The 115343-nt window shown below is 71.8% G+C and carries 86 protein-coding genes, 2 pseudogenes and 1 riboswitch (2 of these 89 cut by a window edge); of the genes and pseudogenes, 47 read left to right on the forward strand and 41 right to left on the reverse strand.

Going from position 1 to position 115343, the window contains the following annotated elements; genetic code table 11:
- Both ABZ714_RS05810 and ABZ714_RS05815 read left to right on the forward strand, forming a co-directional pair.
- A protein-coding gene (locus ABZ714_RS05810; protein WP_358823886.1) for a serine/threonine-protein kinase crosses the window boundary here: on the forward strand, positions 1-920 show its end. The gene continues 1255 nt to the left of window position 1, outside the view; 920 of the gene's 2175 nt are visible here — the last part of the coding sequence; its start codon lies off the left edge, out of view; the stop codon is at positions 918-920.
- A gap of 124 nt (positions 921-1044) precedes the next feature.
- Positions 1045-2871 (forward strand): serine/threonine-protein kinase, encoded by a 1827-nt coding sequence (locus ABZ714_RS05815; protein ID WP_358823887.1) that lies wholly within the window; start codon positions 1045-1047, stop codon positions 2869-2871.
- Positions 2872-2881: 10 nt separating this feature from the next.
- Here the strand turns inward: ABZ714_RS05815 and ABZ714_RS05820 are convergent.
- Positions 2882-3351, reverse strand: a pseudogene (locus tag ABZ714_RS05820) (NUDIX hydrolase).
- A 240-nt stretch (positions 3352-3591) separates the two neighbouring features.
- On the opposite strand from ABZ714_RS05820, the gene ABZ714_RS05825 reads away from it, so the two are divergent.
- Both ABZ714_RS05825 and ABZ714_RS05830 read left to right on the forward strand, forming a co-directional pair.
- Complete coding sequence (locus ABZ714_RS05825) at positions 3592-4842, forward strand: helix-turn-helix transcriptional regulator (protein ID WP_358823888.1); 1251 nt, start codon at positions 3592-3594, stop codon at positions 4840-4842.
- 654 nt (positions 4843-5496) lie between these two features.
- Entirely contained in the window at positions 5497-5799 is a 303-nt protein-coding gene (locus ABZ714_RS05830) for a hypothetical protein (RefSeq protein ID WP_358823889.1), read from the forward strand.
- Between the two features lie 140 nt (positions 5800-5939).
- Here ABZ714_RS05830 and ABZ714_RS05835 read toward each other — a convergent pair whose 3' ends face one another.
- Positions 5940-6410 carry an NUDIX domain-containing protein gene (locus tag ABZ714_RS05835; protein WP_358823890.1) on the reverse strand — a complete coding sequence of 157 codons (471 nt, stop codon included), beginning with the start codon at positions 6408-6410 and terminating at the stop codon, positions 5940-5942.
- 61 nt (positions 6411-6471) lie between these two features.
- Entirely contained in the window at positions 6472-7305 is an 834-nt protein-coding gene (locus ABZ714_RS05840) for a serine protease (protein WP_358823891.1), read from the reverse strand.
- Positions 7306-7742: 437 nt separating this feature from the next.
- Here ABZ714_RS05840 and ABZ714_RS05845 point away from each other — a divergent pair, with 437 nt between their 5' ends.
- Positions 7743-9359 carry a succinic semialdehyde dehydrogenase gene (locus ABZ714_RS05845; RefSeq protein WP_358823892.1) on the forward strand — a complete coding sequence of 539 codons (1617 nt, stop codon included), beginning with the start codon at positions 7743-7745 and terminating at the stop codon, positions 9357-9359.
- 179 nt (positions 9360-9538) lie between these two features.
- Positions 9539-11467 (forward strand): GMC family oxidoreductase, encoded by a 1929-nt coding sequence (locus ABZ714_RS05850; RefSeq protein WP_358823893.1) that lies wholly within the window; start codon positions 9539-9541, stop codon positions 11465-11467.
- Between the two features lie 197 nt (positions 11468-11664).
- Here the strand turns inward: ABZ714_RS05850 and ABZ714_RS05855 are convergent, their stop codons facing one another.
- Together ABZ714_RS05855 and ABZ714_RS05860 are read right to left on the reverse strand one after the other, a co-directional pair.
- The gene (locus ABZ714_RS05855) at positions 11665-12813 is read right to left on the reverse strand and encodes an LPXTG cell wall anchor domain-containing protein (protein WP_358823894.1); all 1149 of its coding nucleotides are present in this window, start codon (positions 12811-12813) and stop codon (positions 11665-11667) included.
- A gap of 964 nt (positions 12814-13777) precedes the next feature.
- Positions 13778-14128 carry a chorismate mutase gene (locus ABZ714_RS05860; RefSeq protein WP_358823895.1) on the reverse strand — a complete coding sequence of 117 codons (351 nt, stop codon included), beginning with the start codon at positions 14126-14128 and terminating at the stop codon, positions 13778-13780.
- A 514-nt stretch (positions 14129-14642) separates the two neighbouring features.
- Between ABZ714_RS05860 and guaA the strand changes: the two genes are divergently transcribed.
- Together guaA and ABZ714_RS05870 are read left to right on the forward strand one after the other, a co-directional pair.
- A complete protein-coding gene (guaA, locus tag ABZ714_RS05865) occupies positions 14643-16229 on the forward strand; it encodes a glutamine-hydrolyzing GMP synthase (RefSeq protein WP_358823896.1) in 1587 nt (528 codons plus the stop codon).
- 351 nt (positions 16230-16580) lie between these two features.
- Complete coding sequence (locus ABZ714_RS05870; RefSeq protein WP_358823897.1) at positions 16581-17177, forward strand: DoxX family protein; 597 nt, start codon at positions 16581-16583, stop codon at positions 17175-17177.
- On the opposite strand, the gene ABZ714_RS05875 is transcribed toward ABZ714_RS05870, so the two are convergent.
- Together ABZ714_RS05875 and ABZ714_RS05880 are read right to left on the reverse strand one after the other, a co-directional pair.
- Positions 17084-17494: a hypothetical protein gene (locus ABZ714_RS05875; protein ID WP_358823898.1), complete on the reverse strand. Its 411-nt coding sequence runs from the start codon at positions 17492-17494 to the stop codon at positions 17084-17086. The genes ABZ714_RS05870 and ABZ714_RS05875 overlap by 94 nt on opposite strands.
- Positions 17481-19139 (reverse strand): PspC domain-containing protein, encoded by a 1659-nt coding sequence (locus tag ABZ714_RS05880; RefSeq protein ID WP_358823899.1) that lies wholly within the window; start codon positions 19137-19139, stop codon positions 17481-17483. Before ABZ714_RS05880 ends, ABZ714_RS05875 begins: the two co-directional genes overlap by 14 nt.
- A gap of 196 nt (positions 19140-19335) precedes the next feature.
- Here ABZ714_RS05880 and ABZ714_RS05885 point away from each other — a divergent pair, with 196 nt between their 5' ends.
- Together ABZ714_RS05885 and ABZ714_RS05890 are read left to right on the forward strand one after the other, a co-directional pair.
- Positions 19336-20649 (forward strand): PspC domain-containing protein, encoded by a 1314-nt coding sequence (locus ABZ714_RS05885; RefSeq protein ID WP_358823900.1) that lies wholly within the window; start codon positions 19336-19338, stop codon positions 20647-20649.
- Positions 20646-21362: a response regulator transcription factor gene (locus tag ABZ714_RS05890; RefSeq protein WP_358823901.1), complete on the forward strand. Its 717-nt coding sequence runs from the start codon at positions 20646-20648 to the stop codon at positions 21360-21362. The genes ABZ714_RS05885 and ABZ714_RS05890 overlap by 4 nt, the downstream gene beginning before the upstream one ends.
- A gap of 46 nt (positions 21363-21408) precedes the next feature.
- On the opposite strand, the gene ABZ714_RS05895 is transcribed toward ABZ714_RS05890, so the two are convergent.
- The gene (locus ABZ714_RS05895) at positions 21409-22482 is read right to left on the reverse strand and encodes an NlpC/P60 family protein (protein WP_358823982.1); all 1074 of its coding nucleotides are present in this window, start codon (positions 22480-22482) and stop codon (positions 21409-21411) included.
- A gap of 267 nt (positions 22483-22749) precedes the next feature.
- On the opposite strand from ABZ714_RS05895, the gene ABZ714_RS05900 reads away from it, so the two are divergent.
- Both ABZ714_RS05900 and pcrA read left to right on the forward strand, forming a co-directional pair.
- Complete coding sequence (locus tag ABZ714_RS05900; RefSeq protein ID WP_358823902.1) at positions 22750-23103, forward strand: hypothetical protein; 354 nt, start codon at positions 22750-22752, stop codon at positions 23101-23103.
- Between the two features lie 219 nt (positions 23104-23322).
- Positions 23323-25800: a DNA helicase PcrA gene (gene pcrA, locus ABZ714_RS05905; protein ID WP_358823903.1), complete on the forward strand. Its 2478-nt coding sequence runs from the start codon at positions 23323-23325 to the stop codon at positions 25798-25800.
- 65 nt (positions 25801-25865) lie between these two features.
- Here the strand turns inward: pcrA and ABZ714_RS05910 are convergent, their stop codons facing one another.
- Both ABZ714_RS05910 and ABZ714_RS05915 read right to left on the reverse strand, forming a co-directional pair.
- Positions 25866-27419, reverse strand: a complete 1554-nt coding sequence (locus tag ABZ714_RS05910) for a M23 family metallopeptidase (protein WP_358823904.1) — start codon at positions 27417-27419, stop codon at positions 25866-25868.
- A gap of 280 nt (positions 27420-27699) precedes the next feature.
- Positions 27700-28539 carry an alpha/beta fold hydrolase gene (locus ABZ714_RS05915; protein ID WP_358823983.1) on the reverse strand — a complete coding sequence of 280 codons (840 nt, stop codon included), beginning with the start codon at positions 28537-28539 and terminating at the stop codon, positions 27700-27702.
- Positions 28540-28943: 404 nt separating this feature from the next.
- On the opposite strand from ABZ714_RS05915, the gene ABZ714_RS05920 reads away from it, so the two are divergent.
- Positions 28944-29354 carry a cobalamin B12-binding domain-containing protein gene (locus tag ABZ714_RS05920; protein ID WP_358823984.1) on the forward strand — a complete coding sequence of 137 codons (411 nt, stop codon included), beginning with the start codon at positions 28944-28946 and terminating at the stop codon, positions 29352-29354.
- A 645-nt stretch (positions 29355-29999) separates the two neighbouring features.
- Here the strand turns inward: ABZ714_RS05920 and ABZ714_RS05925 are convergent.
- On the reverse strand, positions 30000-31613 hold the full coding sequence (locus ABZ714_RS05925) for a DUF5691 domain-containing protein (RefSeq protein ID WP_358823905.1): 1614 nt from the start codon (positions 31611-31613) through the stop codon (positions 30000-30002).
- A 461-nt stretch (positions 31614-32074) separates the two neighbouring features.
- Positions 32075-33478: an SWIM zinc finger family protein gene (locus ABZ714_RS05930; protein ID WP_358823906.1), complete on the reverse strand. Its 1404-nt coding sequence runs from the start codon at positions 33476-33478 to the stop codon at positions 32075-32077.
- 145 nt (positions 33479-33623) lie between these two features.
- Here ABZ714_RS05930 and ABZ714_RS05935 point away from each other — a divergent pair, with 145 nt between their 5' ends.
- From ABZ714_RS05935 to sucD, 5 genes are all read left to right on the forward strand, one after another.
- On the forward strand, positions 33624-34778 hold the full coding sequence (locus ABZ714_RS05935; RefSeq protein WP_358823907.1) for an AAA family ATPase: 1155 nt from the start codon (positions 33624-33626) through the stop codon (positions 34776-34778).
- 359 nt (positions 34779-35137) lie between these two features.
- A complete protein-coding gene (locus ABZ714_RS05940) occupies positions 35138-37816 on the forward strand; it encodes a DUF5682 family protein (protein ID WP_358823908.1) in 2679 nt (892 codons plus the stop codon).
- The gene (locus tag ABZ714_RS05945; RefSeq protein ID WP_358823909.1) at positions 37813-39036 is read left to right on the forward strand and encodes a VWA domain-containing protein; all 1224 of its coding nucleotides are present in this window, start codon (positions 37813-37815) and stop codon (positions 39034-39036) included. The genes ABZ714_RS05940 and ABZ714_RS05945 overlap by 4 nt, the downstream gene beginning before the upstream one ends.
- 243 nt (positions 39037-39279) lie before the next feature.
- The gene (sucC, locus tag ABZ714_RS05950) at positions 39280-40455 is read left to right on the forward strand and encodes an ADP-forming succinate--CoA ligase subunit beta (RefSeq protein WP_358823910.1); all 1176 of its coding nucleotides are present in this window, start codon (positions 39280-39282) and stop codon (positions 40453-40455) included.
- Positions 40456-40476: 21 nt separating this feature from the next.
- Complete coding sequence (gene sucD, locus ABZ714_RS05955) at positions 40477-41361, forward strand: succinate--CoA ligase subunit alpha (RefSeq protein ID WP_358823911.1); 885 nt, start codon at positions 40477-40479, stop codon at positions 41359-41361.
- Between the two features lie 655 nt (positions 41362-42016).
- Here sucD and ABZ714_RS05960 read toward each other — a convergent pair.
- Positions 42017-43312, reverse strand: a complete 1296-nt coding sequence (locus ABZ714_RS05960) for a sigma factor-like helix-turn-helix DNA-binding protein (RefSeq protein WP_358823912.1) — start codon at positions 43310-43312, stop codon at positions 42017-42019.
- A gap of 116 nt (positions 43313-43428) precedes the next feature.
- Here ABZ714_RS05960 and ABZ714_RS05965 point away from each other — a divergent pair, with 116 nt between their 5' ends.
- A complete protein-coding gene (locus ABZ714_RS05965; RefSeq protein WP_358823913.1) occupies positions 43429-45315 on the forward strand; it encodes a DUF6350 family protein in 1887 nt (628 codons plus the stop codon).
- A gap of 102 nt (positions 45316-45417) precedes the next feature.
- Here the strand turns inward: ABZ714_RS05965 and ABZ714_RS05970 are convergent, their stop codons facing one another.
- Positions 45418-46239: a hypothetical protein gene (locus tag ABZ714_RS05970; protein ID WP_358823914.1), complete on the reverse strand. Its 822-nt coding sequence runs from the start codon at positions 46237-46239 to the stop codon at positions 45418-45420.
- A 255-nt stretch (positions 46240-46494) separates the two neighbouring features.
- Here ABZ714_RS05970 and purN point away from each other — a divergent pair, with 255 nt between their 5' ends.
- Complete coding sequence (gene purN / locus ABZ714_RS05975; protein WP_358823915.1) at positions 46495-47169, forward strand: phosphoribosylglycinamide formyltransferase; 675 nt, start codon at positions 46495-46497, stop codon at positions 47167-47169.
- A complete protein-coding gene (gene purH / locus ABZ714_RS05980) occupies positions 47166-48788 on the forward strand; it encodes a bifunctional phosphoribosylaminoimidazolecarboxamide formyltransferase/IMP cyclohydrolase (RefSeq protein ID WP_358823916.1) in 1623 nt (540 codons plus the stop codon). Before purN ends, purH begins: the two co-directional genes overlap by 4 nt.
- Before the next feature lie 110 nt (positions 48789-48898).
- Here purH and ABZ714_RS05985 read toward each other — a convergent pair whose 3' ends face one another.
- Positions 48899-49534, reverse strand: coding sequence for an RDD family protein (locus ABZ714_RS05985; RefSeq protein ID WP_358823917.1), 636 nt, complete (start codon positions 49532-49534; stop codon positions 48899-48901).
- Positions 49535-49822: 288 nt separating this feature from the next.
- Between ABZ714_RS05985 and ABZ714_RS05990 the strand changes: the two genes are divergently transcribed.
- The 4 genes from ABZ714_RS05990 to ABZ714_RS06005 all read left to right on the forward strand — a co-directional run bounded on the left by ABZ714_RS05990 (position 49823) and on the right by ABZ714_RS06005 (position 54559).
- The gene (locus ABZ714_RS05990; protein WP_358823918.1) at positions 49823-50686 is read left to right on the forward strand and encodes a bifunctional methylenetetrahydrofolate dehydrogenase/methenyltetrahydrofolate cyclohydrolase; all 864 of its coding nucleotides are present in this window, start codon (positions 49823-49825) and stop codon (positions 50684-50686) included.
- Positions 50687-51191: 505 nt separating this feature from the next.
- Positions 51192-51572: a DUF3017 domain-containing protein gene (locus tag ABZ714_RS05995; protein ID WP_358823919.1), complete on the forward strand. Its 381-nt coding sequence runs from the start codon at positions 51192-51194 to the stop codon at positions 51570-51572.
- Between the two features lie 316 nt (positions 51573-51888).
- Positions 51889-53235, forward strand: a complete 1347-nt coding sequence (locus ABZ714_RS06000; protein WP_358823920.1) for a DUF2690 domain-containing protein — start codon at positions 51889-51891, stop codon at positions 53233-53235.
- A 334-nt stretch (positions 53236-53569) separates the two neighbouring features.
- Complete coding sequence (locus tag ABZ714_RS06005; protein WP_358823921.1) at positions 53570-54559, forward strand: malate dehydrogenase; 990 nt, start codon at positions 53570-53572, stop codon at positions 54557-54559.
- A gap of 108 nt (positions 54560-54667) precedes the next feature.
- Here ABZ714_RS06005 and ABZ714_RS06010 read toward each other — a convergent pair whose 3' ends face one another.
- Positions 54668-55531 (reverse strand): SDR family oxidoreductase, encoded by an 864-nt coding sequence (locus ABZ714_RS06010; RefSeq protein ID WP_358823922.1) that lies wholly within the window; start codon positions 55529-55531, stop codon positions 54668-54670.
- Positions 55532-56000: 469 nt separating this feature from the next.
- Between ABZ714_RS06010 and ABZ714_RS06015 the strand changes: the two genes are divergently transcribed.
- The gene (locus ABZ714_RS06015; RefSeq protein ID WP_358823923.1) at positions 56001-58373 is read left to right on the forward strand and encodes a glycosyl hydrolase family 18 protein; all 2373 of its coding nucleotides are present in this window, start codon (positions 56001-56003) and stop codon (positions 58371-58373) included.
- Positions 58374-58909: 536 nt separating this feature from the next.
- Here ABZ714_RS06015 and ABZ714_RS06020 read toward each other — a convergent pair.
- Complete coding sequence (locus ABZ714_RS06020; protein WP_358823924.1) at positions 58910-59467, reverse strand: carboxymuconolactone decarboxylase family protein; 558 nt, start codon at positions 59465-59467, stop codon at positions 58910-58912.
- 156 nt (positions 59468-59623) lie between these two features.
- A complete protein-coding gene (rocD, locus tag ABZ714_RS06025) occupies positions 59624-60829 on the reverse strand; it encodes an ornithine--oxo-acid transaminase (protein ID WP_358823925.1) in 1206 nt (401 codons plus the stop codon).
- Between the two features lie 214 nt (positions 60830-61043).
- Positions 61044-61134: riboswitch (ZMP/ZTP riboswitch) on the forward strand.
- A gap of 33 nt (positions 61135-61167) precedes the next feature.
- On the opposite strand from rocD, the gene glyA reads away from it, so the two are divergent.
- From glyA to ABZ714_RS06040, 3 genes are all read left to right on the forward strand, one after another.
- Complete coding sequence (glyA, locus tag ABZ714_RS06030; protein WP_358823926.1) at positions 61168-62436, forward strand: serine hydroxymethyltransferase; 1269 nt, start codon at positions 61168-61170, stop codon at positions 62434-62436.
- 158 nt (positions 62437-62594) lie between these two features.
- On the forward strand, positions 62595-63608 hold the full coding sequence (gene trpS, locus ABZ714_RS06035) for a tryptophan--tRNA ligase (RefSeq protein ID WP_358823927.1): 1014 nt from the start codon (positions 62595-62597) through the stop codon (positions 63606-63608).
- A gap of 331 nt (positions 63609-63939) precedes the next feature.
- A complete protein-coding gene (locus ABZ714_RS06040; protein ID WP_358823928.1) occupies positions 63940-64548 on the forward strand; it encodes a 2'-5' RNA ligase family protein in 609 nt (202 codons plus the stop codon).
- 35 nt (positions 64549-64583) lie between these two features.
- On the opposite strand, the gene ABZ714_RS06045 is transcribed toward ABZ714_RS06040, so the two are convergent.
- Positions 64584-65339, reverse strand: a complete 756-nt coding sequence (locus tag ABZ714_RS06045; protein WP_358823929.1) for a decaprenylphospho-beta-D-erythro-pentofuranosid-2-ulose 2-reductase — start codon at positions 65337-65339, stop codon at positions 64584-64586.
- 82 nt (positions 65340-65421) lie between these two features.
- The gene (locus ABZ714_RS06050) at positions 65422-66807 is read right to left on the reverse strand and encodes an FAD-binding oxidoreductase (RefSeq protein WP_358823930.1); all 1386 of its coding nucleotides are present in this window, start codon (positions 66805-66807) and stop codon (positions 65422-65424) included.
- A 361-nt stretch (positions 66808-67168) separates the two neighbouring features.
- Here ABZ714_RS06050 and ABZ714_RS06055 point away from each other — a divergent pair, with 361 nt between their 5' ends.
- The 3 genes from ABZ714_RS06055 to ABZ714_RS06065 all read left to right on the forward strand — a co-directional run bounded on the left by ABZ714_RS06055 (position 67169) and on the right by ABZ714_RS06065 (position 69820).
- Entirely contained in the window at positions 67169-67705 is a 537-nt protein-coding gene (locus ABZ714_RS06055; RefSeq protein WP_358823931.1) for a phosphatase PAP2 family protein, read from the forward strand.
- A 143-nt stretch (positions 67706-67848) separates the two neighbouring features.
- Entirely contained in the window at positions 67849-68754 is a 906-nt protein-coding gene (locus tag ABZ714_RS06060) for a decaprenyl-phosphate phosphoribosyltransferase (RefSeq protein ID WP_358823985.1), read from the forward strand.
- A 109-nt stretch (positions 68755-68863) separates the two neighbouring features.
- Positions 68864-69820 (forward strand): YihY/virulence factor BrkB family protein, encoded by a 957-nt coding sequence (locus ABZ714_RS06065; protein WP_358823932.1) that lies wholly within the window; start codon positions 68864-68866, stop codon positions 69818-69820.
- Positions 69821-69916: 96 nt separating this feature from the next.
- Here the strand turns inward: ABZ714_RS06065 and ABZ714_RS06070 are convergent, their stop codons facing one another.
- The gene (locus ABZ714_RS06070) at positions 69917-71254 is read right to left on the reverse strand and encodes a D-alanyl-D-alanine carboxypeptidase (RefSeq protein WP_358823933.1); all 1338 of its coding nucleotides are present in this window, start codon (positions 71252-71254) and stop codon (positions 69917-69919) included.
- Between the two features lie 127 nt (positions 71255-71381).
- Between ABZ714_RS06070 and ABZ714_RS06075 the strand changes: the two genes are divergently transcribed.
- Both ABZ714_RS06075 and ABZ714_RS06080 read left to right on the forward strand, forming a co-directional pair.
- Positions 71382-71678 carry a hypothetical protein gene (locus ABZ714_RS06075; RefSeq protein ID WP_358823934.1) on the forward strand — a complete coding sequence of 99 codons (297 nt, stop codon included), beginning with the start codon at positions 71382-71384 and terminating at the stop codon, positions 71676-71678.
- Positions 71679-71783: 105 nt separating this feature from the next.
- Complete coding sequence (locus tag ABZ714_RS06080; protein WP_358823935.1) at positions 71784-73130, forward strand: metallophosphoesterase; 1347 nt, start codon at positions 71784-71786, stop codon at positions 73128-73130.
- Positions 73131-73163: 33 nt separating this feature from the next.
- Here ABZ714_RS06080 and ABZ714_RS06085 read toward each other — a convergent pair whose 3' ends face one another.
- From ABZ714_RS06085 to ABZ714_RS06095, 3 genes are read right to left on the reverse strand one after another with little or no spacing between them, the layout of a single operon-like run.
- A complete protein-coding gene (locus tag ABZ714_RS06085) occupies positions 73164-74024 on the reverse strand; it encodes a TetR family transcriptional regulator (protein WP_358823936.1) in 861 nt (286 codons plus the stop codon).
- An 11-nt stretch (positions 74025-74035) separates the two neighbouring features.
- Entirely contained in the window at positions 74036-74509 is a 474-nt protein-coding gene (locus ABZ714_RS06090) for a DCC1-like thiol-disulfide oxidoreductase family protein (RefSeq protein ID WP_358823937.1), read from the reverse strand.
- Complete coding sequence (locus tag ABZ714_RS06095) at positions 74506-74943, reverse strand: hypothetical protein (protein ID WP_358823938.1); 438 nt, start codon at positions 74941-74943, stop codon at positions 74506-74508. Before ABZ714_RS06095 ends, ABZ714_RS06090 begins: the two co-directional genes overlap by 4 nt.
- A gap of 221 nt (positions 74944-75164) precedes the next feature.
- Here ABZ714_RS06095 and ABZ714_RS06100 point away from each other — a divergent pair, with 221 nt between their 5' ends.
- The gene (locus tag ABZ714_RS06100) at positions 75165-75920 is read left to right on the forward strand and encodes an alpha/beta hydrolase (protein WP_358823939.1); all 756 of its coding nucleotides are present in this window, start codon (positions 75165-75167) and stop codon (positions 75918-75920) included.
- A 132-nt stretch (positions 75921-76052) separates the two neighbouring features.
- Here the strand turns inward: ABZ714_RS06100 and ABZ714_RS06105 are convergent, their stop codons facing one another.
- The 6 genes from ABZ714_RS06105 to ABZ714_RS06130 all read right to left on the reverse strand — a co-directional run bounded on the left by ABZ714_RS06105 (position 76053) and on the right by ABZ714_RS06130 (position 81093).
- Positions 76053-76625 (reverse strand): hypothetical protein, encoded by a 573-nt coding sequence (locus ABZ714_RS06105; protein WP_358823940.1) that lies wholly within the window; start codon positions 76623-76625, stop codon positions 76053-76055.
- A gap of 244 nt (positions 76626-76869) precedes the next feature.
- On the reverse strand, positions 76870-77631 hold the full coding sequence (locus ABZ714_RS06110; protein WP_358823941.1) for a succinate dehydrogenase iron-sulfur subunit: 762 nt from the start codon (positions 77629-77631) through the stop codon (positions 76870-76872).
- A complete protein-coding gene (sdhA, locus tag ABZ714_RS06115; protein WP_358823942.1) occupies positions 77631-79385 on the reverse strand; it encodes a succinate dehydrogenase flavoprotein subunit in 1755 nt (584 codons plus the stop codon). The genes ABZ714_RS06110 and sdhA overlap by 1 nt, the downstream gene beginning before the upstream one ends.
- A gap of 21 nt (positions 79386-79406) precedes the next feature.
- Positions 79407-79883, reverse strand: coding sequence for a succinate dehydrogenase hydrophobic membrane anchor subunit (locus ABZ714_RS06120; RefSeq protein WP_358823943.1), 477 nt, complete (start codon positions 79881-79883; stop codon positions 79407-79409).
- A gap of 7 nt (positions 79884-79890) precedes the next feature.
- A complete protein-coding gene (gene sdhC, locus ABZ714_RS06125) occupies positions 79891-80271 on the reverse strand; it encodes a succinate dehydrogenase, cytochrome b556 subunit (protein WP_078902167.1) in 381 nt (126 codons plus the stop codon).
- Between the two features lie 264 nt (positions 80272-80535).
- Positions 80536-81093 (reverse strand): 2-oxo-4-hydroxy-4-carboxy-5-ureidoimidazoline decarboxylase, encoded by a 558-nt coding sequence (locus ABZ714_RS06130; RefSeq protein ID WP_358823986.1) that lies wholly within the window; start codon positions 81091-81093, stop codon positions 80536-80538.
- A 522-nt stretch (positions 81094-81615) separates the two neighbouring features.
- On the opposite strand from ABZ714_RS06130, the gene ABZ714_RS06135 reads away from it, so the two are divergent.
- From ABZ714_RS06135 to ABZ714_RS06155, 5 genes are all read left to right on the forward strand, one after another.
- Positions 81616-83277 carry a glycoside hydrolase family 20 protein gene (locus ABZ714_RS06135; RefSeq protein WP_358823944.1) on the forward strand — a complete coding sequence of 554 codons (1662 nt, stop codon included), beginning with the start codon at positions 81616-81618 and terminating at the stop codon, positions 83275-83277.
- A gap of 342 nt (positions 83278-83619) precedes the next feature.
- On the forward strand, positions 83620-84579 hold the full coding sequence (locus tag ABZ714_RS06140) for a DUF4328 domain-containing protein (protein ID WP_358823945.1): 960 nt from the start codon (positions 83620-83622) through the stop codon (positions 84577-84579).
- Positions 84580-84883: 304 nt separating this feature from the next.
- Positions 84884-85537 carry a hypothetical protein gene (locus ABZ714_RS06145; RefSeq protein ID WP_358823946.1) on the forward strand — a complete coding sequence of 218 codons (654 nt, stop codon included), beginning with the start codon at positions 84884-84886 and terminating at the stop codon, positions 85535-85537.
- 413 nt (positions 85538-85950) lie between these two features.
- On the forward strand, positions 85951-86697 hold the full coding sequence (locus tag ABZ714_RS06150; protein WP_358823947.1) for an RNA polymerase sigma factor: 747 nt from the start codon (positions 85951-85953) through the stop codon (positions 86695-86697).
- Positions 86697-88004, forward strand: a complete 1308-nt coding sequence (locus ABZ714_RS06155) for a hypothetical protein (protein WP_358823948.1) — start codon at positions 86697-86699, stop codon at positions 88002-88004. Before ABZ714_RS06150 ends, ABZ714_RS06155 begins: the two co-directional genes overlap by 1 nt.
- Positions 88005-88209: 205 nt before the next feature.
- Here ABZ714_RS06155 and ABZ714_RS06160 read toward each other — a convergent pair whose 3' ends face one another.
- The gene (locus tag ABZ714_RS06160; protein WP_358823949.1) at positions 88210-89109 is read right to left on the reverse strand and encodes a L,D-transpeptidase family protein; all 900 of its coding nucleotides are present in this window, start codon (positions 89107-89109) and stop codon (positions 88210-88212) included.
- A 244-nt stretch (positions 89110-89353) separates the two neighbouring features.
- On the opposite strand from ABZ714_RS06160, the gene ABZ714_RS06165 reads away from it, so the two are divergent.
- Complete coding sequence (locus ABZ714_RS06165) at positions 89354-90994, forward strand: methylmalonyl-CoA mutase family protein (protein WP_358823950.1); 1641 nt, start codon at positions 89354-89356, stop codon at positions 90992-90994.
- A gap of 62 nt (positions 90995-91056) precedes the next feature.
- The gene (gene leuE / locus ABZ714_RS06170) at positions 91057-91713 is read left to right on the forward strand and encodes a leucine efflux protein LeuE (RefSeq protein WP_358823951.1); all 657 of its coding nucleotides are present in this window, start codon (positions 91057-91059) and stop codon (positions 91711-91713) included.
- Positions 91714-92257: 544 nt separating this feature from the next.
- On the opposite strand, the gene ABZ714_RS06175 is transcribed toward leuE, so the two are convergent.
- The 3 genes from ABZ714_RS06175 to ABZ714_RS06185 all read right to left on the reverse strand — a co-directional run bounded on the left by ABZ714_RS06175 (position 92258) and on the right by ABZ714_RS06185 (position 95038).
- Entirely contained in the window at positions 92258-94168 is a 1911-nt protein-coding gene (locus ABZ714_RS06175) for an Imm49 family immunity protein (protein WP_358823952.1), read from the reverse strand.
- Positions 94169-94322: 154 nt separating this feature from the next.
- Positions 94323-94790, reverse strand: coding sequence for a hypothetical protein (locus tag ABZ714_RS06180; protein ID WP_358823953.1), 468 nt, complete (start codon positions 94788-94790; stop codon positions 94323-94325).
- Positions 94787-95038, reverse strand: coding sequence for a hypothetical protein (locus tag ABZ714_RS06185; protein ID WP_358823954.1), 252 nt, complete (start codon positions 95036-95038; stop codon positions 94787-94789). The genes ABZ714_RS06180 and ABZ714_RS06185 overlap by 4 nt, the downstream gene beginning before the upstream one ends.
- A gap of 324 nt (positions 95039-95362) precedes the next feature.
- Here ABZ714_RS06185 and ABZ714_RS06190 point away from each other — a divergent pair, with 324 nt between their 5' ends.
- The 3 genes from ABZ714_RS06190 (at position 95363) to ABZ714_RS06200 (ending at position 97327) form a co-directional block, all read left to right on the forward strand.
- A complete protein-coding gene (locus ABZ714_RS06190; protein WP_358823955.1) occupies positions 95363-96163 on the forward strand; it encodes a helix-turn-helix transcriptional regulator in 801 nt (266 codons plus the stop codon).
- A complete protein-coding gene (locus tag ABZ714_RS06195; RefSeq protein ID WP_358823956.1) occupies positions 96153-96374 on the forward strand; it encodes a DUF397 domain-containing protein in 222 nt (73 codons plus the stop codon). Before ABZ714_RS06190 ends, ABZ714_RS06195 begins: the two co-directional genes overlap by 11 nt.
- Positions 96375-96580: 206 nt before the next feature.
- The gene (locus ABZ714_RS06200; protein WP_358823957.1) at positions 96581-97327 is read left to right on the forward strand and encodes a methyltransferase domain-containing protein; all 747 of its coding nucleotides are present in this window, start codon (positions 96581-96583) and stop codon (positions 97325-97327) included.
- A 184-nt stretch (positions 97328-97511) separates the two neighbouring features.
- Here ABZ714_RS06200 and ABZ714_RS06205 read toward each other — a convergent pair whose 3' ends face one another.
- Positions 97512-98483: a pyridoxal-phosphate dependent enzyme gene (locus tag ABZ714_RS06205; protein ID WP_358823987.1), complete on the reverse strand. Its 972-nt coding sequence runs from the start codon at positions 98481-98483 to the stop codon at positions 97512-97514.
- 214 nt (positions 98484-98697) lie between these two features.
- On the opposite strand from ABZ714_RS06205, the gene ABZ714_RS06210 reads away from it, so the two are divergent.
- Positions 98698-99918 (forward strand): amidohydrolase, encoded by a 1221-nt coding sequence (locus ABZ714_RS06210; protein WP_358823988.1) that lies wholly within the window; start codon positions 98698-98700, stop codon positions 99916-99918.
- A 40-nt stretch (positions 99919-99958) separates the two neighbouring features.
- On the opposite strand, the gene ABZ714_RS06215 is transcribed toward ABZ714_RS06210, so the two are convergent.
- From ABZ714_RS06215 to ABZ714_RS06235, 5 genes are all read right to left on the reverse strand, one after another.
- On the reverse strand, positions 99959-100339 hold the full coding sequence (locus ABZ714_RS06215) for a hypothetical protein (protein ID WP_358823958.1): 381 nt from the start codon (positions 100337-100339) through the stop codon (positions 99959-99961).
- A complete protein-coding gene (locus ABZ714_RS06220) occupies positions 100318-106866 on the reverse strand; it encodes an RHS repeat-associated core domain-containing protein (RefSeq protein ID WP_358823959.1) in 6549 nt (2182 codons plus the stop codon). The genes ABZ714_RS06215 and ABZ714_RS06220 overlap by 22 nt, the downstream gene beginning before the upstream one ends.
- Before the next feature lie 91 nt (positions 106867-106957).
- Positions 106958-110368 (reverse strand): LamG domain-containing protein, encoded by a 3411-nt coding sequence (locus tag ABZ714_RS06225; protein WP_358823960.1) that lies wholly within the window; start codon positions 110366-110368, stop codon positions 106958-106960.
- Between the two features lie 516 nt (positions 110369-110884).
- Complete coding sequence (locus tag ABZ714_RS06230; protein ID WP_358823961.1) at positions 110885-111127, reverse strand: hypothetical protein; 243 nt, start codon at positions 111125-111127, stop codon at positions 110885-110887.
- A 373-nt stretch (positions 111128-111500) separates the two neighbouring features.
- Positions 111501-113060: an alpha/beta hydrolase gene (locus ABZ714_RS06235; protein ID WP_358823962.1), complete on the reverse strand. Its 1560-nt coding sequence runs from the start codon at positions 113058-113060 to the stop codon at positions 111501-111503.
- Between the two features lie 583 nt (positions 113061-113643).
- Here ABZ714_RS06235 and ABZ714_RS06240 point away from each other — a divergent pair.
- Positions 113644-113835, forward strand: a pseudogene (locus tag ABZ714_RS06240) (deaminase); the annotation flags it as partial.
- A gap of 233 nt (positions 113836-114068) precedes the next feature.
- Here the strand turns inward: ABZ714_RS06240 and ABZ714_RS06245 are convergent.
- A protein-coding gene (locus ABZ714_RS06245) for a HAMP domain-containing sensor histidine kinase (protein WP_358823963.1) crosses the window boundary here: on the reverse strand, positions 114069-115343 show its 3' portion. It continues 21 nt past the right edge of the window; only the last 1275 of its 1296 coding nucleotides appear in the window; the start codon falls outside the window, past its right edge — the gene reads right to left on this strand; it ends in the stop codon at positions 114069-114071.

Here is a 115343-nt window from a genome sequence, read left to right on the forward strand (position 1 = left end):
CCGGAACCGCACTCTCCGGAACGTCCGCGACCTCGTCGACACCCCTGGTGCCCGCGTCCGTTGGGGCCGCAGGGCCGCCCGGGACTTCCGCGACGACTCCGAACGCGGTCCCGCAGGGCAGCCCGGACGCCGGATCCCCGGCGGGCGGCGGCCGGGGCCGGAAGCGGAACGCGAAGGGCACCGGCGGGGGCCGGAAGGGCGGGCGGACCCGCCTGGTCGCGGCCGTGGTCGCGCTCTCCGCGATCGTCGGCGCCACCGCCGGAATCGTCGCGATGCGGTACGCGGACGGCGACGACGAGAAGAACGGGACGGGCACCCGTACCCCCACGACCGCGACCGCCGGTGTCGACGGCTCCACCCAGGGCGGCGGAAAGCCGCTCGCGTCCACCGAGCCCGGCACGAAGCCCGGTTCCGACTCCGGCTCCGATCAGGGCACCGACGGCTCCGATTCGACCGGAGAGGTCCCGCCCGGCTGGAAGCGGGTCAAGGATCCCCTCGGGTTCTCCCTCGTGATGCCGAAGGACTGGCAGCGGATCACGGCGAAGGAGGGCCAGGTGGACTACTCGCCCGACGGCGGCCGCCATCTGCTCCGGATCAACATCAACAAGGCCCCGAAATTCATGGACCAGTACGAACACGCGCTCGTACTGGAGAAGAGCCTGCGGCAGCTGCCGGACTACGAACGGGTCACCCTGGAACGGGACACGTTCCGGGGACACGAGAACGCCGCCGTACTGAAGTTCTCCTGGACCGAGAAGACCGGCTCCCCCGGCCCCCGCTACGGAGCCGACCAACTGTATGTGGACGCCGCAGGAACGGAGTACGCGATTTTCCTCGCCGGGCCCGTCGAGAGCCGCGAGAAGACCCGGACGGACTTCGAGACGATACGGAAGAGCTGGCAGGGCCCCGCCGACCGGTGACCCCGCCTCCTGGGGCCAGGACCAGGGCTCGGGGAGGCGCCCCCGGGTCCCGGTCTTGTCACGGCTCCGCATCCAGCCGGGGCAGGGGTGGCATCCGGCCACAATCGCCACGGAGGATGTGGGCATGACGAACGACGGACGCCGGGCGGCCGAGCCCACCAGTTACGACCTCAGGCCACCGCAGGCACCCGGGGCACCGGCCCCGGACCGGATTCCGGCCATCTCGCCGGACCCCTCGGCCGCCGTACGACCCGTCGCGCCCGCGCCCCGCCCCGTACCGTCGGACGCCGTGCCCGTACCCCCGCCCGGCGCTCCGTCCGGGGCCGCGCCCGCCTCCCCGCCCGCCGGGGACGGCACCGACCCGGTCACCGGGCGGCTGATCGGCGGCCGCTACCGGCTGGTCTCCCGGCTCGGCCACGGCGGCATGGGCACCGTCTGGCGGGCCCACGACGAAACCGTCGACCGTCAGGTCGCGGTCAAGGAACCCCGGGTCCCCGAATCCCTCCCCGCCGCCGAACGCGAGACGGTCCATCTGCGGATGCGGCGCGAGGCCCGCGCCGCCGCCAGGATCGACCACCCGGCCGTCGTCACCGTCCACGACGTCGTCATGGAGGACGGCAGGCCGTGGCTGGTCATGGAGTGGGTACGCGGCCAGTCGCTGGCCGCCCGGCTGGCCGACGGCACCCTCGACGTCCGCGAGGCGGCCCGGATCGGACTCGCCGTCCTCGGCGCGCTGGAGGCCGCCCACACCGCCGGAGTGCTCCACCGCGACGTCAAACCGGACAACGTCCTCCTCGGTGGGGGCGAGGGCCCGGCCGGTGACGAGCGGGTGGTCCTCACCGACTTCGGCATCGCCCGGGTCGAGGGCGAGCAGGGGCTCACGGAGACCGGCGCGTTCGTCGGTTCGCCCGAGTACGTCGCCCCGGAACGGGTGCTGGGCCAGCGACCCGGCCCCGCGTCGGACCTCTGGTCCCTCGGAGTCGTGCTCTACACCGTGGTCGAGGGCGTCTCGCCGTTCCGCCGCGCCAACGCCCCGGCCACCCTCCAGGCCGTGCTCTCGACCGAACCCTCCGCACCGACCCGGGGCACGGGCCCCTTCGCCGACCTGATCGGCCGGATACTCCGCAAGGACCCGGCGCTGCGCCCCGGCGCGGCGGAGATCCGTCAGGTCCTGGAGTCCGTGGCCCGCCCGCCCCAGCCGGTTCAGCCGACGCCGGTCGCGTACGACCCGACGGTACGGTTCGGCGCCCACCCCGCCCCTGCCCCCGTACCCGCCCCGGCCCCCGAGGCCCCGGCGGCGAAGGGCGGCCGGTGGGTACCGCCCGCCCTCCAAGGCAACCGGAAGGCCGGATTCGGCCTGGCGGGCGGCGCGCTGGCACTCGCCGCCGCACTGGTCCTGGTCGTCCTGAAGCCCTTCGGCGGCACCGACGAAGGCACACTCCCCGCCGGCTGGGAGGTCCGCAACGACCGCGAGGTGCTGGCCGCCTCGGTCGCCGTCCCCTCCGACTACCGCCGCGTCCAGGACTCCACCGACGCCGAGGTGACCTACTACGATCCCAGCGGTGTCTTCCGGGTCTACCTGGAGAAGGTCGATCCCTCCGAGCCCGGCGACAAACGCAAGGCGACCCCCACGGCCTGGCGGGAGTTCTACGAACGGGGCGGCAAGGATGGCCGCGATATGAAGGACCAGTCGGTCACGGTCCAGGAGACCACCCACCAGGGTGTGGGCGCCTTCGAATCGAACGTCACCTTCTCCCCGTACTACGCCTCGGGCCCGGACGAGGAGCAGGTCCGCAAGCGCTGGCGCGAACTCGTCGTCACCACCGACGCGGAGGTCCCCGAGGTCTACTGGTGGCTCCGCGTCGCGGGCCCCTCCGACGGCTGGGCGGCGAAGGAGGGCGACCGCCTGTTCGAGGGCATCGTGGCGAACCTGAAGATCGAGGGTCTGTAGCTCCTACCGGTCAGCCGGTTCGTCGGTGGTGGAGTAGGAGGAGTGCGGCGATGGTGTTGGCGGAGCGGATGTGGCCTTCGGTGACGAGTCGGCGGATGTGGGTGAGGGGGATCCATTCGCGGCGGGTGGATTCGAAGGCGTCGCGGGGTTCGCCGACCTGGTGGGCCCGGTCGGACCAGTAGATCCGGTGGTGGGAGGTGGCGATCCCGGGCATCGGGTCGACGGCCAGCAGGGGTCGCAGGGGTCCGGGCCGCCAGCCGGTCTCCTCCTCGAACTCCCGGGCGGCGGCGTGCGCGGGGTCCTCGCCCTCGGCGATGCCGCCGGAGGGGAGTTCCCAGCCCCAGGCGCCGTGATGAACCGATGCCGCCACAGGAGCAGGACCTCGTCGCGCTCGTTGAGTACGGCGGCGACCGCGACGGGCCGTACGCGGATCACCGTATGGTCCAGGCGCCGCCCGTCGGGGAGTTCGACATCGGCCATACCCACCCGGATCCACGGGTTCTCGTACACGGTGCGCTCACCGAGCGACTTCCATTCGGACACGGAGACTCCTTGCCGCCGGATGTCCCTCGTCCCAGCACACCGGGAGTGTCAGAACGGAATGCCGCGGAGTTCGGTCCTCAGGGGGGACGGGTGGGCCGACTGGGTCCGTGGGAGGGGTGTCCGTGCCTACTCTGGCGGTGTCGTGCTGTCGCTGCTGCTCGGACGAGAGGCAAGGCCATGTCACCCCGTGCTGTCCCGGACCCGTACGCCGATCCGCTGGCGTTCGGCCAGCGTCTCCAGATCCTCCGGACCCGTAAGGGGCTGACCCGGGACCAACTCGGCGGGCTGATGGGCCGGACGGGTTCGTGGGTGAAGGCTCTGGAGACGGGGCGGCTGAAGACCCCGAAGCTTGATGTCGTGTTGCGGCTGGCGGAGATACTGCGGCTGCGGGACCTGTCGGAACTGACCGGGGACCAGTCGGTGCGCGTCGAGCTGTTCACGGGGCCGGGGCATCCGAGGCTGGCGGCCGTACGGACGGCGGTGGACGCGTTGGCCCTGGGGGACGACCGGGAGGCACCCCCGGCGGAGCATCTGGCCGCCCGGCTCGCACGGGCGTGGCGGGCCCGGCACTCCTCGCCGCACCACCGCGATGTCGTGGGCGCGTTGCTGCCCGATTTGATCAGTGACACGCAGTCGGCGGTAAGGCAGGCGGGCTCTGCCTCCGAACGGCGGGCCGCGCAAGCCGTGTTGTCCGAGGTGTACTCGCTCTCCCAGTTCTTCATCGCCTACCAGCCGGACGCGGCACTGCTGTGGCGGGTCGCCGACCGTGGTCTGGTCGCCGCCCAGGACTCCGGGGACCCGCACATGGTCGGTGTGGCCGCCTGGCTGAGCGCCCAGGCCCACCGCGACGAGGGCCCGGCCCACTTCGACGCGGCCGACGCCGTCACCTCCGCCGCGCTCGGCCATCTCGAACCGATGCTCCCCGACGCCGGTGACGACGTCCTCGCCATCACCGGAGCGCTGACCTTCGAGGCCGGATACACGGCGGCCCGACGCGGTGACACCGGCACGGCCTGGCGCTACTGGGACCGGGCCGACGCCATGGCCCGCCGACTGCCGGAGACCTACTTCCACCCGGTCACCAGCTTCTCCCGCGCGATCATGGGTGCCCACGCGGTCACCGTCGCCGTCGAACTCCGCCAGGCCGGGGAGGCGGTCCGCCAGGCGGCGGCCTGCGACGCCGTACCCATTCCCTCGCGCCCGCGCCGCGCCCGCCACCGGATCGAGGAGGCGCGCGGCTATCAACTCGCGGGCCGCCCGGACGCCGCGCTCGCGACCCTGTCGAGCGCCCACGAGTCCGCGCCCGAGACCATCGCGTACAACGGCTACGCCAAAGCGATCGTCATGGAGGAGGCCGAGAGCAAGAGCCCGCCCCGCCGCCGTCGAGCGGCCGAGCTGGCGGTGAAGCTGGGTTTGCTGGCCGCGTAGCCGACAAGGGGGCACAAACAGTGCCCCTGCCTTCCGTGTTCCGCCCCCACGCTGAATCCGTACCGGATTCAGCGTGCGGCTGGGGAGAACATGTCGAAACAGCACATCCGTCAACGACAGTGCGACCTGTGCGGGGAACCGGGCGCGGACGCCTGCGTCCGGATGGCCTCCGGTGCTCCCGGTGAGCGGCAGCGGCCCGTGTTCGGGCACGCGGAGTGTGCGCGGGGCCGGGGGATCGTCCCGCTGTACCGGCTCGTGACCGCCGGGGGTGTGCGATGACCGGCGTCCCTGGTCCGGTGTTGGGCGGGTTTCCGGAGTACTGCGTGTACTGCGAGCGGCCGGTTGAACGGACCGAGGAGACCTTGCTGATGCTCGGGTTCTCCGCCTCCGACACCCGGCCGTCCCTCTACGCGCACCCGGAGTGCCCCAAGCCGCGCAAGCGGGCCCCGGTCCGGCCCCGGCGCGCCTGAAGTCTCCCGGGCTCGGTGGCCCCACGCCTCGGACCCGGGAATGGGTCCCGGCTCCGTACAACCGTCCCCCGCGGCACGGAGCCGGGACCACCCACCCCCAGAAACCAAAGACGCCCCGACCGGCCGTTCACAGCGGTCACTCGGGGCTCAACCGACCAGCCCTCCCAAGGAGCTGACCTGTCGTATGCGTGACCCTATCTCCAGCCTCATCGCCCTCGTACGGGCTTTACTGAAGCCGCGTCGAAGCCGTCCCGCCGTCATCATCGTGGTCCGGCCTCCGGCCGATCCATGGGCCCGGCCCTGGAGCAGCCCCACCCGGGCCGAAGCCCAGGTCATCCTCCGGGCCCGCGCCACCGCGACCACCACCGGAACCAACGCCCCACCCGGCGCCCGAAGGCTGATCGTCGCCCGCGACGGGCTCCACTTCGAACGACCCGTCGCCGTACGAGCCGCCTGGCCCGGACCCGCCTGGACGTGGATCCGGTGACCCGCGACGGACTCCTCACCGAGCCGCAACCCGCGCCCGACGCCGCCCGGTGCGGTGTCTGCGGACGGACGACCACCGTTCCTGTCGAGGTCGGGCCCGGGCGCTTCACCTGCCCCGAGCACATCGTCAATATCGGCGGTTCAGTGCTGGATCAGGCCGCCGACCGGGACCGGCGCGGCATGGCCCGTCGCCGGGAGGGTTCGGGCGAGGGTGAGGCCGATGTCGACCAGTGACGACCGGCGCAGGCCGGGGACGTCGGCGAACGGGGTCCAGACCGACTCCGCCGTCTCGCCGTTCGGCTCGGGGCGGAGCCGGCCGCCCGTGATCCGGACCTGGTAGAAGATCCCGACGTTCTGGTGCTCCGGCGAACCCGGCACTCGGCGTTCGGCGGCGGGAATGATCCGGGAGTCCACGCCCAGCAGGCGTTCGACCACGGCGGTGCAGCCGGTCTCCTCGGCGACCTCCCGGATCACCGTGTCGAAAGGATCCTCGCCGTGTTCGACCCGGCCGCCCGGCAGGGTCCAGGTGTCGCCCGTCGGCGCGACGTGCCGGGCGAGCAGCACCCGTCCGTCGGTGACACATACGGCATACGCCGCCAGTCGGAAACTCATGGTCCGCACCTCCTACCGGACCCTAACCCCCGATCAACCCTCGGCCGGACCGCCGATCACATCAGTTCCGGGCGCCCTTCGGCAGGACGTGCGACAGGCCGTGGGAGGCCAGCGGTCCCTGGAAGGGCTGCCATATCGCCGGGTCGGCCAGATTGGTGAAGAGCCCCGTGCAGGTGTTGGTATCTCCGGTGACCAGGCCGTGGATCACGGCCTTTCCGGACTTCGCCGGGGCGAACAACGGTCCTCCGCTGTCGCCGGGGCCGACCCGCTTCTGCTCAGTGCCCGCGCACAGGAACTCCTTGTCCCAGCTGCCTCCCTCGGTGTCGAACTCGGTCACCGGGAGGGCCGCTTCACGCATGCGGGACGGCTTGCTGTCGGCGTCTTCGAGGACGGTACGGCCCCAGCCCGCCGCTTGGAGGACGCGGCCCGGCTCGGGGCGGCTGCCCGCCGGGGGAAGGGACGCGGCCCGCTGCCGGACGGGGCGGTCGAGCACGATGAGGCCGAGATCGGTATTGGTCGAGGTCGAGAAACCGGGGTGGCTGTAGACGGTGAACGCGTCGTCGTTCACCACTGTGCCCCGGGGGCTGTTCATATCGGCCCGGCCCAGGACGACTCGCATCTTCACATGGCCCGACTCGACCCACTTGGAACAGTGCGCAGCCGTGGCGACGACCCGCGCGTCGATGAGCGCCGCGCCGCAGAAGTGGCCCCATGTCCCGTCCGCGTTCCGCTGTTCGAGCTGGACGACATAGGAGTACTTACCGTTCGGCACCGGCGTTCCGCCGACGATCGCGGACGCCGAAGGCGCGGTGGTCAAGACGATTCCCGACGCGGCGACCGCCGCGAGGCAGGCGGTGATCCGTCGACTCGTGAGCTGGCGCATGGTCTGGTGCAAGGAGACTCCTCGGCTCGGAGGGGAGGCCGTCGATCGACCGGGCGTACCGGTCGCACCGGGCACCCGGGGGCTCCTCGGAGTCCGCCCGTGTGCTCAGCCGGCCGTGTTCCATCGCTTTGAGTCAACGGCACAGCGCATTCCGTCAGCGTCTCGATTTTTCGATACGCCGCCGATAGGTCCCCGGTGATCCCATGGAGTCGGATGCCGGGCCCAGCCCCCCAGCTCCCGGGCCCGGCCTCTCCGACGTGCGAGGCCCCTGCGAACCCGTGGATCCCAGGGGCCCCGGGCGTCCCGGCGTGATCACCTTCGTCCAGATTTTCGAACAACTCGCTGATCAGGGCCGATACGGCACCGGTCGGCCGGACCCGGGTACGGGTCCGGCCAAAGGTGTTACCGGCCGGTACCCAAAGAGTCGGAGGAGGAATACCGTGGGTCCCATGACGGACGTGAAGGCCCCCGCCGCCCCTCTCGGAACCAACCCCCGAGCCGCCGCACCGACCGGTGTCCGCACCGCCGCGGACGTGGTCACCCCCGAGGTGGTGGCCCAGCTCACCCGGGGTGTCGTCGGCTCCGGGCGGACGGCCAACCACACCCCCTTCACCGGGGAGAAGCTGGCAGATCTGCCCGAGTCAACCCCGGACGACGTGGCGGAGGCGTTCCGGCGGGCGCGGGCCGCCCAGCCGGTGTGGGCCGCCGTGCCGGTCCGGACCCGGGCCGCCGTACTGCTCCGCTTCCACGATCTGGTGCTGGAGCGGCAGGCCGAGGTCCTCGATCTGATCCAGTTGGAGACCGGCAAGGCCCGGCTGCACGCCCATGAGGAGATCCAGGCCGTCACGGTCGCCGCCCGGCACTACGGTCGGCGGGCCAACGCCTATCTGAAGCCCCGGCGGCATACCGGGGTCGTCCCCGTACTGACCAGGACCACCGAACTGCGCCAGCCGCGCGGCGTCGTCGGCCAGATCGCGCCGTGGAACTATCCGCTGGAGCTCTCCGTCGGCGACGCGCTGCCCGCGTTCGTCGCCGGCAACGCGGTGGTGATGAAGCCGGACACGGAGACCGCTCTCACCGCCCTGTGGGCCCGCGATCTGCTGATCGAGGCCGGGCTGCCCGCCGAGGTCTTCCAGGTCGTCCTGGGTGAGGGCCCGGTGGTCGGCCCCGAGGTCGTCCGGCACGCGGACTACGTCTCGTTCACCGGCTCCACCCGGACCGGCCGCGAGGTCGCCCGGGGCGCCGCGGAGCGGCTGGTCGGCTGCTCCCTCGAACTCGGTGGCAAGAACGCCATGCTCGTCCTCGCCGACGCCGATGTCGAACGGGCCGCCGCGGGCGCGATCCGGGCCTGCTTCTCCTCCGCCGGGCAGCTCTGCATCTCCATCGAGCGGCTCTACGTCCACGAGTCGGTCGCCGACGAATTCATCGAGCGGTTCGTCGCCCGGACGAAGGCGATGCGCCTCGGCAACTCCCTCGCGTACGGCGCCGAAATGGGCTCCCTCGTCGGTGAGCGGCAGCTGGAGACCGTGGTCCGCCATGTCGACGAGGCCGTGGCCAAGGGCGCGACCGTACTCGCGGGCGGCGTCGCCAGGCCCGATATCGGCCCGCTGTTCTACGAGCCGACCGTCCTGGAGGGCGTCGAGGAGCCGATGGCCGTCTGCGCCGAGGAGACCTTCGGTCCGGTGGTCTCGGTCTACCGGTTCTCCGACGAGGACGAGGTGATCGAGCGCGCCAACGCCACCCCGTACGGCCTCAACGCCAGCGTCTGGACCCGGGACGGCAGGCGGGGCCATGCCGTCGCGACCCGGCTGCGGACCGGCACGGTCAACATCAACGAGGGGTACGCCCCGACCTACGGCAGCGTGCAGTCCCCGATGGGCGGGATGAAGGACTCCGGCCTGGGGCGGCGGCACGGCTCGGAAGGCATCCTGAAGTACACGGAGGCCCAGACCGTTTCGCAGCAGCGGGTGATGCCGATGGGCCCGGCGTTCGGGATGGACGACGAGAAGTACGCCGACCTGATGAACCGGTCCCTGCGGCTGATGAAGGTGTTCCGGCTCCGCTGACGGGGCGGGCCGGGAGAGGCCCGAAGCCCGAGGGCCGGATCCCGGGCCCCAGCCCCTGGCACCGGCCTCGTGCCCCGGCCCCCGACACCGATCCCGTAGCCCCGGTCCCGGCCCCCGGCCCCTGAACCGTGTCCCGGCCCCGCCCGTGAGGCCCGTCGCGTTCCGTACGGAGGAGAGCCATGTCCGCGGTACCCCCTGCCCACCCGGCCGACGAGCCCGCGAGCGGCGACGAGCCGTACGCATACGACGGGTCGGCGTACGACTACGACTACGACGTGATCGTCATCGGCTCCGGCTTCGGGGGCGCGGTCTCCGCCCTCCGGCTCACCGAGAAGGGCTACCGGGTCGGCGTCCTCGAAGCCGGGCGCCGCTTCACCCGCGCGACCCTGCCCCGTAACTCCTGGGATCTGCGGAACTTCCTGTGGGCCCCGGCGCTCGGCCTCTACGGCATCCAGCGCGTCCATCTCCTCGGCAAGGTGATGGTCCTCGCGGGCGCCGGGGTCGGCGGCGGCTCCCTCAACTACGCCAACACCCTCTACATCCCGCCCCCGGCGTTCTTCCGCGACCCGCAGTGGAAGGACATCACCGACTGGGAGCACGAACTCGGCCCCTACTACGACCAGGCCCGACGAATGCTCGGCGTCCGGCTGAACACCACGACCACCGCCGCCGACATCCATCTCAAGGCCACCGCCGAGGCGATGGGCATCGGCGACACCTTCCACCCGGCGCCGGTCGGCGTCTTCTTCGGCGACGGCGAGGACGGCTGCGACCGGGGCGCCGGAGTACGGGCCCACCCCGGCGAGGAGGCCCCCGACCCGTACTTCGGCGGCGCCGGGCCGGCCCGCCGGGCCTGTGTCCAGTGCGGCGAGTGCATGACCGGCTGCCGGCACGGCGCCAAGAACACCCTCGGCGAGAACTATCTCCATCTCGCCGAGCGCGCCGGAGCCGTGATCCACCCCATGACCACCGTCCGCACCCTCACCGAGGACGGCCGGGGCGGCTACGCCGTCGGCACCCTCCCCACCGACCGGCCGCGCAAGGCCCGGGGCCGGGTGTTCCGGGCCCGCCGGGTCGTGGTCGCCGCCGGGACGTACGGCACCCAGACCCTGCTCCACCGGATGCGGGACACGGGCGCCCTGCCCCGGCTCTCCGCCCGGCTGGGCGAACTGACCCGGACCAACTCCGAGGCCCTGGTGGGGGCGCGCACCGACGACCGGCGCTACCGCGCGCGCCACGGTACGCCCCGGGTGGACTTCACCCGGGGCGTCGCCATCACCTCGTCCGTCCACCCCGACGAGCACACCCATATCCAGCCGGTGCGGTACGGACGCGGCTCCAACGCCATGGGGCTGCTGACGACCCTTCAGGTGCCGTACCGCCCCGTCGGTGCGCACGGCCGGCGGTTCGGGCGCGGCCGGGTCGCGGGCTGGCTGGCCGGGATGGTCCGCCGTCCGACGGTCGCCGCGCGGTCCCTCTCGTACCGCCGCTGGTCCGAGAAGACCCTGATCTGGCTGGTGATGCAGTCCGTGGACAACTCCCTCATCGCCTACCGGCGGCGATCGGGCCCGGGAAAGGGGCTGCTGACCGCCCGCCAAGGGCACGGCGCGCCCAATCCGACCCAGATCGCCGAGGCCACCCGGGCCGCCGACGCCCTGGCGGAGGAGATCAACGGCTTCGCGGGCTCGAACATCGGCGAACTGCTGGGCACCCCGCTGACCGCGCACTTCCTGGGCGGCTGCCCGATCGGCGCGGACGCCGCGTCGGGGGTGATCGATCCTTACCACCGGGTGTACGGCTACCCGGGCCTCTCCGTCGTGGACGGGGCCGCCGTCACCGCCAATCCGGGGGTGAACCCGTCGCTGACGATCACGGCCCAGGCCGAGCGGGCGATGTCCCTCTGGCCGAACCGGGGCGAGGAGGACCCCCGCCCGGCGCAGGGCGAGCCGTACGTCCGGCTCGCGCCGGTGGCTCCGAAGTCACCGGTGGTGCCGGAGGCCGCGTTCGGCGCGCTGCGGCTGCCGTTCCTGGGGATACCCGCCGTCCCGCCGCCGAAGCCCGGGCCGGATCCAGTGTCGGATCCGGGGCCCGGCGACCGGAAGCCGTAAGCCCGGAGACCGGGCGCGGGGTCGTAGGAAGACGTACAGCCGGGGAGACGTACCGGCCGGGAGGCATACGGCCCGGCCCGGGGACATACGGCCCGGGGGACGTACGGGCCCGGAACGGCGTACGGGTCCGGAAAGGCGGTGGGGCCGCTGCGCCCCCCTCCGAGCGCAGCGGCCCCACCGGTTCATGGGCCCGGACGTCAGGCCGTGGCACCGTCCCGGCGGCGCTTGAGCGCGAAGACGACACCGGCGCCCGCGACGATCGCGATACCGCCCGCGATCCCGATCACCGGGAGGACGTCGGAGGAACCGGTCTGCGCGAGGTTGCCGGTCACCGGCACCTCCTTGCGCTCGCCCTGCGGCGCGGTGTTCTTACCGGAGGTGTTCTTGCCGGAGCCGTCCGACGAACCGGGCTTGTTCTTGCCCGGCTTGCCCTCGGCCTCCTTGTCGTCCGGCTTGCCGCCCACCGGAAGGACCTCGAACTCGTAGTCGACCGGCTCACCGAAATCGCAGCTGCCGTTCTGGTTGACGACCAGACCGATCGTCAGCAGGAATCCGGTCGCCGCCGGGGCCTTGGCGTCGGCCTTCATCCGCAGTTCGACCTCGGCGAATTCACCGTCGCCCAGATCCTCGACCTCGCCGAGATATCCCTGGCCGATCTCGAACTTCTCCCAGGCGCCGTCGTACTTCGCCTCGATGGTGATGTGACGTCCGGCGTCCTCGCCGTTCTCGTCGGAGGCGTCCGCGTCGAGGACGGCTGTGACGGAGGCGATGTCCTTACCGGTCTCGTTGGAGATCCGGTAGGTGAAGTTCCGCCAGCCGCCACCGGCGACGATCTGCGAGGGCGCGCCGCGCAGGGACGTCTTCAGACCGTCGACGTAGTCGCCCTCGGTGCACTCGTCCGGGTTCGGCGCCTCTTCCTGGGTGCCGCCCTCGGAGCCCTTGGGCGGCTGGCCGCCGGTGCCGGGGGCGGTACCGGTCTCGCCCTGCTCGCCCTTGCCGGGGGTCTCGGTACCGGGCTGCTTCTCGCCGCCCGGCTGCTCCCCGCCCTGCCCCGCGGTCCCGCCGGGCTCCTTGCCGGTCTCGCCCTGCTCGCCCTTGTCGCCCTCGCCCTGCTCGGCGCCGGTGCCGGGGGTGGTGGTGCCACCGGTGGAGCCGGTGCCCTGCTGCTCCGACGGATCCGTCGTACCCGGCTCCGACGAGCCCGAGCCCGAGCCGGTGGTGCCCGTGCTGGTGGAGGACGCGGGATCGGTCACTCCTGTGGCGTGGGCGGCCGGGGTGGAGAGCAGGGCCAGGGGGGCCAGGACGGCGGACGCGGCGGCGACGGCCGCGGCACGGCGGAGCTTCATGGGACCTCGGTGATCGAAGGGGCGGCACTCCGCGGGATTGCGGTAGGCGCGGTTACTCGTGTGATCCATGGGATCCCTGTAATGGGTGTGTCCACAGATACGCCCGGTTCGACCCGGCACCCGATCAGAAGGTTGTAAGAAAACTGACAAGAACTTTATGTGGCATAAATCACCGCTATCACCAGTGACAGCCATGACCTTCGCGATCCGCCGCCTCGCGGATACGGGAGGCGGGAGATGGAATACGGGCCGTACGGGATCGGAGTCGTACGGGAAAAGGCAAGGGCCCCGCGGGGCGCGCGCCGCGGGGCCCTTGGGCGGCACCGACGTCAGGGCTGCGTCGGGCCGGAGCGCGGCGCCGGGGGGTGCGCCGCGGAGGAGGGTCCGGTGGATCGGGTGGGCCGGTGCCGCCGACCGGCGGCCCGGGGTCCGGGTGACACGGCCCGGACGCGCGTCCGGGGCGGATCGGTGGTGATCGGCCGTGCTCGGGGCCGGGCGGCACCGCGCGTGGGCGGGGGCGTCAGGCGGTCCGGTGGTGACGGGGCCCCGGTGCACCGGCGCCCGTGGGGCATCGTGGGGGAGCGGCCGCGGCGTACGCAACCGTTCCGCCGGGATCGCGGCCGGTTCCGGGCGTCCCCGGAACCGGCCGCCGGGGTGACCGGACTGCTGTCCCCTGCCGACCGGTCACGCGTGCTGGCGCGAGGTCCCACGACGTACCTGCGTACGTCACACGCTCCAGCTGAGCCACGCGTGGTTTTCCTGCGGGGCCGGGCCTGGCTGGCACGGACATCGGGACCAACGAAGCCCCGTCGCCAGCGGTCACGCGCCGTACGGGTGAGACGGCACCCGAACTCAAATGCGGTTCGCGCCCCGGTCCCGTCGCGGCCCGGCGGACGCCGCGCCCGGGTCCGGGGGAGCGGGCGGCGCGGCGGCGGTCCCGGCGCCGCGTCCGCCGCCTCCGGGGTCAGATCCGGCCCCGGCACAGCTCCAGGACGGTCATGGCGAGCGCCGTACCGGGCTTGCCGAGAGCGTCCCGGAAGTGGCTGAGGACCTCCATCTCGCGGGAGAGGCTGACCCGGCGCCCGCCGGAGGCGATCCGGGCGTCCTGGATGACGGCCGAGATCGCCATCCGTTCCTGGACGAGACCGATGATCCGGTCGTCGAGCGCGTCGATCCGGTCCCGGGCGCCGGTGATCAGTTCGACCGCCTCGGGGGTACGGGCGCCGGTCGCCTCGGCCGACGCGGCGGCGGTGGTGCCCGTGGCGGCTGAGGCCGTGGTGACGGCGGTCGCGGTGGTGGTGGATGTGGTGGACACGGGGGCTCCTCGGAGGATCGGGGCGCCCGGTCCGGTACGGCTCCGGAACGGCACAGCGCCCCGGGCCTTTTCCCGGCCCGGGGCGCTGTGGCGAAGTCGCTTGTCAGTAGCTCAAGCAGCACGACCATGGCAGCCGGACGGGCCGGTGCCATAGGTAAAGACGAAGGTCGAGTGCTGACGCATGGGGACAGTATGGCCCCGGCTCCGCCCGGGGCCAAAGCGGGCCCGGATCGTGGGACGGCCCGCCTCCGGGACACTTCCGCCGCACCCCCGCCCCCGCGCCCCCACCCCACCGGTGCCCGGGCCGGGCCCCGGGCACCCGCGCCCCGCCCCGTACCGGTGCCGTACGCCCCCGGCCCCGTACAGGCCGCGCCGCGCGTCCTGCGGCTCCGGGCCGCCGCCCCCGACCCCTCGTGGGCGTCCCCCCACCCTCCGTGTCCGGCCGAAGGGCCCGTCCGCCCCCAGTAGAATCGAGTACACGACCCCCCGCCCAGCCCCCGCCGGAAGGCCGCCAGTGTCCTCAGCGTCGCCCGCCGCCGCGCCCGATGTCGTACTCGTCGTCGACTTCGGCGCCCAGTACGCCCAGCTCATCGCCCGCCGCGTCCGTGAGGCCCGGGTCTACTCCGAGATCGTCCCGTCCACCATGCCGGTGGCCGAGATGCTGGCCAAGAACCCCAAGGCGATCATCCTCTCCGGTGGTCCCTCATCGGTCTACGCCGAGGGCGCGCCCCGGCTCGACCGGGCGATCTTCGAGGCCGGAGTCCCCGTCTTCGGGATGTGCTACGGCTTCCAGCTGATGGCCACCACCCTCGGCGGCACCGTCGACAACACGGGCGCCCGGGAGTACGGCCGGACGCCCCTCGCGGTCTCCAAGACCGGCTCGACGCTCTTCGAGGGCACCCCCGCCGAGCAGTCGGTGTGGATGTCGCACGGCGACGCCTGCTCGGCCGCGCCCGAGGGCTTCACCGTCACCGCTTCCACGGAGGTCGTGCCCGTCGCCGCCTTCGAGAACGACGAGAAGAAGCTGTACGGCGTGCAGTACCACCCCGAGGTCATGCACTCGACCTACGGCCAGCAGGTCCTGGAGCACTTCCTCTACCGGGGCGCGGGCATCGAGCCGTCGTGGACCACCGGCAATGTGATCGAGGAGCAGATCGCCGCCGTCCGCGAGCAGGTCGGTGCCAAGCGCGCCATCTGCGGCCTCTCCGGCGGGGTGGACTCCGCGGTGGCGGCCGCCCTGGTGCAGAAGGCCATCGGCAACCAGCTGACCTGCGTCTACGTCGACCACGGCCTGATGCGCAAGGGCGAGACCGAGCAGGTCGAGAAGGACTTCGTGGCCGCCACCGGCGTCCAGCTGAAGGTGGTCGACGCCCAGGAGCGGTTCCTGAGCGCGCTCGCCGGGGTCTCCGACCCCGAGGAGAAGCGGAAGATCATCGGCCGGGAGTTCATCCGGGTCTTCGAGCAGGCCCAGGCCGAGATCGTGGCCGAGGGCGCCGCCGACGGCGAGGACGTCGCCTTCCTGGTGCAGGGCACCCTCTACCCGGATGTGGTCGAGTCCGGCGGCGGTACCGGCACGGCCAACATCAAGTCCCACCACAACGTCGGCGGACTTCCGGAGGACCTGGAGTTCCAGCTGATCGAGCCGCTGCGGCAGCTCTTCAAGGACGAGGTCCGGATGGTCGGCCAGGAGCTGGGCCTGCCGGAGGAGATCGTCCAGCGGCAGCCGTTCCCCGGCCCCGGCCTGGGCATCCGGATCGTCGGCGAGGTCACCCGCGACCGGCTCGACCTGCTGCGCGAGGCCGACGCCATCGCCCGTGAGGAGCTGACCGCCGCCGGGCTCGATCGCGAGATCTGGCAGTGCCCGGTGGTACTGCTCGCCGATGTCCGCAGCGTCGGCGTCCAGGGCGACGGCCGCACCTACGGCCATCCGATCGTGCTCCGCCCGGTCTCCTCCGAGGACGCGATGACCGCCGACTGGACCCGGATGCCGTACGACGTCCTGGCCCGGATCTCGACCCGGATCACCAACGAGGTCGCCGACGTCAACCGGGTGGTGCTGGACGTCACCAGCAAGCCCCCGGGGACCATCGAGTGGGAGTGATCCCGGGACCGGCCCTTCCGGGACCGGCCTCGGGACCGCCCCCTTCGGGGTGACCTCCTGAACGCCCGGCACGCCCCTCGCGGAACCTTCCGCGAGGGGCGTCCGTGTTTCTGGTGGTTGCCGGTTCCCGTACGGGTCCCTCCGGGTGTTCCCCGTGCCGTAACAGATGGCGATGACACGCCAATCGCGGCACGGACGGCGTTCCCGGGGAGAAAACGGGTGACACTCCGAGTGAGCCGTCCGGTCGTCCCGTACGTATGGGTAGCGACTGTTCGGCGACGGCACCCCGGGCACGACACGCGACAGCACGCCAGCAGGGCAGCCGGTCCGGCGGGAGAGAGGGTACGGGTGATGGCGTACACACGGCACGACACGGCGGGGTACGGCACCGGCGGCAGCGGTACCGATGGCGGCGCCGGGGAAGCGGGAAAGAGCGGCGGCGGTTTCCGTGCCCTGCTCGTCCGGCTGCGGCACCGGGCCGACCGGCTGCGGGAGCTGGGCGCCCGGCACGCCCTGCTGCCCCTGCGGATCTTCCTCGGCCTGACCTTCGTCTACGCCGGACTCGACAAACTGGACGACAGCGCGTTCCTGGCCGCCGAGGGCACCGGCTCGATCGGCTCGATGATGCACGCCGTCCGGGACGGCTCGGCCGTGCCCTGGCTGGTCGACATCGGCCTGGAGGACCCCGTGGCCTTCGGCAAGGCGATCGCCTGGGGCGAGCTGGCCGTCGGCGTCGGTACGCTGCTCGGCCTGCTGACCCGGGTCGCCGCGCTCGGCGGGGCGCTGATCTCGGCCAGCCTCTGGCTGACCGTCAGCTGGCAGACCGAGCCGTACTACTACGGCAACGACCTCGTCTATCTCATGGCCTGGCTGCCGCTGGTGCTCGGCGGGGCGGCGCTGTTCTCGGTGGACGCGCTGCTCGCGAGACGGCGGCGGCGCAGCCCGTAATGGGCCAGGCCCAGCGCGCCCGCGACCGCGAGACCGCCGAAGACCACCGGGAAGACCACGAACCACGGGGTGCTCCAGCTGCCGGCCGCGTCCCCGGCGAAGAGCAGCGTCGTGGCCAGCGCCGCCGTACCGGCGGTGGCCCGGCCGGGGCGGAAGCCGTGCAGCATCGGCCACCGCCGGGAGGCGGACGTACGGCACGCCTCCCCGCCGGGCGCGGGGAACCCGGGGGACGTCTTTCCGCCGGACGCGCCGGACGCGCCGGACGCGCCGGATCCGGCGGGCGCGGAGGACCGTACGGCCGGGTCAGGACGCGGCACGGGTCACCTCCACCTGTCCGACGCTCACCTGGACGAACAACTCGACCGTACCCGCCTTCGCCGTCGCGCCGGGACCCGGCGGGCCCGGCGGCCGGGGCGCGGGCAGTACCTCGTTCCGCTCCTGGCCGGGGGAGATGTCGATATCGTTCTCCGGATCCCCGGGGAGCCTGATGTCGCCGACGCCCGCCTCCGCCCGCAGCCGGACCTCCACCCCGGCCGGGACGATGACCTCGGCCTTGCCGAGGCTCACCGCGGCCGATGTCGTCAGGGTCTGGCCGGGCGCCAGGGCCACCCGGGACAGGTCCAGCACGCCGACCCCCGTCCCCAGTTCGTACCGCTCCTCGACCGCGGCGGCCGTCGCGGGCCGCCAGGTCGCCCGCCGCCAGTCGGTGCCGATGTTCTCGGGCAGGGACGCCGCCCCGGCCAGCAGCAGGGCGGTCACCACCGTCAGGAAGATCGTCCCGAAGCCGGTACGGCCCAGGAACGAGCTGATCACCAGACCGAGGCCGAACACTCCGAGCGCCGCCGCGAGGCCGATCTGGAGGCTGACGCCCAGCGGCTGCTGCGTCCAGCTCAGCTGGACCCCGAGATAGCAGGCGAGGGCGGCCAGACCGAAGACCGTACCGCCGATGGAACGGGGGCCCTCCCGGTCCCGGGGCCGCCGCGGGGCGCTGTTCCTGTCCCGGCCGACGCCGCTGACGTCCGCGTCCTCCGGGCCCCACAGATAGCCGGGGGCCGCCGGTCCGTCGGCGCCGGGGCGGGCCGGGGGGTCCCGCCACCAGGACGGGCTGTCGGGCGCGGGCGGCGCCTTCGTCTCCGGCGGCGCGTCCGGGACGGCGTGCGCGGACGGCCCGGCGCCCGGCGCCCGGACCGCCCCCTCCGGTGGTGCCGTACGCCGCCGGGACCAGACGGCGACCCCGGTGGCGGCGATCGCGAGCTGGGCGGCGAAGGCGAGGGTGCCGCGGTTGTTGAGCAGGGTCAGGAAGAGCCCGCAGCCGATCAGGGCCAGGAACACAGCGGACAGTGCCGCGCCGTCGACCCGGCCGCCGAGCAGCTTCCGCCCCTCGGACTCCTCCTCGCCCTCGGCGGGGACCAGCAGCCAGGCGAAGCCGTAGAAGATCAGCCCGAGGCCGCCGGTGACGGCGAGTACGCCCAGCACGACCCGGAAGATCACCGGGTCGAGGTCGCAGTACCGGCCGAGACCGCCGCAGACCCCGCCGATCACCCGCTGCCGTCCGTCCCGGCGGAGCTGCCGGGGACGGAGCACGGCGGCACCGTCGCCGGGCGGGCCGGGCGGGCCGTCGTACGCTCCGGACCCGCTTCCCGCTCCGGAACCATGGGTTCCGTCGCCCGGCCCGGCGCCCGGAGGAGGCCCGCCGGATCCGCCGGATCCGTTGCCCGGGGCTGTGGCGGGACCGTCGGCCGGACCACCGGCGTCGGCTGTCCCACCGCCGGTGTCGGCCGTACCCCGGCCGGTCGTCGGATCGGCCCGGTCCGCCCGTTCGCCGCCCTGGTCCGCCCGTACGTCGGCCCGGTCGGCCGGTACGTCGGCCCGGTCGATCCGGTCCGCCCGGTCGACGGGCACGGCTTCGTCCGGTCCTCCGGGCGGTCCGCCGGCGGCGGCGGTCGGGCGCGGCTGCTTCATACGTCCATGGTGACGGCCCGGCCGCCCGGAAGGGACCGGGGACGACCCTGGCCCGTCCCTGATATCGCCCCGGGTACCGACCCCGGACACCGCCCCGGCGTCATCCCCCGGTATGCCCCGGCCCGGCCGCGCTCAGGGTCGTTCTCGGGGTCGCCCCCGATACCGGAAGGCCGCCGTTCCGTGTGACGATCGAGCCATGCCCGCCGCCCCGCCCCGCCCGGCCGCCGACTCCCCGCGGTCCGCGCGCGCCACCGCGCCCGCCGAGGAGGACGTACCGCTGCGCAGGCTCTACCGCAGCGCCGACGGACGGCTCCTCGGCGGAGTGGCCCGCGGCCTCGCCGGGCATCTGGGCGTCCCGGTCGCCTGGGTGAGGCTGGTCTTCCTCGCCCTGCTGCTCGCCGACGGCCTCGGGATACTGCTCTACGCGGCCTTCTGGGTCTTCGTCCCCCTCGGAATCGGGGGCCGGGCCGCCGAACACCGCTCGCTCTTCGAAGCCGCCGCCGACGGCCGCCGCAAGCTCCGCAAACCGGACAAGGGGCAGATCTTCGCCCTGGTCGCCCTGGGCATCGGCTGTCTGATCTTCATCAGCGACCTCAACACCACCGGCCCGGCCGACCGCTACATCTGGCCGACGCTGCTGATCGGCGCCGGGGTGGTGCTGGTCTGGCGGCAGGCGGACAACGCCCGCCGGGCCCGCTGGACCGCCGCCGACTCCCGGCACCGCCGCCTCTTCCAGTTCGCCCGCGCCCTGGTCGGCGTCGCCCTCGTCGGCACCGGGCTCACCGCCTTCATGGTCGTCCGGGGCTCGGCCGCCCAGCTCGGCAACGTCCTCACCGCGGCCGTCGCCGTCATCGCCGGGATCGCCCTGCTCGCCGGGCCGTGGCTGGTCCGGATGACCCAGGACCTGTCCGAGGAGCGGACGATGCGGATCCGGGCCCAGGAACGGGCCGAGGTCGCCGCCCACGTCCACGACTCCGTACTGCACACCCTCACCCTGATCCAGCGCCGCGCCGACGACCCCGGCGAGGTCCGCAGACTCGCCCGCGCCCAGGAACGGGAGCTGCGCAACTGGCTCTACCGACCCGAGGGCACCGGCAAGGAGGAGGAAGAGGAGCCCGACACCCTCGCCGAGGCCGTGAAGCGGGCCGCCGCCGAGGTCGAGGACAAACACGGCGTACCGCTGGAGGTCGTGGTGGTCGGCGACTGCCCGCTGGACGAACGGCTCACCGCCTGTATGCAGGCCGCGCGCGAAGCGATGGTCAATGCCGCCAAGTACGGTGGCGAGGGCGGCCCCGTACAGGTGTTCGCCGAGGTCGACGGCCGTACCGTCTTCGTCTCCGTCCGCGACCGCGGACCCGGATTCGACCCCGAGGCCGTCCCGGACGACAGAATGGGCGTCCGGGAGTCGATCGTCGGCCGGATGCGGCGCAACGGCGGGACGGCCCGGCTGACCTCGGCGCCCGGGGAGGGCACGGAAGTGGAGCTGACCATGGAGAGGGCGGACGGATGACGGCGGAGCGGGCAGGACGGCCGGGGGACGGGCGGACGGACGGCGAGCAGCCGCGCCGGGTGAGAGTGGTCCTCGTCGACGACCACCGGATGTTCCGGACCGGGGTCCAGGCCGAGATCGGCCGGACCGAGACCACCGGCGTCGAGGTCGTCGGCGAAGCGGCCGACGTCGACCAGGCGGTCACCGTGATCACCGCGACCCGGCCGGAGGTCGTCCTCCTCGACGTCCACCTCCCCGGCGGCGGCGGGGTCGAGGTACTGCGCCGCTGCGCCCCGCTGATGGGCGCGGCCGAACATCCCGTACGGTTCCTGGCGCTCTCGGTCTCCGACGCGGCCGAGGACGTCATCGGCGTCATCCGGGGCGGCGCGCGCGGCTATGTCACCAAGACCATCACCGGCACCGACCTGATCGACTCGGTCTTCCGGGTCCAGGAGGGCGACGCGGTCTTCTCGCCCCGGCTGGCCGGGTTCGTCCTCGACGCCTTCGCCTCCACGGACGCCCCGCCGGTCGACGAGGACCTGGACCGCCTCACCCAGCGGGAACGCGAGGTGCTGCGGCTGATCGCCCGGGGCTACGCCTACAAGGAGATCGCCAAGCAGCTCTTCATCTCGGTCAAGACGGTCGAGTCCCATGTCTCGGCGGTCCTCCGCAAGCTCCAGCTCTCCAACCGCCACGAACTCACCCGCTGGGCCACGGCCCGCCGGCTGATCTGACGCGACGCTCCCCGCAACGCCCCGGCGGCCGTGCCGACAGCCTCGGCTACGCCGGTCGTACCGCCCCCGCGAACGGCATCTCGTCCACCCGCGCGAACCGCACCACCCCGCCCGGCCGGGGCGCGTGGATCATCCGGCCGCCGCCCACGTACATCCCGACATGCGTCACCCCGGGATAGAAGAAGACCAGGTCACCGGGGGCGAGTTCGGACCGGGCGACCCGCCGCCCCGCGCCGATCTGGGTGTACGTGGTCCTCGGCAGGGACACCCCCGCCGCCCGCCACGCCGCCTGGGTCAGCCCGGAGCAGTCGTACGACGCGGGACCCGTCGCGCCCCAGACGTACGGCTTGCCGAGCGCCCCGTACGCGTAGGCCACCGCCCGCGCGGCCCGGGGTGTGGGCGCGGCCGTCCCGGCGGCGTCCGCGACCGCCCCGGCCCGGCCGTCGCCCCGACCCGGCGCCCCCGGAACCGAACCAGCCCCCGCGCCCGCCGTAGGCTCCGCGGCCTCCAGCCGCTTCAGCATTCCCTCCGCCGTCGCCAGCTTCCGCCGGACCTCGGTCTTGTGGCGGGCCAGTTCGTCCTGCCGCTCCCGGAGGTCGTCGAGCTGCCGCCCGGCCCGGTCCCGCAGCCCGTCGACGGCCGCGAGCTGACCCCGTACGTCCATGACGACCGCCGCGGTCCGCCGCCCGACGAGCCGGTCGATCGCGGCCCGTTCCAGATAGCCGTCGGGGTCGGAGTCGAGGGCGAGCCGGATCGCCGGGTCGACGGCCCCGGCCCGGTACTGCGCCCCGGCGATGGAACCGAGGGCGGACCGGCTGGCGTTCAGCCGCTCGGTCCGCCGGGCGGTCTCGTCCCGCAGCCGGTCCAGCTCCTCCCGCGCCCGGTCGGTCCGGTCCTTCGCGCCGTTGTACGCCTCGGTGGCGGCCTCCGCCTCCTGGTAGAGCTGGTCGACCCGGGCCTTGATCTGCGCCGGGGTGAGTACGGGGTCGGCGGCACCGGTCCCGTTGAACGCGGTGGCGGTCGCCGCGCCCGCGAGCGCCAGGGTGGTGGCGGTCCTGGCGGCGGGCCGTACGGCGAACGGGTTCCGCCGGGCCTGCTTCGGTTTGCGGTGCGCTGCCACGAGGGCGTCCACGTCCTTCCCCGGTTGTGCTCGGTTGTGCTCGGCCGCGGTCGGCGGCCGTCTGGGTCATCCGGGGCAGGACGCTAAGCCTGAGGTCACGGCGTGGAGGCGGAACGACCGATTCTGCCCCAAGATGGACCACGAATGAAGCCATCCGTAAGGGTTTCGTCACGCCGGGTATCGATTGGAGTCGGGGTCCGACCGAAGCGATGAACGAGGCATACCCGGCCGAAGAGGGGTGCTACGGCGGTGGCTAGGCTCCGCCGTATGGACGTACTCATCAATGTGTTCGTGGCGCTCCACATCATCGGTATCGCGTCCCTGCTCGGTGGATTCCTCACCCAGATGAAGGCCATGGGCGAGGGCGCCGCCCGCTTCGGCCCGGCGATGCTGCACGGCGCGCTGACGATGCTGATCACGGGCGTGGCCCTGGTCGGTCTCAACCAGGCGGACGACCAGACGGTCAACAACCTGAAGATCGGCATCAAGATGGCCGTCCTGGTGGTGATCCTGGCGCTGGTGTACGTGAAGCGGGACGAGGAGCGGGTGGAGAAGCCGGTCTTCGCGGCGGTGGGCGGACTGACGGTCGTGAACATCTTCATCGCGACGCTCTGGACCTGACCGGTCGCGCCGGGCCCGCCCCGGGCCCGACGTCCCGACCGGCACCTCCGCCCCGGATCCCGGTCCGGCCGGGCGCGGCGCGGCCGTCGTGACACGGCCTGGGACCGGCGGGCGTCCCGGCCGCGTCCCGGTTCGCCCGGGCGCGGCCCGGCCGTCGTGGCGCGGATTCCGCCGGAGCGGACCCGGGCTGTCAGTGGCCCGGCATAGACTCGGAGAGCGATGAGCAGCCTCTTTGACGAAGACTTCCTGGCCCGCCTCCAGCAGCAGCCGGAGGAGCCGCCTCCGCCGCCCGAGGACCGGGAGGGCCCGGAGGACCACGCCCCCGAGGAGATCCCCGACGGCCTCTTCCAGGGCGACTACGACCTGCCCCCGGACCGTGACGCGTACCACCGCGACGGCGCTCCGCGTACGGTCGTCGACCCGGACGCGCTGCTCGACGGGCTGAACGAGCAGCAGCGCGCCGCCGTGGTGCACACCGGCTCGCCCCTGCTCATCGTCGCCGGGGCGGGCTCCGGCAAGACCCGGGTACTGACCCACCGGATCGCCCATCTGCTGGCCACCCGCCGGGCCCACCCCGGCGAGATACTGTCGATCACCTTCACCAACAAGGCCGCCGGTGAGATGAAGGAGCGGGTCGAGCAGCTGGTCGGCCCCCGGGCCAACGCGATGTGGGTCTCCACCTTCCACAGCGCCTGTGTCCGGATCCTCCGCCGGGAGTCGAAGAAGCTCGGCTTCACCTCCTCCTTCTCGATCTACGACGCCGCCGACTCCAAGCGCCTGATGGCGCTGGTCTGCCGCGATCTCGATCTGGACCCGAAGAAGTTCCCGCCGAAGTCCTTCAGCGCCAAGATCTCCAATCTGAAGAACGAGCTGATCGACGACGAGTCCTTCGCCGACCAGGCGGCCGATGGTTTCGAGAAGACGCTGGCCGAGGCGTACCGGATGTACCAGTCGCGGCTGCGCGAGGCCAACGCGCTGGACTTCGACGACATCATCATGACCACGGTCCATCTGCTCCAGGCGTTCCCGGACGTCGCCGAGCACTACCAGCGGCGCTTCCGCCATGTCCTGGTCGACGAGTACCAGGACACCAACCACGCGCAGTACACCCTGGTCCGGGAGCTGGTGGGGACGGGGCGGGAGGATCTGCCGCCCGCCGAGCTGTGCGTGGTCGGCGACGCCGACCAGTCGATCTACGCCTTCCGCGGCGCGACCATCCGCAACATCCTCCAGTTCGAGGAGGACTACCCGGAGGCGACCACGATCCTGCTGGAGCAGAACTACCGCTCCACGCAGACGATCCTCTCCGCCGCCAACGCCGTGATCGAGCGCAACGAGAGCCGCCGCCCCAAGAACCTGTGGACCAACGCGGGCGAGGGCGCCCGGATCACCGGCTATGTCGCCGACACCGAGCACGACGAGGCCCAGTTCGTCGCCGACGAGATCGACCGGCTCACCGACGCGGGCGACGCCAAGGCGGGCGATGTGGCCGTCTTCTACCGCACCAACGCCCAGTCCCGGGTCTTCGAGGAGATCTTCATCCGGGTCGGGCTGCCGTACAAGGTCGTCGGCGGGGTCCGCTTCTACGAGCGCAAGGAGGTCAGGGACGTCCTGGCCTATCTGCGGGTGCTCGCCAACCCCGAGGACAATGTTCCGCTCCGCCGGATCCTCAACGTCCCCAAGCGGGGCATCGGCGAACGGGCCGAGGCGATGATCGACGCCCTGGCCCTCCGGGAGAAGATCACCTTCCCGCAGGCGCTGCGCCGGGTGGACGAGGCGTACGGGATGGCCGCCCGCTCGGCCAACGCCGTCAAGCGGTTCAATGTGCTGATGGAGGAGCTGCGGACGATCGTGGACTCCGGCGCCGGACCCGCCGTCGTCCTGGAGGCCGTCCTGGAGCGGACCGGCTATCTCGCCGAACTCCAGGCGTCCACCGATCCGCAGGACGAGACCCGGATCGAGAACCTTCAGGAACTGGCGGCGGTGGCGCTGGAGTTCGAGCAGGCCAGGACCGAGGAGGAGGGCGCGGGCACGCTCGCCGAGTTCCTGGAGCAGGTCGCCCTGGTCGCCGACTCCGACCAGATCCCCGACGAGGACGAGGAGGGCAGCGGGGTCATCACCCTGATGACCCTGCACACCGCGAAGGGCCTGGAGTTCCCGGTGGTCTTCCTCACCGGGATGGAGGACGGCGTCTTCCCGCATATGCGGGCCCTCGGCCAGACCAAGGAGCTGGAGGAGGAGCGCCGGCTCGCCTATGTCGGGATCACCCGCGCCCGGGAACGGCTCTATCTGACCCGGGCCTCGATGCGGAGCGCCTGGGGCCAGCCCTCGTACAATCCGCCGTCCCGCTTCCTGGAGGAGATCCCCGGACAGCATCTGGAGTGGAAGCGGACCGGTCCGATGGGCGCGCCCGCCGGGGCGGTCTCCGCTTCCGGGTCGCGGCTGCCGTCGATGCCGTCCGCCCGCTCGGGTTCCCGTACCACCGCCGCCACGGGCTTCGCCACCCGGCGCGGCGGGGCGTCCGAACGGCCGGTGATCGCCCTGGCGATCGGCGACCGGGTCACCCACGACCAGTTCGGTCTCGGGACCGTGGTCGAGGTCAGGGGCGCCGGTTCGGACGCCCAGGCCACGATCGACTTCGGGGACGCCAAGCCCAAGCGGCTGCTGCTGCGGTACGCGCCGGTCGAGAAGTTGTAGCCGCCCCCGGGCCATGAACGACGGAACCGGCCCCGCGGGCGGGGCCGGTTCCGGAACCGTATGTGTCAGAGGGGGTTGAGGCCCTTGCTCTGGAGCCAGGTCAGCGGATTGATGTGGGAGCCGCCGCCGGGCCGGACCTCGAAGTGCAGATGGGGACCGGTGGAGTTGCCGGAGCTTCCGGCGTAACCGATCACATCACCGGCCTTCACCTTCCCGGAGCGGACCTTCGCGGACGCCAGATGGCAGTACCAGGTCTCGGTACCGTCGGGCGCGGTCACGATGACCATGTTTCCGTACGCCCCGTTGTACTGGGTCCTGACCACACCGTCGGTCGCGGCCATCACCTCGGCGCCGTAGTCGACCGGGAAGTCGATTCCGGTGTGCAGGGCCATCCAGTTGACCCCGGACTCCCCGTAGTAGGTGCTCAGACCCTTCTGCGCGACCGGCAGGGCGAACTTCGGCCGGAGCGCTTCCTTCCGTTTGGCTTCGGCCTCGCGCTTCTGCCGCTCCGCCTCCTGGCGGGCCTTGAGGTCGATCCGCTCCTGCGTCCGGGACGCCCGGTCGCCGAAGTCACGGGCCTCCGCGCTGAGCGCGGCGAGCTGGGTGTCCATCCGGTTGTTCGCCGCGACCTGCTCGACGGCGGCCGTATCGGCGGCGGCCAGGGTCGTGGTGTCCGTCTTCTTCTTCGGCTCGGACCCGAGGTCGCCCACGGAAGCGGCGGCGATCCCCGCCACCCCCATCACACAGGCGGAGGGCACGGCGACGGTCAGCAGGGCCGAACGCTTGGCGGGCGTACGGCGCCGGCCGCGGCCACCGCCGCCGCCCGCGCGCCGCACGGGGCGCGGGGTGACGGGCGCGGCGCCGGTGATCGTGCCGTACGAGGGCTCGTCGTCCGGGGCCTCGCCGTCGTCGGCGGTGATCTCGCCCAGGTCCCCCAGGTCTCCCAGGTCTCCCAGGTCGTGCCCGTGGTTCTCGTAGTCGACGGCGGGTACGACGGCGGTCTCGTCGACGCCGCTCGCATCGGCCATCATCGCCGGGTCGAATTCCTGCGTCCCGAAGTCGGTGGCGCCGGGGGTGCCGAACTCCTGCTCCGGCGCGTACTGCTGGGGAACCAGCGGCAGCGGCTCGGCGACGCCGTCGAGTACGGCGCCGGAACCCGTGTCGAAGCCGGTGTCCGGCGCGGCCGTGTTCCAGGCGGTGGCGTCATAGCTGCCCGACTCGAAGACGGGCGCGGCCCACTGGCCGCTCCCGGAGTCGTAGCCGAAGGTGGCCGCCGCGCCCTCGTACGGCGCCGACTGCGCTTCGGGGGCGGCCTGGTTCCAGGCCGAGGCGTCCCACTGGCCGGTGGTGTCGTACGTCGCGTCGTATCCGGCGACGCCCGTGACATCCGTGACGCCCGGGGATCCGTAGCCGTCCGTGCCGTACGACTGGTACTCCCCGGCGTAACCGGCGGCAGTCGTCGTCTCATGGGAACCGGTGACCCACTGGGTGGCGTCGTACTGGACGCCGGACTCCGAGCCGGCATCCGGAAGAGCGCCGAAGAGGGGGTCGGTCTCAAAGCCGCCGGTGGGGTATCCGTCGTGGCCGACGTACCCGGTGTGGGCGTGCTGGTCGTTCACCAACTTCTCTCTCGCCTCGGCAGCAGGACCACTGGAATCCAGGTCATGAAGCACACGGGACCCAGAGGGGAACCAGTGGCGCGACTGTACCCGGCGGTATGCGACGGCGACAATCTTCCACAGGTTTTACGCCGTCAGGAAACGGGCATTCGAGCGCCTTTCGGCGAGGCGTGCACACACCCTTGGCCGTACGTTCGAAATCCGTTCGACAGGGCGTCACTCGGGGTGAGGTTCTGCGGTACACCCCGCCACCGGAGCCGTACCGGGACGGCGCCCCCGGTCACCCCACCCGGACCGGCTCACCGGTAACGGTCCCGGGCGCCCCCGGACCCGCCGCCCGGCCGCCGTCCGGACCGGCCAGCACCTCCCGGATCCGCGCCGCGACGGCCGGATGGACGGGCAGGGCGAGATGGCCGATCCCGGTCACCCGGACGTTCTCCGTCCGCAGATCGGGATGGTCCAGCCGGGCCGTCTCCACCGGAGCCATCAGCCGGTCCAGCTCGCTCCAGAAACTGGTGAAACGCGTCCGGCAGCCGGGCGCCGGACGGCGCAGCTCCGTGATCAGCGGCGAGTCCGGCCGCATCTGCCGCACGATGGGATGCGCGCTGGCCAGCGGTGCCACCGAGGTGCCCTCATGCGGGGTGCCGAGCGTGACCACATTCCGTACCCGCAGGTCACCGCCGAGACACTGGGCGTAATAGCGCGCGATCAGCCCGCCCAGACTGTGCCCCACCAGATCCACCCCGTCCCGGCCCGTCCGGGCGCAGACCTCCTCGACATGGCGGCCCAGCAACTCGGCCGCGACCCGGATATCGCAGGTCAGCGGCGAATAGTTCAGACATTGCAGCTCCCGCCAGCCGTGCCGGGCCAGCGAGCGGCGCAACAGGACGAACACCGAGCGGTTGTCCACGAAGCCGTGCAGCATCAGCACGGGCCGGGGCTCCGCCGGCCCGTCCTCCCGGGACCGCCGGGGCGCGCCCGGCCGGGGCGCCTCCGGAACCGGCCCGCCCGCCGGGCCGGAACCCGGGCGCTCATCCGTGAGACCCGAGGGATACAGCATCAGATGCCCGGCCAGGATCGCCAGCTCCAGCGCCGTCGACCGCAGCGCGGCGGCGGGCATCCTCGGCTCGCAGAGCTCCCACAACTGCCCGAACGTACGACGGCCCGTCGTCACCAGGCCGACGGCATCCGGAACCCCGGAAATGAAGGACAGGACCTGCATGGACCCACCTCCGTACGGCACACGGGAGGCGACACCGGCTCCCGTCCGCCCTCACGGCGCCGCGCCACACGGTCCACGCGGCCCCGGACGGCTCGGGGAGGCTCGCCGCGCGGGCCCCGGAAGCGGCACCTTCGCGAACGCGCCCGCACGGAAGGCCGAAGGGCCCCCGAAGCGGGTACGCCGCGAGTCGAACTGGTCCCACATGTGATTTCCCCCTCCAGATCCACCGCGAAACGGCCCCGTGCGGGATGCTGGGGATAACGATCGTTCACTCGGTGGCGCAGCAGGGTGTGGAGGCAGAAATGGGTGTGACCGGTCCGATCCGGGTAGTAGTGGCCAAACCGGGCCTCGACGGCCACGACCGGGGCGCGAAGGTGATCGCACGGGCCCTCCGGGACGCCGGAATGGAGGTCATCTACACCGGCCTCCACCAGACCCCCGAACAGATCGTCGACACGGCGATCCAGGAAGACGCCGACGCGATCGGCCTCTCCATCCTCTCCGGCGCCCACAACACCCTCTTCGCGAGGGTGCTCGAACTCCTGAAGGAACGGGACGCGGAAGACATCCGGGTCTTCGGCGGCGGCATCATCCCCGAAGCGGATATCGCTCCGCTGAAGGAGCAGGGGGTGGCGGAGATCTTCACCCCCGGCGCGACGACGACGTCCATCGTCGACTGGGTCACCACGACATTCCGCGCCACGACGCCCTGAGGCCCCGTCCCGCGCCGACGGGGAGCGCTCGGCCCGCCTGTCGCCCTCCGGGGCGCCGCCCCGAACCCGGGCCTCGCCCTGCGGGGCGGGTGTTCTCGGGCGACCGCGGGCCGTCGTGGGCCGTTCGCGCAGTTCCCCGCGCCCCTCAATGCTCTCCCCATCGCCGGTCCTGAAAAGGGGGCCCGACCCCGGTAAGAGAGGCGGGGCCCTTTTCGGAGGCCGAGAGGAGGAGCAACCAGGGGCGCGGGGAACTGCGCGACCAGCCAGCCACCGGCGCGCGGGTGGACCACCGACCTCAAGTGGCACCGTTCCCCTCCCCGGGACGGGCTCCAGCCCCGAGCGGCATGCGCGGTCGGCGTGGTCGGGGGGTGCAGGGTCGCCCCCTGGGGGTCCCCCCAAAGGCAGCTTTGGGGGAGGACGGCGGAGAAGAAACGGGTCTCCCTCCCAGGCGACCCCACTTCCGCCGTCCGTGAGGAGGTGAGCCCGGAGGCCACCGACCCTCCCGCCACAGAACAAGACCGCCCGCATACCGCCGGAGCAACGGTCACATCCTCCACAGCCCCGCCGGCGCCTGAGGCGCGAACGACCCCGCCTGGACGCAGGCACCCCCCACCCGGCGGGTCGGGGCTCCGGCGCCAGGAATCCTCAGGGCGCTAGTTCCCGGTGCATCGCCTCGCGGAGACGCAGCGTCGACACCAGGCGGTGGAACGCTTCCGACCAGTACGTGCCCGCTCCCGGTGACGACGTCTCCGATTCCTCGGGGGCCGCTGTGAGGAGGTCCAGGCGGGACGCCTCCGCCGGGTCGAGGCAGCGTTCGGCGAGGCCCATCACGCCGCTGAAGCTCCAGGGGTAGCTACCGGCTTCGCGGGCGATCTCCAGCGCGTCGACGACGGCGTGTCCGAGGGGTTCGGCCCAGGGGACGGCGCAGACGCCGAGGAGTTGGAACGCGTCGGAGAGGCCGTGCGCGGAGACGAACTCTGCCGCCCATCGGGCTCGTTCCCCCGGGGGGAGGATGTTCAGGAGCTTGGCGCGTTCGGAGAGGGAGGCGGTGCCGGGTCCGGTCTCGGGTGACGCGGCGGGGGCGCCGAGGAGCGCCCGGGCCCATTCCGCGTCGCGCTGGCGGACGGCGGCGCGGCACCAGGCGGTGTGGAGTTCGTCGGCCCAGCCGTCGGCGACCGTGAGGGTGACGATCTCGCCGGGCGCGCGCCCGGCGAGGATCCGGCTCCAGACGGTCAGCGGGGCGGATTCGACGATCTGGCTCAGCCACCAGGCCCGTTTGCCGCGTCCGGTCGGCGGGTTGGGGACGACGCCGTCGCGCTGCATGCCGGTGTCGCATTCCCGGGGGGCTTCGACGGCGATGGTGCCGGGCGCGGTGCCGGGCCGGACGCAGGCGGTGGCGCGGGCGGCCATCCGTTCCGCGAACGCGGACCGGGGCAGGGCGGAGAGCAGTTCGGCCGCCGCGGCGCGGACATTGCGGCTGCGGTCGCCGAGGGTGTGTTCGAGGAAGTTCTCGTCGTTGTCGGAGAGCCCGGTGCGCAGGGTGTCGAGGAACATCAGCCGGTCCTCGGCGCGTTCGGTGCGCCAGGTGCCGGTGAGGAGGGCGAGGGCGCGGGCGGGGGCCGCGGCGCGGATGGACTCCAGCAGGGCGACTCGCTCGGCGAAGAGGCCCTCTTCCCAGAGTTGCAGGACGGCGTTGGTGTCGTCGGCGGCGGGGAGGAGCACGCTGCCGCCGACCGCGCCCCGCAGGGCGTATTTCCATTCGGGGTTGAACCGGGCGAGCCACAGTCCGCGGGCTCCGGCGAAGGACAGGGTCTGCGGGCGGAGGTCGGCACGGGCCCGGGCGGCGTCGAGGAGGGCGGGCAGTAGGGGCGCCGGGGCCCGGTAGCCGTGTTCGTTGGCGGCGGCGAGCCATTGGGGCAGTAGTTCGGTGAGGTCGGGCGCGGCGCCCCGGCGGCCGCCCGCGGCGGGGGCGGCCCGGTCGGTGAGGAATTGGAGGAGTCGGCGGTGGGCGGCCGGGGGCAGCTCGTTCCGGTCGTCGGCGGGCGCGGGGTCGGGCCGGGGCGCCGCTGTGGCGGGCCGGAGTCCGGCCCGGCGGCGGACGGTGTGGACCGCCGCTGCGTCGAGGAGCGCGGCGGGCGCGTCCTTGCCCGGGGTCAGGGTGGCCGGGGGCGGCTCCCGCCGGTCCGTGCCGAGCAGGGCCGCGGTGACCAGGTCTTCCCACGAGGCGGGGCCCGTGGTGTCGGTGATGCGCTGCGACATGGTGGTGAGGGCCTTCTCTCCCGAGGACGGGTGGTGTGGTGTGCCGGGCCGCCGCCCGGCCCGGAGGGGGCGGGCGACGGCTCGACGGGGGTGCTGGCTGTGTCCGCGGCGTACGGGTTAAGGGGTGTGCCGTTCCTGGTCGCTCGCCGGGAGTGGCGCGGATGGCGCGAACATGCGGCGGGCGGTTGAGGGATGTCGTTTCCGGTGGTTGATTCCGTGGTCCGAGCGGGCTTTCGACGTGGGCGTCGTCGGGTGCTGGACGCTGACTCCTCGGTTGATGGCCGGCGGTTCATCGTTGAGCAGAGCTGATCGCGACGGTTCGTACGACGGATGGACGTCCCGGGCCCCGGGCCGGTCCCGTGGTGACCGTGACACCACCACGGACCCGGCCCGGTCCCTCCGGGGCTTCCCTGGCCGCCCCGGGACCCGGTATCAGGGAGACCCGGTACCAGGGACCCGGGTCAGACCAGGGGTATCGGCTCGGCGCCCGCCGCGGGCGACCACGCGGCGAGGGGCAGTGCTCCCGCGTGCCCGAACTCGGCGAAGACCGTGACCGGTTCGCCGCCGGAGAGGGCTATGAGCTTCCAGAGGCCGGGTCTGGAGAGCGCGGCCGGTGCCAGCGGGATCGCCGCGTCGCCGGTCGCGTCGGCCAGTTGCCAGCCGTCGGCGGTGCCGTCGCCGGAGGGGACGGGGGCCGGGACGACCTCGGTGAGCGTCACCGGCCAGGTCTCCAGCCACGGGTCTTCGGCCAGGGCCCGCCCGTAGTCGGCGAGGGCGGCCGTCACCGGTCCGCCGGGCGGCGGGGCGGCGGGCTCGCCGGTGATCCGGTGTTCGTCGCGCAGCTCGGCCCGTAGCTGTCCCGCGCCGGCGTAGAACGCCAGTTCACCCGCCAGTTCGCCCCCGACGGGCAGGGCGAGCCCGGGGGAGCGGCCGGCCGCGCCGAAGGAGAGCAGCAGGGCCGTACGGCCGGATTCGGCGCCGTGGACCCAGACCCGGCGGGTGGTGACCTTGCCGTCGGACGAGTCGTACTGCGCGAGGACGCGCCAGCGGTCCCGTACGGCCGGACCGACGGCCGGGGAGCTGATCCCCACCCGGGTGCGGACCGTCGCGGCCAGCGGCTCCGGCAGGGCGTCCCGGCCCAGCCAGGCCGCGTCCAGCAGATGGATCAGGGCGCATTCCTCCAGCAGCCGGACGTGCCAGCCGGGGCCAGAGCCGGGGATCGCCCCCAGCTCCCGTACCCGGGCCGCGAGGCCGGGCGCCTGGGCGTCGACCATCCGGGCCGCGGTCTCCTCCCAGAGGCCGTATCCGCTGTGGTCCGCCGAGGCGAGCCCGCCGCGCAGCAGATCCGCCAGGCGCTGCTCCAGTTCGGTCGCGCCCGCCGTGATCCGCTCGGCCCGGCGCTCCGCCCGGCGGCGGGCGGCGTCGGTGTCGGCGGCGCGGCCGGACCCGGCCGCCTCCGCCTCCGTATTCTCTGTACTTCCCGCATTCCCCGCGTTTCGCTCGCGCTGCTGTTCCGCGCGCTTCCGCCGCCCGTCGAGCCACTGCCCGGCCCAGTCGGGCACCGTGCCGCCGCTCACCGCGTGCTCGTCGCCCGCCCAGAGCAGCAACAGCCCCAGCGCGTGCTTGCACGGGAACTTGCGGCTGGGACAACTGCAGCTGTACGCGGGCCCGGTCGTGTCGACGACCGTCTGATACGGCTTCTTGCCGCTGCCCTTGCACAACCCCCAGACGGCGCCCTCGCCGTCGTTTCCGGCGCCGGACCACGGTCCGGCCGTGGCGAGCTTGTTCCCCGCCTTCTGTGATGCCGCGTCAGGAGCCAGTGACAGCACCTGTTCCGGCGTCCAGCGAACCCCCGGTGCATTCATGTCTCCGACCGTACGGGGCACCACTGACAACGCCCCTCGAACCCGCCTCCACCTGCGGAAACGGTCAATTGTCAGTGGGGTGGTGCAGTGTGGGGAACAGCTCGGACCGACCTTGCGGAACGACGTTTGAGGGGGAGTCACACCCGTGTCCGGAACCATCGAAGAGACCACCGCGGCCACCACCGGCGAAAGCACCGGCGACAGCGCCGGACAGCCGTCCGCGGACGCCCTGCGGCCGCACGCGGAAGACGCCTTCGCGTCCGAACTCGCCGCGCTGGCCGCCGCCGACGACCGGCCCCGCCCGGTCGGCTGGCGGATGTCGCCGTGGGCCGTATCGCTCTATCTGCTCGGCGGCACCCTGCCCGACGGCACGGTGATCACCCCGAAGTACGTGGGGCCCCGCCGGATCGTCGAGGTCGCGGTCACCACCCTCGCCACCGACCGCGCGCTGCTGCTGCTCGGCGTCCCGGGCACCGCGAAGACCTGGGTGTCGGAGCATCTCGCCGCCGCCGTCAGCGGCGACTCCACCCTGCTCGTCCAGGGCACGGCGGGTACGCCGGAGGAGGCCATCCGCTACGGCTGGAACTACGCCCGGCTGCTCGCCCACGGGCCCAGCCGGGACGCGCTCGTCCCCAGCCCGGTGATGCGCGCCATGCGGGACGGCATGACGGCCCGGGTGGAGGAGCTGACCCGGATCCCCGCCGACGTCCAGGACACCCTGATCACCATCCTCTCCGAGAAGACCCTGCCCGTGCCGGAGCTGGGCGAGGAGGTGCAGGCGGTCCGGGGCTTCAATCTGATCGCCACGGCCAACGACCGCGACCGGGGGGTCAACGAGCTGTCCAGCGCCCTGCGCCGCCGTTTCAACACGGTCGTGCTGCCGCTGCCCGCGACGGCCGACGACGAGGTCGACATCGTCTCCCGGCGGGTGGACCAGATCGGCAGGTCGCTCGAACTGCCCGCCGTGCCCGAGGGCGTCGAGGAGATCCGGCGCGTCGTGACCGTCTTCCGCGAGCTGCGCGACGGGGTCTCGTCCGACGGCCGTACCAAGCTCAAGTCCCCGTCGGGGACGCTCTCGACGGCGGAGGCGATCTCCGTGGTCACGGGCGGTCTCGCCCTCTCCGCGCACTTCGGCGACGGGATACTGCGCCCCGCCGACATCGCGGCCGGGATCCTCGGCGCCGTGGTCCGCGACCCGGCGGCCGACCGGGTGATCTGGCAGGAGTATCTGGAGACCGTGGTCCGCGAGCGCGACGGCTGGAAGGACTTCTACCGCGCCTGCCGTGAGGTCAGCGCATGACCGCCGCGAAGACGGTGCCGACCGTCGCGCAGGCCGTCCAGGCCGGGCCGCCGATCCCGGGAGGGACCGGAAGCGCCGTACGGCCCGGAGAACAGACCCCCGCTGAGCCGGGAGGCGCCGCCTCGTCCGGGGAGCCCGTTCGGGCGGTGACGGCGACCGCCGAGACGGCGGCGAAGCCTGTTCGGGCGGGGACGGAGTCCGTCGCGGCGCCGGGTGGGCGCGTCGTGTCCGGTGCGGCGTCCGCAACGGCCGGGGGGGCCGTCCGGCCGGGGTCCGCAGTCGTCGCGACGGCGGGAGCCGAGACCACTACGTGGGCGCGGAGGCCCGTACCGGCGGAGGGGCGCGTCGGGTCCGGCGGGATGTCCGTCCGGGCGGCGGCCGTAACGGCCGGCGAGCCCGACCCGGCGGTGACCGCCGCCGCCGCGCCGGTCCGGGAGTCCGCCGCCGAGGCGGCCGGAAGCCCCGTACCGGCCGCGCGGACGGGTACGGCGACGGCCGGGCGTACGGCCGGAGCGTTCCCGTCCGGTGACGGCGGGCCGCTGCTGCTGGGCGTACGGCATCACGGCCCCGGGTCCGCCCGGGCCGTCGCCGCCGCCCTGGCCGCCGCCGCGCCCGAGGCCGTACTGATCGAGGGACCGCCCGAGGGCGACGCCCTGCTGGCGCTCGCCGCCGACGAGGGGCTCCGGCCGCCGGTCGCCCTGCTCGCGCACGCGGTGGACGACCCGGGGCGGGCCGCGTTCTGGCCCTTCGCCGAGTTCTCCCCCGAATGGGTGGCGATCCGCTGGGCCCTCGCCAACGACGTCCCGGTGCGCTTCATCGACCTGCCCGCCGCGCACTCCCTCGCCCTGAGCGGCGAACCGAAGCCGGGCTCCGACGGCAACGCCGTCACCCCCGGCAGCGCCGACGCTCCCGACAGTCCCGATTCCACCGACGACACCACCGGCAGGGGGGCCGAGGCTGCGCCGGACGCGGTTCCGGGGGGATCCGCGTCCGGCCCCGCCGAGGACGGCGTACCCGGCGGGGCCGGACCCGGCGGCGACCCCGAGGCCGCCGACCCCGCCGCCGGGCCCGGGACCCCGGCACCCGGGGCCGCCGACCCCGACCGGATGCGGATCGACCCGCTCGCGGCACTCGCCGAGGCCGCCGGATACGACGACCCCGAACGCTGGTGGGAGGACGCCGTCGAACACCGCGGCTCCGACGACCCGTTCGCCGCCTTCACCGCACTCGCCGAGGCCATGACCGCCCTCCGGGAGACCTACGGCCACGGCGGGCACGAGCGCGACCTGGTCCGCGAGGCCCATATGCGGCTCCGGCTGCGGGCCGCCCGCAAGGAGTTCGGCGACCGGATCGCCGTCGTCTGCGGCGCCTGGCACGTCCCGGCGCTCGCCGAGAAGACCACCGTCACCGCGGACAAGGCCCTGCTGAAGGGGCTGCCCAAGGTCAGGACCGAAACCACCTGGGTGCCGTGGACGCACCGGCGGCTGGCGCGCGGCAGCGGCTACGGCGCCGGAATCGACTCGCCCGGCTGGTACGGACATCTCTTCGGCGCCCCCGACCGGCCCGTCGAGCGATGGCTCACCAAGGTCGCCGGACTGCTCAGGGACGAGGACATGGGTGTCTCGTCGGCCCATGTCATCGAGGCCGTACGGCTCGCCGGGACCCTCGCCGTGATGCGCGGCCGCCCCCTGCCCGGACTCACCGAGACCACCGACGCGATCCGGGCCGTGATGTGCGACGGCTCCGACGTCCCGCTCGAACTGGTCCGGGACCGGCTGATCGTCGGCGACGTCCTCGGCGAGGTCCCCGACTCGGCGCCCGCCGTCCCGCTCCAGCGCGATCTCACCCGGCTCCAGCGCAGTCTTCGGCTGAAGCCCGAGGCGCTGGAACGCACCCTCGAACTCGACCTCCGCAAGGAGACCGACACGGCCAGGAGCCGGCTGCTGCACCGGCTGCGGCTGCTCGGCGTCGACTGGGGCACCCCCGCCGCCGGACGGGCCGGGACCGGTACCTTCCGCGAGACCTGGCAGCTCCGCTGGGAACCCGAACTCCACGTCAAGATCGCCGAGGCCGGGGTCTGGGGCACCACCGTGCTCTCCGCCGCCACCGCCAGGGCCGAACACGACGCGGCCGCCGCCGCCGAACTCTCCGCCGTCACCGCCCTCGCCGAACAGTGCCTCCTCGCCGAACTCACCGACGCCCTGCCCGTGGTGATGCGTACCCTCGCCGACCGCGCCGCGCTCGACAGCGACGTCGCCCATCTCGCCGAGGCCCTGCCCGCCCTCGCCCGCGCCCTGCGCTACGGCGACGTACGGACCACGGACACCGCCGCGCTCGCCGGGGTCGCCACCGGCCTCGCCGACCGGATCTGCGTCGGACTGCCGCCCGCCTGCGCCGGGCTCGACGCGGACGGCGCCGCCGCCATGCGGGAGCGGCTCGACTCCGTCCACACCGCGATCGGACTCCTCCCCGACTGCGGGGACCTGCCCGACCGCTGGCGGGACGTGCTCGGTGTACTCGCGGCCCGGGACACCGTCGCCGGGGTCATCCGGGGCCGGGCCGCCCGGCTCCTCCTCGACGACGGCAGGCTCGCCGAGGACGAGGCCGCCCGGCTGATGGCCCTCGCCCTCTCCCCGGGCACCCCGCCCGCCGACGCCGCCGCCTGGATCGACGGCTTCGTCGGCGGCGCCTCCGGCGGCGGCATGCTCCTGCTCCACGACGAACGCCTGCTCGGCCTGGTCGACGACTGGCTCAACGGGGTCCACCCGGACGCCTTCACCGACGTCCTGCCCCTGCTGCGCCGCACCTTCTCGGCTTACGAGCCGGGACTCCGGCGCACCCTGGGCGAACTGGTCCGGCGCGGCGCGGGCACCGGAGTCCGGGCCGCCGCCGCCGGATCCGCCGCGGACACGGCCGCCGTCCCCGGCTTCGGCCCCGGTCTCGACCAGGACCGGGCCGACGCCGTCCTGCCCGTACTGCGCCTGCTGCTCGGCGCCCCCGACGACCGCTCCGCACACCTTCAGGAAGTGGGGACATGACCACCGACCACACCATCGCGCCCGCCCCGGCCCCCGGTACGGCCCCGGCCGCCGCCGGGCCCGACGCCGCGCGGGAGCGGCTGCGGCGCTGGCGGCTCGTCCTCGGCGGCGACCAGGCCGACGGCACCGGCTGCTCCCTCGAAGGCCGCGACGCCGCCATGGACGCCACCCTCACCGCGCTCTACGGCTCCGGCCGGGGCGACGGCACCGGCCGGAGCGGCTCCCGGGGCGCCGGGCTCGGGGCCTCCGCGCCCTCCGTCGCCCGCTGGCTCGGCGACATCCGGACCTACTTCCCCAGCTCCGTCGTCCAGGTCATGCAGCGGGACGCCATCGACCGGCTCGATCTGTCGGCCCTGCTGATGGAGCCGGAGATGCTGGAGGCCGTCGAGGCCGACGTCCATCTCGTCGGCACTCTGCTCTCCCTCAACCGGGCGATGCCCGAGACCACCAAGGAGACCGCGCGGGCCGTGGTCCGCAAGGTGGTCGAGAAGCTGGAGAAGCAGCTCGCCACCCGGACGAAGTCGACCCTCACCGGCGCCCTCGACCGCTCGGCCCGGATCAGCCGCCCCCGCCACCGGGACATCGACTGGGACCGTACGATCCGCGCCAATCTGAAGAACTACCTCCCCGAGTACCGCACGGTCGTCCCCGAACGGCTGATCGGCTACGGCCGGGCCTCCCAGTCGGTCAAGAAGGAGGTGGTGCTCTGTATCGACCAATCGGGTTCCATGGCGGCGTCCGTCGTCTACGCCTCCGTCTTCGGCGCGGTCCTCGCCTCCATGCGCTCCATCGCCACCCGCCTGGTGGTCTTCGACACCGCCGTCGTCGACCTCACCGACCAGCTCGACGACCCGGTGGACGTCCTCTTCGGCACCCAGCTCGGCGGCGGTACCGACATCAACCGGGCCCTCGCCTACTGCCAGGAGCGGATCACCCGTCCGGCCGATACCGTCGTCGTCCTGATCAGTGACCTCTACGAGGGCGGAATCCGGGAGGGAATGCTGAAGCGGGTCGCGGCCATGCAGGCCGCCGGGGTCCAGTTCGTCACCCTGCTGGCCCTCTCCGACGAGGGCGCCCCGTCCTACGACCGGGGACACGCGGCGGCCCTCGCGGCGCTCGGCGCACCCGCCTTCGCCTGCACTCCGGACCTCTTCCCGGACATCATGGCCGCGGCCATCGAGAAGCGCCCGCTGCCCATACCGGACACCGCGGCGCGCTGATCGCCGGGCCAGTAAGGGCCCCGGTCCCGGGCCCGGCCCGTGGGCGATCTGTGACTGTTATCACCACCCATGTGTGAGCTGCAATTTAGGAGGCCACGTTCCACGGGGATAACCTGCGAGGCGGACATGCCGCGTGCCGGTCAACCGTGTGCGCCTCCCTTGTGACGATCGCAGTCACGTTGCCCTCCGCGGCACGCCCACGCCTACTAGGAACCGCGATCATCAGAAAAGGGACGGACGCGCGTGGACCTGTTCGAGTACCAGGCGAGGGACCTCTTCGCCAAGCACGGCGTACCGGTGCTGGCCGGTGAAGTCATCGACACGCCTGACGCGGCGCGCGCGGCGACCGAGCGGATGGGCGGCAAGTCCGTCGTCAAGGCGCAGGTCAAGGTCGGCGGCCGGGGCAAGGCCGGTGGCGTCAAGCTCGCCGCCAGCCCGGACGAGGCGGTCGAGAAGGCCGGTCAGATCCTCGGAATGGACATCAAGGGCCACACGGTCCACAAGGTGATGATCGCGGAGACCGCTCCCGCCATCGCCGACGAGTACTACGTCTCGTACCTCCTCGACCGGACCAACCGGACCTTCCTGGCCATGGCCTCCGTCGAGGGCGGTATGGACATCGAGGAGGTCGCGGCCACCAAGCCCGAGGCCCTCGCCAAGGTCCCGGTCGACGCCAGTGTCGGCGTCACCCCGGAGAAGGCCGCCGAGATCGTCGCCGCCGCGAAGTTCCCGGCCGAGGTCGCCGACCAGGTCGCCGACATCCTCGTCACCCTCTGGAAGACCTTCGTCGCCGAGGACGCGCTCCTCGTCGAGGTCAACCCGCTGGCCAAGGTCGCCGACGGCCGGGTCATCGCGCTGGACGGCAAGGTCTCCCTGGACGCCAACGCCGACTTCCGCCAGCCGGACCACGAGGCCCTGGAGGACAAGGCCGCGGCCAACCCGCTGGAGGCCGCCGCCAAGGCCAAGAACCTCAACTACGTCAAGCTGGACGGCGAGGTCGGCATCATCGGCAACGGTGCCGGGCTGGTCATGTCCACCCTCGACGTGGTCGCCTACGCGGGCGAGGCCCACGGCGGCGTCAAGCCCGCCAACTTCCTCGACATCGGCGGCGGCGCCTCCGCCGAGGTCATGGCGAACGGCCTGGAGATCATCCTGGGCGACCCGGACGTCAAGTCCGTGTTCGTCAACGTCTTCGGCGGCATCACCGCCTGCGACGAGGTCGCCAACGGCATCGTCCAGGCCCTGGAGCTGCTGAAGTCCAAGGGCGAGGACGTCACCAAGCCGCTCGTGGTCCGTCTCGACGGCAACAACGCGGAGCTCGGTCGCAAGATCCTCTCCGACGCCGCCCACCCGCTGGTCCAGCGGGTCGACACCATGGACGGCGCGGCCGACAAGGCCGCCGAGCTGGCCGCGAAGTAAGGGACGAGGGACTCCACCACCATGGCTATCTTCCTGACCAAGGACAGCAAGGTCATCGTCCAGGGCATGACCGGTGCCACGGGCATGAAGCACACCCGGCTGATGCTGGGCGACGGCACCAACATCGTCGGCGGCGTGAACCCGCGCAAGGCCGGTACGAGCGTCGACTTCGACGGCACCTCCGTACCCGTCTTCGGCACGGTCGCCGAGGCGATGAAGGAGACCGGCGCCGACGTCTCCGTCCTCTTCGTGCCGCCGGCCTTCGCCAAGGCCGCCGTGATCGAGGCCATCGACGCCGAGATCCCGCTCGCCGTCGTGATCACCGAGGGCATCGCGGTCCACGACTCCGCCGCCTTCTGGGCGTACGCGGTCGCCAAGGGCAACAAGACCCGGATCATCGGCCCGAACTGTCCCGGCCTGATCACCCCCGGCCAGTCCAACGCGGGCATCATCCCGGGCGACATCACCAAGCCCGGCAAGATCGGTCTGGTCTCCAAGTCCGGCACGCTGACCTACCAGATGATGTACGAGCTGCGCGACATCGGCTTCACGTCGGCGGTCGGCATCGGCGGCGACCCGGTCATCGGCACCACCCACATCGACGCCCTCGCGGCCTTCGAGGCCGACCCGGAGACCGAGCTGATCGTGATGATCGGCGAGATCGGCGGCGACGCCGAGGAGCGCGCGGCGGACTTCATCAAGGAGAACGTCACCAAGCCGGTCGTCGGCTACGTCGCGGGCTTCACCGCCCCCGAGGGCAAGACGATGGGCCACGCCGGTGCGATCGTGTCCGGCTCGTCCGGCACCGCACAGGCCAAGAAGGAGGCCCTCGAGGCCGCCGGAGTCCAGGTCGGCAAGACGCCGACGGAGACGGCGAAGCTGGCGCGGGCGATCCTCTCCGCGTGATCGATCCTCTGCGGTCGGGCGGTTCCTCTCCGGAGCGCCCCCCCCGTGGAGCTGTGGCCCGGGCCCGTACTCCCTTCGCGGGGGGACGGGCCCGGCCCCGTTTCCCCCCGGGGCCTGCGCCCGGCGGCCACCGGTTGTCGGTGGTCCGCGGGCCGCCTGTGGCTTGTCGCGCAGTTCCCCGCGCCCCTGTTTCCCCCTGTGCCGTCTCCGGGAGGGGGAGGCCCTCCGGGCGGGGACAGTGCCTCCTCCGGAGGAGTTTCGACCGCGCGCCGGTGGCTGGCTTGTCGCGCAGTTCCCCGCGCCCCTGGTTGCCCTCCTGACCGCCCTTGGAAAGAGGCAGGCGTCTCTTACTGAGGCCGGTGCCCTTTTCAGGGCCGGGGCCGGGGAGAGTATTTAGGGGCGCGGGGAACTGCGCGACCAGCCACCGGCGGCCCGCGGTCGCCCGACAACGCCCGCCCCGCTGGGCGGAGGGCGTGGGCATCACCCGGAGAGCCGAGGCGCTGGGGGTCCCCCCGTCGCCGAAGGCACAGGGGGAGGAACTGCGCGAACGGCCACCCACGGTCCGCAGGCCGCCGACAACGCATGGGCGTCGGGCGCGGCCCGGGGCGTGGAGCTCACCCGGAGGGCGCCACGCGGCGCCCCCGAGGGGTGAGGATCAGCGGGGGAAGGGGGAGAGGCGGGCAGGGGTCGCGGCGGGGTGGGTGGAGAGTTGGTCGCGGAGTGCCTGTTCCGCCGGGGTCAGATGTTCCGGGCCCGCGTGGCCGGGGACGCCGCCGACCCGCTGCCCGGGAGACACCTCGGGGATGTACCGGGTCGGCGCCGTCGCCAGGGTCATCCCCGTCAGGCTGATCACGGCCACCGTCGCGGTGAGCGCCGCCCTGGTCCAGAACCAGGCCCGCCGCTCTCCAGCGGTCCGTACCGTCGCCGCCGGAACGGGCCGCGGCCCGGGGCCGCCGTCCGCCAGCAGTGCCGTGAGCCGGGCCCGCAGCGCGTCGGGTTCCGCCAGGCCGGGCAGCCGCTGGGCGACCGCCTCCCGGGCGTGCAGCAGCCGGTGGGCCGTCGCCGGGGTGCTGGCCTCGGTCTCCGCCGCCGTCTCGGGCAGGTCGAGCCCGAGGCCGTCGTAGAGCAGCAGGGTCCGCCGGTACGGGGGCGGCAGTTCGAGCAGTACGGCCAGCAGCTCCCGGCCCGCCCGGTCCAGCGGCGGCGCGTCGGGGTGCCGGTGGGCGGCCCGCAGCCGGTGCCACGGTGAGAGGGCGAGTTCGTACGCCGTGGCCCGTACCCAGCCGACCGGGTCCCGGTCCCTGGCGACCTCGGGCCAGCGCTGCCATGCGGTGTGGAAGGCCCGTTCCACGGATTCGTGCGCCAGTCGCAGCCGCCCGGTCAGCAGATACGTCTGCCGTACGAGGCCGGGCGCGGCATGGCCGTACAGGGTGTCGAACGCCTCCGCCGGAGTCCGGGCGGCGGCCAGTCCGGGCGGCAACAGAGGCGCGGGTGGTGGGGGCGGCGCGGGTGGTTCGGGCGCTGTGCCCTCCGGTGCCGTCCGCTCCGGCTCGGCGGCCGGGGCGGCGGCGGATTCTGAAGGCTCGGCCGGGCCTGCCGGAACCGCCCGGCCGCCCGGGCCCGCCGGGGCCTCTTCGGGCGCCGCCTCGGGCTCCGGAACCACAGCCGTCAGCGGCGGTTTACCGGTCGGGTGTTCGGGCTCCGGTGGCGCGGGGGCGCTCGAAGCGTCCGAAGGCGCGAGCAGCTTGGCGTACGCCTCCCGGCGGCGCCCGCGCGGTTCACTCCGCCCGGTCTCCCAGGCCCGTACCGTCGCCTTGGTGACCCCGAGGACCCTGGCGAGCTGCTCCTCGGTCATCGCGTGGGCCTCGCGCAGTCTGCGCCGTTCCTTGGGGGCGGGCAGGGATGATTCCCCGGGCGGAGGGGCGGGGGAGGGGGTGGTGTCCCGGGTCATGATGGGCTCCCCGGACCGGTGCACTTTTCATAGAAGTACATAAACGTATATTGAGCGACACTACGGTCATTCGCCTGTTACGCCGGGAAAGCGCGTGTCGTTGGGAGCATGGCCCGGTGACCCAGACGACCGATCACGGCCCCGCTTTCTCTCAGATCCCGGTCCAGGTGCAGGGCGGCCGGAGAGCGGCGCTCGCGGGCTGTCTGCTGCGCGGCGCGACCGCCGCCGGGCTAGGACTCGGCGTTCTGACCGTTCTGGTGCTGGTGGTGTGGATCAGTTCCCCCTATCCCGACAGCGGCCCGCACGGCGCGCTCCGGGTCGCCGCCTCCCTCTGGCTGCTGGCCCACGGCACCGAACTTGTGCGATCCGACAGTCTCTACGGCGCCGTCGCGCCTGTCGGGATCACTCCGCTGCTACTGGTCCTGCTGCCCGCCGTGCTGGTCCACCGCGCCACCCGCGACCCCCTTGTGCCCGATCCCGAAGGTCGCCGCCCCCGCCCGTCCGCACGCGGCGCCGTGGTCGCGGTAACCCTCGGATATCTGCTGGTCGGGCTGGCCGCGACGGCCTACGCGGCCGGTGGGGCGATCGCCCCGGACCCGCTGAGCGCCGTCGGCCATCTGCTGCTGCTCGTCCCGGCCGCCGCGACGGCGGGCGCCTGGACCGCGAACGGCCGCCCGTACGGGCCGCCCCCGGGCCGGCTCCCGGACGCGCTGCGGATCGGGCTGGCCAGGGCGGCCCTGCCCGGCAGCCGGGCCGGGGCCGCCGTCCGGACCGCGACGGCCGCCACCGCCGTACTGCTCGGCGGCGGCGCTCTGCTGGTGGCGGTGTCCCTGGTCTGGCACGCCGATGCGACCCAGGACTCCTTCCTCCACCTCTCGGCCGTCTGGTCGGGGCGGCTCGCGGTCCTGCTGCTGGGGATCGTGCTGGTGCCCAATGCGGCGGTATGGGCCGCTTCGTACGGGCTCGGCCCCGGCTTCGCCGTCGGTACGGAGGCGACCGCGACGCCCCTGGCGCTCTACGGCGACCCGGCGCTGCCGCCCTTTCCCCTGGTCGCGGTCGTCCCCGGTGAGGGCCCGGGGACCTGGCTGAACTGGTCGGCCGTGGTGGTTCCGGTGGCGGCGGGGCTGGCGGCCGGCTGGTTCGCCGCCGCGCCCCGGGGCGGCCCCGCGCGGCTCGCGGGCGGCGAGGGGAGCTCCGTACGCCGTCGGGACACGGCGCTCGACGCGCTGCTGGGGGCCGTGCTGTGCGGGGTCGCCGCGGCGCTGCTCGCGGCGGCTTCGGGCGGTCCGCTGGGGACCCACAGGCTGGCGGATTTCGGCCCGGTGTGGTGGCTGACGGGGGCTGCGGCGCTGGTGTGGACGGCGGTGCTCGGGGTGCCGGTGGCGCTGGTGCTGCGGATCTGGCGCGAGCGGGGTACGGGACGGCCGTGGTACCGCCCGTCGCCGCCCGGAACCGGAGCGGCCGGCGCGCTCTACGGGGTACCCGGTACGGATGGCACGGGCGTCACAGGTATCCCGGGCGTCCCCGGGCGTCTCGGCGGGAGCGCGGCCGTCCCCGCGCCGGGCCCGGCCGCCACGAGCGACGCCCCGGGCGCGGGTCCGGGTACGGCGCCGCGGGTATCCCTCCGGCGTCCCCCGCGCACCCGCCCGGTGTCCGCCCCCGGGTCGAAGGCCGACAGCGGGGCCGACGCGAAGCCGGACGCCCGTCCGGGTGCCGAGCCCGATACCAAGGCTGTGCGGAAGGTCCCCGAGCGCCCGGCGCGGGCGTCGGCGCTGGAGGTACTGGACGCCCTGGACGAGGAGGCGGGGCCGTACGACTTCCTGCCCCCGACGGCGCCGACCGCCTCGGCGGCCCCGGCGGACGCGGCCCGCCCGTGGGCGGCCCCGCCGAGCCCGTGGCCGTCCGCCCCCGGCGCCGTACCGAAGCGCACCCGGAAGCCGAAGCGGAAGCCGAAGCCGGACCCGGCTCCGAAGCCCACCCCCACCGACCTGCCCGACGACTGAACCGGAACCAGAACCGGAACCGGAACCGGAAGCAGACCGTATGGCGATGGGCCCGGCCCGGGATTTCCCCGGGCCGGGCCCGTCGTCGTGCAGGTCGCCGGATCAGTCCTTGACGCCGTAGACGTCCCGCAGCGGCTCCGGCAGCTTGCTGTTGCACGCCGACTGCGCCGTCTTCGTGAGCGCGTCCCGCTCACAGACGAAGAAGTCGCGGTAGACCAGCTGCGCCGTGTACATCGAGCCCACCACCAGCAGGGTGACCGCGGACATCACCAGACCGGCGATGGCGCTGGTCTTCTGGGTGCGCCGGACCACCTGCGGGGTGAGACCGCTCGCCTGCGACGCCTGGTCCGGGGCCTTCGGGCCGGTCCGCAGCGCGCTGATCGCCCAGTACAGGCCGGGCGCGGCGAGCAGCAGGCCGATCTCAGGGAAGTCGAAGAAGAGCGTGAAGAACAGGGCCCACAGGCCCGCGATCATGGCGTAGCGGGCATGCCGCTGCGCCGGGTCGGTGGGGTCCCATCTGGGCCCCGGCCGCCGGTCGCCGCCGTCCTGGGAGTTGGAGCCGGGGCGACCGCCGAAGCCGCCGTTGGAGGAGCGGCCGGGCTGGCGGCTGCTCCACTGGCTGCCCCAGCCCGAGCGGCCACCGGACGAACCGGAACCGGAATCACCGGAACCGGATCCATCGCCCGAGCCGCCGCCGTTTCCGCCATTGCTCCCGGACGAACCGGAACCGGAACCGGAACCGGAACCGGCGCCGGAACCCGAGCCGGGTCCGCCGTCGCCGTCCGTCGCGGTGCCGTCCGGATGGCGCGGCTGCCAGGGCTGGTCCGGCCTGCCCTCCGGCGGCGGCGCGAAGGGATTGTTGTCGTCGGTGGACTGGCGCTCCCGCGGCAACAGGAGGTCCGTACGGCGGCGTCGGTCCCGCATCTGGTGAACGTCTTCCCCTCAGACCCGGTGCACGGGTTCGTGTGCTGCCGGTCTTTGTGTCGTCGTCGTGCCCGTCGGGGACGGGTGGTTGCCCCCTGACGCTACCTCCCGGGCGCGCCCCCGTCCCGTGGGGGCCGTTCTGTGTGCCGGTATCGTTGCTGACGGTCGGCCCTTTCGTAGAGTTCCCCGTATCGAGGGACACGATTCGTTTGTACGACCACACAAAGTCGAGCCGTACACGAAAGAGACCCCGCCGTGGCCCCCGCTCCTGACCGATCCGACCACGACCAGGCCCGCCGCGACCCCTCCTCACCGGCCCGGATCGTGGTCCTCGTATCCGGTTCCGGAACGAATCTGCAGGCCCTGCTCGACGCGATCGCCGCCGATCCGGCCGGTCCGGACGGTTTCGGCGCCCGGATCGTCGCGGTCGGAGCCGACCGTTCCGGCATCGCCGGTCTGGACCGGGCCGAGCGCGCCGGGCTGCCGACGTTCGTCCGCCGGGTGAAGGACTTCCCGAGCCGCGAGGCGTGGGACGCGGCGCTGGCCGAGGCCACCGCCGCGTACGAGCCCGATCTGGTCGTATCGGCGGGCTTCATGAAGATCGTGGGCAAGGAGTTCCTGGCCCGTTTCGGCGGGCGCTGCGTCAATACGCACCCCGCCCTGCTGCCCAGTTTTCCCGGCGCCCACGGGGTGCGGGACGCACTCGCGTACGGCGCCAAGGTCACCGGGTGCACCGTCCACTTCGTCGACGACGGTGTCGACACCGGGCCGATTATCGCGCAGGGCGTGGTGGAGGTCCGGGACGAGGACGACGAAGCCGCTCTGCACGAGCGCATCAAGGAAATCGAGCGCGAGCTGCTCGTCGAAGTCGTCGGCCGGCTGGCCCGGGACGGCTATCGCATCGAGGGACGAAAGGTTGTTTTCCCGTGACTGTTGAGGCTGCCACGAGCGGCAAGCGGCCCATCCGGCGGGCGCTGATCAGCGTGTACGACAAGTCGGGCCTCGAAGACCTCGCCCGCGGGCTGCACGCGGCGGGCGTCCAGCTCGTCTCCACCGGCTCCACCGCCGGGCGGATCGCCGCGGCCGGGGTCCCGGTCGGCAAGGTCGAGGACCTGACCGGTTTCCCCGAGTGCCTGGACGGCCGGGTCAAGACGCTGCATCCGCGCGTCCACGCCGGGATCCTCGCCGACCTCCGGCTGGACTCCCACCGCGAGCAGCTGGCCGAGCTGGGCGTCGAGCCCTTCGACCTGGTGGTCGTGAACCTGTACCCGTTCCGGGCGACCGTCGCGTCCGGCGCGGAGTACGACGAGTGCGTGGAGCAGATCGACATCGGCGGCCCCTCGATGGTCCGGGCCGCCGCCAAGAACCATCCCTCGGTGGCGGTCGTCACCAGCCCCGGCCAGTACGCGGACGTGCTGAAGGCCGTCGCGGACGACGGGTTCGGCCTGGCCGCCCGGCGGCGGCTCGCGGCGGCGGCGTTCGCGCACACCGCCGCGTACGACGTCGACGTCGCCAACTGGTTCGCGGACCGGGTCCCGGCGCTGGAGGCCGTCGAGGCGGCCGAGGCGGCCGAGTCCGGTTCCGGCGAGCAGGCCGGTGACGTGGCGTTCCCCGAGTTCCTGGGCGCGACCTACCGGCGGGCCGGTGTGCTGCGGTACGGCGAGAACCCGCACCAGGGCGCGGCGCTCTACGTCGACGGCACCGGCGGGCTGCCCGGCGCCGAGCAGTTGCACGGCAAGGAGATGTCGTACAACAACTACACGGACACCGAGGCCGCCTGGCGCGCCGCCTGGGACCACGCCGAGCCGTGTGTCGCGATCATCAAGCACGCCAACCCGTGCGGGATCGCGATCGGCGCGGATGTCGCCGAGGCCCACCGCAAGGCGCACGCCTGCGACCCCCTCTCCGCGTTCGGCGGGGTGATCGCGGTCAACCGGCCGGTGTCGGTGGCGATGGCCGAGCAGGTCGCCGAGATCTTCACCGAGGTCGTCGTGGCCCCGGCCTACGAGGACGGCGCGGTCGAGGTCCTGGCGAAGAAGAAGAACATCCGGGTCCTGCGGTGCGCGGACGCGCCCGGGTCGGCCGTGGAGCTGAAGCCCATCGAGGGCGGCGCGCTGCTCCAGGTCACCGACCGGCTCCAGGCCGCCGGTGACGACCCGGCGAACTGGACCCTGGCGACCGGCGAGCCGCTGTCGGACGCCGAACTGGCCGAGCTGGCGTTCGCCTGGCGGGCCTGCCGGGCCGTCAAGTCGAACGCGATCCTGCTCGCCAAGGACGGCGCGTCCGTCGGCGTCGGGATGGGCCAGGTCAACCGGGTCGACTCGGCGAAGCTGGCGGTCGAGCGGGCCGGGGCGGAGCGGGCCCGGGGCTCGTACGCCGCGTCCGACGCCTTCTTCCCGTTCCCGGACGGGGCGGAGATCCTGATCGAGGCCGGGGTGAAGGCGATCGTCCAGCCCGGCGGCTCGGTCCGCGACGAGCTGGTGGCGGAGGCCGCCCGCAAGGCCGGGGCGACGATGTACTTCACCGGGACGCGGCACTTCTTCCACTGAGCCGTAGCCGTAGCCGTACGCAGTGAGGCCGCGCACCCCGAGCGGGTGCGCGGCCTCCCGCGTACTCGTCCGCCGCGACGGCGGACAGGACCGGCCGTCGGGGCCTGGATTCAGACCTTGATGACGACAGTGGAGCAGATCTTGTCGGCGAAGGTCTGCTTCTTGTCGTCCCACAGCGGCCAGAGGTAGCCGACGTAGCAGGGCAGGCCGTCGAGGATGTGGGCGAGGTATCGGACGAAGGCCATACCGAAGCCCACGGTCTGCCCGTCGCGCTCGCGCAGCAGCTTGATGCCCGCGGCCTTCTTGCCGGGCGTCTGGCCGGTACTGCCTTCCTGTGCCTTAAGCCCCAGGATCAGGCCGAACATCAGGATGTAGGAGACGGTGATGAGGATGCCCGATTCGGCGATGACGCCGATGGTGCCCAGCACCAGATACGGGATCAGCACGATCAGCATGTCGATCAGGAACGCGCCGACGCGCAGCCCCCAGTGCGCCAGTTCGGGCATGCCGCCCGGGCCGCCGGGGTAGCCGCCGCCCGGGTAGGCGTCGTAGGGCTGGACCTGGGGAGTCGCGCCCGGGTAGCCGTACTGCTGCTGCCCGTAGGGCTGCTGCGGAGCCTGGGGCTGGCCGTACGCGGGCTGGCCCTGCTGCGGGTAGCCGTAGCCGGGCTGCTGGCCGTACGGCTGCTGCGGCGGCTGCTGGCCCTGGGGCTGGCCGTAGGGGTTGTTGGGGTCGCCGAAACTCATGGCGAGAATCCTCCGTTGGATGGTGCGCCGGGGATGGCGCGGCCCGTGCGGGAGGAGAGAGGCGAGCGGGTCTGCGGATTTTCCCCCCGAACCCGCCGCGGCACGATAACCCCATCATCGTGTGCTCCTTACAGACGCATTGTCCAGCCGGTGTGATGAGTGTTGTGCAAGCGCAATCTGTGGTTTCGACCGTTTTCCGCCCGGCGGAAGGGCGATCGGGCGCGAGGGAAGGGGACCGGGACCGGCCGGGATTGGAACCGGGACGGGTCCATCCGCGAGGATGGGGGTATGACCGCCCAGATTCTCGATGGCAAGGCCACCGCAGCCGCGATCAAGTCCGAACTGACCGCCCGCGTGGCGGCGCTCAAGGAGAAGGGAGTGGTCCCGGGACTCGGCACCCTGCTCGTCGGCGACGACCCGGGCAGCCGCTGGTACGTCAGCGGGAAGCACCGCGACTGCGCCCAGGTCGGTATCGGGTCGATCCAGCGCGAACTCCCCGACACCGCCACACAGGAGGAGATCGAGGCGGTCGTCCGGGAGCTGAACGAGAACCCCGAGTGCACCGGTTACATCGTCCAGCTGCCGCTCCCCAAGGGCATCGACACCAATCGCGTCCTGGAGCTGATGGACCCGGCGAAGGACGCCGACGGGCTTCACCCGGTGAGCCTGGGACGGCTGGTGCTCGGCGTGCCGGGGCCGCTGCCCTGCACCCCGTACGGCATCGTCCAGCTGCTCCGGCACCACGACGTCGAGATCGCCGGGGCCAATGTGGTGGTCGTCGGCCGGGGTATCACCATCGGGCGGCCGATGCCGCTGGTGCTCACCCGTAAGTCGGAGAACGCCACGGTGACGCAGTGCCACACCGGTACGCGTGACCTCTCCGCCCATCTCCGGCAGGCGGACATCATCGTCGCCGCGGCCGGGGTGCCGCATCTGATCAAGCCCGAGGACGTCAAGCCGGGCGCCGCGGTGCTCGACGTCGGTGTCAGCCGGGACGAGCACGGCAAGATCGTCGGGGATGTCCACCCCGGGGTCGCCGAGGTCGCGGGCTGGGTCGCGCCCAACCCCGGCGGCGTCGGTCCGATGACCCGGGCCCAGCTGCTGGTGAACGTCGTCGAGGCGGCGGAGCGCGCGGCGGGGACGCGGGACTGACGCGGAACCGGCGGGGCGACGGGAGCGACGGAGGAGAGCGGCCATGGTCGTGACGACGAACGACGACCGGGGTGCCGGTACGGGTACGACAGGTGCCGGGGGAGCCTCGGGCGCCGGTGGTGCCGGTGGTGCCGGTGACGGTGGGGGGGCCTCCCGTATGCCGGACGACCGCGACGGTGCCCGTCCGGCCGCCGCGCGGGACGCGGACCCGGCAGACGGTTCCGGTTCAGGTCCCGGGGCGGCGGACCCCCGGAACGCGGACTCGGATACGGACTCGGTTACGGATAGGGGCGGCGACGGGGCGAACGGCTCCGACTCCGATCCGGATTCCGCTTCCGGCGACGGACCCGATCCCGGCGACGGATCCGCATCCGCATCCGCATCCGGCGACGAGACGGATTCGGCGAACCGGGACGGAAGCGACGCCGGGCAAGGTGCCGACACCGACCCCGGCGCCGAGTCCGAATCGGGTTCCAGTACGGGCTCGACGCGCCGTCCGCCCGCCATGACGCAGGACACCGCCCGTCCCGAGGGCGGCGGCCGGGCCGCTCCCGGCGACGCCCCGGCCCCCGCCCGGCAGTGGCCCCTGCTCGCCGTCCTCGGACTGGTCGGTCTCGGTCTGGTGGTCGTCGGTACGGACCCGTTCGGCGAGGCGGCCCGGGTCGGCACCCTGCTGATCGGCGCCGCGCTGATCGGCGCCGGAGTGCTGCGGCGGATGATCCCCTCGGTCGGCATGCTGGCCGTACGGTCCCGCTTCACCGACATGGTCACCTACGGCCTGTTCGGCTCGATGATCTGCCTGCTCGCCCTGATGCTCCAGCCGGACCCCTGGCTGGAGATCCCGTTCCTGGAGGACTTCGTCCACTTCCTCGTGGGGCGCGAGTGACCGGCTGACTCCCGTCGACGGCCGCCACCGGCGGCCCGGCGGCCCGTACCTTCGCGACAGCCCGCCCGCCGTCCCGTGAACCGGGGCGGCGGGCGTCGTCGTCCAAGCCGCCGGGGCCGTTGTGACCCGTGGCACGGAGGTGACCATTCCGCCGCGGTGTGATCGTCGGTCCGGGATGGGAGACTGGACCGTCGGGCCGTGAGGCGCGCCTGAGTCGTGCGGCACGCGGAACGGGGGAGCCGCGCCGCCGCCGCGAGGACCGCTCGCCCCGGCCCGAGGACCGGACGGACGTCCGGGGGACGTAGGGGGGTTGGACATGCCGGAGTGGAAGGCGCTGCCGGAGGGGCTCGATCCGGACATCCGGGCACTCACCGAGGAGCTGCGCCGGATCGTCGACGCCAGCGGGCTCGACATCGCCGGGCTCTCGGTCGCCACCGGCTTCGGCGTCACGTCGTGGGAGCGGTATCTCGACGGCCGGGTCCTGCCGCCGCAGCGGGCGATCGCGGCGCTCGCGGAGCGTACCGGGACGAGTGTCCACGCTCCCACGTCGCTCCGCTCCCGGGCCGAACGGGCCTGGCACCGGCTGGAGGCCGGACGGGACCGGGCCACGGAGCAACTGCGGGTGGCGCGGACGCGCAGCTGGGCGTCGGTGCCCGGTGGCGTTCCGGGTTCGCCCGCGTCCTCCGTCCCTTCTTCGCCCGCTTCCTCCCCCTCCTCTGCCGCCTCGCTTTCTTCCCCTTCTTCCTCGGCCTCCTCTCCGTCGTCCTCGGCGGCCTCGGGCTCCGGTCCGGACGGCGGGAGCGACGCCGCCCCCGACGACGGCCGACCCGTGTGGAACGCCGTACTCCCCGACGACGGGGGCCCCGCGACCCCGCCGCAGGGCGCGTACCGGGTACCCGAAGGCGGTGGCCGGGCCGCCGCCCGACGGGCCCGGCGCGCGGCCGAGGCAGCGGCCGCGGCCGCCGCCGGAACCGCCCCGGCCGAGCCCGGAGCCCCCGGGGCCGCCGCCGAACCGGCGCGTACGGCCTCCGGCGCCGCGGCCGGCTCACCGGCCCCGCCCGCCCCGGCCGGGTCCGGGGGGCTCGACAAACGCCGCGTCCTGCTCTTCCTGTCGGGTGTCGTCGGCGCGCTGGTGCTGGTCGCCGCGGCCGTCCTCCTCACCGACCTCGGCGGTACGGGCGGCGCCGGTGACGACGGCAGGAACGACCGCACGGAGACGGTGGCGAAGGTCCCGCCCACGTCCTCCACCGGTACGAAGCCCCGCCCGGGCGGCGGCAAGGGCTCCGACGGCACGGACACCGGCCGCGAGTCCGCCGCGCCGCCCGCCGACGTCAAGTGCACCGGTGCCACCTGCGCCGGGAAGAGCCCGGAGGCCATGGGCTGCGGCGGCGACCTGGTCCGTACCGTCTCCCAGGCGACCGTCGGCAAGGCCAGGATCGAGGTCCGCTTCAGCCAGGTCTGCCAGGCCGCCTGGGCCCGGCTCGTGGACGCCTCCACCGGCGACTCCGTCGAGATCAGCGTCGGCGGCAAGGGCCTCCAGCGGGGCACGGTCAACGGCGAGAGCGATGCCTATACGCCGATGACGGCCGCCGGGAAGGGCTCCGACGCCAAGGCGTGCGCCGAACTGACCAACGGCACCACGGCGTGCACGGTGGTCCAGTGACCGTGCCCCGGCCGCCGGGCCGCCGCGTCGTCGCGTCGTCGCGGGCCGGTGCTCCGGCTCCGCGCGGCGGCGAGCGAAGCGGCCACACGGCGGGTCACAACACTGGTCACACAGCCCGTGACACGGCAGTGAGCAAGGCAACGAGGGGGCGAACGACCGGCGCGGCCCGGGTCGGATAGCCTGACCGCTGGGAAATCTCTTCACATCAAGATTCGTGCGAAGCGGCTCATGAGGACCCAGGTCCGACCGGCGCCGCCGACCCGGAGAAGGGTGCGGGGGGAGATCCGACCCAGGGGCAGGTGCCCCCACCGCCAGCTGTCTTACGGAGATCGCCATGACCCGCACTCCCGTCAACGTCACCGTGACCGGCGCGGCCGGCCAGATCGGCTACGCGCTGCTGTTCCGCATCGCCTCCGGCCACCTGCTCGGCCCGGACGTGCCGGTCAAGCTGCGCCTTCTCGAAATCACCCCCGCCCTCGGCGCCGCCCAGGGCACCGCCATGGAGCTGGACGACTGCGCGTTCCCGCTGCTCCGCGGGATCGACATCACCGACGACCCGAACGTCGCCTTCGACGGTGCCAATGTGGCCCTCCTGGTCGGCGCCCGCCCCCGGACCAAGGGCATGGAGCGCGGCGATCTGCTGGAGGCCAACGGCGGCATCTTCAAGCCGCAGGGCAAGGCCATCAATGACCACGCCGCGGACGACATCAAGGTCCTCGTGGTCGGCAACCCGGCCAACACCAACGCGCTGATCGCCCAGGCCGCCGCGCCGGACGTACCGGCCGAGCGGTTCACCGCGATGACCCGGCTCGACCACAACCGCGCGATCTCCCAGCTCGCCGCGAAGACCGGTGCCGCCGTCTCCGACATCAAGCGGCTGACGATCTGGGGCAACCACTCGGCCACCCAGTACCCGGACATCTTCCACGCGGAGATCGCGGGCAAGAACGCCGCCGAGGTCGTCTCCGACGAGCAGTGGCTGGCCGACACCTTCATCCCGACCGTCGCCAAGCGCGGCGCGGCGATCATCGAGGCCCGTGGCGCTTCCTCGGCGGCTTCGGCGGCCAACGCGGCGATCGACCACGTCCACACCTGGGTGAACGGCACCGCCGACGGCGACTGGACCTCCATGGGCATCCCCTCGGACGGCTCCTACGGCGTCCCGGAGGGCCTGATCTCCTCCTTCCCGGTCACCACCAAGAACGGCACGTACGAGATCGTGCAGGGGCTCGAGATCAACGAGTTCTCCCGGCCCCGGATCGACGCGTCGGTCCAGGAGCTGGCGGAGGAGCGCGACGCGGTTCGCGCGCTCGGCCTGATCTGAGTCGTAGCGCCCGTACGGCAGAACGTACGACGGACCCCGGGTCCGGCCCCGATGAAACAGGGCCGGACCCGGGGTCCGCGTCTTTCGTTCCGCACCGGCCCGAGCCCTCTACCGGCCGTAGCCCTCCGGGGCCGGGACCGCGTCCTCGGCCGCGCGGCTGGTGGCCTCCCAGGCGCGCCAGGTCTCCAGCCGGGCCTCCGTCGTGGTCATCGCGATGTCGAAGGCGAGGCTGCCCAGCAGCAGCCGGAGCGGCGGGTCGTCGGAGGCGACCAGCTTCATCACGGCGTCCGCGGCGAGTTCGGGGAGGCTGTCCCTGGAGCCCTCGGCGAACTGCTCGTGGAGCTCGGTCCGCAGCTCCGCGTAGGCGTCCAGCGGCTCCGTCATCGTCAGGCCCTTGGTGTACAGCCCGGTCCAGTAGCCGCCGGGCTCCACGAGGGTGACCCTGACACCGAACCGGGCCGCCTCCGCCGCGAGCGATTCGCTCAGCCCCTCCAGGGCGAACTTGCTCGCGCTGTAGAGGCCGGTGAGGGGGAAGCCGCCGAGCGCGCCGATGCTGGAGATCTGCACGATATGGCCGGAGCGCCGGGCGCGGAGGTGGGGGAGTACGGCCTGGCTCACCCAGAGCGCGCCGAAGAAGTTGGTGTCGAGCTGGGCGCGGGCCTGCTCCTCGGTGAACTCCTCGATCATGCCCATGGCCAGGTAGCCGGCGTTGTTGACGACCACGTCGAGCCGGCCGAAGTGGTCGACGGCCCGGTCGACGGCGGCGATCACGGCCGTACGGTCGGTGACGTCGAGGGGAAGGGCGAGCAGTCGTCGCTCTCCGTGAGCGGTGGTCAGTTCGTCGAGCGGTCCGATGTCCCGGGCCGCCGCGACGACCCGGTCGCCCGCGGCCAGCGCCGCCTCGGTGAAAGCCCGGCCCAGGCCGCGGCTGGCGCCGGTGATGAACCAGACACGGTCGGCTGAAGTGGTCACAGCGGGCTCCTTACAGGGCGTCACGAACAAGCGGTGGTACTGACGACTTGCGAGACGGTACGTCTCGCTCCGTGGTGTCGACTGTAGGCCGCCGGAGGGGGATTGGCAAGACGGTTCGTCTCGTCTTGTTGGGAGGGGAATCCGATGGCCGTCGCGCCGTGGGCGGTGAAAGTTCTTTCATCCGGCCGGGGGTGACCTTCGTACGGCTCTGCCCCTTGAGTCCCCGGTCAGCGCCCGGACGTGCCGTATTCGCGCGGGGCATAAGGGACATGAGAATTACGGCGTAAAGGTCCAGACCTATTGACGCGTTGGTCTAGTCCTCTTAATGTCTCGTTCACCTCTGCGGATCCGGTCCCGGGACGAGCGCAACCCCCGGGGTCAACGTGCCCACCCCCCATGCCAGTTGAGCTAGGCCGAACACCCTGCGTCCCGTTGACGGACGCGGGCCCCCCACCTGGAGGATCCGAACGTGCTGTCCCCCCGACGAACGAGAGCGACGCTGTTCGCCGCCGGTGCCGCCGCCGTCGGCGCGCTGCTGGCGACGACGCTCTCGTCAGGCGTGTCTCAGGCCGCCTCACCGAATTCCTCGTGTCGCCCCGAGGGGCTGTACACGACCCCGGGCGTCGACGTCCCGTACTGCTCCGTCTATGACGCCGACGGCCGCGAGAAGATGGGCGCCGACCACCAGCGCCGCATCATCGGCTACTTCGCCAACTGGCGTACCGGCAAGGACGGCAGGCCCGCGTACCTCGCCAACAACATCCCGTGGGACAAGATCACCCACATCAACTACGCGTTCGCCGGGATCGACTCCGCCGACAAGATCACCGTCGGCGCCGACAACGCGGACAACCCCAACACCGGGATGACCTGGCCGGGCGTCGCCGGGGCCGAGATGGACCCGGCCCTGCCGTACAAGGGCCACTTCAACCTGCTGAACAAGTTCAAGAAGCAGCACCCGAACGTCAAGACGCTGATCTCGGTCGGCGGCTGGACGGACAGCGGTGGCTTCTACAAGACCACCACGAACGCCGACGGCTCCGTCAACCAGGCGGGTATCAACACCTTCGCCGACTCGGCCGTCGAGTTCATCCGCAAGTACGGGTTCAACGGCGTCGACATCGACTACGAGTACCCGACCTCGATGAAGGACGCGGGCAACCCGGCCGACTGGCCGATCGCCAACGCCCGCCGCGCCGGGCTCAACAAGAGCTACAGCGTGCTGATGAAGACCCTGCGGGAGAAGCTGGACCGCGCCAGCGCCACCGACGGCAAGCACTACCTGCTGACCGTCGCCGCGCCGTCCTCCGGCTACCTGCTGCGCGGCATGGAGACGTTCGAGACCACGAAGTACCTCGACTACCTCAACATCATGTCGTACGACCTGCACGGCACGTGGAACGAGCACGTGGGTCCGAACGCCGCCCTCTTCGACGACGGCAAGGACTCCGAGCTGGCGGGCGCCGGGATCTACAACACCGCGCAGTACGGCGGGATCGGCTACCTCAACACGGACTGGGCGTACCGCTACTTCCGCGGCTCGATGCCGGCCGGCCGGATCAACATCGGCGTGCCGACCTACACCCGCGGCTGGAAGAACGTCCAGGGCGGCACCGACGGACTCTGGGGCAAGGCGTCCGCCACGAGCTGCCCGCCCGGCTCCGGTCTGACCAAGTGCGGTGACGGTGCCGTCGGCATCGACAACGTCTGGCACGACAAGGACACCAACGGACAGGAGTCCCCGGCGGGCTTCAACCCGATGTGGCACGCCAAGAACCTGGAGAAGGGGATCGTCCCCGACTACCTGCCGAAGTTCGGGCTGCCCGCGGACACCAAGCTGACCGGCGCCTACGTCCGCAAGTACGACTCGACCCTGGTCGCGCCGTGGCTGTGGAACGCGCAGAAGAAGGTCTTCATCTCCACCGAGGACGAGCAGTCCATCGGCGCGAAGGCCGACTACGTGGTCAACAACGGCCTCGGCGGCACCATGATCTGGGAGCTGGCGGGCGACTACGACTACAACGCCGCCAAGGGCCAGTACGAGCCCGGCTCGTCGCTGATCAGCCTGATGTACAACAAGTACAAGGCCGCGACCCCGTACGGCGCGAAGAAGTCGAACATCACGCTGCCGACCGAGGCGATCAACGTCGGTGTCGAGTTCAACCAGTTCGCGCTCGGGGACAGCAACTACCCGATCAGCCCGAAGCTGAAGATCACCAACAACACCAAGGCGACCCTGCCCGGCGGTACGGAGTTCCAGTTCGACTACGCGACCTCCGCGCCGAACAACGCCAAGGACCAGTCCGGCTTCGGTGCGACGATCATCCGCAGCGACCACACCGGTCCGAACGTGGGCGGTCTGAAGGGTGACTTCCACCGCGTCTCGCTGAAGCTCCCGGCCTGGCAGACGGTGGCCCCGGGCGCCTCGGTCGAGCTGGACTTCGTCTACTACCTGCCGACCTCGACCCCGTCGAACTGGACGGTCACCTTCGGTGGCAAGTCCTACGCCATCGCGGCCGACCTGGCCCGCGGTACGACGATCGTCGAGCCCGGCGGCGGCGGTACCACCAACGGCGGTGCCAACAACGGTGGGGCGAACAACGGCGGTGCCAACAATGGTGGCGCCAACAACGGCGGTGCCAACAACGGCGGTGCCAACAACGGTGGCGCCAACACCGGTGGCACCTGCACCGCGACCCCGTGGGCCGCGACCTCCGAGTACGGCAGCGGTGTGACCGTCTCGCACCAGGGCAAGAACTGGAAGTCCAAGTGGTGGACGAAGGGCGAGGAGCCCGGGACCACCGGCCAGTGGGGCGTCTGGCAGGACCTCGGTCCCTGCTGAACGACCGGATGACGACCGGATGACGGGTACGCGCCGGGCGGGATGACCCCGGCGCGTACCGACCACCGGTCACCACGACCGAAAAACAACCGAAGACACAACCGAAGAGACAACTGAACAGACAACTGAACAGATCCGCTGACAACCCGGCGGCGCAGTCCCTGACCCTGCGCCGCCGGGTTTTTGCCTGCCCGGACGGCAGTCGGCAGCCGGGGTCGGCGGACAGCCGAGGGGGTGTCGGGAAACCCGGGCGCGGTGCAATTACCGGAACTGTGCGGGGAATGTCAATGAAGTCTGCGCGGATAGTCAATTCACGGGCGGCCGGGGCCCGTAGATTCGAGCTCTGAACGGGTGCCCCTGTTCACCGGGGAGGACCGCGGCCCTCCCGGCTATTCGCCGGCCGGGAGCCGACCGTGACCGACTCGGCGGGCCCGTCCTCCGCCGCCCGCGTTCGGCGGAGGACGGGGCCCGAGAAGCGCGGGACAGAGGAGTACGGCGGGCCGGGCCCGTACACCTGAGTCCCGGAGCCGTACGGCTCAGTCCCCGCTGACCGGGAACGGGAACATCCCCGGCTCGTAGTGGCCGGGCACCATCCGGGCGGTGAGGGCGAGCCGGTTCCATACGTTGATGAGATTGATCGCCGCGATCACCCCGGTCAGCTCGGCGGGCTCGAACTCCTTGGCCGCCCGCTCCACGACGTCGTCCGGGACGAAACCGTCCGTCGGGACCGTGATCGCCTCGGTGAGATCGAGGGCGGCGACCTCCTTCGCCGAGTAGAAGTGGCGCGATTCCCGCCAGGCCGAGAGCTGGACGATCCGCTCCACGGTCTCGCCCGCCGCCAGCGCGTCCTTGGTGTGCATATCGATACAGAACGCGCAGTGGTTGATCTGTGAGGCCCGGATCTTCACCAGCTCGTGCAGAACCGGGTCGACCACCTTGTGGACGGCCCGGTCCAGCTGGTTCATCGCCCGGTGGACGCCCGGGTCGAGGGCGCCGAGATCGATCCGGGGGGTGTGCTCGGGTAACCGGTCGGGGGCCCGTTCCGCCGCCGGGGCGGTGGCCGACTCGTCCTGACTTCCGCTGGATGTCGTCATACGGAGGAATCTAGTGCCGGGCCCTCCCGCCGCGCCCGAACGGAACCGGCCGGGTTCGGACCGTGTCCGAGCCCCCACCCCACCCCGGCCCGTTCCCGGCGGCACCCGGGGCCCGGCTCGTCCCGGTCCCTCCGGGCGGGGACTCCGGGTCGAGGTCTACCCCGCGAGGACCGCCCGCAGCTGGTCCAGCCCCCAGTCCAGATCCTCCTTGGTGATCACCAGCGGCGGGGCGAACCGGATCGTCGAGCCGTGGGTGTCCTTCACCAGTACCCCGCGTTCCATCATCCGCTCGGAGATCGCCCGGCCGGTGCCGTACGCGGGGGAGATGTCGACGCCCGCCCAGAGCCCCCGGCCCCGGACCGCCTCCACGGCGTCGCCGCCGGTGAGCGCCCCCAGCTCGCGGTGGAGATGCTCGCCCAGCTCGGCCGCCCGCTGCTGGTACTCGCCGGTGCGGAGCATGTCGACCACCTCCAGCGCCACCGCGCAGGCCAGCGGATTCCCGCCGAAGGTCGATCCGTGCTCACCGGGCCGGAACACCCCGAGCACCTCCCGGGACGACACCACCGCCGACACCGGGACGATCCCGCCGCCGAGCGCTTTGCCGAGGATGTACACATCGGGGACGACGTCCTCGTGCTCACAGGCGAAGGTCCGGCCGGTCCGGCCGAGGCCGGACTGGATCTCGTCGGCCATGAAGAGGACGTTCCGTTCGCGGGTCAGCCTGCGGACCGCCGGGAGATAGCCCGGCGGCGGGACCAGGACTCCGGCCTCGCCCTGGATCGGCTCCAGCAGCACGGCGACGGTGTTCTCGGTGAGGGCGGCCTCCATCGCCGTCAGGTCCCCGTACGGCACGATCTCGAAGCCGGGGGTGTACGGACCGTAGTCCGCCCGGGCCTCGGGGTCCGTCGAGAAGCTGATCACCGTGGTGGTCCGGCCGTGGAAGTTGTTCCCGGCCACCACGATCTTCGCCATGTTGTCGGGGACGCCCTTGATCCGGTAGCCCCATTTGCGGGCGGTCTTCACCGCCGTCTCCACGGCCTCCGCGCCGGTGTTCATCGGCAGCACCATCTCCATGCCGCACAGCTCGGCGACCCCGGTACAGAAGTCGGCGAACCGGTCGTGGTGGAACGCCCGGGAGGTGAGGGTGACCCGCTCCAGCTGGGCCTTGGCCGCCGCGATCAGCCTGCGGTTGCCGTGGCCGAAGTTGAGGGCCGAGTAACCGGCGAGCAGATCGAGATAGCGGCGGCCCTCGACATCGGTCATCCAGGAGCCCTCGGCCGTCGCCACGACGACGGGCAGGGGGTGGTAGTTGTGCGCGCTGTACGCCTCCGCGGTGGCGATGGCGTGCTCCGAAGCAGTCACGGGGTCTCCGTTCTCAGGGCGAGCCGGACGGTCCTTCCGGTGGGGCGGGATCGCCGCCCCTGTTCCTATGGTCACTCGCCGGCCGGACCGGGAAACCTCCGCGCCGGGGCGGGTCGCGCCGTACGGTCCCGGAGCGGCCCGGCGGGTTCGCGCGCGGGCGGTCCCGGCACGGCACGGAACACCCCGCCGCCGTATCCCCTTGGCATAGGGTGGCGGTACGCGCGGCGACTGGCGTACGGGGAGATCACCCCGAGGAAGCCGTGCGCGCAGGAGCACACGCGGTGCCGCCCGCCTGGGTACCCCGGACCACTCGTGAGAGCCCGAGCCCGGAGGACGCCATGACTCTTCCCCTGCCCCATCCCGCACTCGCCGCCGCCGATCCCGAGATCGCCGGGCTCGTCGCCGACGAGGAGCGGCTCCAGGCCGAGACGCTGCGGATGATCCCCAGCGAGAACTATGTCTCCCACGCCGTGCTGGAAGCCTCCGGCACGGTTCTCCAGAACAAGTACAGCGAGGGCTATCCGGGCCGTCGCTACTACGAGGGCCAGCAGGTCATCGACCAGGTCGAACGGCTGGCCGTGGCCCGGGCCAAGGCGCTCTTCGGCGTCGAGCACGCCAATGTCCAGCCCTACTCCGGCTCACCGGCCAATCTCGCCGTCTATCTGGCCTTCGCGCGGCCCGGCGACACCGTGATGGGCATGGCCCTGCCGATGGGCGGCCATCTCACCCACGGCTGGGGCGTCTCCGCGACCGGCAGCTGGTTCAACGGCGTCCGGTACGGCGTCCGCGCGGACACCGGTCTGATCGACTTCGACGAGGTCCGCGAGATCGCCCTCAAGGAGCGGCCGAAGATCATCTTCTGTGGTGGTACGGCCCTCCCCAGGACCATCGACTTCGCGGCCTTCGCCGAGATCGCCCGGGAGTCCGGCGCGGTCCTGGTCGCCGATGTCGCCCATATCGCCGGGCTGATCGCCGGTGGCGCCCACCCCTCGCCCGTACCCCACGCCGATGTGGTCTCCACGACCACCCACAAGACCCTCAGGGGCCCGCGCGGGGCGATGCTGATGTCCCGCGAGGAACACGCCAAGGCCATCGACAAGGCAGTCTTCCCCGGTCTCCAGGGCGGCCCCCACAACCAGACCACCGCCGCGATCGCCGTCGCACTCCACGAGGCCGCCCAGCCCTCCTTCCGTACCTACGCCCACGCCGTCGTCGCCAATGCCCGCGCCCTCGCGGACGCCCTGCTCGCCAAGGGCTTCGACCTGGTCTCCGGCGGTACCGACAACCATCTGATCCTGATGGACCTGACCGGCCGCGACGTCCCCGGCAAGATCGCCGCGAAGGCCCTCGACCGGGCCGGAATCGTCGTCAACTACAACACCGTCCCCTACGACCCCAGGAAGCCCTTCGACCCCTCCGGCATCCGCCTCGGCACCCCGTCCCTCACCTCCCGCGGGCTGACCGTCGACCACATGCCGACGGTCGCCGACTGGATCGACCGCGCGGTGACCGCCGCCCGCGCGGGCGACGAGGACACCCTCACCAGGATCCGCGCGGAGGTCGCCGCCCTGATGTCCGCCAACCCCGCCCCGGGCCTCCCCACCTGACCCGCCACCCCCGGGCCCGGACCCGCCCGGGTCCGGGCCCTGCTCCCACAGCCCCCGGAAGGGCCCGCGGGCCCGGTCACGAGCCTCCGCCCGGCACCGTCCCGGCTTTTCTCCACCGGCGGCCCGAGCCCGGTCCGGCACCTGAGAGAATGACGCCCATGGCATCCGTCCGACCTCGCGCCCTGTCCGGGATCCAGCCCACCGCGGGCTCGTTCCACCTCGGGAACTATCTCGGGGCGATCCGCCAGTACGTGGCGCTGCAAGAGACCCACGACGCCTTCTACATGGTCGTCGACCTGCATGCGATCACCGTTCCGCAGGACCCCGCCGAGCTGCGTGCCAATACCCGTCTCGCGGTGGCCCAGCTCCTCGCGGCCGGTCTCGACCCGGATCGCTGCACCCTCTTCGTCCAGAGTCACGTTCCGGAGCACGCCCAGCTCGGCTGGGTGATGAACTGCCTGACGGGCTTCGGCGAGGCGTCGCGGATGACCCAGTTCAAGGACAAGTCCGCCAAGCAGGGTGCGGACCGGGCCACGGTCGGTCTCTTCACCTACCCCGTCCTTCAGGTCGCGGACATCCTCCTCTATCAGGCGGACTCCGTCCCGGTCGGTGAGGACCAGCGCCAGCACATCGAGCTGACCCGCGATCTCGCCGAGCGTTTCAACACCCGGTTCGGCGACACCTTCACCATCCCCGCGCCGCACATCGTCAAGGAGGTCGCCAAGATCTACGACCTCCAGGACCCGGCGATCAAGATGAGCAAGTCGGCCTCCACGCCCAAGGGCCTGGTCAATCTGCTCGACGAGCCCAAGGCGACCGCGAAGAAGATCAAGAGCGCGGTCACCGACACCGGGACGGTCGTCTCCTACGACCCGGTGGAGAAGGCCGGGATCAGCAATCTGCTGACGATCTACGCCACCCTCACCGGACGCTCGATCCCCGAGCTGGTGAAGGAGTACGAGGGCCGGATGTACGGCGCGCTGAAGACGGACCTCGCCGAGGTCGTCGTGGGGTTCGTCACGCCCTTCCGGGAGCGCACCCAGGCATATCTGGACGATCCGGAGACGCTGGACTCGATCCTCGCCAAGGGCGCGGAGAAGGCCCGCGCGGTCGCGGCCGAGACGCTGGCGACGGCGTACGACCGGGTCGGTTTCCTGCCCGCCAAGCACTGACGGCCGCCGCCCGGGGCGGTCGCCCGGGGCCGGGTTCCGGCTCCCGGTGCCTGTTCCGGGGCCGCCCCGGGCCCGGCAGAGGTCCGTTTCGGGCGGTACGGGACGGAGCGTGGCGGGCCGCGGTGCCCAGCAGGTACGGGCCGCTTTCGTGGCCCGTTCGGACCAATTGACGGTGTGTTCTGCGTCTCTGGCCGATCCGCCGCCCACCGGCCACACTGGCGGCGGACGGCCCGCCGTGAGAACGCACCGCACCACCGGACGCATGATGACGCAGTACGAATCAGACAGCGGCTGCCGGCGGCAGTCACGACGCGATGGACGGGAGAAAGACGTGGGGACCGTAACGCTCGGCGTTTCGATCGCGGTCCCGGAGCCTCACGGCAGCTTCCTCCAGGAGCGGCGTGCGGGCTTCGGGGACCCCGTCGCGCACTGCATTCCCACCCATGTCACCCTGCTGCCGCCCACCGAGGTCGACCGCGTGGCGCTGCCGTCCGTGGACGCGTATCTGCGCGAGGTCGCGGCGGTGGGCAGGCCGTTCGTGATGCGGCTCGCCGGTACGGGAACGTTCCGCCCGGTCTCCCCGGTCGTCTTCGTCAAGGTCGTCGCGGGCGGCGCCGCCTGCGCCCGGCTCCAGGAGCGGGTCAGGGGCGGTTCCGGTCCGCTCGCCCGTGAGCTGCAGTTCCCGTACCACCCGCATGTCACGATCGCCCACGCCATCGACGACGCGGCGATGGACCGGGCCTACGAGGAGCTGGCCGCCTTCGAGGCGTCCTGGACCTGCGATTCCTTCGCCCTGTACGAGCAGGGCGCGGACGGGGTCTGGCGGAAGCTGCGGGCGTACGCCTTCGGCGGCGGACTCGGCGCCGTACCGGCCCAGGCCGCCCCCGTCGAAGAACGCGCCGAGCGCCCGGAATCCGCCGACCCCGCCCGCACCACCTGACGGCTGACGGCGACGGCTCGGAACGGTCGGACCGGTCAGACCGGGAGCCTCCGGAACAGCGGTCGCGGTACGTGCCGCAGCGCCGCCATCACCATCCGCAGCGCCCCCGGCACCCACACCACGTCCGATCCCCGCCGCAGCCCCTGCTCCACGGCGAGCGCGACCGCCTCGGGCGTGGTCGCCAGCGGTACGTCCGGCAGCCCCGAGGTCATCCTGGTCCGGACGAACCCGGGCCTGACCACCATCACCCGCGCCCCGGTCCCGTGCAGCGCGTCCCCGAGGCCCTGGGCGAAGGCGTCGAGCCCGGCCTTGCTGGAGCCGTAGATGAAGTTGCTCCGGCGGGCGCGCTCCCCGGCGACCGACGAGAGCACCACCAGCGACCCGTGCCCCTGGTTCTGCAGGGCCGTGGCGCAGACCAGACCGGCGGAGACGGCGCCCGTGTAGTTGGTCTGGGCGACGCGGACGGCGGCGGCCGGGTCGCCCTCGTCGTTGGCCTGGTCGCCGAGTACCCCGAAGGCGAGCAGCACCAGATCGAGGTCCCCCTCCGCGAACACCTTGCCGAGGACCTCCTCGTGCGCGGCCGGGTCGAGCGCGTCGAAGGGGACCGTACGGACCTCGGCGCCGAGGGCGCGCAGCCCGTCCGCCGCGGTGTCCAGCTCGGGTGAGGGACGGCCCGCGAGCCAGACGGTCCGGGTCCGGCGGGCGATCATCCGCCGGGCGACGGCGAGCCCGATCTCGGAGGTGCCGCCGAGGACGAGCAGGGACTGCGGGGCGCCGAAGGCGTCTTTCACCGGGGTACTCCTTCACGGAACAGAACGGAACAGAACGGAACAGAACGCGGTCAGAGAGGGCGGTCAGAGAGGGCGGTCAGAGTCAGAGGGCGAGCCGGCGGGCCAGGTCGGAGGTGAAGACCCGGTCGGCGCCGGTACGGGCCCGCAGTTCGCGGAAGTCGTCGAGCCTCGGGTACATCGCGGCCAGCAGCTCGGGCCTGAGCCGGGAGTCCTTGGCCAGATAGACCCGGCCCCCCGCGGCCACCACTTCCTCGTCCAGTCCGTCCAGGAACGACCCCAGTCCGGGCAGGCCCGCCGGGATGTCCAGCGCCAGGGTCCAGCCGGGCACCGGGAACGACAGCCAGCCCGGGTCGCCCGCCCCGAACCGCTTCAGTACCGCGAGGAAGGAGGGGCAGCGGCGCCGGGAGATCCGCCGGACGACCCGGCGCAGTGTCTCCTCCTGGCCGTGGCCGACCACGAACTGGTACTGGACGAATCCGTTCCGGCCGTAGATCCGGTTCCAGTGGGGCACCCCGTCCAGCGGATGGAAGAAGGAGCTGAGCCGCTGGATCCGGCCGGTGGCGGCCCGGGGCGAGGTCCGGTACCAGAGTTCGTTGAAGAGTCCGACCGTGGCCCGGTTGAGCAGCCCGGGCGGTACGGCGGCGGGGGCGGCGGGCAGTCCGCCGGGGCGGAAGGCGAGGGGGGCGCGCAGGGCGCGGGCGGGGAGCGCGTCGAGCGGCGCGTGCTCCCCCCGGGTGAGTACGGAGCGCCCGGTGGCCCGGCCGCGCGCCAGCAGATCGATCCAGGCGACGGAGTAGCGGTGCCGCTCGCCGTCGGCGGAGAGCCGGGCGAGCGCGTCGTCCAGGTCGGTGGCGCGCTCGGTGTCGACCAGCATGTACGAGCTCTCCACGCGGTGCAGCCGTACGGCGGCGGTCAGCACCACACCCGTCAGGCCCATTCCGCCCGCCGTGGCGTCGAAGAGTTCGGTGCCCGGTGTCACGGTCCGTACGGTGCCGTCCGCCGTGAGCAGGTCGAAGGCGTCGACATGCCGGGTGAACCCGCCGCTGACGTGGTGGTTCTTCCCGTGGATATCGGCGCCGACCGCCCCGCCGACGGTGACGTAGCGGGTGCCGGGGGAGACCGGGACGAACCAGCCCAGTGGCAGCAGTACCTCCATCAGCCGGTGCAGGCTGACCCCGGCGTCGCAGACGACCGTGCCGGCGGTCGCGTCGATCGAGTGGATCCGGTCGAGGCCCGTCATGTCGAGGACGCAGCCGCCCGCGTTCTGCGCCGCGTCGCCGTAGGCCCGGCCGAGCCCCCGGGGGATCCCGCCGCGCGCGCCCCACTCCCGTACGGCCGCCGCGGTCTGTTCCGGGGTCCGGGGGCGGCGGACGTATGCCGTCGTGGACGCGGTACGGCCCCAGCCCGTGACGGACACGAACGGGTCGTCGGCGTCGGCGAGCGGGGTGGTACGGATGTCGGCAGCCATACTCGTGACGGTATCGCCGCTTATGCCCACATTTTTGGAGTACCTCGGGGACTCGCCGAAACGGGTGATTAAAGGAGTGTCATCCGATCGTGACGTGAAAGTCGGCGTACGGGCCAGAAGAGTCCCCCGTGCCCGCCGCGGCTCATGAAGCCGATGGGGCGCACGGGGCGAATCGGCGACGGACGGTGCCGGGAAGGGGCGGTGGAGCGTGGGACACAGGGAAGGCGGTACGGCTACGGAGGCGCCGCCCCCACCCGGGTCCGGTACGCCCGGTCGGGACCGGTCCGGTACCGCGGCCCCGGGGGCCGCACGTCGAGGTCCCGGCCCGCGCGCCCCCTACCTCCGGTCGCTCGACCTCCGGGTGCTCGCCCTGCTGCGGGCGGGCGGTGACCGTCCGGCCGTCGCCTCGGCCGCCCGGGCCCTCTCCCACGCCGGGGAGCACGCGGCGCTCTGGCTCGCCGCCGGGCTCACCGGTGCCGCCGTCGACCCCGCCCGCCGCCCGGCCTGGCTGCGGGCCACCGCCGTCGTCGTGGGCGCCCATCTCGCGGGGATGGCCGTCAAGCAGGTGGTACGCCGCCCGAGGCCGCCTGCGTACGAAGGGCGCGGCGCCCTCGTCCGTACCGCCGGACGCCACTCCTTCCCCAGCTGCCACGCCGCTTCCGCCACTGCCGCCGCGTTCGCCTTCGGCGCGCTGCGCCCCGGATCCGGGACCCCGGGGCCCGGCACGGCTCCGGCCGTCGTCGCCGCCGCGATGTGCGTCTCCCGAGTCGTGGCCGGGGTCCACTATCCGAGCGATGTGGTCGCCGGTGCCCTCATCGGCGGCCTCACGGCCAGGGCGGCGGCCGGCCGCGCACCCGGTATCCGTACGGCCCTCACCCGCCCCGGGAGGCCCCAGTGACCACCGAACACCGGTTCGTCCTGCTGGACCGGCGCGAACGGCCCGAAGACGGAAGCGGAACCGCCGACGACACCGGAAACGGAAGCGGAGCCGGAAACGGCGCGAAGGTCCCCGCCCCCACCGCCCCCGTACGCGGTACGGGCATCCGCGGCGCCGCCGCCGTACTGACCGGTCTCGTCCGGACCACCCGCCCCCGCCAATGGGTGAAGAACGTCCTGGTCGCCGCCGCGCCCGCCGCCGCCGGTGAACTGGACGACCCCCGCAACGCGGCCCGGCTGGCCGTCGTCTTCGTCCTCTTCACGGCCGCCGCCGCGGCCGTCTATCTGATCAACGACGCCCGCGACGCCGAGGCCGACCGGGCCCACCCGGAGAAGCGCCACCGTCCGGTCGCCGCCGGGACCGTCCCCGTCCCCCTCGCCCACGCCACCGGCGCGCTGCTCGCCGTCCTCGCCGTCACCGGCGCCCTCGCGCTCTGCAACGCCATGACCGGCGCGCTGATCTGCGCGTATCTGGTGATGCAACTCGCCTATTGCGTTCGGCTGAAGCATGTCCTGGTCGTCGACATGGCCGTGGTCACCACCGGTTTCCTGATGCGGGCGATGATCGGCGGGGTGGCGCTCGCCATCCCCCTCTCCCGGTGGTTTCTGATCACCACCGGCTTCGGGGCCCTCTTCATGGTCGCGGCCAAGCGCTACTCGGAGGCCGTACGGATGGCGGACGCGGACGGCGGCCGGGGCGCGACCCGTGCGCTGCTCGGCGAGTACACCACCGGCTATCTGCGGTTCGTCTGGCAGCTCGCGGCCGGGGTCGCCGTCCTGGGCTACTGCCTCTGGGCCCTGGAAGGCGGCGGTACGGCCACCGGAACGGCCCTGCTGCCCTGGCGCCAGCTCTCGGTGATCGCCTTCATCCTGGCGGTGCTGCGGTACGCGGTCTTCGCCGACCGGGGCGCGGCCGGGGCGCCCGAGGACGTCGTCCTGGGCGACCGGGCGCTGGCCGTCATCGGTGTGGTGTGGGCGGCGATGTACGGGCTGGCGGTCGCCGGACTGTGAGAGCCCGGCGCGCCGGGGCGGCCCGGGGTGCCGTCGACACCGGGACGGGCGGACCGGACGAGCCGGCGGGTCGGGAGGTTGACGGCGGACGGAGGGGTAGGCGTAGCCCATGGACTGGTTGAGCAGGCTTCCCGTCGTCGGACCGTGGGTCGTCCGGCTGACGCGGACGCACCCCTGGCACACCTACGAGACGCTGGAGCGGGTGCACTGGACGCGGCTCGCCGCCGCCATCACCTTCCTCAGCTTCCTCGCGATGTTCCCGTTGATCAGCCTGGCGGTCGCGGTCGGCGCGGCGCTGCTCAGCAAGGACCGGCTGAGCCGCCTGGAGGAGCGGATCGGCGACCAGGTGCCCGGCATCTCGGACCAGCTGGACGTCGGGGCCCTGGCCGCCAACGCGGGGACCGTGGGGCTGGTCTCGGGCGCCCTGCTGCTGATCACCGGGGTCGGCTGGGTGGGGTCGATAAGGGACTGCCTGCGGGCCGTGTGGGGGCTCGACGATCTCGACCAGGGCAATCCGTTCGTCCGCAAGGGGTGGGACACGGCGATCCTGCTGGGGCTCGGGGCCACCGCCCTGGCGTCCTTCGCGGCCTCGGCGATCGGCTCGACGGCGGTGGGGTGGACGGCGGACCGCTTCGGCCTCGACGGCGGCGGATCCGGTGTGGCGCTCCGGGTCGTGGCGATCGTGATCGCCGTCGCCGCCGACTTCCTGATCCTGCTCTATCTGCTGACGCTGCTGCCGGGGGTGCATCCGCCGCGCCGGCGGCTGGTGGTCGCGGGACTGATCGGCGCCGTCGGCTTCGAGGCGCTGAAGCTGCTGATCGGCGGATATATCCGGGAGGTCGCGGGGCGGAGTCTGTACGGGGCGTTCGGCGTCCCGGTCGCCCTGCTGCTCTGGATCAATCTGACCGCGAAGCTGCTGCTGTTCTGCGCGGCCTGGACGGCGACGCGGGAGCCGGGCGAGGCGGCCGATGAGGATACGGAACCGGAACCGGACTCAGAAACGGAACCGGAATCAGACGCCGGCGACGGACGGAAGCCGACCGGACCGACCGGCGAACGGACCTGAGGCCGCCCGCCGGACAGCCGTACGGCTCCGGTCCCGTACGGCTCCGGTCCCGTACGACTCCTGCCCCGTACGGGACCGGAGCCGTACGGCCCCGGATCAGGCCCGGCGCCTCGGCCAGCGGCGGTTGACCAGGAACACCCCGGCCGCGAGGGCCACCAGCACACCGCCCGCGATCGCCAGGGCCGTCCCCACCCCGCCCGACGACGCCTGCCCCTGCCCGGCGGACGCCTTCTTCGTCCGGTCCGTCTGGGCGGAGTGCTTGTCCGGGCCCGCGCCCACCGGCGGCGTCGCCGAACGGGGCGCGACCAGTTCGCCCACCGGGGTGACCTTGCCCGCCGCCGCGAAGCCCCAGTCGAACAGGCGAGCGGTCTCCTTGTAGACGGCCTGCCGCTCGCCGGAGTCCGGATTCATCACGGTCACCAGGAGGACCTTGCCGTTGCGTTCGGCGACCCCGGTGAAGGTGGCCCCGGCCTGGGTCGTATTGCCGTTCTTGACGCCCGCGATCCCCGGATAGGGCGCCACCCCGTCCCCGGTGATCAGCCGGTTCGTATTGACGATCTCGAAGCTCTCCCGCTTGCCGTCCACCATCTTGCCCGGGAACTTCGCCTTCGCCGTGGCCGCGTAGTCCCGGAAGTCCTTCTTCTGGAGGCCGCTGCGGGCGATCAGGGTGAGGTCGTACGCGGACGAGACCTGGCCCGGCGCGTCGTACCCGTCCGGCGACACGACCTGGGTGTCCAGCGCCTGCAGCTCCTCCGCGTGCGCCTGCATGTCCTGGACGGTCTTGGCGATCCCGCCGTTCATCGCCGCGAGGACGTGGACCGCGTCGTTCCCGGAGACCAGGAAGACCCCGTTCCACAGATCGTGGGCGGTGTACGTCAGCCCCTCCTTCACGCCCACGGCGCTGCTGCCGGGCCCCACGCCCTCCGTGTCCTGCCAGCTCACTTTGTGGGTGTCCGTCTTGGGCAGCTCGGGCAGCAGGGTGTCCGCGAAGAGCATCTTCATCGTGGAGGCGGGCGGCAGCCGCCAGTGCGCGTTGTGCGAGGCGAGGACGTCGCCGGTCTCCGCGTCGGCGACGATCCACGACCGGGCGCTGAGGGCCGACGGCAGTACGGGCGCGCCGGCTCCCAGCTTCACCTGGGTCCCGGGCAGCCCCAGCCGCGCGCCGCCGACCGTGGACATCGTGGCCGGGGGCGCGGGCTGCTTGCGGGCGGGCGCGCCCGGCTTGCCGTCGTCCGCCGGAGGCGAGGTGGAGGCCGAGGCCGAAGGCGTGGTGGAGGGGCCCGGGGTGGCGGGCGCGGTGACCCGGGTGACCGTCCTGTCCGGCGCGGCGGCGGTGGCGCCCTCGCGGGCCGACGCGAACGCGGGGGAGGCGGCGAACGCGGGCAGCAGCGACGCGGCGGCGGCCGTCAGGGCCGTCTTCTTCAGAACAGGCACGGACCAGAAATTACCTGTCGGAGAGGAAAATATGCTTGTCGGGTCGGCGAGTCGCCGAGACGGCGGCCGGTCCGGGCGCGTCCGACCCCGGCTGCCCGCACCCTCCCGCCGTCCGGATACTGGTCCCATGAAGCTCAGCCGCCCCGTCTCCTGGTTCCTGCTCGCCTTCGGGGCGTGGAGCTGGTTCATCTGGATATCTTTCGTCCGGAATCTCTGGAAGGACGGCAGCGGACTCGCCTTCGACGAAGCCGGTGACCCCACCGGCTACTTCTGGGTCCATCTGGTGCTCGCCGTCGTGTCGTTTCTTCTGGGGACGGTCATCGGCGTCATCGGGTTCCGGAGCGTCAGGGCGCTGCGACGGGATCAGGACGCGGTGACAACCGCCGGGGTGGATCATGGTTCCGGCGGCCCGAGCGGAGCCTGACTCCGGATCCGGGCACGAGCGGCGCGGCTGACGCGTTGAGATGCCCGGAGGGCCCCGGATCGGACCGGGTTCCCCGGCAGCGCACGGAGAACGAGGGAGCGGTCTGTGATCGTGGTCGTCCTGCTCGCGGTGGTCGCGGTGATCGCACTGCTCGCGGCGGCGCACTGGTACGTATGGCGGAGACTCGTCCGCGATCTGACCACCAGCCGGAAGGCGCGCCGGATCGGCGCGGTGGTGCTGACCGTACTGCCGCTGATCTCCGTCGGGGCCCAGTTCTCGGCCCGCTCGGGGGTGCCGTTCGAGCTCCAGCAGGTCCTCGCCTGGCCGGGGTTCCTGTGGCTGGCGGTCCTGCTGTATCTGGTGCTGTTCCTGGTGGCGGGTGAGGTCATACGGTTCGGCTGGCTGAGGCTCGCCGCCCGGCGCGACGCCCGCGCGGGGACCGTCACGGTGCTCGCCGACTCCCCGGCGCCGATGGCCACCGAACCGGCGTCGGTCCCGGCAGCCGAGCCCGCCCCTGCCCCTGTCACCGCCGCCACCGCCACCGCCACCGAGCCGGAGGCCGCGCCCGTGGCCACCGCGCCCGCCCCCTCGGGGCCGGAGCCCTCGGTGCGGCCCGGCGGCGGCGTGTCGCGGCGCATGTTCGTCTCCCGGGTGGTCGGCGGGGGAGCGGCCGCCGCCGCTGTGGGAACCGTCGGCTTCGGCACGTACGGCGTACTCAACGGACCGAGCCTCAAGCGGGTCACCGTCCCGCTGGCCAAACTCCCCAGGTCGGCCCATGGTTTCCGGATCGCCGTGGTCAGCGATATCCACCTCGGTCCGATCCTGGGCCGGGCCCATACCCAGCGGATCGTCGACACCATCAACCGGGCCAATCCCGATCTGATCGCCATCGTCGGCGACATGGTCGACGGGAACGTCGAGGACCTCGGCCCGGCCGCCGAGCCGCTGACCGGTCTGGAGGCGCGCCACGGCTCGTTCTTCGTCACCGGCAACCACGAGTACTTCTCCGGCGCGCAGCAGTGGGTGGACCATGTCCGCGAGCTGGGCCTGCGGCCGCTGGAGAACGAGCGGGTGGAGATCGCGGCGGGCTTCGACCTCGCCGGGGTGGACGATCTGGCGGGCGAGAGCGAGGGCAAGGGGCCCGACTTCGAGAAGGCGCTCGGCGACCGCGATCGCGGCCGTACCGCCGTACTCCTGGCCCATCAGCCCGTCGTCGTCCACGACGCGCGGAAGCACGGCGTGGACCTCCAGCTCTCCGGCCACACCCACGGCGGCCAGCTCTGGCCGGGGGAGTATCTGGCGGCCCTGGCCAATCCGACGGTCGCGGGCCTGGAGCGGTACGGGGACACCCAGCTGTACGTCACCCGGGGCGCGGGCGCCTGGGGGCCGCCGGTCCGGGTGGGCGCCGACTCCGATATCACCATGGTCCAGCTGGCGTCCCCGGAGGCGTGACGGGGTCCGCTTCCGAGGGGCGGGAAGGGGCCGTCAGCCGGAGACGCCCGGCCCCGCCGGACCGCTCCCGGCCGCTTCGCCCCGTTCGTCCGCCCCGGAAGCGGACCCCGCGGAGGAAGCCTTCTTCCTCCGTACGGACTTCTTCCGTGCGGCGACGGCGTCGGCGGTGGTCCGCCGGTCCGCCGCGCTCTGGGCCATCCCCGGCAGCAGGTCCGTCAGCAGCTCGTGGACGTCGGCCACGAGCGTCCGCAGCACCTTGAACCGGGCCAGGACGATGCCCTTCGCCGTGAGCCGCGCCCCCTGGTCCGCCAGCCGCCGGGCCCGCTCGTGCCCTTCGGACCGGTCGAAGATCCAGGCCAGCACCATGCCCATCTGCGCCAGCCACATCATCTCCGGCAGGGTGTCCCGCAGCTCCGCCGGGACCTTCGTCCGCGAACCCGCCAGCACCTCCCGGTGGATGGCGACGGCGGCCTCCCGCGCGGGCTCCGACTCGACCGAGAAGGGGCTGAGCGGGCTCTCCGGATCGGCCGCGTTCTTGAAGAACTGGGCCGCGAACTCGTGGTACGGCTCCGCGACGTCGAGCCAGGCGTTGAGCACTCCGGAGAGCCGGGCCGCCAGATCGGTCTCCCGCTCCAGCAGGGGCTGTACGGCCGCCCGGTGTTCGGCGCCGATCCGGTCGTAGAAGCCCTGGACGAGATGGTCCTTGGAGGCGAAGTAGTAGTACGCGTTCCCCACCGAGACCCCCGCCTCCTTGGCGATGGCCCGCATCGTGGTCCGGTCGTAGCCGCGTTCCTGGAAGAGCCGCAACGCGGTTTCGAGGATCAGGGTGCGGGTCTGCTCGCTCTTGGGCGCTCGTGCGACGCTGACGCTGGCGTCGTTGGTCCGGTCGGTCACGCTGCCCGAGCCTAACCGGGCGGCGCGCACCGGTCGTCACAGGGCGGCCCGCCCGGGGGCACCTCGCGGGCGGAGGCGCCGGTCGAGGCCCGGTACGCCGAGGCGGCGAGTACGGCGGCCCGGACGAACGGCCGCCCGGCGGGGGTCGCCAGCCGACGGGCGGTCGCGCGGTGTCCGGCCAGCGCCCAGAGGCAGACCAGGAACGCCGCGTCGTCCGTGTAGACCTGGCCCCGGTCGCCGACGACCGTGATCCGCCGGAGGGTGGTCGAGTGGTCCAGGCCGGGGAGGAGGGCACGGGCCCGGCCGGACCCGGCGGGCACCAGGTCCAGCGGCACCAACTGGGGCTGGCGGAGGAGCCAGTTCCGCAGATGGGAGCAGAGCCCGCAGTCCGGGTCGTAGAGGACCGTGAGCCGCCGGACCGGTACGCCCCGGCACCTTCCGGCGCGCTGGAGGGTGATGCCCCGGTCGTGTCCGGCGGTGGTCATCGGGGGTCCGGGGTGCCCTGGGGCGCGGGCGGGGTCCAACCGGCGGGCGGGGTCCAGCCGCCGTGCGCCACCGGCGGAACCGACTCGTCCGCCAGGCCGCGCCGCCGGAACCGGTTGAGGACGTAGACGTTGGTGAGATGCAGCAGACCCAGGACGAGCAGTACCACCCCGAACTTCACCGACAGCGCGTCGAACAGCTCGCGGGTGTCGGCGACCGTCCCGGCGATCTTCAGATAGAGGGCGACGAAGCCCAGGTTGACCAGGTAGAAGCCGACGACCAGCAGATGGTTGACGGCATCGGCGAGCTTCTCGTCCCCCTGGGTCACATCGGAGAGGAAGACCCGGCCGTGGCGGCTGAGGGTGCGGGCGACCCAGATGGTCAGCGCCACGCTGACCGGCAGATAGACCAGATATCCGACGACGTGGAGATCCATGTCGTGACCTTTCTGAACGTGTTCAAAAGACCGACACCAGGAATGTAGCCCTGTTTTTGAACATGTTCAACGCGGAACGAGGGCTTCCGGGAAGCGACTTGGGGCAGGGCGGGAGGCGGCCGAGGGGAGAAGGAGAGGGGCCGGGGCGCCGACCGTCGTCAAAATGACGCGAGACCGGACCGGCGCGCGGGGTAGAGTCCGCCGCGATGATGACGAATGACATGACAGGTACACCCGGCGCCGGACACGACGTCGTTCTGCTGCACTCCACGGTCTGCGACCGCCGGATGTGGGACTCCCAGTACGAGGCGATCGCGGCGGCCGGACACCGCGTCCTCCGGGGCGACTTCCGCGGCTTCGGCGATACGCCCTGCGGCAGCGGCCCCTACAACGACGCCGATGACGTCCTGGCCCTGATGGACTCCGCCGGAATGGACCGGGCGGTGCTGATCGGCGCCTCGTACGGCGGACGGACCGCCCTGGAGATCGCCCTGCGCGCCCCCGGCCGGGTCGCCGGGCTCGTACTGCTCTGCGCCGGGCTCCCCGGCATCCCCGACAGCGCCGAGATGACGGCCTTCGAGGAGCGCGAGGTCGGACTCGTCGAGTACGGCGACCTGGACGAGGCGGCGGCGCTCTCGGCGCGGACGTTCCTCGGGCCCGAGGCCGACGAGAAGGTACTGGCCGCCGTGGCCGGGATGCAGCTGCGGGCGTACGAGGTCCAGCTCGCCGAAGCCGACGAGTACAGCGGCGCGGGGGACTACGACCCGGCCGGGCTCACCGGGGTCACGGTCCCCGCCCTGGTGGTCTCCGGCGACCACGACCTGCCGGAGTTCGGCGAGGCCGCGGACCGGCTGACGGCACTGCTGCCCGCCGCCCGCCGCCTGCGGCTGCCGTGGGCGGGCCATCTGCCGGGCCTGGAGCGCCCGGCGGAGATCAACACCCTGCTGACGGAGTACCTCGCGGAAACGGCCCGCTGAGGCGTCGCACGGCTGTCCGCGCGGGTGTCCCGGTGCTTGGTGAGCCGTACGGCCCGCTGACGGGTCGTACGGCCCCCGGCGCGGGCGGCGCGGCCACCGCCCCGCCCGCCCGGCCACAGCCCGCCCGGGTCGTCACATGGAGCTGACCGAACGGGCGTAGTTCACCTGCCCCATGACCTGCTGGAAGGTCATGGCGTCCCGGGCCGGGATCATCGTCGCGTGATGACGGCCGCCGCTGGTGACGGTGACCTGGACATAGCCGGTGGTCTTCCGCTCCTTCATCAGCAGGAACAGCAGCCCCAGCAGACAGGCGAAGAAGAAGATCACCGCCAGCACGATCGCATGGGCCGGGATCTTCTCCTCCGTCCGGGACATGTCCACGGCGTTCCAGACCGCGCCGCGCAGCGGCATGTTCCCGGACGGGGTGATGATGGTGTCCGGCAGGACCGTGATGTCCCCGATCGACACCAGTGGCGTCCCGCCGCCGGTGGCCGGCTGGGCGGGCACCGGCAGGCCCGGCGCCCCCGGCATGCCGGGCATGGTCGGGCTGTGGTTCCCGGCCGGGTCCGGATAGCCGTAGCCGGGCGCCGGATGGCCGTACGCGGGCGTACCCGACGCGCTGTCCGGACCCCACTGGTACTCCGGCTGACCGGACGGCGGCCCGGAGGGCCGGGGCGGCTGCTGGAACGGATCGGGCTGGGTCATCGTCGGGCTCCCCGCTTCCCACTGCTTCGACACGGCAAACAACTCGATCCTGCCAGTCGCCGCGCCCCGGGGTGAAGTCCATCCGCCGAACCACCGCCGGAACCCGGCCGGGTGCCCGCCCCCGCCCCCGCCTCCGCCCGGATACGGCGAACGGGCCCCGCGCCCACCGAAGTGGCCGCGAGACCCGTCGTACGTCCGTCGTACGGCTGCCGGAACCCGGTGGCCGTACCAAGGCACGGCTGCCTCAGAAGCGGCGGGTGATCAGCGCCCGCTTGACTTCCTGGATCGCCTTGGTGACCTCGATCCCGCGCGGACAGGCGTCCGTGCAGTTGAAGGTCGTCCGGCAGCGCCAGACGCCGTCCTTGTCGTTGAGGATCTCCAGCCGCTGCTCCCCGGCCTCGTCACGCGAGTCGAAGATGAAGCGGTGGGCGTTGACGATCGCCGCCGGGCCGAAGTACTGCCCGTCGTTCCAGAACACCGGGCACGACGAGGTGCACGCCGCGCAGAGGATGCACTTGGTGGTGTCGTCGAACCGCTCGCGGTCCTCGGCGGACTGCCGGCGCTCGCGGGTGGGCTCGTTCCCCTTGGTGATCAGGAACGGCATCACGTCGCGGTACGCCTGGAAGAACGGCTCCATGTCCACGACCAGGTCCTTGAGGACCGTCAGGCCCTTGATGGCCTCGATCGTGATCGGCTTCGCCGGGTTGAGGTCCTTGATCAGCGTCTTGCAGGCGAGCCTGTTCTTGCCGTTGATCCGCATCGCGTCGGAGCCGCAGATGCCGTGGGCGCACGACCGCCGGAAGGTCAGCGTTCCGTCGAGGTCCCACTTGATCTTGTGGAGGCCGTCGAGGACCCGCTCCTTGGGGTCGATCTCGAACTCGAAGTCCTCCCAGACCGCGTGCTCGGACAGCTCCGGGTTGAACCGGCGGATCCGGAACGTGACGGTGATCAGATGGGACGAGGCCGCCGCCTCCGCCTCCACCTTGTCCATGGTCGGGGTAGCCATCAGTACTTACGCTCCATCGGCTGGTAGCGGGTCTGGACGACCGGCTTGTAGTCGAGCCGGACGGTCTCGGAGCCGTCCTCGCCGACCTCGCGGTACGCCATGGTGTGGCGCATGAAGTTGACGTCGTCGCGGTTGGGGTAGTCCTCGCGGTAGTGGCCGCCGCGGGACTCCTTGCGGGCCAGTGCGGAGACGGCCATGACCTCGGCCAGCTCCAGCAGGTTGCCCAGCTCGACGGCCTCCAGCAGATCCGTGTTGAAGCGCTTGCCCTTGTCCTGGACGGACACGTTCTTGTAGCGCTCGCGCAGCTCGGCGATCTTCTCGACGGCCGTCTTGATGGTCTGCTCGGTCCGGAACACCATCACATTGGCGTCCATGGTCTCCTGCAGCTCGCGGCGGATCTCCGCCACGCGCTCGTTGCCCGTGGACTCGCGCAGCCCCTCCACCATCGCCTCGACCAGCGCGCCCGGGTTCTCCGGCAGCTCGACGTAGTCGGCGGTGGCGGAGTACTCGGCGGCGGCGATGCCCGCGCGGCGGCCGAAGACGTTGATGTCCAGCAGCGAGTTGGTGCCCAGCCGGTTGGCGCCGTGCACGGAGACACAGGCGACCTCGCCGGCGGCGTAGAGGCCCGGGACGACGGTGGTGTTGTCGGCCAGCACCTCGCCCTCGACGTTCGTCGGGATGCCGCCCATGGCGTAGTGCGCGGTCGGCTGGATCGGGATCGGGTCCGTGTAGGGCTCGATACCGAGGTAGGTCCGGGCGAACTCGGTGATGTCGGGCAGCTTGGCGTCCAGCTGCTCCGGCGGCAGATGCGTCAGGTCGAGGTAGACGTGGTCGCCCTCGGGACCGCAGCCGCGGCCCTCGCGGATCTCCGTGTAGATGGAGCGGGAGACCACGTCGCGGGAGGCGAGGTCCTTCATGACGGGCGCGTACTTCTCCATGAAGCGCTCACCGTCCTTGTTGCGGAGGATGCCGCCCTCGCCGCGGGCGCCCTCGGTGAGCAGGATGCCCATCCGCCAGATGCCCGTCGGGTGGAACTGGAAGAACTCCATGTCCTCCAGCGGCAGCCCGCGCCGGTAGCAGGCCGCCTGGCCGTCACCGGTGAGGGTGTGCGCGTTGGAGGTCACCTTGAAGAACTTGCCGTTGCCGCCGGAGGCGTAGATGACGGCCTTCGCCTGGAAGATGTGGATCTCCCCGGTGGCCAGCTCGTACGCCACCACACCGGCGGAGCGCTTGACCCCGTCGACCTCGGTGATCAGCTGGTCCAGGACGTAGAACTCGTTGAAGAACTCCACGCCCTCCTTGACGCAGTTCTGGTACAGCGTCTGGAGGATCATATGACCGGTGCGGTCCGCGGCGTAGCAGGACCGGCGGACCGGGGCCTCGCCGTGGTTGCGCGAGTGGCCGCCGAAGCGGCGCTGGTCGATGGTGCCGTCCGGGGTCCGGTTGAACGGCAGACCCATCTTCTCCAGGTCGAGGACGGCGTCGATGGCCTCCTTCGCCAGGATCTCGGCGGCGTCCTGGTCGACCAGGTAGTCGCCGCCCTTGACCGTGTCGAAGGTGTGCCACTCCCAGTTGTCCTCCTCCACGTTCGCCAGCGCGGCGGCCATGCCGCCCTGCGCGGCGCCCGTGTGGGAGCGGGTCGGGTAGAGCTTGGTCAGTACCGCCGTGCGGCTGCGCTTGGTGGCCTCGATGGCCGCGCGCATGCCCGCGCCACCGGCGCCGACGATGACGGTGTCGTACTTGTGGATCTTCATGAGGTGTCGTCAGCCCCGGCTCTAGCGGATGTTCGGGTCGAAGGTGAAGATCACCAGCGTGCCCAGCAGGATGGTGAACACCGTGGCGGTGTACAGCAGGCCCTTGAGCCACAGCCGCGTGTTCGGGCGCTCGGCGTAGTCGTTGATCACGGTACGCAGGCCGTTGGCGCCGTGCAGCATGGCGAGCCAGAGCATCAGCAGGTCCCAGACCTGCCAGAACGGGGACGCCCAGCGGCCCGCGACGAACGCGAAGCCGATCTTGGAGACGCCGCCGTCCAGCACCAGCTGGATGATCAGGTGGCCGATGACCAGGACGACCAGCACCACACCGGAGAGCCGCATGAACAGCCAGGCGGCCATCTCGAAGTTGCCGCGGGTGGAGCGGGGGGTGCGGCCGGTCCGCTTGCGCGGGGGCTCGATCACCGGCGCCGGGTTGTCGACGTCGTACTGAGGACCGGTCTCGACGGGGCCGATCGCGGAAGAGGTGTCAGCGGACATAGCGGTGTCAGCCTCCGAAGACTTCGCGTGCGGCGTGGCCGAGGACGGGGTACAGGGCACCCGCCATCAGGACGATCCAGATGCCCATCACGGTCCAGAGCATCTGCTTCTGGTAGCGGGGCCCCTTGGACCAGAAGTCCACGGCGATGACCCGCAGGCCGTTCAGCGCGTGGAAGAGGACGGCCGCCACCAGGCCGTATTCGAGCAGGGCGACGATCGGCGTCTTGTAGACGGCCACGACCTTGTCGTAGTCCTCTGGGGAGACGCGGACGAGAGCGGTGTCCAGGACGTGGACGAACAGGAAGAAGAAGATGAGGACGCCGGTGACTCGATGAGCCACCCAGGACCACATTCCTTCCCGGCCGCGGTACAGCGTTCCAGCCGGCACGGAAGAACCCTCCGGGAGCGGGGACTGGGGCCTGCCGGCTTGGGTTGTCGGTCTGGCCCGGCCGGGTACGGTCCACCGGCCCCGGCCATCGTAGCGACGCTTTGTCGGTTCGTTCGCGCGGGGTCCTCCGGTGTGATCAAACCGGCAATCAAAGAGCCACGGACGGACTACCGGGAAACCCGGTCCCGCCGAACCCTGCCCGATTCCGGTCCTGACGGCGCGCGACGCCTCTCCGGCTCGTGGGTGACGCGGGTCCGGCCGGGCTCACCGGTCCGATTCGGCGTGGTTCACAGGCGTCACAGGCGCCACAGCGCCCGCAGGTTCCGGCGCGCCCGAAAGCCCGCCCGGCGGGGGATACGGCTCCGCCCGCCCCGCCGCGAGCTGCCGCAGCCTGCCCCGGGCCACGCCCCGCAGCTGCTCGGCCGCGACCTCCCGTTCGTGGTCGGGCTCGTGGGCCAGCCGCAGCCGGATGTCCGACAGGATCTGGTCCAGCTGCTCGTCCGGCCGGTAGCCGTCGAGGCAGATCACGAACGTATGACCGAACTTTTCCTCGTACGCGTCCTGGGCCGCCGCCAGCGCCATCAGCACATGCGGGCCGTGCGGCGCCTCCGGATGCGGCCCGGCCGGATACTCGTCGGCCAGTGCCTCCGCGACGTCCCCGGGAGCCAGGTCGTACGCCGCCTCGTCCGCCGCGGCCAGCAGGGCGGCCGTATCCGGGTACGGGCGGTGCGCCGCCACCCGCTCGGCCCAGCGGGCGCTGCCGCAGCAGGCGAGCAGCGCGGCCAAGGCCTCCTCCGGCGGAGCCTCGTTCAGCCGGGTCACGCCCGGGGAGGTCCGCCGTACGGCCCCGCCCCGCTCGGGTGGCCGGGAGCCGCCCGCCGCCCCACCCTGGTGCCCGAGGGCACGTCCGTCGTCCGAGGTCCGGGGACTGGCGGTGGCCTGCGAGGGTAGGACGAACCCTGCGGCGGCCGGACCCCGCAGGGCGTCCGGCAGGCCGGTCCCGGTCTCGGAATCGCTGAACAGCGTGGGCTCCTCGGTGCGGAGGACATCGGGGACGACCGCGATGGCGGCGGAAAGCTGGTGAGGGAGGGGCGAATGGGACACAACGCTATCCAGGTGTACGAGCGGACGTCCGACGGATGCGCGATTTTCACCCGGACGGGAGGGTTTCGGACCATGTGATGGACGGAAGATGGGCAGATCTTGACGTTCCTGAACGGACGGGATGGAACGGATGCCCGACATCCGAGCGGACGAACGGCGACGGTCGCGCCTTCGGGCTCTGACGGTTCTCCCGGATCTCCCGGGGCCCTCGGACGCGACGACCGGGCCGGAGGAGGACGAGTGATACGCACCCGGGTCATACCCAACCCGGCCCCGGCTCTCCGGTCACGCCGCCGCGCCCGGCGCGTCGCGGCTCTCGCGCTGCTCGCCGCCGTCACGGCCACCGCCTGTTCCGGCGGCGGTACGGAATCCGGCCCGGGCTCCGGTACGGACGCGGGTACGGGGACCTCCCGGTCCAGCGCCCCCGCGAAGACCCGGCTCCCTCCGCCGACCAGCGACCCGGACAGCACCCTCCCCCTCTCCACCGCGCCCGCGACCGTCCCCGCCGTGACCCGCCACACCCCCGCCCGGGGCCCCGGCTGGAAACCCGGCCCGGACTCCCGGGTCGTCGTCGCCCCCGGCCGGGCCCGCCTCGCCGACGAGGCCCGGCTGCTCGCCCGGGAACTGGGCATCCCCTACGCGGGCGAGGACCCCGTCCGGCGCGGCGACGTCGAACTCACCGACGGCACCGGCGCGCCGAGCGGACCGGAGTCGTACACCATCCGCACCGGCGGCGACCGGGTCCTGATCACCGGCCGCGACCCGGCGGGTGTCTTCTACGGCACCCGGACCGTGAAGCAGGCCCTGCGCTCCGGGGGTGTCGTCCCGGAGGGCGAGATCACCGACGGGCCCGCCCGCCCGCAGCGCGGCCTGATGATCGACATCGCCCGTAAGCCGTTCTCGGCGGCCTGGATCGAGGACCGGCTGCGCGAGATGGCGGACCTCAAGCTCAACCAGCTCGGCCTGCACTTCTCCGACGACCAGGGCTTCCGGATCGAGTCCGGCCGCCACCCCGAGGTGGTCTCGGCCGACCGGCTGACCAAGGCGGAGGTCCGGCGGATCCTGGCCCTCGCCGACTCCCTGCACATCACGGTGATCCCCGAGATCGACTCGCCCGGCCATCTGGGCGCGGTTCTGAAGGAGCACCCCGAACTGCGGCTGCGGGATTCCGCCGGACGGGTGGTGCCGGGCGCGATCGACATCGGGAACCCGGCGTCGGCCCGGCTCGTCGACGAACTGCTGCGGGAGTACGCCGGACTCTTCCCGGGCCGCTACTGGCATCTCGGCGGCGACGAGTACCAGGCGCTGACCCGGCGGAATCCGGAGGCGTCCTTCCCGTCCCTGGCGGCGAAGGCCCGCGCGGCGTACGGCCCCGGGGGCCGGGTGAGCGACCTCGCGACCCGCTGGGTCAACGACCGGGCGGCGGTCGTCCGGGGCCTGGACCGCGTCCCCAAGGCATGGAACGACGGCTACTTCCGGGGCGGGGAGGTCTCCGTCGCGAAGGACGTCGAGGTCGAGTACTGGACGGGCAAGGAGATCGGCGCGCGCCCGCCGGAGGAGTATCTGGCGGAGGGCCGCCGGGTGGTGAACCTCAACGACGAGTACCTCTATTACGTGCTGGGCGAGCCCAACGACTTCACCTACCCCACCGGCCGCCGCATCTACGAGGAGTGGACCCCCCTGACCCTGCGCGGCACGAAACCGGTCCCGAGCCGGTACGACTCCCGAATACTGGGCGCGCGCTTCGCGGTCTGGTGCGACCTGTCGAAGGCCCAGACCCCGGCCCAGGTGGCGCAGGGCATCCGCCTCCCCCTGGCGGCTCTCTCCCAGAAGATCTGGAACGCGTCCCCGCCGCCGAGGAGCTGGCAGTCCTTCGAGTCCCTGACGCGCCGGTTGTCCTGACCTCGCCCCGGAGGGTTTCCTGGGCGCGCCTCACCTTGCCAGTGCCTCGACTGAGAGGGGCATTTGGGTGGCGCCGGGGCCCAAACAGACGCCCGACTGGGAAGGGCGTTCAGGGGCGCGGGGAACTGCGCGAACGGCCACGACGGTGGCGCGGCCCGGATCGCACGATCATCGGCAGACGGGACCGTCCCGGGCACAGGAAATCACGCACGCGCGCCGGATCCCGTTGGACGGCGGCGCCTCCGGACGCGTACCGTCCGCAGACGCCCGTGGCGGGGACACGGCCGAGCCGTTCCGCACGGCCGTGCTGAATCCTTTTCTCCGCGCCAGGGGGGCGTATCGATGACACCCTGTTCCATTTGCCGCCGGAACCCCGCGGCCACCGCGCAGGGCCTGTGCCAGCAGTGCGCCGCCAGCGCCACCGCCATCGGCACCCCGGGCCCGGTCCCCGGCCCCGGTCCCGTACCGCCGCCCGCCCCGGGCTACGGCTACCCCGCGGCTCCCGGACCTGCCGCACCCGGCTACCCGCAGTACCCGGCACCGGCCCCGGCCGCCGGACCCTCCGTGCCCCCGTACGGCGGCGCCCCCTACGGCGCACCCATGCCGTTCGCCCCGATGGCGCCGCAGGTCAAGGCCCCGGTGGGGCTCTCGTACGCGGTGATCGCTCTGCTCTGTGTGACCGCCGTCGTCGATCTGCTCGGCGTGGGCGCGGGGTTGAACGCGGCGTCGCTGGCGAAGGACCTGGAGACCTCGCCCTTCGCCGTCACCCAGGACGAAGCGGACGACGCGGACGCGCTGATGGCTCTGGCCATCGTCTTCAAGTACTTGGCAGTGCTCGCGACGGGCATTCTTTTCATCATCTGGTTCGCGGCGGCCCGCGCCAACGCCGCCGCCTTCGCGCCGTATATCGACAAGTGGGGCAAGGGCTTCGCGATCGGAGGCTGGTTCATCCCCGCCGCGAACATAGCGATCCCGCGACTGGTGGCGGGCACTATCTGGATCGCGAGCCGCCCGGATCCGTACGCGCCCAAGTCGGTCCAGCGACGGACCCTGCTGACCGTCTGGTGGACCCTTTGCGTGGCGGCCTATCTGCCGTGGAGCGTGGGGTTCTTGTCCTACGACGGGTCGGAGACCGCGAAGGATCTGCGGATCTGGTCGAACACGTTCGCCCTCGGCAGCATCCTGAGCATCGCCGCCGCGATCGTCGCGATCTTTGTCGTCCGCCGGATCACCCGGATGCAGACGGAGAAGATCGCCATGGGCTGGCAGCCCGCGATGCCGCCGATGCCGACCGCCTACTGATTCACCCGCGCACCCGCGCACGCCGACAGTACGGGCCCGCCCGGGGGAGTGCGGGCCCGCACCGCGGCTCCGGGGGGCTTCGGCGGGCTGCCGCAAGGCGCCCGCAAGCCACTCTCCGGTTGGCCCGAATGTAACAGAAGCATGGCGTAAGTGTGTACGATCCGGGTTGAGTTGGCGGAGGAGTGGACGTCTCCCGACGTTCCCGGCTCTCGGAACCCATGGCGCGATACCCCCGAAGCGAGTAGTTTGCGCCACGAGTTCGCAGGTGGAGCGAGCGGCCCAGGGCCGCGAGGGGAGGCGTCCTGTGACGTCCGATGGCCTGAGTGACCTGAGGGAACTGAGGGAACTGATCGCGCGCGCCGACGAGCGCGCGCTCGCGGCCGGCGGTGTGGCGTGTTTGGAACGGTGCCTTCCGCTCCTCGGTGACGCCGCCGCCGACCCCGAGGCGCTGCGCCCCCTGTGGGCGGCGCTCGGCAACGGCCCCGCGCACTGGTCGGCGCGGCTCGCGGAGGCGCGGGAGTCCCTGAAGGGCCCGCCGGAGCGGGACACGGGCGGTGACACCGACGCGGCCGACGCGGCTGACGGCCTGGGTGCCGACGCCGTACGCGCCATGCTGGAGTCGGCCCCCGCCGAGTGGGCCACGGGCCCGCTGCGGACCTGGGCGGACGAGTGCTCCGCCGTATCGCTCGCCCTGCACCGCCGCTACGGCACAGGCATCACCACCGGTGCCACCGGCACCACCGGCATCATCGACAACGCCGACGACATCGACGCCGCCACCCCGGCCGACCCCCTCACGGCCGGTGAGCTGCGGCGCCAGATCCGCATCCTGAACCTGCTGGCCGACGGCGTCGGCACGGCCGGTCTGCGCCAGGCCCTCAACGCCGCGACGGAAGGCCGCCGGGTCCTGGCGGCGGCCGTCTCCCGCCGCGCCCGGGGCGGCGGCCCCCGCACCTGAAACCCGAACCGCTCGAAATGTGGCGTGCGTCACGCCGTCGCGCGGATGGGTGTGAAATCCGTACCACCGGTGAGACGTGCGGTGGAGAGAAGGCCGAGAGAGGCCGGAACCGGGCCGGGAGAAGGCTCGAAGGAGGACGACCGGGGCCGCCACCCCCCACAGGAGAGGCCCCGGTCGTCGTCCGCAGGGTCCGCTGTACGGCCCCGTAATCCACTCTGCGCCGGGCGGTCGATTTCTGTCACTGTCCGTTCGGACGAGGTCGCTCGCGATTTTGTTGCAAGTTGTACAAGCCGTGGACGGGGCGCTGTACGACGACGTAGCGTGCAGGCTCGTACAAGGGCTGAGAGCAGAGCGGCGCAGCGCTGACCGGCTGCGGAACCGAACAGGCACAGACACGGGTACAGGTAGAGATTGTGCTGGGGGACGACGCGGAGCTGACAGCCGCGGTGCTCGCGGCGCAGGGCGGGGACGAGTGCGCGTTCCGTTCTGTGTACCGCGCGGTGCACCCGCGGCTGCTCGGCTATGTGCGGACGCTCGTCGGGGAGCCCGACGCCGAGGACGTGACGTCCGAGGCATGGCTCCAGATCGCCCGTGACCTGGACCGGTTCAGCGGGGACGCGGACCGGTTCCGGGGCTGGGCGGCGCGGATAGCCCGTAATCGCGCGCTGGATCACATCCGGATGCGGGGACGGCGCCCGGCGGTCGGCGGGGACGATTCGGAGCTGGCCGGGCGGGCCGCCGATTCGGATACCGCGGCCGAGGCGATGGAGGCCCTGTCCACCGGGGACACCATGGCCCTGATCGCCCGGCTGCCCCAGGATCAGGCGGAGGCCGTGGTGCTGAGGGTGGTCGTGGGGCTGGATGCCAAGACCGCGGCCGAGACGCTGGGGAAACGGCCGGGGGCCGTCAGGACCGCCGCCCATCGGGGACTGAAACGGCTGGCCGAACTGCTCGGCGGCGACGATCCGGAGGGCGTCAGTCCCGGCCCGCCGGAAACGGCGGGTGACAACCCCGGGGCCGTGGGCGATTCCGCGGGGGCCGGGCGGCCGGAACGGATCCGGGGGCTGGACGGCGTCCCGTCGCAGCGGGGCGGAAAGCGGGGGGAGAGGGAGTCCGCGGGTGTGACGCATTCCCGTTGGCGGACGCAGAAGGACATGTGATGGCCGACGACCGGAACGAGTGGCTCGACCAGGTGACGGCGGAGCTTCTGTTGCGCGGTGAACCGGTCGGGGACCTCGGAGACCTCGGCGAACCCGCGCGTACGGAAGCCGTACGGCTGGCCGAGGCGCTGCGCGCCGCCGCCGAACCGGAGGCCGTTTCCGGCCTCGCCGACGAGGAGTTGCCGGGTGAGGACGCGGCCGTCGCGGCGTTCCGGGCGGTCGGCGCGGCCCGGGCCGAAGGGGCGAAACCGGGTACGCGGTCGGTCGTGGCCTTCGACGCCGTCGGGAGTGACGACGATGGTGACGAGAAACCGGGTCTTGTCACCCTGGGCGCCGTCCGGACCGGAACCGGAACCGGAACCGGGACGCGGTCCCGCGAGGGCCGGTCGGGCTCCGGCAAGCGACGGCCGGTGACACCCCTCAGGCTCGGATTCGTGGCCGCCGTGGCCGGGTTCGCCATCGGCGGGGTCGCCGTCGCCTCCGGCGCGGACTTCCTGCCCTACCCGTTCGACGACACGAGTACGTCGGCGACCGGCAGGACCGTCCCCGGGGGGACCGGGGACACTTCGGCGGGCCCGCTGGGCGACGGGCCGGGCGAGGCGAACCGTACGCCCGGCGGCTCCGACCACGAGGGCCCTTCGGGTGTGCCGTCCCGGCCGGTCAAGGGCACCGGGATCGGGCAGAGCGAGCGGACCGGGGGCGACAAGCCGCGCCGGATCGCGAAGGCGTGCCGCGACTACCGTGCCGGGTCCGTGGCGCCCAAGGCGCTTCGGCTGCTGGAGCGGGAGGCCAAGGGCCGGGCCTGGATCGCCGCGTACTGCGATCGGATCCTCGGCCGGTCCGACGGTACGCGGCCGGGCGCGGGCAGCGGTGACGCCCGGGGCAGCCAGGGCAACGGGCCGAAGACGGAGCACGACCACGGCCACGGTCATGACCACGGGCCCGGCAACGGCGGTAAGGGCAACGGCAACGGCCAAGGCGGAGCCAACGGCAACGCCAACGGGAACGGCGGCGGCAACGGCCAGGACAACGGGAACGGGAACGGGAACGGCGGAGCGAACGGGAACGGCGACGGGTACGGGAACGCCAACGGCCAAGGCGGCGGCCAGAGTCAGGGGCAGGGCCAGGGCCAGGAGACCCGTCCCGGCCAGGCCGGTCCCCCCGGCCACGACCCCGACAGCGGCCCCCCGACCCGCTATCTCCACCAGGACTTGGACGCCGGGACCGAAGACGGTGTCGCGCCGAGCGGCGGTCCCGCCGCAGACATCGGCCCGGCCGCGCTTCCGCCCTTTGTCGTACTCGCCTGACCTGCGGTTTCGACCGTATTCCCGGGCCGGTGTGACATTTTTGCGAACGGTGACGCAGTAGAGAGTGAGCCGACTGGTCATCGGCGAGCGCCATAGAGCCGGGGTTCCCCCCGTACCTACGGCTTGGCGCACCGGCGCGGGCGGGGCACGTTCCCCCGGTCCCGTCCGCGCCCCTTCTCCTTACAGGCTTCCTCGCGGATCTTCCTCACCAGTGGACGACGACCTTGTCGCCGATCCGTACCTGGTCGAAGAGCGCGGCGAGCGCACCCCGGTCGCGGACGTTCACACAGCCGTGGGACGCGCCGTTGTATCCCTGGGCGGCGAATTCGGCGGAGTAGTGGACGGCCTGGCCGCCGCTGAAGAAGAGACTCAACGGCATCGGGGTGTCGTACAGGTTGGAGACGTGGTCGCGTTCCTTCCGGAAGACCCAGAACACGCCCTCCCTGGTCGGGGTCTCCTTGCCGCCGAACCGGACGTCCATCGCCGTCCTGACCTTCCCGTCGACCACCCATGACAGGGTGCGGGACGTCTTGTCGACGCAGAGCGCCCGGCCGTTGAGGCATCGCGGGTCCAGTACGGCCTTCGGCTTCGTCTCGGCGGTCCTGCCGTCCAACTCGGCCCGGGTGGGCCGTTTCGTCATACCGAGCAGCCGTTCCCAGGTCACGGTGTCCACGGCGCCGGTGACGGCCAGCCCCCGCTTCTCCTGGAAGCCGCTCACGGCCGATGCCGTCACCCGGCCGTACGTGCCCGTGGGCCGTTCGCGGAACCAGTCGAGCTGGGCGAGCCTGGCCTGGAGCTCCCGGACCCGCTCGCCGCTGTCGCCCCGCTCCATCAGAACGGGCCCGGGCGGTGGAGCGGACGGCTTCGGAGCCGACGGAGTCGGGGAGGGGGACGAGGGTGCCGACGGGGAAGCCACCGGTGTGGGCGACACCGGCACGGACGGTTGGATGGACTCGGGGCGCGTGACGGGCGAGGCCCCGCCGTCCGACTTCGCGTCGACGCTCACGGACGGCTCCTCGGCCGCCCGTGCCGTACAGCTCACGGTGAGCGCGACGACCGCTGCCGCCGCCAGTGCCTTCTGTACGTATCCGATGTTCTCGGCCATCGCCGCGCCCCCTATACGTGTGTACCTGTATCGACCCGGAACCGCCTATGTCTGTGGTGTCCCCCGAGGATGCTCTTCCCGGCCTGCCGGGGTGTCCGTTCTTGAGCATCATGAGGAAGACGAGAAGAAAACGACACCCCGAGATCTCCGGGAAACCGAAACAGGCCGGATCCGGTCGCCACCTGGCGACATCGATGAATTCCGGTCACCCCTCCGACCCGTACGAAGGCGAGGCGAGACGGCGATGCCGGACCCCCGTGAATCCGAGTCCGGGCTGCCCGTCGAGCCGGTCTACGGGCCGGAGGCGCTGGCCGGCTGGGACCCCGTGGAGAAGCTGGGCGCCCCGGGGGCGTACCCCTTCACCCGGGGCGTCTACCCGACCATGTACACCGGTCGCCCCTGGACGATCCGGCAGTACGCGGGCTTCGGCACCGCCGCCGAGTCCAACGCCCGCTACCGCCGGCTGATCGCCGACGGCACCACCGGCCTCTCCGTCGCCTTCGACCTGCCCACCCAGATGGGGTACGACTCCGACGCGCCGCTCGCCCACGGCGAGGTCGGCCGGGTCGGGGTCGCCGTCGACTCCCTCGACGACATGCGGGAACTCTTCGCGGGCATCGCCCTCGACCAGGTCTCCACCTCGATGACGATCAACGCCCCGGCGGCCCCGCTGCTCCTGCTCCTCCAGCTCGTCGCCGCGGAGCGGGGCGTTCCGGCGGACCGGCTGAACGGCACGATCCAGAACGACGTCCTCAAGGAGTACATCGCCCGGGGTACCTACATCTTCCCGCCCGGCCCGTCGCTGCGGCTGGTCGCGGACACCTTCCGCTACTGCCGGGCCGAGCTGCCCCGCTGGAACCCGATCTCCGTCTCCGGCTACCACATGGCGGAGGCCGGGGCGTCCCCCGCGCAGGAGGTCGCCTTCACCCTCGCCAACGCCGTCGCCTACGTCCGTACGGCGCTCGCGGCCGGGCTCACCGCCGATGAACTCGGCCCCCGGCTGTCGTTCTTCTTCGTCGCCCGGACGACCCTCCTGGAGGAGGTCGCCAAGTTCCGGGCGGCCCGCCGGATCTGGGCCCGGGTGATGCGGGACGGATTCGGGGCCCGGGACCCGAAGGCGCAGACGCTGCGGTTCCACACCCAGACCGCCGGGGTGCAGCTCACGGCCCAGCAGCCCGAGGTCAATCTGGTCCGGGTGGCGCTCCAGGCGCTCGGCGCGGTCCTCGGCGGCACCCAGTCCCTGCACACCAACGCCTTCGACGAGGCGATCGCCCTGCCCACCGAGCGCTCGGCCCGGCTGGCGCTCCGGACCCAGCAGGTCATCGCCTACGAGACCGATGTCACCGCCACCGTCGACCCCTTCGCCGGGTCGTACGCCGTGGAGAGCCTGACCGACGCCCTGGAGGCGGAGGCGGTCCGGCTGATGGACCGGATCGAGGAGCTGGGCGGGGCGGTCGAGGCGGTGGAGCTGGGCTTCCAGAAGGGGGAGATCGAACGGAACGCGTACCGGATCGCCCGGGAGACCGAGGACGGCGAGCGGGTCGTGGTCGGGGTCAACCGCTTCCGCACCGATCCGGCCGACGAGGCCGAGCAGCCGTACGAGCCGCTGCGCGTCGACCCCTCGATCGAGACCCGCCAGAAGGCGAGGCTGGCGGCGCTGCGGGCGGACCGGGACGGGGCGGCGGTCACCTCGGCGCTGACGGCCCTCCGGACGGCGGCGGGCTCATCGGCGGGCTCATCGGCCGGGTCGGCGGCGGGGTCGGCGGCGGGGGAGAACGTGCTGTATCCGATGAAGGAGGCGCTGCGGGCGCGGGCGACGGTGGGGGAGGTGTGCGACGTGCTTCGGGAGATCTGGGGTACGCACCGCCCACCTGCGGGTTTCTAGGTGACCCCGGGGTTGTCCACAGGGCTGGACGGCGATCCGTACGGGTGTGCGACACTCGCGGCATGTTGGGTGTCATCGACCTTCCGACCTACTTGGCCGGACTCGTACTGATCATTCTGCTGCCGGGGCCGAACTCGCTCTACGTCCTCTCCGTCGCGGCCCGCCGAGGCGTGCGCTCGGGCTATCGCGCGGCGGCCGGTGTCTTCGCCGGGGACGCGGTCCTGATGGTGCTCTCGGCGGCGGGTATCGCGTCGCTGCTCAAGACCAACGACCTGCTCTTCGGGATCGTGAAGTTCGCGGGCGCGGGCTATCTGACGTGGCTCGCGGTCGGCATGCTGCGGGCGGCGTGGGGCATGTGGCGCAGCCGGGGCGAGGCGCTGATACCCCGGGCGCCCGATGCCGAGCAGACCGCCGAGACGGAGCGCCCGTTCCGCCGGGCGCTGGTGATCAGCCTGCTCAACCCCAAGGCGATCCTGTTCTTCATCGCCTTCTTCGTCCAGTTCGTGGACCCGGCGTACTCGTACCCGGCGCTGTCCTTCGCGGTCCTGGGCGGGCTGGCGCAGATAGCCAGCGCGCTCTATCTGTCGCTGCTGATATTCGCGGGCACGCACCTCGCGGAGGCGTTCCGCCGCCGCAAGCGCCTCTCGGCGGGCGCGACGTCGGCGGCGGGAGCGCTCTTCCTGGGCTTCGCGGTCAAACTCTCCCTCAGCGGCGCGTAGCCCTGCGGGCGGCCCGCGCCACGAGCCCCTGTCTGTCCTCGGTGCCCCCAGCGCCCTTGGCTCTCCGGGTGAGGCCCGCGCCTTCCGCCCAGCCGGGCAAGCTCGTCGGGCGACCGCGCGCGGTCGGTGGCTTGTCTCGCAGTTCCCCGAGCCCCTGAATGCTCTCCCCGGCGCCGCCCCTGAAGGGGTTCCCAGCCTTGTGGAGGGCCCGTCTTTTGGAAAGGGCGGTCAGAAGGGCAACCTAGGTGGCGCTGAGGGTCCCCCCATTGCCGAAGGCATAGGGGGCGGAACTGCGCGAATGGCCCACGACAGCGCGCGGTCGGAACTCCTCCGGAGGAGGCACTGTCTCGGCCCGGAGGGCGCTCCCCTTCCGAGGGCGGCGCTCAGGAGAGCATTTAGGGGCGCGGGGAACTGCGCGACCAGCCACCCACGGTCCGCAGAGCGCGAACGACCTCGGGTCGCTGGGCGCAGCCCGGTCGTCAGGGACACGGGGAACGAGTGCGCACGGCACAGACGGGCGCGGCCGGTCATCGCGACGGGCGCGTCACACAAGCGGGGGGAGGACGCCCTCGGGGAGGTACGGGGACGAGACGGGGACGCGCCACCCCATCCGACGCACATGGCACACCAGCGCCAGCACATCCAAGTCCAGCACCGCGTGATGCGTCTCCGCCAGCTCCCCGGCCGAATAGTGCTCCCGGTGCCGCTCCAACGCGTCCACCAGCGCCAACGCGAATCCCTCCCGGTCCCCCTCCACCACCTGTGAGAGCAGGACGACCGGCGGTGCGGGCCGGCGCGTGTGCTCGTACGCCGCCGCGACGGCCAGCGCCCGGTCCACCGCCGGTACGGGATCCACCCCTCGGAGGTAGTCGTGCAGTGCCGCCCCGTACGCCGTGATGTCCGTCGGATGCGCCGCCGCCGCGAAGAACGACGGCTCCACCAGTACGCACGCCGCCAGCGACGCCCGGTCGCCGGTGATCAGCGCCAGGGCGATCGCGTCCTTCCAGAACCCGGGTTCGCCCGCAGGTCCGGGCCCGGCCGGGAGATTGCGGGCGGTCCCGGCGATACTCACCGGCAGCAGGGTGCCCTGCGGCGCGCGGGCCAGCCGGAGCGCACCGGACCCGGCTTCCGTCGCGGTCCGCAGCAGCTCGGGCAGTTCGGGATCGCGGCCTTCGGGGTCACCCGCGACCCGCTGGAGGAAGAGCCAGAGCCGTCCGCGCAGCACCTGTTTCAGCCCTCGCCCGACCCGGGCCGGTTCCGCGTCGGGGTCGTTGAAGAGGGCCAGCTCACCGGCGACGTAGTTCGCGAAGGAGGCGATGTCCGCGCCGTCGTCGGTGCCGTCGTCGGCGGAGTTCAGGGCGTACGGGTGCGCGGGCCGGTCGACCACCAGCGCGGCGGCGTCGGACGCGGCCACCGAGGCCAGTGCCGCCACCGCGTCGGGCCGTTTGTCGCGCCCGTACGCTCCGACCCGCCCGCGCGGCGCCCGGAAACCGGAGACCGGCCCCCGGGGCAGATATCCGGATTCGATCGGCAGCGTCCACTCGTGCCAGCGGACCGCCATCGCCGCGAGGGCGATCGCGTCCATCGGGAGGAGTCCGCTCAGGGTCGGCCGGGCGTACGAGGACTCGACGGCCCGGTGCCGTTCGACCTGCGCGGCCAGGGCCTTGACGAACCCCTCCCGGTCCCCGGAGGCCAGCGCCCGGAGGCTGACGAGAGCCGCCCGGTACTGGTGGCCGAGGGTGGGGTCGGGGTCGACCCGGTCGCAGATCTCGCCGATCAGCTCGGCCCGTACCGCTTCGGACAGCGGCTCCACATCCGGACCCATGCCCATGCCCATGCTCAGGTCCGGGTCCGGATCCAGCTCCGGGATCAGCCCGGGAACCGAACCCGGGCCCGATACCGAACCGGGACCCTGCCCCGGGCGCGGCTTCGGCTCGGGCCGGTTCTCCGCATGCCCGTAGACGTAGATCATCAGCGCGTGGATCAGTGCCACGTCCGGCCGGGTCTCCTGACCGGCGAGCGGCGGCGCGGTCTCCGCGAAGAGGACTCCGTGTTCGTCGGAGGTCCCCGCGACGAAGGCCAGGAGAAACGCTTCCAGCCAGATATGCGGCCGGATGGGAGCCGTCCTACCGGGTGCGGGCGCGTCGTGTTCCACGCCCGTACCCGTGTAGTCGATCCAGACCCGGCAGCTCCGGCCGGCCGCCAGCGCCACCGCGCCGACCGCCGCCGAGGCCGCCGACTCGACGGCGATCCTGGCATCGGCGTCGGTCAGTTCCGGATGCGTCACCGACCTCGCCGCCGCGTACTCCACCAGCGATTCGGCGATCAACTGCCAGCCGCCCGCCGGGCGCTGGTCGTGGCCCATCATCCGGACGTCACCGGCGATCCGCCCGGCGAATCCCTCCAGCGCCTCCGCGATCGCCGCCCGCTCCACCTGATGACGCTCGATCCGCATGACCCGCCGCCCCTCTGCCCCTGGCCCTCGGCCCACCCGTGGTCACACACCTACGAGTCGATCTTGAACCATCGGGAGAGGAACGGCCACTGACATCGGAACTATCACGCGGAGTGACGACGGGCCGGGCGAACAAACGCCGACCCGGCCGGGGTCAGTCGGTGGTCGGCCGAGCGCTTGTGGGGCCGCCGAACTGCTCGTCCAACTCAAGGTATTCCGGGCTCGCGAGCGCTGCCTCGTACTCCGGATCGGAGAACTCGAAACCATGCCCGCCCGGATGTCCGGCAAAGAGCGTGCACGCGTCATTATCCGCGCCGGGTGCTCCATTGTCGGCCGGACAATCCCGCAGAATGCCCACGGCGGAAGGCGTTATTCCGGTGATCCACCGAGCCCAAATAGCGCCCTCCTCGGCGCTGTCGTGTTCCCGGATCAGATCGTAATGCGGGCCCTCTGGATGGGATTCCAGCGCGCAGCGCAGACTTGTCATGATCCGAATCGGATGGACCGGCGGATCGGGTTGCAGCTCCTGGGTGAGAACGATGAGCTGGAGCGGTAGTCGCGCCTGCGCCGCACAGATCGTACGCCCGTCTCCGGCGGGCTCCGGCCTTTCCGGCGCGCTCATTTCAGATCCTCCCGGCGGCTGGCCTCATTGGCCTCGGAGACGGCCTTCCGGATGCGGTCCATGGGCTTCACCGGGGTCAGATCGGCCACGGCCGCGTCCCACTCCTGGCCTCCGCCGACCGGCCTGAGCTGCACGAGTCGGCTGACCCTGTCCATCACCTTGCCCACCTTGTGGGTGGCCGAGTCGAGGACCACGTCCCCGACGACGGGAATGTACGCGACCGGTGCCGCGTCCCTGTCGGCGCTCACCGGAGTTTCCTTCGGAGCCCGCTCGCGAGGGCTTTGAGGAGTTCCGGCGTGACGGGAGCATAGCCGGTCCTGGGAACCCACTTCGGCGCGAGATGCCAAATGCCCCCGGCTTTCAACAACTGATGCAGATCCGCCGATTCGAACAAATGGGCGGAGGGTGTGAGGTGCTCGGTCATGGCTCGTTGCCGTATCCCTTCGGTCGCCGGTGTGTTTCTGTTTTCCGGGACAAGCTTGAAGGCGACTGGGTAGCCTCCGAAAGGGGGTTAGCGGTGACGCAGCTCGAATCACCTCGGAGACAAGGAAGTTGTAGAGGAGTGTGGCAACATGGCGAAGCCTTACGGAGAGTGGCTGCGCGGCCAGCGCGTCAAGGCGGGCATGACCCAGCAGCAGTTGGCCGACGCGGCGATCATGACGCGTACCCACATCACACACATCGAGGCGGGCCGCCGGACGCCGTCGGAGGAGGACGCGAAGCGGCTGGACAGGGCGCTCAACACGGGTGACGTGCTGACGAACTTCAGGCCGGGGGCGGATGCGTACCCCGTGGCCGACCACTTCGAGGCGGCACTTCAGTTTGAGGGCCAGGCTTCGGTGATCCGGGAGTTCGCCCTGACCTTTGTGCCGGGGTTGCTTCAGACACCCGAGTACGCCCATGCCGTCATGAGGTCGGCCTACCCGCCGATCAGCGACGAGGACCGAGACCGGACTGTCGTCACCCGCATAGAGCGCGCCCGAATTCTGGCCAATGAGGTGGACCCGATCGTCTGGGTGCTACTGGACGAGGGTGTGCTGCGGCGCCCCATCGGCGGCCCGAGGGTGATGGCTCGCCAACTCCACCACATCGCTGACCTGGTGGAACGCGGGCGGATCCGACTCCATGTGATCCCCTACGGTGCCGGAGCGTATCCGCTACTGGAAGGCGTGGTGACCCTGATGTGGTTCGAGGACCAACCGCCGATCGCCTACGTTGAGGGTGTCCATACGGGCAAGGTGCACGACATCCAGCCGGTGGTGGAGATCATCCAAGGTCGATACGACCTCGCCTTGGCAGAGGCGCTGCCGCTGACGGAGTCCCTTGCTCTCGTGCGAAAAACTGCGAAGGACTACGAACGCGATGACAACTGAGCGGATACTCCTCGACGCATCCGTGCTGACGGGCTGGCGTAAGTCCAGCTACAGCGGTACTGACGGCGGCAACTGCGTCGAGGTCGCGGACGGCCACCCCGTCGTCCCCGTCCGGGACTCGAAGGACCCCTCCGGCCCGGCCCTGGTGTTCCCCGCCACCGCCTGGTCCGCCTTCGTCCACGGCCTGAAGGACGACCGCGTCACATTGTAACGAACCATCGTCACCCAGCGCCCGGCCCCCTCGTGGGCCGGGCGTTTGCGTGCCTATCCTCGGCGGGACGCGCCCGTCCCGGGTGTCGTCGCATGTGCCGCATGTGATGAAGGAGTCGCGGATGTTGGTGACTGTTCCCGTGACCGGCTTCGGCCGGTCGGGCTTCGTGCAGACCTTGATCTTCTTGGATGTAAGGACTTCCACGAATGGACCACTTGCGTTACCACGTCATCCGTGAGGGAGGCCGCCGCCTCCACAACCCGCTGACCTCCGACCAACTCGCCGCTCTCGGCCGGACGCTCCGGCTGGAGAAGGGGGAGCGGGTGCTCGATCTGGGCAGCGGGTCGGGTGAACTGCTCTGCACCTGGGCGCGGGATCACGGCATCACCGGCACCGGGGTCGACATCTGCGACGAGTTCACGGACCGGGCCGGCGCCCGGGCGGTCGAACTCGGGGTCGACGGCCTGGTGGAGTTCGTCAGGGGCGACGCGTCGGAGTACATCGCCGACGAGCCCGTCGACCTGGCGTGCTGTCTGGGGGCGAGCTGGATCGGCGGCGGGGCCGCCGGGACGGCGGAGCTGCTGCGGCGCAGTCTGCGGCCGGGCGGGACGGTGCTGCTGGGGGAGCCGTTCTGGCGGCGGGAGCCGCCCGATCAGCGCTCGGTGGAAGCCTGTCACGCCGACGACGCGGACGACTTCCCCACCCTGCCCGAACTCCTCGCGTACTTCGGGGAGCTGGGTTACGACGTCGTCGGGATGACGATCGCCGACCAGCAGGGCTGGGACCGCTACAAGTCGGCCCAGTGGCTCAGCATGCGGCGCTGGCTCACCCGGCACCCCGATGACGGGCTCGCCGCCCGTCTGCGGGCCGAACTGGCCGAGGAACCGGCGGAGTACGCGCGTCATGAACGCGAGTACCTGGGCTGGGGGGTGTTCGCCCTGATGGCCCGCTGACGCCGGGGCGGCCCGGCGCGCGACCCGCCCCACGGCGGACCGCGCCGGGCGGCCTCCGGTACCTGTACGCCCGCAGGCCGTACGCCTCGCTCCCCGTACGCCTCCGGAGCCGTACGCCCGTCACACCGTCACCCCGGCCCCGTCACCTCGCCCGGGTCCAGCCGCAAGCCCCTGACCTGCGGGGCTACACCTCTCCGGCGACTCCCCAGCGGACCGCGTCGGCGACCGTCGCGTTGCCGCCGCAGACGATCAGACCGATCCGGGCGTCCGGGCCGACACGGTCGAGAACGAGCCGGGCGGCGGGCAGCAGACAGCCCGCAGCCGGTTCGGTCCAGATCTTCGCGTGCTCGGCCATGTCGGCGACGCCGCGTACCGCAGCCGCGTCTGTGACGACGAGGACGTCCTCCACCAGCGCTGTCACGTGCTCATAGGTCAGATGTGACACCGAGGGCGCGCTGAGGGTAGTGACCAGGGACGACAGCTCGACCGCGACCGGGCCGCCCGCCGCGAGGGCGCGGGACATCGACTCGGCGCCCGCCGTCTCGACACCCCAGATCCGGACCCCGGGGAGCAGCGCCTTCAGGGCCACCGCGATCCCGGTGATCAGCCCGCCGCCGCCGATGCTGACCAGGACGTCCGTGGGCGCCGGGGCGCCGGTGGCGGGCAGGTCCTCGGCGTATTCGAGACCTACGGTGCCCTGGGCGGCGGCCACCAGCGGATCGTCGAAGGGGTGTACCAGGGTCAGGCCCTCGGCGCGCAACCGTTCCATCAGCTCGAACGCCTCGGTCATGGTGTCCGTGAGCCGGACGTGGGCGCCCGCCGCCTCCGCCGCCGCGATGGACCGGGCCGGGGCCGTACGGGACATACAGACGGTCGCCTTGATGTCGAGCATCCCGGCGGCGACCGCGACGGCCACGCCGTGATTGCCGCCGCTGACGGCGACCACGCCCGCCGCGCGCCGGGCCGGGTCCAGGGAGAGCAGCTTGGCGAGCGCGCCGCGCGCCTTGAAGGACCCCGTGCGCTGAAGCAGCTCCAGTTTCGCGGTGACGGGGGCGCCGAGGAGTTCGGAGAGGCCGGGGGAGACCACGGTGGGGGTGCGGACCACCCGGCCGTCGATCAGCCGGGCGGCGGCGCGTACGTCCTCAATACCGATCATTCGGTTCATGTTCGTCATCCTCGCACCGGCGGGGCGCGCCGGGAGGCGGCGGGGACGGGGGGCCTGTACGGTCGGAAAGGGCGTGAGGATACCCACACGGGTGGGAAGCCATGCACGTGCGCCGGTGTTTTCTTCCCCTAACCGATTGAACTTTCTTTGATCAGTGGGCAGTTGACCCCCTGCTGGGCCTACTCTTCAACAGGTGAACCAACTGATGTCCCGCGATTCCGAGTCCGAAACCGAACCGTCCGGGAGCGTCGCCCTGCCCGGCACACTGTCCGAAACGCTGTGTGCCGAGCTGATCGCTTTCCGTCGCGACCTCCATATGCATCCGGAGCTGGGCAACCAGGAGTTCCGTACCACCACGGCGATCAAGAACCGGCTGGAGGCGGCCGGGCTCGCGCCGCGCGTCCTGGCGGTGGGCACCGGACTCGTCTGTGACATCGGCACCTGGGACGGGGTCGCGCCGATGCTGGCGATCCGCGCGGACATCGACGCCCTGCCCATCCCGGACACCAAGACGACGGTCCCGTACCGCTCGACCGTGCCGGACCGGGCCCACGCCTGCGGACACGACGTCCACACCACGGCCGTCCTCGGCGCCGGGCTCGTACTCGCCGAGCTGGACCGCGCCGGGCTGCTGCCCGCGCCGGTCAGGCTGGTCTTCCAGCCGGCCGAGGAGGTCCTGCCGGGCGGCGCGCCGGACGCGATCGACTCCGGGGTGCTCGACGGGGTCGGACGGATCATCGCCGTGCACTGCGACCCCAAGGTCGACGCGGGATCCATCGGACTGCGGCCCGGTGCGATCACCTCCGCCTGCGACCGCCTGGAGATCACCCTCGACGGCCCCGGCGGCCACACCGCCCGCCCCCACCTCACCACCGACCTCGTCACGGCGGCGGCGAAGATCGTCACCGAGGTCCCGGCGATGATCGCCCGCCGCGTCGACGCCCGGTCCGGGCTCGCGGTCACCTGGGGACGGATCGAATCCGGCCACGCCTGCAATGTGATCCCCCAGCACGCGGAAATGTCCGGAACCGTACGCTGCCTCGACCTGGAGACCTGGCGCGAGGCGCCGGACCTGGTGCACGCGGCGATCGACGAGATCGCGACGGTCCACCGGGCGAAGTCCCAGATCGACTACATCCGCGGAGTCCCCCCGGTCGTCAACGACCCCACGGTCACCGACCTCCTCCGCGCGGCCCAGACGGCCCGCCGCGGCGCCCACACGGTCGAGGACACGGAACAGAGCCTCGGCGGCGAGGACTTCTCCTGGTACCTGGAACACGTCCCGGGCGCGATGGCCCGCCTGGGAGTCCGCCGCCCCGGCGACACGGTCCGCCGGGACCTCCACCGGGGCGACTTCGACGTGGACGAAGAGGCGATCCGGGTAGGCGTCGAACTCTTCACGGCAGCGGCGCTGCTGAGCGCCTGACGGAGGCGGGGCCAGTCACGAAGAATGGCCCCGCCCGTCTTTATTCATTCAGGGCAAGCAAAGCTGCTGTTGCGGCCTCCACTACGCCAGGCCATTCCGGTGAATTGATGTAGGTAACATCGGGAGATTCGCCAAGCTTTTCAATCAAAGGGACAAGTATCGCGGAGACTCGGAGCATGGCAGTAGCCTCCTTTTCTGTGCGAAAAATCGAACCAACTTCTTCTTCTGGATGGTCAAGTGCACGAACATCATCGAGAGCGTTGACGGCCATTGTCAGGTCGTAGAGCAGCTCGCCTGGATTGAGATTTCTGTCTACCCAGACTCGCCGTTGGTAGTTGACATCCGCTAGGGCTTCGAGTCCGTCCAGAACCTGCAGGCGCAGGCTCGGGAATTCGACATTTACCTTTTCGGGGAATTCCATGTCTCCCATGTGAGCCACTCGTCCAATGGTATGTGCGCCTGGTAGGCGTTCTCGTAGTTCTTTTTGATCGCGCCGTTTAGCGGCTTTCCGTTGCGCCCAATGACTACGCCACGTGAATTGATTACGACGTGATGTACTTGCTGAAAAGGTTGCGGATTGTTGGGGTTACCTTTATCTATTCGGATGGAATCCTGCTTTGGTCCCAGCCATCGGAGGCCCACTCCCTTTTTGTTGGGTATGGGGGCGTTGAGATGGCCTGGAATTTTTTCTAGGACACTTTCGGGAAGCCACCCGTCAATCAATTTTACCGTGGGGACAGCCTTCTTTTTTCCGGCGAGCCCCAGAATTCCCCTTGCGAGCGAGCGGGCGACGCCGAAAGCTCCTGTGACGTAAGATGCTATCTCGAGTGAATTTTTCGAGTCTTGATAATCTTTGCTGCTTGGGTCGATTCCGTACTCTTTGACTTTCTCGCGGTAGTCATCCTGCAAGCCGCAGTCGGCGCCGAATTGGCATTGAGGTTCTGTGCCTTTCTCTATGGCGTCTGCAACCCCCAGGAGGAAGTCGATGCCAGCCGCCCCGGATTTAGCTATGGCTTTCCATGCGTCCCCCCACGACTGCGGATCTACAGGCTCGGAAGTGCAGTGGGCTTTATAGGCGGGATAAGTAGCGCCGCAGCCTATGCTGCTGCTTCCGCCTGAGTAGTTCGCTCCCCCTTGCGCTGACATACCTCCTGACCGAGAAGATCCACCGGAGCTCCTGCCGCTCGACTTACTTCTGTAAGTTTGATGGACCTGAGACGTCACGTAAGTGACTACTGCCTTGTAGAACTTGACGAAGGCACCCCAGAATTTGCCGTCGGGGTCGGCGAAGGTGACGGGGTTGTTGTTGCTGTAGGCGTAGCCGTTGATCTGTTGCGGGTCCTTGAGGTCCGCTATCGGGTCGGCGCTGATGAAGCGGCCCGTCGTGGGGTCGTATTCGCGGGCTCCTATGTGGGTGAGGCCTGTGGGGTCCTCCGTGCCGCCGACGAAGCCCTTGTCGCCCGTCCACGTCTGGGGTGCGGCGCCGCGGTCTTCGCCGAAGGGGCGGGAGTGGCGGCGGGTGAGGGCCTGGGTGGCGGCGTCGACCTGGAGGTTGGCCGTGCCGTTGTGGTCCGTTGCCGTCCAGGTCAGTTTGTCGGGGGTGCGGACGGCGACGATCTGGCCGTCGTGGCTGTAGTAGCGGGTGGCCTCGACGGTGTTGGTTGCCTTGTCGAGGCGGAGTTCGGTTTCGCCGACGTGGAGGGTCGTGCCGGTGGCGTCGCGGCGGATGAGCCGGTTGCCGTTGGCGTCGTTGAGGTAGCTGGTGGTGGTGTTGTCGGCTTCCTTGACGCTTTCGAGGGCGTTCTCGGGACCCCACTCCAGGGTCTGGGTCTTGGCGTCGGCCCCGGTGCCCGTGGTGCGGGTGACGGTGTTGCCGGCCGCGTCGTAGGTGTAGCTCGTGGCGGGCCGGGTGGGGTCGGCGGGTGTGGTGGACGTCCCGGTCAGCAGATGGGGACGCGGGGTCTGGCCGCTGGTCAGGTCGTGGTTGTACGTGGTCGTCGCGGCGCCGCCGGTCGCCAGGTGGTCGACGGCCGTCTTGCGGTTCCCGGCGCTGTCGTAGGTGTACGAGACCCAGTAGGGGGCGACGCCTCCGACATTGGCCGTCGTGGGCGCGGTCGCGCAGTCGGTGGTGGCGGTCCAGGCGCTCTTCAGGCGCCGGTGGCCGTCATAGGTGTAGCACTGCTTGTCGCCCTGGGCGGTGGAGCGGTCGTCCACCTCGACGGGGTTGCCCGCCAGGTCGTAGCGGTAGTAGACGTCCGAGTCGGTGCCCGTGCGGCTCTCGGTGACGACCGTCTGCCGGGCGAGGCGCTTGGTGCCGTCCTCGTAGAACCGGTTGATCTCGGTCCACTTGGCGGTGGAGGAGACACCGAGGGTGGTACGGATCTTCTCCCCGGCGGGGAGGTACGCGGTCGACTGAACGATGCCGGTCAGGCCCTGAAGGGTGTCGGGCATCCGCTGGGCGTTGTAGCCGTAGACCAGGGTTTCCTGATCGAGCCCACCCATGGCGGGGATGGTGCGCCGCTGGAGGGTGCCGTCGTTGTTGTAGGCGTTGGTGATGGTGTAGATGCCGGTGGCTCCGGCCAGCGCGCCTTCGGCGGTGCTGACGGTGTGCTGCTCGCGCAGGACCCGGTAGAGCTTGTCGTAGGAGGCGTTGGTGGTGGCGTAGACCTTGCCGTTCTTACCGCCGTCGTAGCGGATGGAGGAAGTGAGCTTCCCCTTGGCGATGGTGTCGTACGACCAGCGGGAGAGGTATTTGGAGTCGTCGATGACCGGCTGGCCGTTGACGACGGGAATCCGGCCGGTCAGCTCCCCGGTCGGCCGGCCTATGGCGTCGTAAGTGTGGCTGAGGATCGTGCCGCGGGCATCCTCGGTGACGCTGACCCGGTCGAGGTTGTCGTACTCGGACTTGTTGGTTCCGGCGTCGGGGTCTCGGGCCTGCGTCTTGCGGCCGAGGAAGTCGTAGCTGTAGGACCAGGTGTTGTTGTCGTTGTCCTTTACCTGGGTGAGCCGGTCGGCGTGGTCGTAAGCGTAGGTCAGCTTGGTGAAGTGGCCGGTCGCGGTGTTGCCGTCGTACTCCCGCTTCTCGGCAATGCGCCCGCGGCTGTCGGTGGTTTCGCGGACGGCCGAGGCTCCGGCCGGGGGTTCGACGGTGGTCGAGTTGCCTTCGTAGGTAGTGGTGGTTCGGGAGTGCTCTTGTTCCTGGACCAGGGCAATCTGCGTGGTCGGCCGTCCGCCGCCGTCGTAGACCGTGCGGCTGCCAGCAGGAGCGGTGGTGAGGAGATTGGCGAGCCTGCCCGAAGGGGCCGTGGTGTCGATGTAATCCGCTGTAGTTTGCACCTCGAGGCCGCGGGAGTCATAGAGGGTCTCGGCGACAACGCGACCGCTTCCGACGGCCGCCGGGACCTGGGTCTGCCGGGGACGGAGCAGGGAGTCGAAGATCGCGTACGAGGTCCGGTAGGTGGTGCCGTCATTGTTGAGCGACTTGCTGGCCACCCAGGACGCGGCGCCACGCTGGACTTGGTATTCAAACTTGTTGTTCGGGGTCTGGCCAGCTTCGCGATTGCGATCAGCCAACCAGATGTCCGTGACACGGCCGAGTGCGTCGTAGTTGCTTTCGGTGCGCCCTCCGTTGGGGTCGATATGCGCCTTGTTGACCCCCCAATCGGGGATGACTTCCGTGGTGATGGTGTGGCCTAGTGCGTTGGTTTCCGTCTTTCCCGTGAGGGGGCCGCCAGTAGCCGGGGTGTACTCGACGTGGACAGTGCGCGTTCCATTTGCGTCGAATGCCTCGGTTGCCCGGCCCAGCGCATCGGCCTTGGCCGTGCCTACTGTCTGGACTTCGGGAACACCGGCAGCATAGCCGGTGACGCGTTCGGCTTTGGTTGCGTTGCCTTTGGTAGGAGCGACACCGTACGCCTGGCCGTCGTACGAGATCCGGTTGTCGGAGAGGACATCCGTGGTCTGCGGGTCGCCGGTCCTGTTGGGGGTGGCGTCGCAGCCGACGGAGACCTTCTCGACCCGCTTCGGCAGGTTGAGGATCCAGGCCGTGGTGTTGACCACGTACTCGGTACGGGTGCAGTCCTTCTGGCCGCCGCCCTCGGTCTCCACGGTCAGCGGCAGGCCGCTGGCGTGGTCGTACGTCGTCTTCGAGACGGAGGTGATGTGTCCGCCGCCGGGCACCGGGGTGCGCTGCACGGACTGGGCCGTACGCGTCATATACGCGTTGACGGTGCCGTAGTCGGGTGTAGCGGTGGCACTGGTCCGGGACCACGGGGTGGTGATGGTGCCGGAGATCTCCGGACCCGCCGTCCCGTTGTAGGTGATCTCCTCGCGGACCTGACCGGCGTACTGCTCGGCGTCGGTGACCGCGGTGCCCTGGGAGTCGGTGACCGTCGCCGTGCGGGTGGTGTTGTCGAGCTGCTTGTCGCCGTGCATGCCCCGGTAGAAGAGGCCGGTGCTCTTGCTCCGGATGCCCGCGGCCTCACCGGTCGTGGTGGTGACCTTCTGGTAGCCGCGCCAGATACCCCAGGTCCGGTACTTCGCCGGAGTGATCGGCGACTGGTCGTCGTACGCCCAGGCGGCACCGTCGTGGTACGTGTAGTCGGTCTGCTTGAGCGGCGCGCCGCCCGCCGGATCGGACTCGGTGACCTGGTTGACGACGTACTTGTGGAACCAGTCCGTACGCGGCTGGGGGTCGGTCCCGGGGGTCGGGTTGGACGGCGGGATCCACTTGACCGGGTAGCAGCGGCGGGTGTTCTTGTCGAGCGCCGGGACATTGACCCCGGCGAGACAGTCCTGCCCGGAGTAGTTGACGTTGAGGACCGACCCCGTCTCCGAGGTGACGGCCCGGACCCGCCATTTGATGAACGGCGGGACGTCGTCGCCGGTCTTGTCGACCCGGTTGTGGAGCTGGATACCGGAGAACCCGACCGAGGGAAGGGTGATGGGGGTGCCGGACATGCCGGTGTGCTGGATGGACTTCAGCCACAGTCCGGGGCTGGATCCGTCGCCGGGGCTGGGAAAGTTGGAGTCCAGTGCCCAGGCGTTGACGGACCGGTAGTCGGCCTCCACCCCGGTGCCGGTGCCCTTGTAGACCTGGGTGGTGACGGTCTTCAGCTTCTTCCGGCTGAAGAAGGACGGCGACGGCTTGTCCGTACAGACCGTGTTCTTCTGGCAGATCTGGTCGAAGGGGACATCGGGCCAGGCGGCGCGATTGGTGGCCGTCAGATTGGTGCAGGTCTCCTTGCCGGAGACGGGCACACACCGCTCCATGACATCGAACTTCACCCGGGCCGCCGCGGGCTGCGTGGTAGAGAAGACCGTGTCGGTGCGCTGCCCGTAGTCGATCCGCTGGAGATGGCCGCCGCGAACGTACTCGGTGCCGTTGCCCGTGGTGCCGTTCTGGGCGTAGGAGTTGAACTCCTTGGCGTACCAGTAGGACATGACGTTGCCGTTGGGGTCCACGACGTAGTCGAGGTTCCAGCGCCACGCCTGCTTCTTCGCCCGTCCCGCGAAACTCGTTCCGGAGCCGTAGCCGGGCTCGCCGGAGTCGTCGCCGTAGACCGGGACGGTCCACACCGAGTTGGTCTCGGGCTTGCCGGTGCTCCAACCGGGGAGCTGGTTCTTGCCGAAGACGTACTGGGTGCCGTCGGTGGTGGTCACCGTCCAGTGCTCACCCGTGTCGCCCGACGCTCCGGTGTCACCTTCGTCCCCGTTGGGCGCCCCCAGCCCCCGGGTGACGCGCTCGCCGTCGTCGCCCTGCAGCCGCCAGACGCCGCTGGTCTTGTCCTTGACCAGGGTGCTGGACTTGCCGTTCAGGACGATGGAGGCGTTCTCCTCCTTCCAGCACAGGTCGTACTTGTCCTTCTGCCCGTCGTCGTCACAGGAGGCGTAGGAACGCTCGATGTACGAGGTGGGAAGGTCGAAGCCCTCGCCGATCCACGACGGCTGCGCGCTGGTGGCGGAGGTACGGCCGTCGACGCTCTGGGACGAGTAGCCGATGGACAGCGCCGGGGCCGGACCCGCGGGGGCCGGAACGGTGGCCAGCGGGTAGGACCAGGAGAAGCCGCCCGTGGAACCGCCGCCGGACCAGGTGGCCGAGGGGGAGAGGGCCGTGGCCTCATAGGTGCCGCGGTCGGAGGCGGCCCCTGCGGAGAGTGCCAGGACGGCCGGAGTGCTACGGGCTCCGGTCGCGGCCTTGGGCGTGGTGACCTGGGCCGTGACCGTCTGGGCGGTGCTGTCGTTCGTCGACGGGACCGGCTTCGTGGTGCGGCAAGCCGGCTTGTTCGGGGTGGTCAGCGCGCAGGCGGGCAGCTGGACCATACGCAGCCGCGAGGACCAGTTGCCGCCGTAGGCGTGGGCGAAGCCCCGGTAGTCGACGCCGACGGACAGGGCGGAGGGATCCGGCTTGCCGTCGGCACGCTGAACGGTGAGGACGACGCCCTGGATGCCGAGGCGATCGGTGGCGGCCCGGTCCAGGATCTTCACGGTGGCCTTGGCCGGTGTCGCGGGCGCCGCGGTCTTGGCGCTGCGGGCCTTGGCATCCGTGCGGGCGGGTGCGAGGGAGACCGGGCCGGTCGCCGCCTTCACCTGGGAGCCCGACTTCGTATTCGTCTTGGCGACGGTCGTGGCCGGGGCGGGAATGGTGTGCTCCGCCGTGCCCGCCACGGGCCAGGCGACGGGAGCGGCGGCGAGGGCCCGGGTCTTCTCGGCCGCCGCCACGGTCGGGTCGGTGACCTGCCGGTGCTTGGCCTTGAAGGGCTCGGCCTTGCCGTAGTCCGGCTTCACCAAGGCGGTGTGGTCCCGGGTGAACGGATCCTCGGGGGCGGGTGAGGCCGCTATGAGGGTCGCGGTGAGGGCGAGCACCACGGGTACCGCGACAGTGGCCGTACGACGGCGCTTCAGCCCTCTTCGGGACCGTGGTGGCCGGTCGGGTCTGATGAATGGCAAAACGGTTCTCCTCATGGGTGAAGGCGGGGTGAGGCCCGCGAGGGCCCCACCCCGCTGGGGGTTGAATCGGGAGGGAAGGAAGGTGGTCCGGTCAGCCGATTTCGACGGGAGCGTCGGCATTCACCAGGGCGGTGATCTGGGGCTCGGACAGCACACCCGCGTACACGCGGAGGTCGTCGAGCCGGCCGCCGAAGTGGTTGCCGATGGCGCCGGTGTCATGGCGTCGGCCGCGGCCGACGGTCAGCGGGCCGCCGGGCTGGAAGGCTCCCTTGGACAGGACACCCTGCTCGGCGCCCTGCCGGACACCGCCGAGATAGATCTTCAGCGACTGGTCGGGCGCGTTGAAGACGGCGGTGAGATGGACCCAACCGGTGGGAGTGTTCGACGGCTCGGAGACGACCTCCGCCGCCGGGCCGCCGAGGATGTCGTCCGCCATCAGGGCGAACCGCCAGGTGCCCATGGTCTGCCCGGCTTCCTGCCGGTACCACATGCGCAGGGCATCCCGTTGGGTTCCGGGCAGGGAGAAGATGGTCGGGGAGTGGGCGATGGTCGTGTCGTCCAGGAGCGGGTAGTGCGCGAGGTCGACCCACCCGGCCACGGTGAAGCTACCGTTGGGATCCACCGCGGTGTTGGAGGTCGCGTAGCTGCCACTCTGGTTGTTGAGCAGCAGGACGCTGCCCCGGCCGTGGTCGTCGGTGGTGTCCAGGGACGCGTTCTGGTGGAAGGCGAGGTGGTTGCCGCGGCCCGAGGCGTCGGGGGCGCTGGTCGACGCGGCGGGGCCGTCCATCGTCCAGTGGGCCAGGGCAGCGGATCGCGGATGCCCGGTCGCGGGGTCCTCGAGGTTGACGATCGCGGGCAGCTCGTCGGGGAACACCGCCCGGTTCCAGACCTGGACGTGGTCGACATCGCCCGCCAACTGGGGCTCGGTTCCCCACCGGCCGATCTCCAGCGGCCCGTTCCCCGCCCAGGGGGTGGTGAACTCGGCCGTGCCTTCCTCGACGCCGTTGACGTAGAGGCGGATCTTCTTGGCGCGATCGTCGTACACACCCATGAGGTGGGTCCAGGCCCCGACGACCGGAGCCCGCTGCGACACCGCACGGGTGATCGTGGTCTGGGCGTCCGTGGCGTCGGCCGCGTACCGGTTGAAGATCCACCGGTCGTAGCCCTGCGAGTAGTACAGCTGGAACGCGCCCGTCGTGGTGCCGCGCTGCTGCAACACGGTCGTCTGGCTACGGCTGTCCAGCTTGACCCAGGCGGCGACGGCGAAGCTCTGGCCGGTGTTCACGACCTTGTTCGCGGTGGCGGCGTACGTGGTCGAGCCCGCGCCCTTGAGGCCCCCGCCGAGACGTGCCTTGTCCGTCCACGACGGTTGGCTGAGGGTCATGGTGTGCGCCGAGCCGCTGGTGTCGGCGGACGTGGTGCCCGTGTTGTCGTCCAGCGGCCACTGCCCTACCGGGGTGCTGCCGGCGGCCACGTTGAACAGGTAGTCGTTGTGGGCGCTTCTGTACCCGGCAGCGTCCACGGTCTCGACCCGCAACCTGTTGGTGCCCTTCTTGTCGGGCACCACGGTGGCCTGATAGCTCGCCGTATTCGAGCTGAAGATCTTGGTCTCCACCAGGACACCATTGAGGGAGATGTCATAGCGGCGTACGTCCGGCGCTCCAGCCGCGATGGTGAAGGTACTAGGTGCCCCGACCCCGCCGGTCTCGGAAACACCTGCACAGTCCTCTGCCGCGCAAGGCGGATAGGTGGCCGAGGTGATGGTCGGCTGGGGCGGTGCCGTGATGTCGATCTTGAAGTAGCAGCCCGTGTAGGGACCGGTCATCGTGGACGTGGTGCCGCGGTGGGTGTACCGGTACTCCGTGGCGGCCCAGAAGCTGTACACCATGCCGTCGTCGAGCTGCGGTGTGGTCACGGATCCGGCGGTACCGGACCCTGTCCACGTGCTGGGTGTCAAGGTGTGCAGCTTGGGGCTGCTGGTGGTGGTGTTGTAGATGTCGAATTTAGGCCGCAGGGATGCCTGCGAGCCGTCCTTGGACGTCGGTGTCGCGGTGAGCCGTGGCGTGCGAGTCCTGATGAGCGCCGGGCTTGTCTTCGACGAGCACGCGAGGTTCGGGTTCGCCAGCTTCGTGTACGAGGGAGCCGTGTCGACCGGGGACACGTAGGTGATCGACAGCCGGGGCTTGCGGTCGGCGCCCGCCCGGGGGTCGGCCGGGGACATGAACTGCTTCCACGCGTAGGGGTCCGACTCGTCCGCCGTCAGCCCCAGAGTCGTCGTCGCCGACTTCGCGTTCGCGGTGTGCGCCACGGCCGAGGTGGCGTTGAACTCGATGTCACCGTCCGGGCAGTTCGCCGAGAACCCCTTGGCCGCCGATACCTTGCTCACGAACGACCAACCGAGATTCCCGTTCGATCCCCAGTTCGTGCCGCTGGAGATCGACCGGGTCCGGTAGAGGCCGACGTCCTTCGGAGTGCAGTTGGCCGACCAGATGGCGTAGGAGGTGAACGTCGCGTCCAGGATCTTCTTCCCCGCGACCTTCCGGGTGTCGAACTGGAACAGCGACCGGGACTTCTTGTTGTCCACCCATGCGTCATAGCCGACACCCAGCGCGTGGGACGTCTTCCAGAACGAGGTCGACGGCATGTTCGACCAGAGGGTGGTCCAGCCCGTCAGGGTGCCCGTGACGGCCGGCGGATCGATCACCACCGGATACGTGGTCTCCGGTGCCGCCAGGAAACCCTGGTCGGGGGAGACCGACAGCGTCTGATCCGCCACGGCCACCGAGGCGACCGCCGTACGGGATCCGGGATCCGGCAGTACCGACCCCTCCGGCGAAGGGGCCACCGAGGCCGCGCCGACCCGGGCGGCGGAGCGGGCCGCGGGAGCGCCGGAAGGAGTGGTGGAGTCCCACATCAGGGCCGCACTGGTGGTGAACACCGACCGGTTGGCCTCATCGGTGATCGACACGTTTCCGTTGGCGTCCGACCTCACCGACAGACCCTGCGTCCTGACCGGGAACCGGATCGACCGCAGGGCGGGATCGGACGCGGCGGCACGGTTGTGCAGTACCAGGTTCTGTGTGAAACCGTCCGGCCGGACGTCGACCACCAGGTCGACACCCGGACGCACACCTTCGTACACCGCCATCGAACCGGACAGACGAGGAACGGGAAGCGGCCAGGGCGACCCCAGCTCGTAGGACTTCCCGTCCCGGCTGATCCGGGCCAGCGGATCAACCGAACCGCCGCCCGACAACACCACGTCCTGTGCCGCCTTCGGCACCGGACGCCCATCGGCCCGCTTCACCAGCGTCGGGTCCACCGGCACCCAGCCACCGGCCCGGCGCACCCGCTCCACCACCGGCGACGACTCCAGAGTGAACGTTCCGTCACTGTTCGCCAGCGTCCGGCTCGTCTCACCCGTCAGCGCCGACACCTCGACACTGCGCCCCTCGGCCACGGCCTGCCGCGAGGCGATCTGCTCGGGACCGGCCTCCGGCAATGCGTCGTCATGCCAGAAGGACTTGCCGCGCGCCTCGTCGGTTGCCGGTACACCACCCAGTTCAACCGGGGCCTCGGTACCCCCCGCAACAACAGGAGTGGCTACCGCGGTAGCCGACAGAGACTCCGCCGACAACCCGGCGGCGAGCAGCAACACCAGCCCTGTCGACGCGACACCACGAACCGTCCTCCGGCCGTACAGAACCCTGTTCACCGCACCCTCGAAAGTTAAAGATCATGTGAAGATCGCGGTGACTTTACCTCTGCCTTACGTAGTGGTCCAGGCCCCTAACTCGCCATGACCAGCCACTATTCAAGCCAGGCGGGTGGGTGGTCCCCTCCGGGGTGCTCGCGTTCCGCAGCCGGGCAAGGGCCGAATTTCCTTTCCTGACATAGCAGTTCGGACCCGTTGTCAGCCGCGCCCGGGTGCGAGGGCTGCGCCCGGCGTGACGGCGCCGCGGCCGGCGCGGTGGAGCGCCGGGCGCGGCCCGGTGAGCAAGGGGGTGGCGCCCCCGGGTCAGAAGAACGTGCGGACGAAGACGTCCGGTTTGCCGTTGGTCTCGCCGGGGACGATGTCGTCCGTCGTGGACTGGAAGACCACATCGCGGCCCCCGGCGCCGACCGAGTCGACCTCGACCGTGGCCGGTTCGGTCGGGACCGTTTCGTCCGTGCCGGTTCGGAGGTCGCGTGGGACGAGGGACGGGGCGCCGGTGGCGTTCGGGGCGTGGAGCAGATAGCGGCCCGTGGGGGCGATGGCCATGTCCCGTACGCTCGGGGCCAGTTGGTCCATTCCGGTAGCGATGTCGTGGACGGCGGTGTCCGGCCCGACAGATAGACGACGCTACGGCCGTCGGGTGTGATCGAGGCGGCGACGCAGCCGTCGTCGGTCGCGACGCTGATTCTCGTGACGGCGGTGGCGGCCGTGGGTGAGACGGCCGCCACCGCGCAGACCACCACCACCGTGCTCAGGGCGGCCCGCATACGTCTGGTGGTGCTCCGGTTCGGGTTTCTCCTCCAGGTCTTCACTGGAAGCCGTCGAGCGTTCAACCGCTGGGGTGTTGTGGAGTCAATGCGTCACCCTACGAATGCGCGACATCCCGTCACTTCCGCCGAATCCCCGAATTCCCGAAGGGTCAGCGGAGCGTCGGGTTCTGCCACGCCGGGGTGGGCCGGTCGGCCGTCCCGGGGGCGGGCGGGTTGGGGGCGCAGACGACGTCGGCCTCGGGGAGCTTGCCCGTGACCAGGTAGTCGGTGGTCGCCTTGTCCGCGCACTCGCTCCGGCCCATGCCGTAGACGACGTGGTCCTCGCCGCCCTCGACCAGGACCATCCGGGAGCCCTCCATATCCGCACGCAACGCCTTGGCCTGGGACAGCGGGGTCTGGGCGTCCCACTCGTTCTGCACGATCAGCGCGCCCACCGAGTTGTCCACCCGGGTCGGGGGCTCGACCGGGTCCTTCCAGAAGGAGCAGGGCGTGGTGCCCGAGGCGTAGTCCCCGTACAGGGGATAGCGCGCCTTGTCGCGGCGGGCGTCGGCGCGGTACGTCGCCACGTTCTTCGGCCAGCTCGCGTCCGCGCAGGTGATCGACCAGACGGGCGAGGCCAAGTGATCGGCCCAGGGCCTGACTTCCGGCAGGTCGCCGGACGGGAACTCCTCGTACGGGCGGCCCGCCGCCACCTGGTGAAGATTCTCGACCAGCTTCGTGCCGTACCGCACATCGTCGAAGTGGGCGAAGAGGGCGTTCCGGAGTTCGTCGCCGTTCATGGAGCCGCCCTCCAGCCGCAGCGGTGTACGGTCCGCGCCGGAGATCAGCTTCCAGAAGGAGGCGCGGACCTTCGCCGGGGTGTCGCCGAGCCGATGGGTCTCCGGGTGCTCGGCCGCCCAGCGGGTCCAGCGCTCCAACTGCCGCTGCGACTCCGGGCCCCATACCCGCCACTCGCCCCGCCAGGCGTCCTTCGGGTTCACGGCGCTGTCGAGTACGATCCGCCCGGCGCGCTGCGGGAACATCTGGGTGTAGACCGCGCCGAGATAGGTGCCGTATGAGAAGCCGAGGTAGTGGAACTTCCGTTCGCCGAGCGCCGCGCGGACCGCGTCCATGTCCCGGGCGGTGTTACGCGTACTGAAGTGGAGTACGTCGTCCCCGTACTTCGCCCGGCACTTCGCGGCGAAGTCCCGGTTCAGGGCCACGCCCCGGTCGAAGCCGCCGTTCGCGTACGGATAGGTGCCCTGCCCCTGCTCCGATGTCAGTCCGCAGGCCAGCGGGGCGCTGCGGCCCACTCCCCGGGGATCGACCGCGATCCGGTCGTACCGGTCCTTCACCGAGCCGGGGAGCATCGCCTCCAACGTGGGCGTCATGTTCACCGCCTCGCCGCCGGGGCCGCCCGTATTGAGGAAGAGGGCGCCGACCCGCTTGGCCGGATCCGCGGCCGGTATCCGGGCCAGTTCGATACCGATCTTCTTTCCGTGCGGATTCCGGTAGTCCAGCGGCACGGTGACCGTGGCACAGCGGACGCCGGCCGGGGTCGGGTTCTGGGGGTCCGGCGGAATATCGCACTCCCGCCAGTCGAGGGCCGCCGCCTTCGCCGGTGCCTGTGCCGGGGGTTCGGCCGCGGCCGCCGGTCCTGCGGTGAGGACGGGTGAGAGACCCGTCAGCACTCCCAGCGCGATGGCCGGTGCGAGATATTTCGATCGCATAGGTCATGACTCCTGATGAATGAACGGATAGAGCACGGTGTTTGCGATGTGCCCGAGTGCCCGAGCATGTCGTTCCGCGCCGATCCGTCACATCAGTCACGGAGTTCGTCCCGGGTACCTCTTCGGTCGCAGTCGAGCCGACGGGGTCAGTCCGGGGCACGATCGTGTACCGGCCACGCCTGGCCGGATGCACCCGGAGAAAAGGTGCCGCGTGGTGTCGCGCGGGGTGTCGAGAAGGGGAAACCGGCTCCGTCCTCCCCGTGACGGCGGCGACGGCCGCCGGCCTTCGACGAGGACGAGACGAGGGAGAGTGGCAACTGTCGGCAAGGTCATCACCGGCGCCACGATGTCCCTGGACGGCTTGGTCGCGGGACCCGGGGACAGCGGCTTCGACCTGCTGTTCCAGTGGTACGGCAGCGGCGACGCCGAGATCCCGACCGCCGGTCCCTCCGTACCGCCGCCGCGGGTCTCGGCGGCCGGCGCCGAGGTGGTGCGGCGGGAGTGGCGGGAGACCGGCGCGCCGGTCGCCGGCCGTCATCTCTACGACCTGACGAAGGCGTGGGGCGGCCGTCACCCGATGGACATGACCACGGTACTGCTCACTCATCAGCGGCCGGACGGCCGTCCCGAGGACGACGAGGACTTCGTCGTCGTCACCGAGGGCATCGAGGCGGCCGTCGCCGGGGCGCGCGAGCTGGCCGGGGACAAGGACGTGGTGGTCAACGGCGGCGAGACGGCCCGGCAGGCGCTGGACGCCGGGCTGCTGGACGAGGTCCGGATCGCGCTCGTACCGGTCGTCCTCGGCCGGGGCAAAACGCTCTTCGGCGAGCCGGGCGGGGGCCCATGCGGTGCGACGGGCCCTTCGAGGTCGTCCAGGGCACCGGAGTCACCCGTCTCCGGTACCGGATCGCGCGCTGAACCGGGGGCCGGGCCCGGCCCGGTTGTTCGCGGGCGTACGTGTCAGCCGCCGGGCCGGCCAGCCGTGGAGCCGGCCGTCCGTGGGGCCGGTCAGTCGCCGGGGCCGTCCGCCGCCGGGCCCGGCGGCAGTACGGCGCGTACCGTCAGACCCCCGCCGGGGTTGGCGCGCGCGGTGACCGTGCCGTGGTGGGCGTGGACGATCGAGCGGACGATGGCCAGGCCCAGACCGTGGCCCGAACGGTCGCTGGTGACCCGTGACCGCTGCCGGTAGAACGGCTCGAAGACCCGCCCCGCGACGACCGCGTCGACCCGGGGGCCGGTGTTCACCACCTCGATCACCGTCTCCCCGTCAGCCGAGCCCCGGAGCACCGCGAGCCGGACCGTACCGCCCGGCTCGTTGTAGGCGACGGCGTTGTCGAGGAGGTTGAGCAGCAGCTGACGGAGCAGGGTGGCGTTGCCGGGGACCGTACGGCCCGGCTCGGCGTCGACGGTCAGCCGCAGCTCCGCCGAGGCCGCCCGTCCCGCGTGCTCGGCGGCGGCGGACTCCGCGAGGGCCGTGAGATCGACCGGCCCGGGGTCGAACGGGGTGTGGTCGGCCGCCGCCAGATCGAGCAGCGCCTTGACGATCGTGATGTTCCGTTCGTTCGTCTCCACCAGCATCGGCACCAGCTCGGCGAACTCCTCGCCGCCGGGGTCGTCCGCCGCGATCTGGAGCACCGCGCGGGTGGTCGCCAGCGGGGTCAGCAGCTCGTGCGAGGCATTGGCCGCGAACCGCCGGTGCGCGGCGAAGGACTCCTCCAGCCGGGCCAGCATGGTGTCGAAGGTGTCCGCGAGCGACTTGAGTTCGTCCGGCGGGCCCACTGCTCTGATCCGGTACTGCAACTGGCCGTCTGCGGCCCGCGCGGCGGCCCGGCCGATGGTGCCGAGCGGGGCGAGCAGGCGTTTCGACAGCCGCCAGCCGACGGCCAGACCGATCGCCGTCACCAGCAGCAGACCGGCGACCGAGAGCCACAGCAGGGTGTTCCAGACGTCCTCCTTGCTGCTGATCGAGCCGTCCGCGTCCACCTGCGGTCCGGCCCGAAGCTCCGCCGGGGTGCTGACCTCGGGGAACGACACGACGGCGTCGGACGGGTCCGGGAGGGCGGTGTCAGGGAGGACGATCGTGTTCCGGAAGTCGTACGTCGGGACGAACCGCATCCCGGTGTAGATCACGGCCACCATCAGAACGGCCGAGACGACGAGCGCGCCCGCGAAGCCGAGGAAGAGCCGGACATGGATACTGCGGTTTCGAACCGGCCCCGGCGTACGGACCGGCCCCGGCGTACGGACCGACCCCGGTGTCCGGCCCGACCCCGGCGCACGGCC

Source organism: Streptomyces sp. NPDC006798, from assembly GCF_040635975.1.
Lineage (GTDB): Bacteria > Actinomycetota > Actinomycetes > Streptomycetales > Streptomycetaceae > Streptomyces.

What these genes read in the sequence shown, in the direction of transcription:
- ABZ714_RS05815 (WP_358823887.1), top strand. Translation starts at nt 1,045, where the DNA reads ATGACGAACGACGGACGCCGGGCGGCCGAGCCCACCAGTTACGACCTC.
- ABZ714_RS05825 (WP_358823888.1), top strand. Translation starts at nt 3,592, where the DNA reads ATGTCACCCCGTGCTGTCCCGGACCCGTACGCCGATCCGCTGGCGTTC.
- ABZ714_RS05830 (WP_358823889.1), top strand. Translation starts at nt 5,497, where the DNA reads ATGCGTGACCCTATCTCCAGCCTCATCGCCCTCGTACGGGCTTTACTG.
- ABZ714_RS05835 (WP_358823890.1), bottom strand. Translation starts at nt 6,410, where the DNA reads ATGAGTTTCCGACTGGCGGCGTATGCCGTATGTGTCACCGACGGACGG.
- ABZ714_RS05845 (WP_358823892.1), top strand. Translation starts at nt 7,743, where the DNA reads ATGACGGACGTGAAGGCCCCCGCCGCCCCTCTCGGAACCAACCCCCGA.
- ABZ714_RS05850 (WP_358823893.1), top strand. Translation starts at nt 9,539, where the DNA reads ATGTCCGCGGTACCCCCTGCCCACCCGGCCGACGAGCCCGCGAGCGGC.
- ABZ714_RS05855 (WP_358823894.1), bottom strand. Translation starts at nt 12,813, where the DNA reads ATGAAGCTCCGCCGTGCCGCGGCCGTCGCCGCCGCGTCCGCCGTCCTG.
- ABZ714_RS05870 (WP_358823897.1), top strand. Translation starts at nt 16,581, where the DNA reads ATGGCGTACACACGGCACGACACGGCGGGGTACGGCACCGGCGGCAGC.
- ABZ714_RS05880 (WP_358823899.1), bottom strand. Translation starts at nt 19,139, where the DNA reads ATGAAGCAGCCGCGCCCGACCGCCGCCGCCGGCGGACCGCCCGGAGGA.
- ABZ714_RS05885 (WP_358823900.1), top strand. Translation starts at nt 19,336, where the DNA reads ATGCCCGCCGCCCCGCCCCGCCCGGCCGCCGACTCCCCGCGGTCCGCG.
- ABZ714_RS05890 (WP_358823901.1), top strand. Translation starts at nt 20,646, where the DNA reads ATGACGGCGGAGCGGGCAGGACGGCCGGGGGACGGGCGGACGGACGGC.
- ABZ714_RS05900 (WP_358823902.1), top strand. Translation starts at nt 22,750, where the DNA reads ATGGACGTACTCATCAATGTGTTCGTGGCGCTCCACATCATCGGTATC.
- pcrA (WP_358823903.1), top strand. Translation starts at nt 23,323, where the DNA reads ATGAGCAGCCTCTTTGACGAAGACTTCCTGGCCCGCCTCCAGCAGCAG.
- ABZ714_RS05915 (WP_358823983.1), bottom strand. Translation starts at nt 28,539, where the DNA reads ATGCCCGCCGCCGCGCTGCGGTCGACGGCGCTGGAGCTGGCGATCCTG.
- ABZ714_RS05920 (WP_358823984.1), top strand. Translation starts at nt 28,944, where the DNA reads ATGGGTGTGACCGGTCCGATCCGGGTAGTAGTGGCCAAACCGGGCCTC.
- ABZ714_RS05925 (WP_358823905.1), bottom strand. Translation starts at nt 31,613, where the DNA reads ATGTCGCAGCGCATCACCGACACCACGGGCCCCGCCTCGTGGGAAGAC.
- ABZ714_RS05930 (WP_358823906.1), bottom strand. Translation starts at nt 33,478, where the DNA reads ATGAATGCACCGGGGGTTCGCTGGACGCCGGAACAGGTGCTGTCACTG.
- ABZ714_RS05940 (WP_358823908.1), top strand. Translation starts at nt 35,138, where the DNA reads ATGTCCGTCCGGGCGGCGGCCGTAACGGCCGGCGAGCCCGACCCGGCG.
- ABZ714_RS05945 (WP_358823909.1), top strand. Translation starts at nt 37,813, where the DNA reads ATGACCACCGACCACACCATCGCGCCCGCCCCGGCCCCCGGTACGGCC.
- sucD (WP_358823911.1), top strand. Translation starts at nt 40,477, where the DNA reads ATGGCTATCTTCCTGACCAAGGACAGCAAGGTCATCGTCCAGGGCATG.
- ABZ714_RS05960 (WP_358823912.1), bottom strand. Translation starts at nt 43,312, where the DNA reads ATGACCCGGGACACCACCCCCTCCCCCGCCCCTCCGCCCGGGGAATCA.
- ABZ714_RS05970 (WP_358823914.1), bottom strand. Translation starts at nt 46,239, where the DNA reads ATGCGGGACCGACGCCGCCGTACGGACCTCCTGTTGCCGCGGGAGCGC.
- ABZ714_RS05985 (WP_358823917.1), bottom strand. Translation starts at nt 49,534, where the DNA reads ATGAGTTTCGGCGACCCCAACAACCCCTACGGCCAGCCCCAGGGCCAG.
- ABZ714_RS05990 (WP_358823918.1), top strand. Translation starts at nt 49,823, where the DNA reads ATGACCGCCCAGATTCTCGATGGCAAGGCCACCGCAGCCGCGATCAAG.
- ABZ714_RS05995 (WP_358823919.1), top strand. Translation starts at nt 51,192, where the DNA reads ATGACGCAGGACACCGCCCGTCCCGAGGGCGGCGGCCGGGCCGCTCCC.
- ABZ714_RS06000 (WP_358823920.1), top strand. Translation starts at nt 51,889, where the DNA reads ATGCCGGAGTGGAAGGCGCTGCCGGAGGGGCTCGATCCGGACATCCGG.
- ABZ714_RS06005 (WP_358823921.1), top strand. Translation starts at nt 53,570, where the DNA reads ATGACCCGCACTCCCGTCAACGTCACCGTGACCGGCGCGGCCGGCCAG.
- ABZ714_RS06020 (WP_358823924.1), bottom strand. Translation starts at nt 59,467, where the DNA reads ATGACGACATCCAGCGGAAGTCAGGACGAGTCGGCCACCGCCCCGGCG.
- glyA (WP_358823926.1), top strand. Translation starts at nt 61,168, where the DNA reads ATGACTCTTCCCCTGCCCCATCCCGCACTCGCCGCCGCCGATCCCGAG.
- trpS (WP_358823927.1), top strand. Translation starts at nt 62,595, where the DNA reads ATGGCATCCGTCCGACCTCGCGCCCTGTCCGGGATCCAGCCCACCGCG.
- ABZ714_RS06050 (WP_358823930.1), bottom strand. Translation starts at nt 66,807, where the DNA reads ATGGCTGCCGACATCCGTACCACCCCGCTCGCCGACGCCGACGACCCG.
- ABZ714_RS06065 (WP_358823932.1), top strand. Translation starts at nt 68,864, where the DNA reads ATGGACTGGTTGAGCAGGCTTCCCGTCGTCGGACCGTGGGTCGTCCGG.
- ABZ714_RS06075 (WP_358823934.1), top strand. Translation starts at nt 71,382, where the DNA reads ATGAAGCTCAGCCGCCCCGTCTCCTGGTTCCTGCTCGCCTTCGGGGCG.
- ABZ714_RS06090 (WP_358823937.1), bottom strand. Translation starts at nt 74,509, where the DNA reads ATGACCACCGCCGGACACGACCGGGGCATCACCCTCCAGCGCGCCGGA.
- ABZ714_RS06095 (WP_358823938.1), bottom strand. Translation starts at nt 74,943, where the DNA reads ATGGATCTCCACGTCGTCGGATATCTGGTCTATCTGCCGGTCAGCGTG.
- ABZ714_RS06100 (WP_358823939.1), top strand. Translation starts at nt 75,165, where the DNA reads ATGACAGGTACACCCGGCGCCGGACACGACGTCGTTCTGCTGCACTCC.
- ABZ714_RS06105 (WP_358823940.1), bottom strand. Translation starts at nt 76,625, where the DNA reads ATGACCCAGCCCGATCCGTTCCAGCAGCCGCCCCGGCCCTCCGGGCCG.
- ABZ714_RS06110 (WP_358823941.1), bottom strand. Translation starts at nt 77,631, where the DNA reads ATGGCTACCCCGACCATGGACAAGGTGGAGGCGGAGGCGGCGGCCTCG.
- sdhA (WP_358823942.1), bottom strand. Translation starts at nt 79,385, where the DNA reads ATGAAGATCCACAAGTACGACACCGTCATCGTCGGCGCCGGTGGCGCG.
- ABZ714_RS06120 (WP_358823943.1), bottom strand. Translation starts at nt 79,883, where the DNA reads ATGTCCGCTGACACCTCTTCCGCGATCGGCCCCGTCGAGACCGGTCCT.
- ABZ714_RS06140 (WP_358823945.1), top strand. Translation starts at nt 83,620, where the DNA reads ATGACACCCTGTTCCATTTGCCGCCGGAACCCCGCGGCCACCGCGCAG.
- ABZ714_RS06155 (WP_358823948.1), top strand. Translation starts at nt 86,697, where the DNA reads ATGGCCGACGACCGGAACGAGTGGCTCGACCAGGTGACGGCGGAGCTT.
- ABZ714_RS06160 (WP_358823949.1), bottom strand. Translation starts at nt 89,109, where the DNA reads ATGGCCGAGAACATCGGATACGTACAGAAGGCACTGGCGGCGGCAGCG.
- ABZ714_RS06165 (WP_358823950.1), top strand. Translation starts at nt 89,354, where the DNA reads ATGCCGGACCCCCGTGAATCCGAGTCCGGGCTGCCCGTCGAGCCGGTC.
- leuE (WP_358823951.1), top strand. Translation starts at nt 91,057, where the DNA reads ATGTTGGGTGTCATCGACCTTCCGACCTACTTGGCCGGACTCGTACTG.
- ABZ714_RS06175 (WP_358823952.1), bottom strand. Translation starts at nt 94,168, where the DNA reads ATGCGGATCGAGCGTCATCAGGTGGAGCGGGCGGCGATCGCGGAGGCG.
- ABZ714_RS06180 (WP_358823953.1), bottom strand. Translation starts at nt 94,790, where the DNA reads ATGAGCGCGCCGGAAAGGCCGGAGCCCGCCGGAGACGGGCGTACGATC.
- ABZ714_RS06190 (WP_358823955.1), top strand. Translation starts at nt 95,363, where the DNA reads ATGGCGAAGCCTTACGGAGAGTGGCTGCGCGGCCAGCGCGTCAAGGCG.
- ABZ714_RS06195 (WP_358823956.1), top strand. Translation starts at nt 96,153, where the DNA reads ATGACAACTGAGCGGATACTCCTCGACGCATCCGTGCTGACGGGCTGG.
- ABZ714_RS06200 (WP_358823957.1), top strand. Translation starts at nt 96,581, where the DNA reads ATGGACCACTTGCGTTACCACGTCATCCGTGAGGGAGGCCGCCGCCTC.
- ABZ714_RS06205 (WP_358823987.1), bottom strand. Translation starts at nt 98,483, where the DNA reads ATGATCGGTATTGAGGACGTACGCGCCGCCGCCCGGCTGATCGACGGC.
- ABZ714_RS06210 (WP_358823988.1), top strand. Translation starts at nt 98,698, where the DNA reads ATGTCCCGCGATTCCGAGTCCGAAACCGAACCGTCCGGGAGCGTCGCC.
- ABZ714_RS06215 (WP_358823958.1), bottom strand. Translation starts at nt 100,339, where the DNA reads ATGGAATTCCCCGAAAAGGTAAATGTCGAATTCCCGAGCCTGCGCCTG.
- ABZ714_RS06230 (WP_358823961.1), bottom strand. Translation starts at nt 111,127, where the DNA reads ATGGCCATCGCCCCCACGGGCCGCTATCTGCTCCACGCCCCGAACGCC.
- ABZ714_RS06235 (WP_358823962.1), bottom strand. Translation starts at nt 113,060, where the DNA reads ATGCGATCGAAATATCTCGCACCGGCCATCGCGCTGGGAGTGCTGACG.